The following is a 115,343-nucleotide window of genomic DNA, read 5'->3' as shown; positions in this document are numbered from 1 at the left end:
GCGTCCGCGCGCTGGAACTTCTCCTCCATCTCGCGGCCGGCCTGGTCCTTCCAGCTCGGCGCGAGGTCGCTCGCCCTGGTGTGCAGTTCGACCCGGGCGGACTCGATCCAGCTGCGGACCTCGGTCCACATCTTCGCCGCGTCGGCCAGCACCGGGACGTTGGCCTGCTCGGCGGTGATCATCGCCAGGTGCGCTTCGATGGGGATGAGGTTGTAGGGAACGGCCATCGGTGGCTCCTCAGACGGAGTGCTGCGGGTCGTCGGCGGACGGGTGCGCGGGTGCGCCGGCCGGGTGCTCCGGCTGCCCGGACGGCGCGGGCCGGGCGGACTGCGAGCCGGCCACCTGCCGGACGAGCTTGACGCCCTGCTCGGCGAACTTCGCGCCGGCCGAGACGAGCTTGGCCGCCGAGGTCACGTCGGCCGCCGTGTAGCCCGCCGCCGCCGCGCCCGCCTTGTGGGTGAAGGTCACGAACTCCTCGCTGGTCTTGGCCAGGTACGCGGCCACCTCGGCGGTGGCCGCCTTGTCCAGCAACGACATCGCGATGCCCTCGAACAGCCCGGTCACGTTGGGCGGGATGCCCAGCCGGCCCAGGGACGGCGGCATCGGCGGCGGCGTGAGCTGCTGGGAGAACACGCTCATCGCGGTGGTGTCGCCGTCGATCTTGTCGGTGGTCATAGGTTCCCTCCTCGGCGTCCGGTGTCCTGCTGCACCTGCCACAGCTCCTCGTCGAGCAGCCGCGTCCGGTCGTCCCCGGTGTCCCGACGCCTCCCGGACACCGGAGCCGGGCCCGCCCCGCCGGTCCGGCCGCGCAGCGCCACCCCGGGCAGGGCGGGTTTGGCCGGCCGCGACCGGCCGGTGTCGGTCCGGTGCTCGGCCGCGCCGGGCCGGATCCCGTTGCCGCCGCCGGTGTTCTGCTGCGGCGACTGCGGCGGGTACACCGGCGGCACCCCGCCCGACGCCCCGCCCGACGTGCTCGTGCGGGCGGCGTTGGCGGCGGTCGGCACGGTCGCGCCCAGTCCTCCCGGGGGCGGGCCGGGTGTGTTCCGCGGCGTGGGCGGCGCGCTCCCGCCGACACCCCCGCCGCCGGTACCCCCGCCGCCGCCGGTCGGCCCGCCCGCAGCGCTCGTCGGGTCGATCCCGGCCAGGCCCGGCCCACCGTGCGCGGACGGCGCGATGCCGTCCCCCGGCGTCAGCGGCGGGAAACCGGTCACCGGGTCGGGCACGGCACCGCCGCCCCCGCCGAGCAGTTGTTGCGTGGTCTGGGCGGCCTGGCCCAGCGAGCCCAGCAGCTCGGACGCCCCGTCCAGCGCCGCCGTGGACTTCTCCGGCGCGGGGCTGCCCGGCGTGGTCTCGGCCGGGTTCGCGGGCGGGACCGCCGGGTCGGGCGTGCTCGCGGGATCGGTGGCCGGCGGGCCGCCGGTCGGGCCGCCGGGGGAGGCGGTGCCCGGACCGCTGCCGGGGAGCGCCCCGTCGCGCGGACCTGTCCACTGTGGACCAGAAGCGGCGTCCATCGCGGCCGCGGCGATCCCGTACTTCGGTGCCAGGCGGTCGAGTTCCTCGCCGATCAGCCGCTGGGTGTCGGCGGTCGCGGCGGCCTTCTGGTCGGCGGGCAGCCGGTCGTAGTCGCCGTGCAGCTGCTCGACCCGCACGGAGGTCTGCTGGATCGCGGTGACCAGCTCGTTGATCCGGTCCACCACGTGGGAGGTGGCGACGGAGCCGAACAACTCCGCCGGGAGGAACGGGAACTCCGGGGACAGCGCCGGGCCGGACCACGACGACATGGTGGCCGCGTCGGCGAGGACCCGGTCCCGGAACAGGTCGCCCGCGCCGTCGTGCCACTGCGCGCGCAGGTCGTTCACCGCGCCCACGAACGCGGCGTGCTGCACCTCCAGCCACGACCGCGAGGTCCGCCACATCTCGGCGGCGGCGACCAGCGCGGGCACGTGCTGGAGGTTCTCCGCCCGGATCATCCCGACCTGATCGGGGATCGGGACGCCGGTGTATCCGGCCATCTGGCACCTGCTCCCGGGCTAGTGTGCGGGTGGTTCGAGGAGTTCGGGGGAGATGTCCGGCAGTCCGGCGGTCTGCTTGCGCCGGAGTTCGTCGAGCATCAGCCGGCGGGCGGCGTCGTCGGCGTTCAGGTAGGTCTCGGCCGAGTTCGTGGCGAACGACGCGTACGCGGTGAACCCCTGCCGGACGTGGGTGATGAACCGCCTCAGCTGCTCGGTGTTGCGCGCGTCCGCGTCCAGCAGGGCCTGGCACTCGTGCATCCCGCCGCAGCGCGGGGTTTCCCGCCGCACGGCGCTCGGGTACGCGTCGTACCTGAGGCTGCCGAGCACGTTCGACGCGAACCGCGTCATCGCGCCGGTCTCGCCGGCTATCCGGTCGTCCACCACGTCGTGCACCCCTCACTGTCCGGGAACCAAGCCAAACACGGCCGTGCGCCGGGAACCCGGCCACGACAGGAAGCGGCCGGCTACCCGCTCGGCGGCAGCCACGCGAGCTGGACGAGCCCCTTGTGCCCGCGCCGGTCCACCAGCCAGCCCCGGCCGGGCGGCAGCACCTGCGCCCGCATCCCGCCCAGCAGCGGGCCTTCGTCGCGGTCACCGGACATCATCAGGCCGGGCGTGCCGACTTCCCGCAGCCGAGCCAGGAACGGTTCGAACAGACCTCGGCCCGCACCGCCGGAACGCCGGGCGAGCACGACGTGCAGCCCGATGTCCGCACCCTGCGCGGCCAGCGGCAGCAGCGGCATCAGCGGGTGGCTCTGGTGCGTGGCGACCATGTCGTAGTCGTCCACCAGCACGAAGATCTCCGGGCCGCGCCACCAGTTCCGGGCCCGCAACTGCTCGGGTGTCACGTCCGCGCCGGGCAGTCGGAGCGTCATCGCCTCGGCCACCTCGGCGAGCATCCCCCGGCTGTGCGCGTCGTTCACGCCGTAGCCGAGCAGGTGGTCCGGGCCGACCTCGCCGAGCAGCCCGCGCCGGTGGTCCACCAGCACGATCCGCGCCTGTTCCGGCGAGTGCGCGGCGCAGATGCGGCGGATCAGCGCGCGCAGGAAGGAGGTCTTGCCGGACTGGGTGTCGGCCAGCAGGAAGAAGTGCGGGTCGGCGGCGAAGTCCAGCCGCATCGGCGACAGGTCCTTCTCGTGGATGCCGACCGCGAACCCGGCGTCGGGCCCGGTGAGGTCGTCGGCGGCCGGGAGTTCCGCGAACGGCAGCACGCCGGGCAGCAGCCGCACGGTCGGCGCGGGCTCGCCCCGCCACGCCGTGCCGACCGCCTCGACCAGCGCGCGCAGACCGTCCCCGAGGTCGGTCGCGGTCGCCGAGCCGTCCACCCTCGGCAGCGCGATCAGCATCTGGTGCTTGGTCGTGGAGATGCCCCGGCCGGGTTTGCCGGCCGGCACGCTCATCGCCGCGCGGCGGTCGATGAACGAGTCGATCGGGTCGCCGATCCGCAGTTCCAGCCGGGAGCCGAACAGGTCGCGCACGTTCATCCGCAGGTCGAACGAACGGGCGGCGCTCGCCACCACGTGCACGCCGTAGGACAAGCCGCGCGACGCGATGTCGCCGACCGCCTCTTCGAGGTCGTCGAAGTCCGACCGCAGCGTCTGCCAGCCGTCGACCACCAGGAACACGTCGCCGTGCGGGTGGTCGGGGAAGCGGCCCTCCGCGCGCAGCCTGCGGTAGGTGGCGATGCCGTCGATGCCGTGCTCGGCGAACGCCCGCTCCCGTTGCGCCAGCACGGAAGCGACCTCGGCGACGGTCCGCCGGACCGCGCCGGTGGCCAACCGCCCGGACACGCCGCCGACGTGCGGCAGGCCCGCGATCGACGACAGCGCGCCGCCGCCGAAGTCCAGGCAGTAGAACTGGACCTCGCGCGGGGTGTGGGTGAGCGCCAGGGACGCGATGAGGGTGCGCAGCGCGGTGCTCTTGCCGCTCTGCGGCGCGCCGAGCACCAGCACGTGCCCGGCCGCGCCGGCGAGGTCGAGCACCAGCGGGTCGCGGCGCTGCTCGAACGGCTGGTCCACGATCCCGAGCACCGGGCGCAGCGCGTTGTCGCCGGCGGTGAGCCCGCGCTCCGGGTGCACGGCCAGGCCGGGCAGCAACCCGTCCAGGGTGGGCGAGGTGTCCAGCGGCGGCAGCCAGACCTGGTGCGCCGCGACGCCCTTGCCGGTCAGCCGGTCGACCAGGATGTCCACCAGCGATTCGCCGACCGCGGTGTCCTCGTCCGGGGCGGGCGCGGCCGGTGCCCCCTCGTCGTCGTCTTCGAGTTCGGCCGCCACGTAGGTGGTGCTGTACTCGCGCAGCACCACCTGCCCGGCGGCGGACGCGGCGACGCCCGTCCCGGTGTGCCGCTGGTGCACGCCGGAGACGTAGGCGGCGCGGAACCGGTCCATCGGATCGGTGCCCACCTTCAGGAACCCGTGGCCCGGCGCGCGCGGCAGGCGGAACGCGTCCGGCACGCCCAGCACCGCCCGGCTCTCCAGCTCGGAGAACGTGCGCAGGCCGATCCGGTACGACAGGTGGGTTTCCAGGCCGCGCAACCGGCCTTCCTCAAGGCGCTGGGAGGCGAGCAGCAGGTGCACGCCGAGCGACCGGCCGACCCGGCCGATCTTGACGAACATGTCGATGAAGTCCGGTTTCGCGGACAGCAGCTCGGAGAACTCGTCGCAGATCACCAGCAGCGTCGGCACTTCCGGCAGCGGCGCGCCCGCGTTGCGGGCCTTCTCGTAGTCCCGCAACGAGTCGAAGTTCCCGGCGGCGCGCAGCAGCTCCTGGCGGCGGATCAGCTCGCCGTTGATGGCGTCGGTCATCCGGTCCACCAGGTGCAGCTCGTCGGCCAGGTTGGTGATCACCGCGCTGGTGTGCGGCAGGGCGTCGAGGCGGGTGAACGTGGCACCGCCCTTGAAGTCCACCAGGGCGAAGTTCAGCGACTCCGGCGGGTGCGTCACGGCCAGCGCGAGCACCAGCGTGCGCAGCAGCTCCGACTTGCCGGAACCGGTCGCGCCGATCAGCAGGCCGTGCGGGCCCATGCCGTCCTGCGCGGACTCCTTGAGGTCCACCTCGATCGGCACGCCGTCCGCGCGGATCCCGATCCGCACCCGCAGCCGGTCCCGGGGCGGGCGCGGTACCCACGTGTCCACCGGGTCGAACAGGTACGGGTCGCCCAGCTCCAGCAGGTCGGCCAAGCCGAGTTCGGCGGACATCGGCGCTTCGCCGGTCCGCCCGGTGGTCAGCCGCAGCGGTGCGAGCTGACGGGCCAGCCCCTCGGCCGCGACCGGGCCGAGCGCGTCGGCGCGGCCCAGGCGCGCCTCGCCCTCGGGGGTGTGCGCGACCAACGCGCGGTCGGCGGCCACGTCCAGCACGACCGACGCCCGGTCCAGCGCCCGGGGCGGGGCGGTGGTCAGGTCGAGCACGGTCACGCCCTCGACGCCGCCGCCGGTCATCAGGTGCCCGGAGCCCGCCACCGAACCGCCGTCCAGCACCACCACCAGGTGCGGCCCGGCGGCCCGGGTCTCCACCTCGGGGTCGAACCGGGGCCGCTTGGCCAGTTCCTCCTCCAGCACCGACTCCAGCGCCGGCACGGACGGCGCGACCAGCCGCAGCGGGCCGAGCGCGTCGGTGCGCTCCGGGTGCAGGGCGTGCGGCAACCACTTGACCCACTCCCAGTCCGCCCGCTCCCCGGTGCCGACGCACACCGCGATCCGCAGGTCGTCCGGCGACTGGAGGGTGGCCAGCTGGGCGAGCAGCGCCCGCGCCAGGCCGAGCGCGGCGGTCCGGTCGCCGCGCAGGTGCACCCGGCTGAACCCGTTCACCGCGATCGCCACCGGCAGCCGGTCGACCGTCGCGTAGGTGGTGATGAACCGGCGCAGCGCCAGCGCGGAGAGGGGTTCCAGCTCCTCCAGCGGTTTCGTGTCCGGCGCGACCAGCGCGGTGGCCGGGCCCTGCGCGCCGCGACCGATCCGGGCGACGCCGAAGTCCGCGTCGTCGCGGCGGCGCTCCCACAGCCGGTGGCTCGCCGCCAGCGACCACAGCGCGTCGGGCTCGGGGTGCAGGTAGTCCATCACCGCGCGCTGCCGGCGCACCGAGCGCCGCAGCCGCAACCGGTGCTGCGCCAGGTGCCGCAGGTACTTGCGGCGCGCGTGGCCCATCTCCCGCTTGCTCGGGCCGCCGCCCTGGAGCAGGCCCATCACCACCATGCCGAGCATCCCGACGCCCATCAGCCCGTAGATGACGAACCGGATGTTGCCGCCGAGCGAACCGGAGAACATCAGCATCATCGCGGCCATCATCGCCACCATCGGCAGCACCATGAGCAGTTGCAGCCACTGGCGCGCGGGCGGCGGCGGGATCTCCGGCGGCGGTTGCAGGATCAACTCGCCCGCCGGCATCTCCGGTGCGGGCCTGCGGGTCGGTCTGTTCACCACGACGGTCGCCACGGCACCGATGTTCCGCCACCGGAACGCCGGTGTGGGCGCGGTGGCAGGAACGTGCCGAGCGACCCGCGCCGGCCGCCGCCGCACCTAACGTGCGATCAGGAGTTCACGCACAGGAAGGGGAGTGCCGATGGCCGGCAGCTTTCTCCACGGCGACACCGACAGCCTTCTCCAGCTGTCCACGAACACCGTCGCCCACGCCGAAGAGATCAACGCCAACAGCACGTCGCTGGGCAGCAGCAACGCGCAGCTCGCCGGCGGCAGCTGGAACGGCTCCTCGCAGGCCGCGTTCGCCGCGGTCGAGGACGCGCGGCTCGGCGACAGCCAGAAGCTCACCAACATGCTCCAGGCCCAGGGCGACAACACCCGCACCGTGGCCAACCTCTACTCGACCGTCGACACCGACAGCCACCACGTGGTGAGCGGCGTGAGCTACGGCATCGCGTCCGCGATCAACGGGTGACCTGTCGGACGGCCTCCCGGTCGACCCCACTCCAGAAGGACGGACCATGACCGAAGTCAGGATGGTGTTCGACGCCATCGCCGGTGCGGTTGGCCAGATGAACAGCACCGCGAGCCAGAACATCGACACGGCGGCGCAGCAGTTCAAGTTCGTGCAGGACGCCGCCGGGTCGTACTTCACCGACGAGGCCGGCAGCGACCTCGGCGTGACCCAGGGCCTGTGGTCCAAGCACGCCGACCAGCACGACCAGGGCCTCCAGAACCAGGCGCGCGCAACGGATTCGGCGCAGCAGATGATGATGGACGCCCTCGCCCAGGCCAGGCGCATCGTCTCGATGTGACCCCGGCGCGAGCCGAAGGCCCCGGCACCGCGCCGGGGCCTTTTCCATGCGGCAAAAGCACTTGCTGCGCCTTCTCGGCGCGGTGCGCGGTGTGCGCGGCGCTATGTGCGGGGATCAGTGTTCGGAGATCAGGAAGACCTGGTCCGGCGGCTCGACCACGTCGGGGTGCGACGGCAGCGGCGCGGCCCACGTCGGACGCCACGCCCGCCGTCGGCCCCGGGCCCGCACGACGGCGACCAGCACCGCCGGCACGATCGCGCCGAGCACGGCCAGGGCCGCCCAGGAGGCGACGGACCCGGTGTCGCGCAACCACTCGGCGCGGGCCGAAGCCGCCTGGTCCGGTGGTGCGGCGACGTGCGGTGGCAGGGGGTCGGGCTTCGCCGGGTCCAGCCCGTCGGTCACCGCGCGGTAGGGGTCGACCAGACCGGCGCCGTAGGCCCGGCTGCCCTGCCCGCCGCGGGCCGGGTCGGCCGTGGCCACCAGGCGGCGGGCGACCTCGGGCGCGGACAGGTTCGGCCACGCCGAGCGGACCAGCGCCGCCGTGGCGGAGACGAACGGCGTGGCGAAGCTCGTCCCGTCCACATAGGAGTGTCCGTCGACGCGAGTGGCGGCAACGACCTTCTCGCCCGGCGCGACGATGTCCACGTACCGGCCGATCTGCGAACCGGACATGCGCGCGCCGTTGATGTCGACCGCGCCGACGCCCAGCACCCCGTCGTAGGAGGCCGGGAACGACGGCAGGTCGGGGAGGTCGTCGCGCTGGCCGTTGCCGGCCGCCGCGACGACCAGGGCGTCCTTCGACACCGCGTACGCCACCGAGTCCCGCACGGCGGGCTGGTCGTCGTAGCCGGCGAGCGAGAGGTTGACCACCTTCGCGCCCGCGTCCACCGCGTACCGGATGCCGTCCGCCAGCACCTGCGGGTCGATGCGCAGCGGCTCGCCGCGATCGCCGACGTCCCGTTCGCTGATCCGCACCGGCAGGATCTCGGCGTCCGGCGCGATCCCGTGGAAGCCGACACCGGCCAGGGGTTCCGCCGCGATCACGCCCGCGACGCCGGTGCCGTGCGAGACGCAGTCGAACCACCCGGGGCCGCCGCGCACGAAGTCCCGGCCCTCGTGGACCTTGCCCGGCTTGGCCAGCTGGGGGTGGTCCACGTCGACGCCGGAATCGACCACGGCGACCAGCACGCCCGCGCCCCGGGTCCTGGGCCAGACCCGTCGCGGGTCCAGGAGTTGTTGCGCCCAAGGCTGTTCGTGCACGCGCGGGTGCGCGGGCTCCGGGTCGTGGCACGCGCCGGCCGGTGGTGCGGCGTGCGCGCCGGCGGTGAACGCGAACTGGACCGCTGCCGTGGCCAGCACGGCGGCGACGGCGGAAGACCTGCGTCGGCTCACCCCGCCATCCTCCGATCCCCCGCCCGCCGCCGAACGCGGGTGGCCGCAAGCGGACACCGGGGCGTGTCGGGCGCGTGGCCGGGTCAGACTCGGGGAACGTGATCGGAGGGACCGTGGACCACACCCCGCTGCACCTGGCGATGTTCGCCGAGTACGAGCGCCTGGCCGAGGACGTGCGGGCGTTGCGCGGGCGGCTGGCCGCCATCCGCGCCACCGCCGACTCGCCGGACGGCCTGGTGAGCGCGACCGTCGGCGGCTCCGGCGAGCTGGTGGAGCTGTGGCTGGACCCCCGCGTGTACCGGGACCCCGATTCGGCGCGGCTCGCCGGGACGATCACCGACACCGTGCACCGGGCGGCGGACGCGGCGCGGGCGGAGGGGATCGCCGCCGCCGCGCCGTTCCTGCCGCCCGGCGTGCGGACCGCCGACCTGAGGTTCGACCCCTTGCTGACCGAACTCGACCGACAAGCGGGAGGTGGGCGGTGACCGGGATCGACCACGACGGCGACGGCCTGGTGGACCTGCACGTCGAGGACGCGGTGGCGGAACTGCGCCGCCTGCACACCGCCGGCACCGCGTTCGGCACGGCGTGGCAGGACGCGGTGGGCCGGATCCTGAGCCCCGGCCGGATCGGCGAGGGGCCCATGGGCCACAAGTTCATGGAGGGCTACCGGGATGCCGCCGAGTCGGTGCGCAAAGCGGCCGACGTCGCCCCGGGGAACTACCGGACCCTGGCGAACAACGGATATCGCGGCGTGCAGGTCTACCAGGGCGTGGACGCCGAGGCCGCGACCCTGTTCCCGGGCTGATGGACATCGGCGAGCCGTTCTGCGACCTGTGGCACTGGGTCGTGGACAAGGGCGGACAGGCCAAGGACGCCATCTGGCCGCCCGACAGCGAATCGGACGTCGCCGCGCTCGGGCGGGCGTGGAGTTCGGCGGCGGACGCCCTGGCCAAGGCCGTGGGCGAGTCGGCCGACGTGGCGGGCAAGGTGCACGTCAGCTGGCCCGACGCGGCCGGTTTCCGGGTGGAGTACGGGATCCGCTCGCTCAACGACGGCACGTCGGACGGCGGCGGCCTGACCGAGCTGGTGGGCGTGATGCGGCAGCTCGCCAGGATGTGCGAGGACTACGCCACCCAGATCGCCGACACCAAGAACCAGATCCGCGCGGAGATCGCGTTGAACGTCGCGCTGTTCGCGTTGGCGGCGCTGGGCGGCCCCGCCGGGATGGCGCTGTTCGCGGGGCGGATGGGCGCGCAGATCGCCGCGCGGGTGGCGTTGATGGCGGTGCGGGTCGGGACGACGGCGGCCAAGCTCGGGCGGATCGGGAAGTTCACCGGGATGGTCGTGCGGGAGGCCGTCGAGGAGATCGGCATCGACCTGGCCGGCCAGAAGCTGAGCCAGTGGCAGGGCTACCGGGACGGCATCGACCTGAAGCAGACCGGCACGGCCGGGCTGGCGGGCGCGATCGGCGGGCCGATGAGCCATGCGCTGAACAAGGTCCCGGGGGTGGGGGCGGCGTTGAGCGCGCCCGGCAACGCGCTCGGCCGGGCCGGCGTGCCGAGGGGCGTGACCGACCACGTGAGCGGCGCGATCGGGACGGGCGCGACGAACGCGGTGACGTCGTCGGCTTCGGGGTACGTCGCGCAGAACGCGGTGGACGGCAACTGGGGCGCGCTGACCTCGGGCAGCGGCTACCTGAACTCGTTGCGGGAGAACGGGTTGGCCGCCGGGGCGCTGGCGTCCACCCGGGCGAACGCGCACATCGGCGGCGCGCAGGCGCACACCGCCGTGACCGGTCGGGAAGCCCCGACCTGGAGCCAGGTGTCCGCCGAACTGGGCGGCCCGGACGGTCCGCCGCCCAATGGCACACCACTGGGAAACGGGACGGAAGCCGTTGGTGCGCAGACAGGTTCTCCGGCTGGAGCGGTCGGGCAGGGCAGTGGGGAGCAGGTCGGACCGGGAGCACAGGCCGGTGTCGGGGCGCAGACGGGTACGTCGGGTGCGGTGGTTCCCGGCGGTGCGGCGGAATCCGGTGCGGGACGGGCCGCATCGGCCGGGTCGTCGTCGGGTTCCTCGGTGGGGGCCTCGGATTCGGGGGCGCCGGAGGATTCCGGGTCCAGGAGGTCGAGCGGTGAGCAGCGCGGGTCGGAGAGTTCCGCGCGGGCTTCGGAATCCGGGACGACGGGGGCGGACGAGTCCGGGCACGCGAGCGCCAGCGGCGTGGCCGAGGACGGGGAACCCGCGACCGGTGTCACCGAGGATGGCGTGGTCGAGGACGGTGTGGCCGCCGGTGATGCGGCGGCTGATGCCGGTGCGGCGGAGCAGCGGGCGGTCGGCGAGGGCTCGGAGGACGGCGCGGCGGCTTCGGGCCGCGTCGATTCCGAGACAGCTGGGACCGAGGCGGTCGATTCCGGGGTGGTCGGTTCCGGGGTGGCCGAACCCGGGACTCCGGTCGGCGTGGCGGGGAACGTCGGTGCGGGACCGGTCCGGCACACGTCGGTGGGGCCGGGGCGGTCGGCCACGGCCGAGCCGACGAAGGGGTTGCCGGACAAGGCCGACGTCGGGCCGGAGGAGGGCGAGGACGCCGCTGCGGTGGAGGTCGAGGAGGCCGCGCCCGAGGTTCCGGAGGTACCGGCCGAGGCGACGCCGGACTCCGCGCCGGACTCCGCGCCGGAGGTCGAGGTCCAGGAGCCCGGGTCGGCTGAGGAAGTCCCTGCGCCCGCGTCGCCGGCCGCGCCCGCGTTGGGGCTTCCCGCGCCGATTTCCGCGCCGATCCCCGGGCCGGGGGACTCGTCGGTGCCGCGGAACTCGTCGGGGCCGGAGGAATCGCCCGCGCAAGAGGAGGTCGCGCAGGAGGAAGCTGTCGCGCGGCCGGAGAAGTTGCCGGACAAGTGGGTGCCCTCGTGGAACGCGCTGACGAACGAGGGCAAGCGGGCGTTGGCGAAGCTCATCGAGGATCTCGGGTTGGGTGCGGCGCTCGGGGCGTTGAACAACCACACCGGGCCCCTGGTGGACGACAAGAAGGTGCGCAACCAGGACCGGTTGGCGCACCTCGACGCCGACCAGGTCGAGCTGGTCGGGAAGCTGTTGTCGGAGCAGGCGTTCCCGACGCCGATCCGCGAGGTGCTGCACGTCCTGAAGAACTCGCCGGTGTGGTCGCTGGAACTCCGGACGATCCTGCACAAGATCGTGGACCGGCTGATCTGGCGCGGGATCCCGGGCGCGGACAAGGCGTCCGAGGAACTGCGCGCGCACGTCGACGGGGCGTTCCGGAAGATCACCGGGCTGGGCCCGGCGGGTGAGGCCGGTGAGGGGGACTTCGCGGGCGACCAGGAGAACGTGCGCGGGCTGGAGTCCACGCTCCGGACGGCGCTCGCGCTGATCGAGATGGCCGCGTTCGACCCGGCGCAACTGGCCGCGCTCGGGTTGCGCGGGCTGACGGTCACCTCGATCGACCTGCTGCTGGTGGACGAGAAGACCGGTGAGGTCGTGTCCGACATCGACATCCGGGGCACGCTCGCCGACGGCACGGAGGTGTGGATCGAGGTCAAGACCGCCGGGCTGCCGCGCCGACTCCGCGCGTACCGGGACCTGGCCGCGAAGCTGCTCCGCCAGCGCGGGTACCCGGCGTTCAAGCCGGACACCCGGCTGTTCGTGCTGTTCGCGGGCCCCGTGACCGAGCAGGACATCGCCGACGTGCTGCGCCTGGACGTGGACGCGGTGCTGACCTCCGAGGCCCCGTGGAAGTTCACCGCCCACCGCCCCGGCCCACCGGGCGGTCCGCTGGGCGGTCCACCCGGCAGGACCCCGCCACCCGGCAGGACGCCCGACGGCCCGCCTCCGTCGACACCGCCGCCGGGCAGCCGGCAACCTGGCAGCCCGCCGCCGGGAAACCCGCCACCGGGAAACCCGCCGCCGCCCGGGAACCCGCCGCCGTCGAACCCGTCGCCGGACGAAGGGGAGCCGGACGACGGCGCGGACCGGGCGGTGGCCCGGGTCGACCCGGTCACCGGCGAGGTGGGGGCGATCGGCGCGGTGCCGGCGCACCTGACCACCGAACTCCTCGGCTCCGCCGACACCGAGCTGCACCGGGTGGCGTGGGAGCAGATCGTCAAGGCCGTGGGCACGCCGGCGGTCGCGCCGCGCAACCGGGTGCTGCTCGGCCTGTTCGTGGTGGTCCGGGCGATCATGCTGCTGCACGCCTTCCACAGCGGGTGGCACGAGACCCAGCCGCCGGCCACGCCGCCGCCCGCCATGCCGCCGCCGAAGGAGTCCGCCCCGCGCGACCGGCGCGACGTGCCCGCGTCACCGACCGAGGCCGACCTGGTGGCCTACCTGCGGCACACCGGCAGGAGCTGGCCCGACCTGCGCGCCGCCCTGGTCAGGCACGGCGTCCTGCCGGCCGACTCGCACCCGCACCGCCCGCGCGACGTGCCGCGCGTCATCGAGGCCGCCCGGGTCCGCGAGGACATCGCCCCCGCACTGCAACGAGCCGTGGACGACGCGGCGGCCACCGTCGACCACCCCGACGTCCGAGCCGCCCGGAACGCCGTGGACCGGGAGCGCGCGCGGGTGGCCGATCCGGCCGCCCACCCGGAACTCGCCCGCCTCGACGCGGCCCGCCGCCGGGCGGAGGCGATCGCCCGGCACCACGCCGAGGGCACGATGACCCCGCGCCTGCGCGGCGCGTACATCCGGCAGGCCCTGGTCGACGCGCTGCCCGCCCGCGAGGCGGAGATCCTGGGCGGCCACGCCGGGAAGTACCGGCTGCGCCCCGCGCCGCCGTTCCACCTCGACGGCCGGGGGCGCGGGCCCGGCGAGTCGGTCACCCCGGCGCTCACGCTCGACCTGGTGGTGGACGGGCACCCGGTCGTCGTGCACGCCTACGACGTGCGCACCGGGACGGCGGGCGTCGACACCCGCCGCGACCACCGGAACCGGACCTTCGCCCGCGCCCTGTTCGAGACCGAGGCCCTGCGCCCGACCCCCGCCCGACCGCGGCGGCCGGGGTGGAAGCCGTCGTGGGGCGCGGGGACGCGGCACCGGCCGGACGGTCCGGAGGGCGGCATCGCCGCGGTGATCAACCCGGGTCCGGTGCCGAGGTGGTGAGGCCACGTACCGTGTCGGCCATGCCGAAGCGGGTGACCTGGGCGGCCGTCGCGGCGGCGGTGGTCGTCGCGGTCGTCGTGCTGGTCCGGCCGGCCGAGCCCGAGCTGATCCCGCTCGGCCCGGCCGGCGGCGTGACGATCGCCGGCGACCTGGCGGTCGAGCCGGCGTCGCCGGCGGCGGGCGGCGCGGTCGAGGTGCGGGCCACGATCAGCGCGGACCGCCCGGTCACGCTGTCCCGGCTGGTGGTCCGGGTCCGCGACGAAGCCGGTGCGCCGCACGACTTCCCGGTGCTCACCGAGGTCTCCCTGGACACGTCGCCGAAGGCGCTGGCGACCTCCCGCCGGTTCCCCGCGCCCGGCGAGTACACCTACTACCTGGCCTACGAGCTGGCCGGCCGGTGGGTCGACCTGCCGCCGTGGCAGCGGCTCAGGGTGCGCTGACCGGCAAGGTCAGCTCGAAGATCGCGCCGCCCTCGTCCGCGTTGTAGACCGCGAGCCGGCCGCCGTGCGCCTGGGCGATCCAGCGCACGATCGGCAGGCCGAGCCCGGTGCCGCCGGTGGTGGAGAAGCGGTCGAACGACTCCTCGGCGAACGCCGCGTCGATGCCGGGGCCGTGGTCGGCGACGGTGACCGTGCCGCCGGCCACGGTGATGTGCACGATGGCCTGCTCGCCCGGCTGCCGCCCGTAGCGCAGGGCGTTGCCGAGCAGGTTGCGGATGGCCCGCTGGAGCAGCACCGGGTCGGCGGCCACCTTGGTCGGCGCGGCGGTCACGGTGACCTGCGCGCCCTCGTGCGGGGTGTCCTCCACGACGCCGACCACGAGCTGGTCCAGCCACACCGGCTGGATGGCCAGCTGCTCGACGCCGGCCGCGAGCCGGGCGCGCACCAGCAGGCCGTCGATGATCTGGCCCATCTGGTGCGACAGCCGGACCGTGCGGGGCAGCAGGTCGGCGCGCTGGGCCGGGTTGTCGGCGGCGGTCTCGGCCAGCGCGCGCAGCGCGGCGACGGGCGAGCGCAGGTCGTGCGCGGTCTCCGCGAGCAGCACCTCCTGCTGTTGCATGGCGGCGGTCGCCGGGCGGATCGCCCGGCCGGACAGCAGGTGGCCGGCCGCGCCGAGCCCGCCGATCAGCACCAGGCAGCCGCCGATCACCAGCAGCGCCACCCGGTCGTGCGCCCGCTGGTCGGGACGGGTGTCGGCGACCGCGACGATCGCGCCCAACGGCTTGCGCTCGCGGTCGAGCAGCGGCTCCACCCGGACCCGGACCAGTTCGCCGCCGCTGCCGCGCTGGTAGCCGACCACCCGTTCGCCCTTGCGCACGGCGGTCGTGGCCAGTGCGCTGAGCACCGCGTTGTCCACCGGCACGCAGACCTGCCGGGACAGGTGCGCCTGGAACGCGGGCGCGCCGCCGGGCAGGATCGCGAACTGCGGGCAGCCGTCGTCGACCCGGTCGGTGTTGACCCCGCTGAAGTCGACCGCCGCGTCGAAGGCGACCAGCCGGGAGACCACGGAGGTGACCCGGTACAGCTCGGCGTCCGTGCGCTCCTCGCGCCGCGCGGAGTCGTCGTCGACCACCCACCACGCGAACACCACCAGCACGACCGCGTTGCCGGCGGTGAACAGCGCGGTCAGCACCCGGCGCAGCCGGCGCAGCCGGTCGGCGGCGGACCCGGTCACCGCGCCGCGCCGAGCAGGTAGCCGCGACCCCGCACGGTGTGGATCAGCTCGGGCTCGCGCAGCTTGCGGCGCAGCCGCTTGACCACCACGTCGACCACGTTGGACATCGGGTCGGTGGCCGAGTCCCAGCAGTGCTCGATCAGCTCGGCCCGCTCCACCGCGTGCCCGGTGCGCGCCAGCAGGTACTCCAGCACCGCGAACTCCTTGTCCGACAGCGTCAGCAGCACGCCCGCCCGGCGCACCTCGCGGCGCGCGCAGTCCACCTCCAGGTCGTCGTGCCGCAGCACGGAGGGCCGCCCGCCGGACCGCCGGCACAGGTTCGCCACCCGGGCCGACAGCTCCGCCACCGAGAACGGCTTGACCAGGTAGTCGTCGCCGCCGTGCTCGAAACCGGCGACCCGGTCGGCGAGCGTGTCGCGGGCGGTGAGGAACAGCACCGGCACGCCCCACCCGTCCCGGCGGCGGGCGGCCACGTAGTCGATCGAGTCGCCGTCGGGCAGCATCCGGTCGAACACCACGCAGTCGTAGTGGCCGGCGCGCAGCGCCGCGTCGGCGCTCGCCAGGTCGGGGGCGACGTCCACCGCCGAGCCCTCCGCGCCCAGCTTCGCGGCCACCGCGACCCGCAAGTCCTCGTCGTCCTCGACGACCATCACCCGTGTCATCGAAACCTCATGTGTGCCGGCGGAAAGTGGACGCGTGTGATCGACGCTAACGCGCCGGTGAGCATAAACCACCTGTTCGACCTGATCTGGCAGGAACCGGCCGCGTCCGCCGACGCGACCGGGGTGTTCGTCCACTGTGGACGGAGGGGAAGGGGAGCGGCATGAACGGCAGGCTGAGCCTGATCACCGGAGGGGCGCCGGACCACCGGGACGGCGGGGCGGACGGGCTGGTCGCGTCGGCCCGGCGGGAGGTGCTGGTGATCAGCTCCGGCACCGGGCCGATCGGCGCGGTCGGCCGGGCCGACCGGGACAACCTGCGGCGCGGCGTGCGGTACCGGGTGCTGTTCCCGGACTCGGCGCGGCTGTCGGGCAAGCTCACCGGCCTGGCGCTGGCGGGCGCGCAGGTGCGCACCGAGGTGGACGTCCCGATGGACGCCGTGGTGGTCGACGGGACGACCGCGCTGCTGCCCGCCGCGCGCGGCCTCGCGGTGTTCCGGCTGGCCGGCGTGGTCGCCGCGACCACCGCGCTGTTCGAGCGGATGTGGCCGGCCGCCGTGCCGCTGAACCCGGCCGGCGCGGGCGACGCGGCGTCCCCGCTGAGCCGGCGCGAGCGCGACCTGCTGGCGCTGCTGTGCGCGGGCGCCACCGACGAGTCGGCCGCCGCCAAGCTCGGCGTGTCCGTCCGCACGGTCCGCCGCGCGGTCGCCGACCTGATGAACCGGCTCGGCGCGCGCAGCCGCTTCCAGGCGGGCGCGAAGGCCGCCGACCGGGGCTGGCTGATGGAACGGGCCGGCTGATGGCGGACCCGACCGGCGGACGGGCGTTGCAGGTCGGTGCGCGCCCCGGCGCGTACCCGACGATCGGCCACGCGCTGGCCGACGCCCCGGACGGCGCGGTGGTCACCATCGCCGCCGGCGTCTACCCGGAGACCCTGGAGTTCACCGGCGGCCGGGTCGCCCTGGCCGCCGCACCGGGGGCGCACGTCGTGCTGGACGGCACCGGTGCGGGCCGCCCGGTGGTGTCCGCGCGCGGCGCGGTGCTCGACCTGCGCGGCCTGGAACTGCGCGGCGACGAGGGCGGGGTGGTCGTCGAGGACACCGCGCTGACCCTGCGCGGCTGCGCGCTGTCGGGCGGTCGGGGACCGGCGGTCGCGGTGCGCGGCGGCGAGCGGTTCGAAGTGGTGGACTGCGTGATCACGGCGTCCGAGCAGGGCGTGGCGGTGGACGGCGCGTCCGGGCGGATCGCGGGCACCACCGTGTCCGACGTGACCGGCGACGGCGTGGTGGTCGGCCTGGGCGGCGACCCGGTGATCGAGGACTGCGCCATCACCGGCTGCGGCCTGCGCGGGATCTACGCCTACCAGTACGCGAGGCCGACCATCGAGGGCTGCGAGGTGGCGCAGACCGGGGCGGAGGGGATCGCGGTCGCCCACCACGCCGCCCCGGTGATCCGGCGCTGCTCGGTGCACGACACCCGGGGCGTCGGCATCGGGTTCGCGGCCGGGTGCGCGGGCGAGGTCACGGCGTGCCGCGTGGACAACACCGCGCCGCCCGGCGTCGCCGTCGCCGAGGGCGCGACGCCGACCGTCACCGCCGACGCGGAGCCGGCCGCCGCCAGGGGGCTGGACCCGCTGCTCGCCGAGCTGGACGCGATGGTCGGGCTGCCCGGCGTGAAGGCCGAGGTGCGCGCGCTGGTGGACGAGTTGCAGGTCAACGACTGGCGGCGGAAGGCCGGCCTGCCGGTCGGGCCCGCCGGGCACCACCTGATCTTCGCCGGCGCGCCCGGCACCGGCAAGACGACCGTGGCCCGCATCTACGGCCGGCTGCTCAAGGAGCTGGGCGTGCTGCCGCAGGGGCAGTTCCGCGAGGTCGCCCGCCGCGACCTGGTCGGCCAGTACATCGGGCACACCGCGGAGAAGACCGCGCTGGTGTTCGAGCAGGCGCGCGGCGGCGTGCTGTTCATCGACGAGGCGTACACGCTGTCCAGGGCGGCCGGTTCCGGCGACTTCGGCCAGGAGGCGATCGACACCCTGGTCAAGCTGATGGAGGACCACCGCGACGAGGTGGCGGTGATCGTCGCCGGGTACACCGGGGAGATGGTCGGGTTCCTGGCCGCGAACCCGGGCCTCGCCTCGCGGTTCGGCAAGACCGTGGAGTTCGAGGACTACCGCCCGGTCGAGCTGCTGGGCATCATCGGCCGGATGGCGGGGGCCGGCGACTACGTGCTGGACCGGGCCGCCGACCCGGTGCTGCTGGCGCACTTCGAGCGGATCGCGCTGGACCCGAACTTCGGCAACGCCCGCGACGCGCGGCGGCTGTTCGAAGCGGTGCGCACGGCGCAGTCGCAGCGGTTGCGCGGGCTGGGCCGGGTGCCGACCGTGGACGAGCTGCGCGCACTGCACGTGGCCGACGTCCGGGTGGCGACCGCGCACTAACGTTCGGTGCGTGCGCGTGCTGATCACCGAGGACGACGACAACCTGCGAGTGGCGCTGGAGGTGTCCCTGCGCGGGGCCGGTTTCGCCGTCGACACCGCCGCCGACCTGCCCGCCGCCGACGAGGCGCTGTTCGTCAACGCCTACGACTGCGCGGTGTTCGACCGGATGCTGCCCGCCGGGGACGCGCTGCGGTACGTGCACGCGCGCCGAGCCGGCGGGTGGGCGGTACCGGTGCTGTTCCTGACCGCGCGCGACAGCGAGGCCGACCGGGTGGACGGGCTGCGGATGGGCGGCGACGACTACCTGGTCAAACCGTTCGCGATGGCCGAACTCGTCGCCCGGGTGCGCAGCCTGTGCCGGCGCAGCGCCGTGCGGCGGCCCACCGTGCTGCGCTTCGCCGACGTCGAGCTGGACGGCGGCACCCGGCGGGTGACCCGGGGCGGGGTGCTGCTCACCCTGGCGCGCAAGGAGTTCCTGGTGCTGGAACGGTTGCTGTCCACGCCCGGCCGGCCGGTGTCGCGGGCCGAGCTGCTGTCCTGCGCGTGGGACGAGATGGCCGACCCGGCGTCGAACGTGCTGGACGTGGTGGTCGCCCAGCTGCGCCGCAAGCTGCACGACCCGCCGCTGATCCGGACCGTGCGCGGGATCGGGTACCAGGTCGGCTGACTCACCCTGCGCCGATCGGCAGGGTGGCGGCCAGGCCGAGCGCGTGCCGGCCGTCGAGCCGGTCGAGCGTGACACCGCGTTCCCGGGCCAGCCGGCCCAGTTCGCGGGCCGCGCGCTCCACGGCGGCGGGGTCGAGGGCCGCGATCCGCAGCACCGCCGACACCTCCGGCTCGCCGGTGCCGGTCCGCCGCGCGGTGACGGCCGTCGTCACGGTGGCGTCGGGGGCGGCGTTGAGCAGCCAGCGCAGCAGTTGCGGCGCGGTGGCCGGCGGCAGCCGGTCCCAGCCGGACAGGGTGAACGCGGCCTGGCTCACCCGACCGCTCCACCACACCCGCCAGCGCTCCCGGACCTGACCGCGACCGCCGGTCAGGTGGGCCAGGGCGGCGAGCGTGCTCATGACCTCGGGTCCGGTCAGCGGCCGGGCCGGCACGCCGTCGCGGCGCAGGCGGCGGCGCACCCGGCGGACGGCGTTGCCCAGCGCGCGCCGGACGTCGGGGTCCTGGTGCACGTCGACCGTGCGCAGCGCCTGCAACGCGATCCACACCCTGGGCGGCCGGGCGCGGTCCAGGCCCGCGTGGTGCACGACCTGCACGGCGTGGGCCAGGCCCTGCTCGTCCGGCGCGGGCAGCAGGTCCTGCGGCGCGGGCAGCGCCTTGGTCAGGTCGCGGACGGCCGACGGGTGCAGCACGGCGGTCACGCCGGCCGTGCGGCTGAGCGTGAACACCTCCTCGCCGTTCACCTCGACGGTGTGGCCCGAGGCTTCCGGCGAGACCAGCCGCAGCAGCGCCCGGCCCGCCTCGTCGGCGTCCGGCAGGTCGCTGTCCCCGTTGCGGCGCAGGTACTCCGCCCACAGCACCACCCACTCCGACAGCCACCGGCCGCGCACCCGCACGGCGGTCAGCGCCAGCACCACGACCGCCGCCAGGGCCACCACGGTGATCGCCGGCCACGGCCGGTCCAGCACCAGCAGCACCGCGATCAGCACCAGTTGCCAGCACACGACCCGGAGCACGCCGACCCGCGACCGGGGCCGTGCCACCGGGCGTCGCGGCTCGGGCCCGCGCGCGAGGACCGGCACCGGCACCGCGACCGGGCGCGGCGGGGTCGGGACGCCGGCGCGCGCGGCCGCCAACGTGGCGAGCGCGGCCTGCCGGGCGGCCGGGTGGGGCGCGGCGGGCCGGGCGACGGCGGCGGGCGCGGCCCGGTGCGCGGGCTGCGCGGCCGGTGGGCCGGCGGTCGCCTCGCCGGCCCGGGGTAGGCCGAAACTGGTCATCGCGGCGCCTCCTCGGGTTTTCCGCAGTCTTGGGAGGAGCACATGAGGTTTCGATGACATCGTGGTGGTGTGCGGCGATTTCGGCCGCTTCCGGTCAAAGTCGCCAAGCCGCGACCCGCTGGTGCTAAGTTCCGGATTATGACCCCCATCCGGATGATGGTCGCAATCCCGGCCGACCGCGAGCCGGGTCGGCGAGGATCCTCCGCCCTCGCCGGGCGGGCGGGCGGGCGGTGACCGCGACGCGCCGGCCGAGCGCGCTCGCGCGCACCCGGATCACCGTCGCCGCCCTGGTCGCGGGCTGCGTCGGACTGGTCGGCGTGGCCGTGGCCGGGCAGCAGCCGGTCGGGCCCGGCCTCCAGTTCGCCCAGGTCGGGCACTGGGTCTACAACGCCACCTTCCAGTCCGCCTTCCACGTCGACGGCTCGACCGGCCAGGTGGACGCGCGGGTGTCGGTCCCCGACGCGGAACCCGGCAGCCAGGTCGCCCAGGGCGAGAAGTCCGGCTACGTCGTGGAGCGCTCGCGGATCACCGTGTTCAGCAAGTCCACGCTCGGCGTGGAGAACGCCGCCACCCCGCCCGCCACCGAGCAGCCGGTGGTGCTGGAGGTCGGTGGCGGCCCGTACCTGGTCTACCGCAACGCGGGCCAGGTCGTCCGGCTCGGCGACCCGATGGCCACCGTGCCCGCCGGCGGCCCGCTGTCCGAACCGGCGGTGACCGGCGACGGCAGCCTGTGGCTGCACCGGGTCGACACCGGCTCGCTGTGCGAACTGCCGCGCGACGCCACCCGGCTGTCCTGCCCGGCCCAGCTCGAACCCGGCCACAACGGTTCGTTGACGGTCGTGGACGGCAAGCCCGCCGTGGTCGACACCACGACCGACGCGCTGCGCACGTTCGGCAAGGACGGGTTCGGCGAATCCGCCCCGCTCGGCGTCGACCTGCCCGCGTCCGCCCGGGTCGCCACCGCCACCGTCTCCGGCCGGGTCGCCGTGGTCGACCCCGACCGCAACCGCCTGCACCTGGTCGACACCGCCGCGCTGCACAAGCGCCCGGCCGCCAAGCCGGTCGAGGTCGGCCTGCCCAAGGACAGCCGGATCGCCGGCCCCGTCGCCACCGACAAGGTGGTCACCGTGGTCGACGAGACCCGCGCCGAGGTCCGCGTCTACGACGGCGGCGGCACGCTGGTGAAGGCCGAGCGGGTGCCCGGCGACGGCACGCCGAGGCTGTCGCGCGGCGAGGACGACCGCGTCTACGTGGACAGCCAGGACGGCTCGCACGTGCTCGTCGTGGACGGCGAGAAGGGCTCGATCGCGCGGGTCGAGGTCGGTGCGGGCAAGGAACCCGGGGCCACCTCGAAGGCGTCGAGCAGCACGTCGTCCAGCGCGACGACGACGACCACCACCCCCACGACGACGACGCAGCCGGCCAGCCCCGAACCGCCGCCGGAGCGGCCCGTCGAACCGCCCGCGCGCACCAACCGGCCGGTGCCGCCGCCGGTGGTGGCCGCCGCGACCGCGCCCGGCGCGCCCGGCGGGGTGTCCGCGACCGCCGACGACTCCGCCGCCTCGGTCTCCTGGGGACCCGCCGCCGACAACGGCGCGCCGGTCACCGCGTACCACCTGTCGTGGCCCGGCGGGTCGATCACCGTCGGCGGCGGCGAGACCGGCGCGACCGTGGGCGGGCTGGCCAACGGCACCTCGTACGTGATCACCGTGGCGGCCGAGAACTCCGCCGGGCGCGGACCGGGCGCGAGCGCCGCGCCGGTGATGCCGCTGCGGATCGCCGCCGCGCCGGCGGTCACCGCGGCGATGGGCTTCGGCGGCCTGGCCACCGTGTCGTGGCAGGCGCCCGACCTCGGCGGCGGCACCCTCGTGGAGTACGTGGTCTCCGCGAGCGGCCAGGACGAGCGCCGGCTGGCCGGCACCACCACCCAGTACACCGGGCTGTCCGGCACGGTCACCTTCACCGTGCGCGCGGTCACCCGGTTCGGCCCGGCGGGCTCGCCGACCGTGCTCGGCGCGCCGGGCAGCGCGACCGCCGAGATGTCGCTCGGCTGGCCGACCGCGAAGATCACCGGGGTCCGCAAGACCGGGCCGGAGGCGATCGTGATCACCGTCGAGGTGGACACCGCGGGCTCGGCGACCACCTGCGAGGCGTCGGTGAACAACCCGACCGCCCCGGCGACGGCGAAGGTGCCGTGCGCCGGCACCACGGAGATCCCGCTCGGCGGCGTGGTCGGCGGCTTCGGCGGCGGGCTCCAGGTGTTCGTGACGCCGACCAACGGGTTCGCGCAGGGCCTCGCGGCCCAGTGGTACGGCGTCCCCACGTCCGGGCCCGGCGGCCCGGCGGGCAAGAGCGTGAAGCACGGGACCGGGATGACCGCCCGATGACGACGGAGGGCCGGCGTTCATGACACCCACACCCGGTGCGGCGTACGACCTCATCGCGAACAACGTGCAGGCGGTGGTGCGCGGCAAGCCGGACGTCGTCCGCCTCGCCGTGGCCGCGCTGTTCGCCGAGGGCCACCTGCTGATCGAGGACGTGCCGGGCGTCGGCAAGACCACGCTCGCCCGGTGCATCGCGGCCAGCGTCGGCGGCGCGTGGCGGCGCATCCAGTTCACCCCCGACCTGCTGCCCGGCGACATCACCGGCGTGATGGTGTTCCACCAGGCCGTCGAGGGCTTCCGGTTCCACCCCGGCGGGATCTTCGCCAACGTGGTGCTGGCCGACGAGATCAACCGGGGCACGCCCAAGACCCAGGCGGCGCTGCTGGAGGTGATGGAGGAGGGCCGGGTCACCGTCGACTCGGTCGGCCACGACGTGCCCCGGCCGTTCCTGGTGGTGGCCACCCAGAACCCGATCGAGATGGAGGGCACCTACCGGCTGCCCGAGGCCCAGCTCGACCGGTTCCTGATGCGGCTGTCGGTCGGCTACCCCGACCACGACGCCGAGGTGATGGTGGTGCTCGGCGACCGCGCCGGGGTCAGCCCGGACGAGCTGCGCCCGGTGCTCGACCTGGCCGCGCTGGAACAGGTGATCGCCGAGGTGCGCAAGTGCCGGGTGGCGCCGGAGATCGTGTCCTACGCGGTGCGGCTGGCGTCCGCGAGCCGCACCCACCCGGCGGTCCGGCACGGCGTCAGCCCGCGCGGCAGCATCGCGCTCATCCGCGCGGCGCAGGCGTTCGCGGCCACGCACGGCCGCGACTACACCGTGCCCGACGACGTGAAGGACGTCGCGCACCCGGTGATGCGCCACCGCCTGGTGCTCACCCCGGACGCGGAACTCGGCCGCCGTCAGCCCGCGCACGTGGTGGACGAACTGCTCGCGGACACCCCCGCGCCCACGGCCGCGATCGGGGGCTGAGCGTGCGCCTCACCCGCCGTGGGGCCGTGGTGCTGGCCGCCGCCGCGCTCGGCGGCGCGCTGGGCGTGCTCGCCGGCTACCCGCTGTTCCAGGCGCTGGCCGGGGTGGCGCTGGGCGGCGTGCTGGCCGCCGCCGTGACCACCATGTTCCGGCCGGACGTCGAGATCAGCCGCACCCTGCACCCGGACCGGGTGGAACGCGGCGAGGCGGCGCTGGCGTCCCTGGTGGTGCGCAACCCGACCGCGCGCCGGCAGGGCGGGTTCACCGCCGGCGACCGGGTCGGGTCCGGCACCCACACCGTGCGGGTGCGCCCGCTCGCGCCCGGCGCGGAGGCCACCTACCACTACGAACTGCCGACCCGCGGCCGCGGGCTGCTGCGCGTCGGACCGTTCGCGGTGCACCGGTTCGACCCGTTCGACCTGGTGCGCGGGCACCCCACCATGGGCGACCCGCGCGACCTGTGGGTGCACCCGCGCACGCACCCGGCGCGACCGGCCCGGGTCGGGCACCCCCGGCACCACTACGACGGCCCGGTGGACGACCCGCCGTTGCGCGGCACCACCGACCTGCGGGCCGTGCGCGAGTACGTGATGGGCGACGAAGTCCGGCACCTGCACTGGAAAGCGACCGCGCGGACCGGCCGGCTGATGGTGCGCGAGTACGCCGACCCGGCGCGGACGGTGTGCGCGGTCGTGCTGGACACCCGGCGCGCCGCCCTGCCGCCGGCGGTGTTCGAGGAGGCGGTCGAGGTGGCGGCGTCGCTGGTGAAGGCGTCCGCCGCGGCCGGCCAGCCGGTCCGGCTGCTCACCTCGGGCAGCGACACGGCGGTGGACGGCGGGCTGCGCGCGGCGCGGGCGCTGCTGGACGAGCTGTGCCTGGTCGGGCAGGGCGGCGCGGACCTGGTGCCCGCCGGGGTGATCGCCCGGCCGGGCGGCGCGCTGGTCGTGGTCACCGGGGCGGACGCCGACCTCGGCCCGGTCGCCCGGTGGAAGCCGGACACCGTGGTCCGGCTCGGTGTGCGACGCCCGCCCGCGCCCGGCGTGATCAGCGCGGTGGACGCGGCCGGCGCGGTGGCGCGGTGGAACGTGCTGCGCGGCGGTTCGGCGTGAACGCGGCACCGGACCGGCTCGCCGTCGCCGGGCTGCTCGGCTCGACCGCCGCGGCCGGGCTGCTGTTCGCGCCCGTGTTCGGGCTCGACGTGCTGCTGCTGCCCGTCCTCCTGGTCGTCCTGGTGGGGTGCGGGGCGTTCGAACTCGGGGCGCGGTTCGCCTGGGCGGCGGCGGCGCGGCCGGTGGTCGTGCCGGTCCTGGGGGTGTCGGCGCTGATCGAGTCGGTGCTGTTCCCGACCACCGCCGCCGGGCTGCCCACCGGCGCGACCTGGCGGGTGCTGTGGCGCGGGCTGTCCGAGGGGTGGCTGCTCACCCTCCAGTCGACCTGGCCCGCGCGGCCCGAACCCGACCAGGTGCTGTTCGTGCCGCTGGCCGTGCTGCTCGCGGTCGCGCTCGGCCTGGAAGTGCTGGTGCGGCTGAGGAAACCCCTGGTGGCGCTGCTGCCCGGGTTGGCCGTGCTCGCGCTGTCCCAGGCGTACCAGGCGGCGACCGGGGTGGCGGCCGTCGTCGGCGCGGCGGGATTCGCCGCGCCGGCGGCGTTGCTGCTGTGGGCGGACCGCCCGAGCCGGCGCGCGCCGGAGCGGCGCACCGCCCGCCGACTGTCCGATGTGGACGTTCGACCGGTGGCGGCCACGCTGGTGGCCGTGGTGGTCTGCGGGGTGGCGCTGGGCGGGCTCGACCCGTTCGGGCGGGAACCGTTCCGGCTCAAGGACGACCAGTCCGTGCCGCTGCGGTCGCAGCAGGTCGCCAGCCCGTTGAGCGACGTCGCCCGCCGGCTGGGCGACCCGGACCGCGAGGTGTTCCGCTACCGGGGCAGTGCGGCGGACCGGTGGACCGTGGTCGTGCTGGACGAGTTCGACGGCGTGAACTGGACGCCCACCCCCCGCCTGCGCCGGCTCGGCGTCGGGCGGCCGGGCCCGGCCGGCGACACCACCCGGGCCGCCGAGGTCCGGGTGTCCGAGCTGCCCGGCCCGTGGCTGCCCAGCCAGTCCGTGCCGCTCGCCGTGGACGGCCTGGCCCCGCTGGTCGACGAGTCCGCCGGCACCCTCCTGCTGGACCCGCCGGAGGCGACCGCGCGCTACCGGCTGACCTGGTCCGACCCCCGGATCGACGCCGCCGCGCTGGGCGTGCGGCCGGTCGACACCCGGCTGGGCGGCCTCGGCGGGCTGGGCGTCGTGCCGCCGGAGATCGACGCGCTGGCCCGTGACGCGGTGCGCGGCCTGCGCCCGACCTTCCAGTCCGCGCTGCAGCTGGACCGCTTCCTGAGCACCAACTACCGGGTCGCCGACACCGACCGGCCGACCGGCCACGGGTGGCCGCAACTGCGGCGGTTCCTCACCGAGACCAAGCGCGGCACCAGCGAGCAGTTCGCCGCCGCGTACGTGGTGCTGGCCCGGCTCAACGGCATCCCGGCCCGGCTGGCGGTCGGCTACCGGGGCGGTGCCGAGTCGGCCGGGGAGCGGGTGGTGCGCAACCGGGACGTGCTGGCGTGGCCCGAGGTGGCCGTGGAAGGCGTCGGCTGGGTGCCGCTGGACCCGACCTCGTCGGCGGGCGCGGCGGGCGTGGACGCCGAGACGTCCGGCCTGGCCAAAGCCGCTGAGGAGGCCCGCCGGCAGTTGCCGCCGGAGGACGAGCTGCGCCCGCCGCAGCCGCCCCGCCCGGACCCGGCGGACGCGTCGGCGAGCGGCGTGGACCCCGGCCGGGTGGCGGCGATCGCCGGGATCGTGGTCGGCGGGTTGGCGGTGTGCTGGCTGGTCGGGGTGCCGCTGGCGAAGGCCGTGCGGCTGCGCCGGCGTCGGCGGCGGACCGGGGCGGAGGGCGTGATCGCCGCGTGGTCCGAGGTGTGCGACCGGCTGCGGGCGCACGGGGTGCCGTACCGGATCGGGATGACGCCCCGGGACCTGGCGTCCTCGGCGGTGCCGGTGACCGGCGACGGCACGGCGCGGCCGATCGCGCGGCTGGGGCGGGTCCTGGACATGGCCCTGTGGTCCGGGGTGCGGGTCGGCGACGGTTCCGTGCGCCGGGCGTGGGACGAGGAACGCGCGGTGCACCAGGGCTTGGCCACCCGCCCGTTCCGGACGAGGCTCCGCGCCGCCGTGGACCCCCGCCCGCTGCTGCCGCCGCCCCGGCGTTCCTAGGTCTTCGGCCGCGTTTCGGTTTCCGCACCGCCGGCTGCGGTGACGGGGCCGGCGCCGCATCGGCCCGTGCGTCGCGCCACCGGATGCGGGCCGCGAGTGCGGCGCGGGGCGGTGGACTCGATCCGGTTCGGCCGGCTGGAGCAGGTCGGCGGGAACACCAAGCCGGGTCGACGTTCCGAGGCGCTAGATGGTGCAACGAGCGCCGCGGATCGCGACCGGTTCGGTGGTGTAGATGTGCCGGCTGTCGGTGCCGCGGATCTGGAAGCAGTAGCCGCGCACCGGGTCCACCGGGACCCGCATGGTGCGTTCACGGCGCGCGGTCAGCACCATCGTGTCGATCCGGTCGCCCGCGACGACCACCGCGAAGTCGAGGTCGCCGTCCGCGCGCCAGGTCAGGTCCACGTGGTCGACCTGGTCCGAGGGCGGCTCCAGCACGAGGTTCACCTCGGCGGGCGCGGCGGACCGGGGCGCGGGCGGCTCGACGACGGGCGGCTGCCCGGCCTGGGCGGTGGTGCTCGGCGCGGTCGCGCCGGGCCCGACGACGATCGGCGTGACGACGATCCCCGCGACCACCACGACACCGAGCCCCACCAGGATCGCGGTGCGCCGCTTGGGTTTCGCGGCCTTCGCGGCCGCGCCGTCGGTGGTGTGCAGCAAGGTCCGCCCGGGGTTCGCGGGCACCCCCGGAACCGGGAACCGTTGTGCCGCAACGGCAGCCTGGGTCGGCGGTGGCGCGGCCGGCACGGCGGTTGCCGGGATCGTCGCAGGGGGCGGGGGAAGCGCCGCAGCCGCGTTCCCGAAAACCTCGGGCGGCGTCGGGGGAGCCGGGCGGGCGCTCGGGGGAGCGGCGGCGAAGTCGTCGAAGTCGAAGGCGTCCGCCTCCGCCGACGCCTCGACCTCGGCACCGTCCCCGGCCACCGCTGCCACGCCGACCTCGCCCGCCGGCGGAGCCGGAGGCGGCCCGGTCGCCGGAGCCGGAGGCGGGCCGGGCGGAACGTTTGGCGAAACCGGCGGCGGGGTGGGCGTTCGCGGGCCGTGGAAGAGGTGGTCCAGGACGGCTGCCACCGAGGCCGCGTCGGGCGGCCGGGCGGCGGGGTCCTTGGCCAGCAGGCGGCCGATCACGTCGGACAGCGCGTGCGGCACGCCACCCAGCGGCGGCACCTGTTCGCGGAGCACGCGCAGGATCCGTTCGCCCGGCTGCTCACCGGTCCGCCTGGGGAACGGGGGCGCGCCGGTCACCGCCGCGTACAGCACCGCGCCGAGCCCGTACAGGTCCGTGGCGACCGACCGCGTGTCGTCCCGCAACGTCTCCGGTGACGTGTACTCCAGCGCGTACGTCGGATCCCGGGGAAACCGCTCGCGCAGCACCAAGCCGAAGTCGGCCACCACCCACTCGCCGGACTGCCGCAACAGCACGTTGTGCGGTGTCACGCCCCCGTGCACCACCCCGGCGGCGTGCGCGGCGGCCAGCGCCCGCGCCACCGTCGCCCCGATCCCGAACACGTCGCGCAACGCGGGCCGGTGACCGTCGAGCGCCTCGGCCAGCGACAGCCGGCACAGCTCCATCCGCACGCCCGACCGCCCGTCGGGCAACTCCACCACGCCGTCCACCGGCAGCACCGACCGCGCGCCGACCAGCGACAGCCGCTCGCGTTCCAGCCGCGCCGCGGTGTCCCGGTCGAACCGGTCGCCGAAGACCTTCACCGCGACCTCGGCCCCGGTGCTCAGCCGGCCCGCGTACACGGTGGCGACCGGGCCCGACGCGAGCGGTCTCGGGTCGAGGACACGTGCCTCCACACCCATCGTCCCGCTCTCCCGCTCCAGGCTTCCCGTCGGCACCCGCCCAGCGTAGGAACGCCCGGCCCGGCACCGGGTCCGCGCGGCAGGTTCCTGCCTGCGCCGCCCACCGCCGACCGGTCCGGTCGAAGCTGGTCCCCATGCAGACTACCGGCCTGGTGCGGGTCACCGTCGCCGCTCCGCAGCGCCGCATCGACCTGGCGCTGCCGGAACAGGCCGCCGTCGCCGAGATCCTGCCCGGCCTGCTGGCCCGCGCGGGCGAGGGACTGGCCGACGACGGCGTGGCGGACGGCGGCTGGCTGTTGCGCCGCGCGGACGGCACCCCGCTCGAACCGGACCGCACGCTCGCCGCGCACCGGGTGCGGGACGGGGAGATCCTGCACCTGGTGCCGCGCCGCGTGGACTGGCCCGAACTGGAGTACGACGACCTGGTCGACGCGATCGCCACGGGCCGTCCGGGCCGCGTGTGGGGTCCCCGGCACACCCGCCGCGCGGGTCTCGCGGTGGGCGCGGCGGCGCTCGTGCCGGTCCTGGTCGCGGTGGTGCGCGCCGGTCCGCCGTGGGGGAGCCCGGCGTCGTGGGCGCTCGGCGCGACGGCACTGCTGCTGCTCGTCGCCGTGGCGTTGGCCCGCGCGGTCGGCGATGCCGGGGCGGGCGCGGTGGTGGCGGCGGTCGCGCTGCCGTTCGCGTTCACCGGCGGGGGCCTGGTGTTGCTGGGGGACAAGGCACTCGCCGACCTGTCCGCCGGGCACCTGGTCCTGGCGGGCGCGGCGCTGCTGCTCGCGGCGCTGGTCGGCCACCTGGCGGTGCCCGCCGCGCCGGCGTTCTCGGTCGGCGCGATCACGGTCGGCGCGCTGTGCGTCGTCGGCGGGTGGCTCGGCAGCGGCGAGTGGGCGGCACCCGAGGCCGCGGCCGTCGTCGCGGGCGGCGTCCTGGTGCTGTCGACGGCGTTCGGGCCGTTGGCGCTGCGGTTGGGCCGGGTGCCGATGCCGGTGCTGCCCAGGTCGACCGCGGACCTGCTGCGCGACGAACCCCAGCCGCCGCTGGTGTCGGTGCACGCGGCGGTGGTGCGCGCGGACGCGCTGCTCACCGGGCTGCTCAACGGGTCGTGCGTCGCGGCGATGTGGTGCGAGATCGTGTTGGTGCGCAACGACGACACGTCCGCCGTCGTGCTGCTGGGCGTGCTGTCGGCCGGATTCCTGCTGCGCGCACGCCTGTATCCCGTTCTGCGCCAACGGATCCCGCTGCTCGCGGCCGGGGTGTTCGGCCTGGGCGGCCTGGCCATGGGGCCGTTGGCCGCGAACCGGGACGGCCTGCTCGTGCTGGTGGGCCCGCTGCTGTTCGTGGTGGCGGCCGGCGTGGTCGCGGCGGGCATGGCGTGGAGCACCCGCACGCCCAACCCGTACCCGGCGAGGTTCGCCGAGTACGCCGAGATCCTGGTGATGATCGCGGTCGTGCCGGTGGTGTGCGCGGTGCTCGGCCTGTACGGCTACGTGCGCGGACTGGGGGGCTGAAACCGTGGCGACCAAACGAGATCAACTCCAGGCGTACCAGTTCCTGGTGCAGCGCGCGACTTCCGCGCTGGTCACCGGCGAGACCGACCCGGAGCAGCCGCCGTTCCGACGTCCGGTGGGCGCGTCGTTCGCCGGTGTCGCGCTGGCGATCGTGGCGCTGGCGTGCGTCGGGGTGTACGGGATGGTCGTGCCGGGCGGTTCCGCCGCGTGGCGCAAGGACGACGCGGTGATCGTGGAGAAGGAGACCGGCACCCGGTACGTCTACCTCGACGGCCGGCTGCACCCGGTGGCCAACTACGCGTCGGCGTTGCTGCTGCTCGGCACGCACGGCACCACCGAGCGGGTCTCGCGGGACTCGCTGGCCGGCGTGCCGCGCGGCCCCCGGCTGGGCATCCCGGACGCGCCCGACGCGCTGCCCGGCCCGGACCGGCTGCTGTCCGGGGCGTGGTCGCTGTGCTCCGCGCCGGCCGACGACGCGGCGGGCAGCCGGATCGAGGAGTCGGTGCTGCTGGTCGGTGCCGCGCCCGGCGACGGCGCGGAGCTGGGCGACCGGGCGCTGCCCGCCGAGCTGACCACGACCGGCGAGCGGTTCCTGGTGTGGCGCGGGCACCGGCACCGCATCGACGACTACGGCGCGGTCGGCACCGGGCTGGCGCTGACCGCGCGGCCGTGGGCCCGGGTCGGCCGGGCGTGGCTGGACGTGCTGCCCGAGGGCGACCCGATCGGCCCGCTGCCCGTGCCGCGCGCGGGCGAGCCGTCCACCGCCGTGCCGGGCAAGCCGGACCTGCGGATCGGCACGCTGCTGGTGGTGCGCTCGTCGGGCGGCGGCACCCAGCACTACCTGGTCGAACCGGACGCGCTGCGCCCGATCAGCGAGTTGCAGTACGACGTGCAGCGCGCGTTCACGCCCGTCCTGGCCGCCTACCCGGGCGCCGAGCCGACCGCGCTGCCGCTGGCCCCGGCGCTGGCCGCCGCCGCCCGCCGGCTCGACCCGGTGCCCGCCACCGAGGGCGCGCCGCCGGTCGCCCGCCCGGAGTTCGCGCCGCTGCCGGACCACGAGTCGACGGTGTGCGCGACGTTCGACCCCGGCCGCTCCGCACCGCGCCTGGTCGTGGAGCCGAGCCTGCCCCGGTCCGACCCGATGACCACGACCGGCCGCCGGGACGCCGAGGGCACGCCGCTCGCGGACCGCGTGCACGTGCCGCCGGGGTGGGCGGCGGTGGTCGAGTCGATGCCGTCGGCGAACGCGCCGGCCGGCACCTACACCGTCGTCACGGACCTGGGCCGGCGCTACCCGGTGGCCTCGCCCGAGCTGCTGGAGGTGCTCGGCTACCCCGGCGTCCACCCGGTCCGGCTGCCCGCCGGCCTGGTGGTGCGGTTGCCGGAAGGCCCCGGCCTCGACCCGGCCGCCGCCGCCCGGCAGTCACCGGGTGGGTGACATCGAGTCCATCAGCTGGGCGACCACCTCGCCGTACAGGCCGGTGCGCACCACGGTCGGCTCCATCACGTGCTGGAGCGCGAGCCCGAGGAACAGGCCGTTCAACGCGACCGCGAGGTCCGCCGCCGGGATGTCGGACTTCAGCGTGCCGTTGTCCATCTCGTGCTGGATGAGGGCGGCCATCAGCCCGCGCACCGAACGCGCCCCCTCGGAGAACCGGTTGCGCACGTCGGTGTCGCGGGCGGCGGCGAACAGGAACTCCATGTGCAGCAGGAACCACTCGGGGTTCTGCTTGAGGTCGACCATCGACCAGTGCGTCACGGTCCGCATCCGGTCCCGCAGCGTGCCCTCGGCGGCCAGGAACACCTCGGCGATCTGCTCCGCGCGCCGGGTCGTGGTCTGCTCGTAGAGCGCGTAGTACAGGTCCAGCTTGTTGCGGAACTGCGAGTAGACCGCGCCGTGCGTGTACCCGGCCTCCACCGCGATGTCGCCGACCGAGGCACCGGAGTACCCCTTGCGCGCGAACACCCGGGCCGCCGCGTCGAGCAGCTCGTCGCGGGTCTGCGCGGCGCGTTCCGCGCGGGTCGGACGGTTCGTGGTCACGGTATTGCGTCCCTGATCCGGATTGTGGCCGCAATCCAAGCGGTGCCACCCACCATAACCCGCCACACCCACCCGGACCCGCGCAACGTCCCGACCAGGTCGTTCGGGCGATTCCGGCCCCAGGCGGGACGTCCGGCCGGCGCGCGGCCGAGTTCGGGCGAACCCGAAATAGCCGGGCCTGGTGGTGGCGCGCCGGGTGCATCCTGGTCCGGCGGTCGCTGCCGGAGGCGCACGGCCGGGAGGGCGTCCCGTGGCGGCGATACCTCGACCAGAGCCCGGATCCGACCCCGCTGCGGCCACCGGACCGGCGTCGGCCAACGTGCTGTCCGACACCACGGTCGACGGGCACGTCCTACAGGTCGGGGTGGTGCACGGCGGAGTCCACGTGCACCGGGAACCGGGCCGCGACGCGCCACGCCAACTGCCGGCGGCACCACCGTCGTTCAGCGGGCGCGCCGACGCGCTGGCCGCGCTGGACCGGGCACTGACCGGCGTCGACACCGGTCCGCTGCCCCGGGAACCCGCTGCCGGGGCGACCCCGATGCTGGCGGCCATCGGAGGCGCGGGCGGCGTCGGCAAGACCTGGCTGGCCCTGCACTGGGCCCACGCGCGGCGGGACCGGTTCCCGGACGGGGTGCTGTTCGCGGACCTGCGCGGCTTCAGCCCCAGCGGCGACCCCGTGCCACCCGCGGCGGCGATCCACGGGTTCCTCGACGCACTGGGCGTCGAGCCCGACCGGATCCCCACGGACCTCGACGCGCGCGCCACGATGTTCCGCAGCCTGGTCTCGGGCCGGCGGATGATGATCCTGCTGGACAACGCCGCTTCGTCGGACCAGGTCATCCCGCTGCTGCCGGGCAGTCCCGGCTGCGCGGTGCTGATCACCTGCCGCACCAGGCTCGCCTCGGTCATCGACCGGCACGGCGCCCACCACCTGCAACTGGACGTGCTCACCGACGAGGAGTCGCGGGTGCTGCTGGCCGCGCGCCTGGGCGCGGCGCGGGTGGCCGCCGAGCCGGGGGCGACCGACGAGCTGGTCGACCTGTGCGGGCGCTACCCGCTGGCGTTGTCGATCATGGCCCGCCACGCGCACACCCGCCCCGCCGTCCCGTTGGCCGAACTCACCGCCGAGCTGCGCGAACTCGGCCTGGAGATGCTGGACCACGACACCGACCCGGTCGCCAGCCTGCCCGCCGTGCTGTCGTGGTCGCTGCGCAGCCTGACCGGCGAGCAGCGGCGGGTGTTCGCGCTGCTCAGCGTCGCTCCCGGCCCGGACACCGGCCTGGCCGCCGCAGCGGCCCTGACCGGACTGCCGGAGGCCCGGACGCGCCGGGCACTGCGCACCCTGGAGGACGTCTCGTTGGTCGACCGGCACCCGGGAGGCCGCTACGCGATGCACGACCTGATCCGCGAGTACGCCGCCACGATCGCCGGGGAACCGGAGGAACCGGCGGCCCTGGACCGGGTGGTCGACTTCTACCTGCACACCGCGTGCGCCGCCGACCGGCTCCTGGAACCCCACGCCCAGCCCCTCCGGCTCGACCCGCCGGCACCGGGCGTCCGCCCGCTCCCGCTCCCCGACGACGTGGCGGCGATGGCCTGGCTGGAGACCGAGTACGCCCACCTGCTGGCCGCCCAGCAGGTGGCCGTCGCCCGGCACCGCCACCAGGTGGTGTGGCAGCTGGCGTGGGCGCTGACCGCGTTCCACGGCAGGCGGGGCCACCGCCGCGACGCGGTGGCGGTGTGGCGTGCCGGGCTGGACGCCGCGAACCACCTGCCGTCACCGGTCACCCGCGTGCGGGCCCTGCGCCTCCTCGGCCGAGCCCACCACCGGCTGGGCGAGGACGAGGAGGCGATCGGGCACCTGCACCGGGCACTCGTGCTGGCCGAACGCCACAGCGAACCGATGGAGCGGGCCCACACCCACTACGTGCTCGCGTGGACCTTGGCCCGCCGCACGGACACCACACGGGCTGTCGAACACGCGCGGCGCGCACTGGGGCTCTACCGCGCGCTCGGCCAGTCCGCCGGGCAAGCCAACGCGCTCAACCAGGTGGGTTGGCTGACCGCACGCCTGGGGGATCACGACGTGGCCCGCGCCCACTGCGAAGCCGCGCTCGTCCTGCACCGCCGCCACCGCGACCTGGACGGGGAAGCCGCCGCCCTGGACAGCCTCGGCTACATCGACCACCACACCGGACGGCACCGCGAGGCCGTCGCCCACTACCGGCAGGCCCTCCGCCTGTTCGACCTGCTCGGCAACATCACCTCGGCGGCCGACACGTTCGACGACCTCGGCCGGTCCTGGGTCGCCCTCGGCCGCCGCGACGAGGCGCGGGCGGCGTGGGTGCAGGCGCGGGACCGCTACCGGCAGCAGGGACGCGCGTCCGACGCGGCGGGCGTGCAGCAGCGGCTCGACGGGCTCGACCGCGAAGGTCTCCGGTGAACCCGTACCGGTGCCGGGTGCGGCCGGGAGTCGCCCGCCAGGGCTGTTTCCGCACCGTCCGCCGGACGTTTGTTCGCCGCCGGTCGAGGCGATCGGACCGGCGGCCGTCGTCGCGAGCGGGTGGGGACGGTTCCGGGGTGGTGCGCACCGCACGATCTTGGTCACGCCATACGTATTTCATGCGCCGCCTATGCTTCGGCGGGGGAAATACGTGAAATGCGGTCCGATACATGATTCCACCGGCCCCGGATTCTTGAATCATGAATGACCGGTCCATGCCTGACCGACGGCTTTCATGATTCCACGATCCGTTGGTGGAGTGCGGCGGGCCAGGCGTTGACCAGGGTCAGGGCGTCGAAGAGGCGCTTGAACTCCGGCACGTTGTCCTTGGTTTTGGACCGGTCGTTCGGGCGTTCCACCTCGGGGTATTCGTGCCGGATCGCCCGCAAGGTGTGGCGGACCACCGCCGCGCCGGACTCGTTGAAGTTCTTGACGTTCTTCTTGTGGCGGGCCAGGTCGATGCCGGGGGTGTCGTGCGCCATCGGCTTCAGGTGGGGCGCGTACAGCACGAGTTCCAGCCGGTTGTACTCCGAGATGCCGGGCAGCGGCTTGCTGGACTTGAGCAGGGCGGGGTTCCGGTAGTGCTCGATGCACCTCTCGATGATGCGCAGGATGGCAGGCACGTCGGCCGGTGACAGGATGTTCCAGGACCTCAGGTACTGCCAGTCCAGCCTGGCCTTGCCGAGTAAGGCTTCTTCCGGGTTGTACATGGAACCATCCCCGTAGGATTCGAAGAGGTCGCGCAGCGCCCGGTGGTCGGTGACCGCCGCTTTGGCGCACGCCTGGTCCAGGACTGCCAGCGCTGGGTCGGCGAAGTCCTGATCGTCCCCCCACAGCACGACGTGGACCGGTCCGGCCCGCCGCCAATCGCACTCGCCCCGCAACACCGAGGCCAACCCCTTCGGGCGGTGCCTGCGGTATTCCGCGTACACCGCGGTGAACATGTCGGTGACGGAGGTCTTCCGGGACGGGGGCGGTGCTTCCAGCACCAGGAAGATCATCGTGTACCGGTAGAGCTTCGCCATCCGCACGGCGTCGACCGGCACCGCCTCGACGTCGACACCCCGGGTACGGCACTGCTCGACGACGAGCTTCGCCAGCCTGTCGCACTTCAGCCCCGGGCCCTGGACGACCAGGGCCCAGCCGTCGGTGAACAGCTCGTCCCGGCGGGACCTCGGGACCGTCGCGGTCGCGGTGCCCGCCGGCGCCGTCCGATCGGTCCGGGTCGTGCCGACGACGGCCGATCCGCCCGCACCTTCCGCTGTGCCCGGGCCGGGGGCCGCGGCGTCTGTCATGCGTGGGAGGGTAGGTGAGCTGATCCACTGCCCACAGGGTCATTCATGAATCCGGCGGTCGTAGACCTATCCGGTCGAGATTCATGAATGAGGTGGAGCCCTCCGTTCGGCCGTGTCAATGTCGCTCGCATGGCTGACCAAAGCCCGATGTACTTCGGCCCGCTCCGCAGGCACGTCGCCTGCGCGGTCCGAAGGGCGATTCATGTGAGGGCGAACGCGGGTCTGCTCGCCCTCGCCCACGTGCACCTGCAATTGGGGCTGCGCTCGGAATGGGTGGTGAATTCCGCGCCACCGGAATCACCGGTGGACCGCTGGCACGCGCTGATGAACTGGTTGTTCGGCGCGTTACTCGACGATGATCCGAGGGATGGTGAGGCGAATGCACCACCAGTCACCACCGAAGAGGAGGAGGCAAGCATAGATCGTATCCTGGCTGCGGTCGGGTCGTTTCTCATGGCGGAGGCGGCGGCCCTCCAGGACCAGGTCGACATCTCGCTCGCGGTGGAACCCGCGGAGTTGCGCGAACTCGCCGAAATCGATGCCGTCGAACAGATGGGGATCGCCCTCGCGTCGGCCAACACTTCGGCCCACGCGCTGCTCGCGCACGTCGGTGCCGGGACGTGGCGGAGCGTCCTGGACTCGACGGTCGCCCCGCCGACGACCGGTCCCGATCGGCGCCTGCGGGCCGATTCGTCGACCACTGCGGTCGACGGTACTGCTTCCGGTGCGGCCGGCCAAGTGCGGACGCCGTCGGCCGACGATCGACTGCAAAACCGGCACGTGCCGTTGACGGTGGTCGTGGTGGACAACTCCGATCACGTCGTGAATGGCCGGTTGATCTTCCACAAAGTGCGTGATCTGGTACTCAGGCGGCTTTCCGGAATCTACACCACGTCCACCTCCCTGGCCGTGGTGTTCATCACGGTGGACGGCCGGCAGACTGATCCGGTATTGCTCGAAGTCGTCCACCCGCTGCGCCTTTCGGACGACAGCGAACGGATTTTGGAGCGATATCTCCAGATCACCTCCCGACCGGTGGAGGACGCGGTGGGCGGGGTCGCCGACCGGCGCGGACCGCCCGAGGTCGAGTTGCTCGACCGGATGGAGGACCTGGCCTCGGCGTTGACGTTCGCGGTGGAAGCGCTCGCCCCCGAGCAGATCATCGTGGTCAGCGACGCGTCCACGCGGTACTACGGGATTCCCGCCCAGCTGTTCGCTTCGGGTGCGTTGCCCGACCCCGGCGAGTACGTCGCGCGGATGCAGGACAAGGGGTACCGGCCGGATCTGCACGGGCGCACGGTCACCCTGGTCGCACCCAAGGCTTCCAGGGTGTTCACCGCCTACTGGATGGCGTTGTGCGGTGATTGCGAGGCCATCGAGTGGCTGGTGCTGGAGTTCGAGCCGGCGACGCCCGCGTCGGCGCGGGCGGACGCCGTGGGACGGGGGGTCGTCGGTGGCCGCGCGCCCGGTCCCGAGATCGGGGAGAAGCCGGTCCGCCCGGGGTGGACGATCGTGGTGGACGACGACGCCAAACCGCGCCGGGTCCTGCACCGGGCCACGTGGACGGTGACGTCGGTGGTCGCGGTGTCGGCGGCCGGGGGCTTCGCGGCGGGGATGAGCAACGGGGGATTGGCGGCCCTGGTGGTGCTCATCGTGCTGGCGACGATCCTGCCGCTGACCAGTAGGCAGGTCGCGCCGAGGTTCATGGGGCGGTTCGGCATCGCGGTGCTCCAGTCCACCAAGCTGCGGCACTTCGCCAACGTCGCCTTCGGCCAAGCGCCCCCGGTCGACGCCCGGTCGCCGACCGCCGGGGACACCGTCCACATCGGATCGATCCGGGTCCGCTCACCGATCTAGCCCGATTCCGGTATCTCGACCGCGCCGCCCGCGAGGGGTGCGCGGCAGGTTTGCCGTTCTCGGTGTCGGAAGGCCGCGTGGACGGCCTTCCGACACCGCCCCCGTCACGCCTGGTAGTCGCACTGGACCGATCGGGTGGACACCCCGGTGAGAGCGGCGTCTCCCGCCCGTCAACGACGCGTAAAGATGGCGTTGGGGCGTGTCAAGGGCGCATCAGGCGCGTCAAGGCGTCCTACTTCCTGATGCACCCTTTCCGGCGAGTGGCCTGTCGAAACGGCCTGGAACAGTCGGGAAGGGAGCGCGCTCATGGCCGATCTGGCTTATGCGCTGCTGCTGATCGGTGTCTTCGTGTTGCTGGCGCTGGGCGTCCGCGGACTGGAGAAGCTGTGAGCGGCACCGGGGTGGTGGCGAACGTCGTTGCCGGCGTGCTCGCGCTGCTGTTGATCGGCTACCTGTTCGTCGCTCTGATCAGGCCGGAGAAGTTCTGATGTCATCCACCGCGGCCGGCCTGCTCCAGGTCGGCCTGTTGATCGCCGCGCTGGCTGTGGTCTACCGGCCGTTCGGCGACTACATGGCGCGAGTCTACAGCGGCACCAAGCACTCGCGGGTCGAGCGCGCCGTCTACAAGATCGCGCGCGTCGACCCGGAGTCCGAACAGCGCTGGGGCACGTACGCGTTGGGCGTGCTGGGTTTCTCGTTCGTCGGGATCGTGTTCCTCTACGTCGTCCAGCGCGTGCAGTCCGTGCTGCCGTTCAACTTCGACCGGGGCGACGTCGAGCCGGGCATGGCGTTCAACACCGCCATCAGCTTCGTGGCGAACACGAACTGGCAGTCCTACGTGCCGGAGACCGTGATGGGCCACACGGTCCAGCTCATCGGCCTGACCGTGCAGAACTTCGTGTCCGCCGCCGTGGGCATGGCGGTCGCGATCGCGCTGGTGCGGGGTTTCGTGCGCCACCAGACCGACCGGTTGGGCAACTTCTGGGTCGACCTGGTGCGCGGCACGATCCGCATCCTGCTGCCGGTGTCGTTCCTGTTCGCCATCGTGCTGGTGGCGCTCGGCGTGGTGATGAGCTTCAAGTCCGGTGTCACGGTCGACGGCCAGTCCGTCGCCACCGCGCCGGTCGCCGGCCAGGAAGTGATCAAAGAGCTGGGCACGAACGGCGGCGGCGTGTTGAACGCCAACTCCGCGCACCCGTTCGAGAACCCCAACGGCTGGACCAACCTGATCGAGATCTTCCTGATCCTGGTGATCCCGGTCTGCCTGACCCGGACGTTCGGCACGCTGGTCGGCGACCGCAGGCAGGGCACCGTGCTGATCGGCGTGATGGGCACGCTGTGGGCGCTGATGCTCACCGTCATCTGGGTCGCCGAGGCGCACGGCCTGCGTCCGCTGGAGGGCAAGGAGGTCCGGTTCGGCATCCCGTCGAGCGCGTTGTTCGCCGACACCACCACGGCCACCTCCACCGGTGCGGTCAACTCGATGCACGACTCCTACACCGGCCTGGGCGGTGGTGGGACGTTGCTGAACATGCTGTTCGGCGAGATGACGCCGGGCGGTGTCGGCACCGGCCTCTACAGCATCCTGGTGATGGCGATCATCGCGATGTTCCTGGCGGGCCTGATGGTCGGCCGGACTCCGGAGTACCTGGGCAAGAAGCTGGGCCGGCGCGAGGTGACCGCCGCCGCCGTGTCGATCCTGGCCATGCCGACGGTGTTGCTGATCGGCGCCGGGATCGCGGCGATCCTGCCGAGCACGCAAGGGGCGTTGAACAACTCCGGTGAGCACGGCCTGTCCGAGATCCTCTACGCCTACGCGTCGGCGTCGAACAACAACGGCAGCGCGTTCGCCGGGATCACGGTCACCAGCGACTGGTTCCAGGCCTCGCTCGGGGTGTGCATGGCGCTGGGCCGGTTCATGCCGATCGTCGCCGTGCTGTGCCTGGCCGGCTCCCTCGCGGCGCAGAAGAAGGTGCCGGTCACGGCCGGGACGCTGCCCACCACGGGCCCGTTGTTCGCGTCGCTGCTGGGCGGCAGCATCGTGCTGGTCGCCGCGCTCACCTTCGTCCCCGCTCTCGCCCTCGGTCCCATCGCGGAGGCCCTGCTGTGACCACCACCACCGACCGTCCACAGCGGACTCCCGAGGAGATCCGCGACCGCCACGCGCGCAACCTGGGCCGCCAGGTTTCGGCCGGCGTGTTCAACCCCCGCCAGCTGCTCACCTCGTTCCCGGACGCGCTGCGCAAGTTCCACCCGCGCCACCAGTTGCGCAACCCGGTCATGTTCGTGGTGTGGGTGGGGTCGATCCTGGTCACCGTGTTCGCGATCGGCGACCCCGGCGTGTTCACCATCGCGGTCGCGGTGTGGCTGTGGTTCACCGTGCTGTTCGCGAACCTGGCCGAGGCCGTCGCCGAGGGGCGCGGCAAGGCGCAGGCGGAATCGTTGCGCAAGACCAAGACCGACGCCGTCGCCCGGCTCACCGACGGCCGCACGGTGGCCGGCACCGAGTTGCAGGTCGGCGACCTGGTCGTGGTCGAGGCGGGCGAGGTGATCCCCGGCGACGGCGACGTGGTCGAGGGCATCGCCACCGTGGACGAGTCCGCGATCACCGGCGAGTCCGCCCCGGTCATCCGCGAGTCCGGCGGCGACCGCTCGGCCGTCACCGGCGGCACCACCGTGCTCTCGGACCGGATCGTCGTGCGGATCACCACCAAGCCCGGCGAGTCCTTCGTGGACCGGATGATCGCGCTCGTGGAAGGCGCGCAGCGGCAGAAGACGCCCAACGAGATCGCGTTGACGATCCTGCTGTCCACCTTGACGATCATCTTCATGCTGGCCGTGGTGGCGTTGCAGCCCTTCGCGATCTTCTCCGGCGGCGAGCAGTCGGTGATCGTGCTGACCGCGCTGCTGGTCTGCCTGATCCCCACCACGATCGGCGCGCTGCTCTCCGCGATCGGCATCGCCGGCATGGACCGCCTGGTCCAGCGCAACGTCCTGGCCACCTCGGGCAAGGCGGTCGAGGCGGCCGGCGACATCGACACCCTGCTGCTGGACAAGACCGGCACCATCACCTGGGGCAACCGCCGGGCCACCGAGTTCATCCCGGTGCGCGGCACCTCGATGGACGACCTGGTCGACGCCGCACGGCTGTCCAGCCTCGCCGACGGCACCCCGGAGGGCCGCAGCGTGGTCGAGCTGTGCGCGTCCGAGCACGGCCGCTCCGCCGAACCGACCGACGCGGAGAAGGCGGGCGAGTTCGTGCCCTTCACCGCGCAGACCCGGATGAGCGGCATCGACCTGGACGGCCGGAGGATCCGCAAGGGCGCGGCGAGCGCGTTCACCCTCGACGAGTCCACCAGGACCGTCGTGGACGAGATCAGCGCCCAGGGCGGCACGCCGCTCGTCGTCGCCGACGACGACGCCGTGCTCGGCGTGATCCGGCTGTCGGACGTGGTCAAGCCCGGCATGCGCGAGCGGTTCGCCGAACTGCGCTCGATGGGCATCCGCACGGTGATGGTGACCGGCGACAACCCGTTGACCGCCAAGGCGATCGCGGACGAGGCGGGCGTGGACGACTACCTCGCCGAGGCCAAGCCCGAGGACAAGATGGCGCTCATCCGCGCCGAGCAGGAGGGCGGCAAGCTGGTCGCGATGACCGGCGACGGCACCAACGACGCCCCCGCCCTCGCGCAGTCCGACGTCGGCGTGGCCATGAACACCGGCACCTCGGCGGCCAAGGAAGCCGGGAACATGGTGGACCTGGACTCCGACCCCACCAAGCTGATCGAGATCGTGGAGATCGGCAAGCAGCTGCTGATCACCCGGGGCGCGCTGACCACCTTCAGCGTGGCCAACGACCTGGCGAAGTACTTCGCGATCCTGCCCGCCATGTTCGCCGCGATCTACCCGCAGCTCGACCGGCTCAACATCATGCACCTCGGGTCGCCGCAGTCCGCGATCCTGTCCGCGGTGATCTTCAACGCGCTCATCATCGTCGTGCTGATCCCGTTGGCGCTGCGCGGGGTCCGCTACCAGCCCTCCAGCGCCTCCGCGCTGCTGCGCCGCAACCTGCTGATCTACGGGCTGGGCGGCGTCGTCACGCCGTTCGTCGGGATCTGGCTGATCGACCTGCTCGTGCGACTCATCCCCGGAATCGGGTGACCCAGTGAACAACTTCGCCAAACAAGCCCTCGCCGGACTGCGCGTCCTGCTGGTGCTGACCGTCATCACCGGGGTCCTGTACCCCACCGCCGTGTGGGCCGTCTCCCGGCTGCCCGGACTGCACGCCAACGCCGAAGCCGTCGACACCACCCTGATCGGCGTCGACCGCGAAGGCGACCAGTGGTTCCACACCCGGCCCTCGGCGGCCACGCCGCCCGCGTCGGGCGGTTCCAACAAGAGCGAGCGCAACGCCGACTACGACACCGTGGTCGCCGAACGCAGGACCGCTGTGGCGCAACGGGAAGGCGTCCCCGAGGACCAGGTCCCCGAAGACGCCGTGACCGCCTCCGGATCCGGGCTCGACCCGCACATCAGCCCCGCCTACGCCGAACTCCAGACTCCTCGCGTGGCCCGGCAGAACGGCCTGGGCGAGGACCTGGTGCGGCAACTGGTGCGGGACAACACCGACGGTCGCGGTGCCGGCATCCTCGGCGAGCCCGGCGTCAACGTCACCGCCCTCAACCGGGCGCTGGAAGCCGCGAAGTGAGCGCGACGGTGGCCGCCCGCCAGGCGGCCACCGTCACCTCCCGGCCACCATCACCTCTCCACCGCGGCGAGCCGCCACAGCGAGACCACCTCGGCCGCCCGCTGCTCGGCGAACGGACCCCGGCGGGTCCGGTGCCGGGGCCGGACGTCCAAGCGGTCCAGCACGGTCAGCCCGGCGTCGGCGATCGTCGCGGCGAGTTCGCCGGGTGCCCGCAGCCCGAGCCGCTCGGCCAGGTCGGACAGCACCAGCCAGCCCTCCCCGCCGGCGGTGAGGTGCCGCGGCAGCCCGTGCAGGAAACCGCGCAGCATCACCGAGTCCGGGTCGTACACGGCGGCGTCGAGCGACGACTCCGGCACGCCGGGCAGCCACGGCGGGTTGCACACCACCAGGTCGGCGCGGCCCGGCGGGAACAGGTCGGCCCGCACCACCTCGACGCCGTACCGCGCGGTGTTCTCCCGCGCGCACGCGACCGCGCGCGGCTCGACGTCGGTGGCCACCACGCGCCGCGCGCCCCGGCGGGCCAGCAGCGCCAGCACTCCGGTGCCGGTGCCGACGTCGAACACCGTCACGGGGTCCGGCCACGGCGCGGCGGCCACCAGGTCGAGGTAGTCCTGCCGGGTCGGCGCGAACACCCCGTGGTGCGGGTGGATCCGTTCGCCCAGCACCGGCACCCACAGCCCTTCGGTGCGCCGGCGGTGCGCGCCCAGCACGCCGAGCAGCTCGGTGAGCGGGACCAGCAGTGGACCGGGCGGGAAGACCGGCGCGCACGCGTCGGCGACTTCGGGCGCGTGCCGCAACGCGACCCGGTGGCCATCGGTCAGCTCGACCACCAGCCGGCTGAGCAGGTGCGCCCGCCGCGCGACGGCCCGACGGTGCTCGCCGAACGTCGCCCCGCGCGGCTCCAGCCGGCGTTTCGCCGCCGCCGGCACCTGCCGGGCGGTGCGGTAGTCGCCCCGCCAACAGCACGGCGCGGTCGCGCCGGGCCCAGCGGAGCAGGTGGTCGGCGCGCAGCTCGTCGCCCGCGACGACCGGGGACAGCGGCACGCGGTGGCGGGAAGCCCACCTGGCCGTGCGGATCAGGCCGTGTTCCGGCCGGCTGACGTGGGGGTGGTGGTGCACCGGTGACTCCGGACGACGGGGAACCGCCTCCGGAGGGTGTGCCGTCCGAAGACGGCTCCGTTCGGGATGAGGGCAGCCGTCAGCAGGACGGGACTCTCCACACCACCGAACCGGGGACCACGCCGCGACCTCACCAGCGGGTCACGCGTTCAAGTACGCCAGGACCGCCTGCACGCGGCGGTGGCCGCCGTCGTCGTTGGGCAGGTTCAGCTTGGTGAAGATGTTGCGGATGTGCTTGAGGACCGCGCCCTCGCTCACCACGAGGGTGCCCGCGATGGTCGCGTTGTTGTGGCCCTCGGCCATCAGCGAGAGCACCTCGCGCTCGCGCGCGGTCAGCGTCGCCAGCGGGTCGTCCGGCTTGCGGCGCACCAGCAGTTGGGAGATGACCTCCGGGTCCATCGCGGTGCCGCCCTCGGCCACCCGGGTCAGCGCCTCGACGAACCGCTCGACCTTGCCCACCCGCTCCTTGAGCAGGTAGCCGACCCCGCCCGCGCCGTCGGCCAGCAGCTCGGCCGCGTAGCTGTTCTCCACGTACGCCGACAGCACCAGCACCGGCAGCCCGGGGTGGATGCGCCGGGCCTCGGACGCCGCGCGCAGCCCCTCGTCGGTGAACGTCGGGGGCAGCCGCACGTCGGTGACCACGGCGTCCGGCCGGTCGTCGGCGATCGCGGCCAGGAACTCGGTCGCGTTGTCCACGGCCGCCACGATGGTCATGCCCGCGTTGCCCAGCAGCAGGGTCAGACCTTCGCGCAGCAGCACGTCGTCCTCGACGATCACAACCCGCAAGGAAGCTCCACTCGCAACACGGTAGGTCCGCCTGGCGGGCTGCTCAGGTCGGCGTGGCCGTCGAACGCGTCGGCACGGCGCTGTATGCCGACGATACCCGTGCCGAGGTCGCCGTCGGCACCACCCCGCCCGTTGTCCCGGACCGTGATGAACAGCCGGTCCGGCGACGCGTCCAGCCGGACCGAGGCGGCGTCGGCCGCCGAGTGCTTGGTGATGTTGGTCAGCGCCTCGGCGATGATGAAGTACGCCGCCGCCTCGATCGCGGCGGGCTGCCGCCCGATCGGCGCCACCTCCAGCGAGGTCGGCACCGGGCAGCGGGCCGCGAGCGCGGAGACCGCGCCGTCCAGGCCCCGGTCGGACAGCACCGGCGGGTAGATGCTGCGCACCACCTCGCGCAGCTCGGCCAGCGCGTCGGTCGCGGTGTCCTGCGCCTTCCTGACCAGACCGAACGCCGCCTCCGGGTCCCGTTCGCGCATCTGGTCGGCGATGCCGAGCTGCATCACGACGGCGGCGATCCGGGCCTGCGCGCCGTCGTGCAGGTCACGTTCGATGCGCCGCAGCTCGGCCCCGTGCGCCTCCAGCGCGCCGGCCCGGGAGGCGGTCAGCTCGGCCACCCGGTCGGTCAGCCGCACGCCCTCCGGGGGCGAGAGCAGGGTGCGCGCCAACAGGGCGTGCCACCGGGCGAACCGGGGTGTCTGGAAGGCCAGCCAGGCCATGACCAGGCCCGCCACCGGGGTGAGCGCGGCGGTCGACCACGAGTCCACGACCAGCCCGAACGAGGAGTCCACGCCGCCGGGCACCAGCGACCAGTAGGCCGGGATCAGGAAGTTGTTGACCGCGCTGAGCGGGAACCCGATCACCAGGCCGAACAGCAGCAGCCCGCCGAACCCGTGCACGGCCAGCCACAGCAGGTCGCGCCGGTTGGCCCGGTCCTTCGCCGCGGTGACCACCTGGCCGAGCACCGGACCGTCCAGGACCTGGTACGCCTCCGGGATCGGCTCGCCCAGGTACCGGGCGGCGCGCCGGCGGTCGTAGGCGATCAGCGGGCGGATCAGCCGCAGCGCCTCGGGCAGCGCGGGCAGGCCCACGCCCACGAGGCACGCCGCCAGCACCACGCCCAACGCGGACAGCGCGATGATCGACAGGAACGCGGTGACCGCGCCCACCGCCACGTAACGCGCGGCGGTCCACAGCGGAGTCAGCCTGGTCATGCCCTCGATTGTGGCGGACGGACCCCCGTCGGGGCGGTAGTGCAGGCGCTACCACCACTGGCTCGTCAGCGGGATCGAATCCGCGGCTCCCGGACGTCAGGCTGAATCCAGCGAACGTCGATGGAGGGGAACGTGATGGTGGCAGGAACGGTGACCGTGGACACCGCGTTGCGGTTGGAGTCGGTGCGCAAGGTCTACGGCTCGGGTGCGAACGCGGTCACCGCGCTGGACGGTGTCACGGTCGGTCTGCGCCGTGGGGCCTTCACCGCGGTGATGGGCCCGTCGGGGTCGGGCAAGAGCACGTTCCTGCACTGCGCGGCGGGCCTGGACCGGCCGACGTCGGGCCGGGTGCTGCTGGGCGGCACGGACCTCGCGGGGATGTCGGAGAACGCGCTCACCGAGCTGCGCCGGCAGCGCATCGGGTTCGTGTTCCAGGCGTACAACCTGATCCCGTCGTTGACCGTCGAGCAGAACATCACCCTGCCGCTGCGGTTCGCCGGGGTGAAGCCGGACCAGCGGTGGCTGCGCGAGATCGTGGACCGGGTCGGCATCGCGAACCGGCTGGGGCACCGCCCGTCCGAGCTGTCCGGCGGCCAGCAGCAGCGGGTGGCGATCGCACGGGCCCTGGTGACCCGGCCGGAGGTGCTGCTGGCCGACGAGCCGACCGGCGCGCTGGACACCCGGACCGGCCGGCAGGTGCTGGAGCTGCTGCGCGGCCTGGTCGACACCGTGGGCCAGACCGTGCTGATGGTCACCCACGACCCGGTCGCCGCCTCGTTCGCGCACAGCGTGGTGTTCCTCGCCGACGGCCGGCTGGCCGGCGAGCTGCACCAGCCCACGCCGAACGAGATCGTGCACCGCCTGACCGGTCTCGGGGAGTGGTGAGCGTGCGGGGTCTCGCCTGGCAGTTGGTCAAAGCGCGCAAGGTCGCGTTCATAGGCGCGTTCATCGCCATCCTGTGCGGCTCGGCGGTGGTCGCGGCGTGCGGGATGCTGATGGAGTCCGGCATCCGGTCCGGGGTGCCCACCGAGCGCTACGCCGCCGCGGCGGTGGTGGTCGGCGGCGACCAGTCGATCCGGCCCGAGGGCGTCGGGGTGATGGACGCCCAGCAGGTCGGCACGCTGCCCCTGGTGTCCGGCGACCTGGTGCGCCGGGTCGAGGCGGTGCCCGGCGTCGCGAAGGCGGTCGGCGAGACCACGTTCCCGGCCCGCGCGGTCACCGGCGGTGGCCTGGTCGAGGTGCTCGGCCACAACTGGGAGGCCGCCGCGCTCACCCCCTACGAGCTGCGCGACGGGCGGCAGCCCGGGGCGTCGGACGAGGTCGTGGTGGACGCCTCGCTGGCGCAGCGCGCCGGGATCGCCGTCGGCGGCCGGCTCGACGTGATGACCACGTCGACGCCCGTGGGCTACCAGGTGGTCGGGATCGCCGCGCCGACCGGGAAGGACGGTCTGGCCAAGCAGACCGGGCTGTACTTCACCGCCGGGCAGGCCGACCGGCTGGCCGGTGCCGAGGGCCGGTTCCACGCGATCGGCGTGTTCGGCGACGGCGACGCCGCCGATCTCGCCGACCGGGTCGAGACGGCCCTCAAGGGTGAGCACGTGATGGTCGCCTCGGGCGAGGACCGGGGCACCGTCGAGTTCGCCTCGGTCGGGCAGTCGCGGGTGATGCTGATGGCGATCTCCGGGTCGTTCGGCGGGATCGCCATGCTGGTCGCGGGTTTCGTGGTGGCCGGCACGCTCACCCTGGCGATGGACCAGCGGCGGCGGGAACTGGCGCTGCTGCGGGCCATCGCGGCCACCCCCAAGCAGATCGCGAAGCTGATCGGCGCGGAGACCCTGCTGGTGTCGGGTGTCGCCGCCGCGCTCGGCGCGGGGGCCGGCGTCTTCGTCGGCCGGGGCCTGCGCGAGGCGTTCGTCGCGATCGGCGTGATGCCCGCGGAGTTCGAGCTGTCCATCGGGCCGCTCCCGTTCCTCGTCGCGTTCCTGATGGGTGTGGGCGTGGCGCGGCTCTCGGCCTCGGTCGCGGCCCGCAAGCCGTCCCGCATCGCGCCCACCGAGGCGCTGGGCGAGGCGGCGGTGGAACGGCGCGACGTCGGCGTGGTGCGGACCGTCATCGGCCTCGTGCTGCTGCTCGGCGGTGTGGGCCTGGCCACCATGCCGCTGTACCTGCACACCGAGGTCGCACTGGCCATGGCGGGCATGTCCGCGCTGCTCGCGGTGATCGGCGTCGCGCTGCTCGGGCCCAGGGCCGTCGCGCCGATCATGCGGCTGGTCACCGCGCCGCTGTCGAAGCTGGGCGTCACCGGCTACCTGGCCGCCGCGAACAACCGGGCCAACCTGCGCCGGCTGGCCTCCGCGCTGACCCCGCTGATGCTGTCGATCGCCTTCGCGGTGGTGAACTTCTTCAGCCAGACCGTGGCGACGGCCGCCGCCGTGCAGGAGTCCGAGCAGGTCATGAGGACCGACTACGCGGTGACCGCGCCCGGCGGGGTGTCGCCCGAGGTGGCCGACGCCGCCCGGCGGATCGACGGGGTCGCCTCGGCCGGGTCGATGGTGCGCACGCAGGTGACCGTCGTCACCGACGAGGTCGGGCCCGGCGACGACCGGTCGCTGATGATGCGGCGCAAGCCCGCGCTGGGCCTGGACCGCGTCGGCGACAACGTCGACCTGGCGGTGACCTCCGGCTCGCTGGACGACCTGCGCGGCAACACCGTGGCACTGAGCCGCAGCGAGGCGGGCAGCCAGGACGTCGGTCTCGGCGGCACCCTCAAGCTGTACCTGGACGACGGTCAGGAGGCGAACCTGAAGGTCGTCGCCCTCTTCGACCGCGACCTGGCCTACGGCGGCTACGTGCTGCCCGCCGAGCTGGCCCGCGCGCACAGCACGAGCAAGCTGGACAGCTCGACGCTGGTCAAGCTGGAGCCCGGCGCGGACCAGGAGGCCGTGCGGGCGGAGCTGACCGCGTTGGCCGACCGGTACCCGGGCCTGACCGCGATGGGCAAGGGCGAGCTGGGCCCGGCCGAGCGCGGCGACCGGTACGTCCAGTTCTGGGTGAACCTGGTCGCGGTGGGCGTGATCCTGGGCTACATCGCCATCGCGGTGGCCAACACGCTCGTGCTGTCCACGTCGCAGCGGCGGCGCGAGTTCGCGCTGCTGCGCCTGGTCGGCGGCACCCGCCGGCAGGTGGTCCGGATGATGCGGGCCGAGGCGATCACCCTGGTGGGGATCGCGGTCGTGGTCGGCAGCCTGATCGCCGCCGTGCCGCTGGTGCTGCTCAGCGTCGGCTTCATGGGCACGCCGGTGCCCAGCGGCCCGATCGGGGTGTACCTCGGGATCATCGGGTTCGCGGCGCTGCTGGGGTTCCTGGCGCTGGGCGTGCCGACGCGGCTGGCGCTGCGGGCCAGGCCCGTGGACGCGATCGGGATGCGTGAGTGACGGAGAACCGGAGCCCTCGGCGTCGTCGTGGACGCCGAGGGCTCCGGTGCACGTGCGGTGCGCGGGGTCGCGCCGCACGGGTGGTGCGGACCGGTGCGCGGCCTTTCGCAGGCCGCGCACCGGTCCAGGTTCAGGCGACGACGTAGCTGCCGTCGCGGGCGAAGCCGAGCACCTTCGCGCCCGCGTCCATCCGCGATCCCAGCTCCGCCCGCACCCGCAGCCGCCACCGGGACGCCTCGTCCGGGTCGGTGGCCCGCAGGGACTCGATGTCCGCCGGCACCCGCACCGCGAACCCGCTCCCGGCACCGCCCGGGAGCCCGTCCGCGACGGCCTCCGCCGGTTTCCCGTCGCACGCCGCCGAGACCTCCGGCGACCTCAGGTCCCACGACGCCAGCAGCCGGTCGCTCGCCCCGACGCCGTTGATCCCGTCGTCCATCTCGCCGTAGAAGTCCGGCAGGTACTCCACGGCGGTCGCGGCGAGCTTGCACAGGTTGAAGTACGCGTTGCGGCGCACCAGCGGGTCGAACGTCCAGGTGATGTGCTCCAGCCCGCGCGCCAACGCCCACGCCCGCTGGTGCAGCTTCAGCGCGAAGCCCACCGACCGGCCGCGCATCTCCGACCGCACGCCGGTCACGTGCGAGTGCAGCGTCCGCCCGGCCGGCGCGGCCAGGAAGCCCACGGTCGCGCCGACCAGCCGGTCGCCCGCGAACGCGCCGACGACGTAGTTGCCGGAGTGCGCGAACACCCGCATCAGCTCGTTGGTGACCGGCGCGTTCGTCGGGCTCGGCCGCCAGATCTCCCGGTACAGCCGGTCGACCTCGGCGATGTCGCCGACGTCGTGCAGCTCCCGGATGGCGACGCCCGACGTGGCCGCCGCGACCTCGGCGGCGCGCGCCGGCGCGGTGTCAGGAACGGTCATCATCCGCCGACCGCTCCCCGGTGTTGGCCACGACCCAGTCCACCACCCGCCGGTTGTAGTCCACCCGGTGCGCCGGCTTGCCGTCGAGGATGAACAGGTGGCTGCCGCCGGGGTACACCACGAGTTCGGTCGCGACCCCGTTGGCCAGCAGCGCGTGGTACCACTGCTCGGCCTGCCCGACCGGGCAGCGGTCGTCGGCCTCGCCGTGCAGCACCAGCGTCGGGCTGCTCACCCGGTCCGCGAAGGTGACCGGCGACAGCTCGCGCAGCAGCCCGGCGTCGCCGCCGATCTCGAACTCGGCGATCATCGAGCCCGCGTCCGACGTGCCGGCCATGCTGAACAGGTCGCTGACCACGCCGCCCGCGACGACCGCGCGGAACCGGTCGGTCCGGGTGGGCAGCCAGCACGACACGAAGCCGCCGTAGCTGTACCCGGTGAGCGCCAACCGCTCCGGGTCGACCAGACCTTCGGCCACCAGGGCGTCGATCGGCTCCAGGAAGTCGGCCTGGTCGGCCGAACCCCACCCGCCGAGCCCGCCGCGCAGGAACTCCTCGCCGTACCCGTCGCTGGCGCGCGGGTTGAGCAGCAGCACCGACCACCCCTGGTCGACCAGGACCTGGTGGTAGAGGTGCACCGAGTCGCGCACCGGGCTCCACGCGTTGTGCGGCCCGCCGTGCACGTCCACCAGCAGCGGCGACGGCCCGGTGGTGGCCGGCGAGCGCAGCAGCCAGCCGTGCACCTCCACGCCGTCGGAGACGGTGAACGACCGGGCCCGCGGCCTGGCGTAGCGGACGTCGGTGAAGTCCTCGACGTAGGAGGTGACGAAATCCAGCTCGCCCGTCGCGGTGTCGACGAACGCGACCTCGCCGAAGTGGTCGGGCGTGGACACGATCACCGCGGCGGTGTCGCCGGCCACGGACAGTCCGGACACCACCCGGTCGCCGCCGACGAGCTTGCGGATCGACCCGCCCTCGTAGGCGTACAGGTGCGTGCACCCGTTGTCCCGCGCGCAGAACAGCAGCGCGGAGCCGGTGCTCTGCGGGAGCCCGCCGGGGTAGCCGCTGCCGCCCGGCATCACGTTGCGGTCCAGCTCGGCGGTGATCGTCTTGCCGCCCTGCACCAGGACGTTGTTGTAGACGCCCGCGCGCGGCGTGGAGATCAGCAACGGCTCCTCGTCGACCCAGACGACCCCGCCCACCGCGCCCTCGCCCGTGGTCGACAAGTCCGAAGTGGACAGTTCGAGCACGTGGGCGGGCGCGGCGCGGTCGATCGCGAGGCCGTCGGTGAACGCCAGCCGCGTCCCGTCGGGCGACCAGGCGATCATGCCGACGAAGACGTCGCCGTCGGCGACCTGCGCGACCGACCGGTCCGCCACGTCCAGCACGTGCAACCGCGACTTCATGCCGCGGAACCGGCCCGCGCCGTCGAACTTGTGCACCAGCGCGGACGTGACGACCGGGTCGCCCGCCGCGGTGCCGCCGACCATCGCCGCGAACGCGATCCGGCTGCCGTCCGGGCTCCACACGGGCACGCCCGCGCCGTTGGCCAGTTCGGTCACCGCCTCCGGCTCGCCGCCGTCGGCGGGCAGCAGCCAGAGCTGCCCCTCGCGCAGGAACGCGATGGTGCGGCCGTCCGGCGAGAACCGGGGCGAGGAGTCCGCCCTGCCCCGGGTGAGCCGGCGCGGCACGCCGTCCCGGCCGACCGACCACAGCGACCGGGTGTTGTCCTCGCCGTCGACCTCGCGCAGGACGTAGACCACCCGGCTGCCGTCCGGCGACAGCGTCGGATCGCTCGGCGACCGCACCAGCAGCAGGTCGTCGAGGACGTGCGCCCGTGTGGATTCCCCCATGGTGGCTACTCCGATTCGGTGCGGACCGCGGCCCGGCTGTTGAACAGGTACTCCGCGCGACCCTGGTCGTCCGCGCCGACCAGGGTGAGCACCTGGTGGTGCCCGTGCTCCTGCTCGACCGCGATCAGGCTGTTCTCGCGCAGCTTCACGACCTCCACCTTGTGCGGTGCCATCAGGGCGCGCGACTCGGCGGTCAGCGGGGTGATCTCCAACCAGCCCCGGCCCTCGTCGTCCACGGACAGCTCGTGGCCGACCATGGGCGTCTGGTAGACACCGGTGATCCGGTCGCGGTCCAGCGGCTCGGGGTTCGCCGGGGGCGTCGGGGCGTCGGGGATCTCCGCGCCGGCGAGTTCGCGCATCAGCGGGAGCACCAGGTCCTGGTAGAGCTTCACGCCGTCCAGGCTGTTGGTCAGCAGCGCCACGGCGACCTCCGCCGAACCGGAGACCCGCAGGAACGCGTTCTGCCCGATGGTGCCGCCGTCGTGGCCGAACACGTCCGCGCCCCAGCCGAACAGCTCCCAGCCCAGACCCCACGCCTCGGCCAGCAGCCCGATGTAGGGCACGTCGGTCTGCTTGGTGCGCATGGCCGCCGCGCTCTGCCCGGACAGGATCGCGCCGCCGCCGGCGAGGTGCGCCCGCGCCCAGCCGAGCAGGTCGCGGGCGCTCATGGTGAGCAGCGAGCCGGCGGGTGCGTTGGACGGCGCGAGCGACCACGTCGGCGCGGGCACCGGGGTGCCGTCCGGGCCGGGCACGTGGCCCAGCGCGGCGCGGAACAGGATGGCCTCGTTGGCGTTCGTGGCCAGGTGCGCCAGGCCGAGCGGCTCCGCGATGCGCTCCTTGAGCACCGCGCCGAACGGCTTGTCGCGCAGCACCTCGACGATCCGGCCGAGCACGACGTACCCGCTGTTGCAGTAGGAGAACATCGCGCCGGGCGGGTGGATCTGGGCGGCCTCGGTGATGGTGCCCAGGTACTTGGCCACGGCGTCCTCGCCGCTGCCGGTGTTGTAGAACAGGTCGCCGTCGATGCCGACGGTGTGGTTGAGCAGCTGGCGGGTGGTGATCACGGCGTTGGCCGCCGCGTCCGCGACCTTGAAGTCCGGCAGGTACTTCACCACCGGCTCGTCGAGGTCCAGCAGGCCGTCGTCGACCAGCTGCATGACCAGCGTGGCGGTCCAGACCTTGGTGATCGAGCCGACCTGGAACACCGAGTCGGTGGTGGTCTCGACCCCGGTGGCCAGGTTGAGCACGCCGGCGGCGGCGTCCACGACCTCGCCGTCGACCAGCACCGCCACCTGCGCGCCGGGTACCCCGTGCTCGGCGACCAGCTCGGCGAGCCGACCGGGCAGCCAGGTGGCGAGCTTCTCACTGCGCGACATGCGTTTCTCCTCCAGTGCGTGCTGCGGTGTCCGGGATCGACTCGACCAGCCGGACGGTGTACGGGTGAGTGGGGGCGTCGAGCACCTCGGCGGTCGCGCCGTGCTCGACCACCCGGCCCCGGTGCATCACGACCATGCGGTCGGTCACCTGCCGGGCCACGGCCAGGTCGTGGGTGATGAACAGCAGCGCGATGCCCAGGTCGCGGTTGGCCCTGCGGAGCACTTCCAGCACCTGTGCCTGCACCGAGACGTCCAGCGCGGCAACGGGTTCGTCGCAGACCAGCAGGCGCGGCCGGACGGCCAGCGCCCGCGCGATGGCGACCCGCTGGCGCTGCCCGCCCGACAGCGCGGCGGGCAGCCGCTCGGCGTGGTGGCGGGGCAGGCCGACCAGGTCGAGCAGTTCGTCCACTTCGGACTTGAGGTCGGTGTCCGTGCGCTGCCGCAGGGCTTCGGTGAGCGCGTAGCCGATGGTGTGCGCGGGGTTCAGCGACGAGTACGGGTCCTGGAACACGCACTGCACCAGCCGCCGGGCCTGCGCCCGCTGCCCCTTGCGCAGCCGCCGGTAGGACGTGATGTCCAAGCCGCCCAACGTGATCCGGCCCCCGGTCGGGTCGGTCAGGCCGAGCACGGCGCGGGCCAGCGTGGTCTTGCCCGACCCGGACTCGCCCACCACGGCGAGCGACTCGCCCTCGGTGACGTGCAGCGAAACGCCCTCCAGCGCGGTGAACGAGGTCGGGCGCAGGCCCCTCGACCGGTAGACCTTCACCACGTCGACCAAGTCCAGCAGCGTGTCGCCGACCGGCGCGCGCACCGACAAGTCCGCGCTGTCGTCGGAGACGGGGGACAGGTCGACCTCGTCGTGCCGGCGGCACGCGGTGGCCCGCCCGCCGAGGTCGACCAGCGGGGGAGAGTGGTCGGTGCAGGCGTCCTCGGCCCACGTGCAGCGGTCCGCGAACGGGCACCGGTCGGCCACGTCGGCGGCGGCCGGCACCGAGCCGGGGATGCCCAGCAGCACCGGTTGGCGGCGGGTCGCGGACGGCACCGAGCGCAGCAGCCCCGCGGTGTAGGGGTGGGCGGGCCGGTCCAGGTCGCCGGACGGCGCGGACTCGACCAGCGCGCCCGCGTACATCACCAGCACCCGGTCGCACGCCGACCGCGCCACCCGCAGGTCGTGCGTGATCAGCACCAGGCCCATCTCGCGCTCGGCCTGCAACCGGCGCAGCAGGGCGAGCACCTCGGCCTGCGTGGTCACGTCCAGCGCGGTGGTCGGCTCGTCCGCGATCAGCAGCCCGGGGTCCTTGGCCAGCGCGGCGGCCAGCGCCACCCGCTGGCGCATCCCGCCGGAGAGCTGGAACGGGTAGCGCCCGGCCACCGCCGGGTCGGTGATGCCCACCTCGGCCAGCCGGCGCAGCACCTCGGCGCGGGTGCCCCGGCCCGGCAGGCTCTCCAGGACGTGGGTGCCGACCGTGGTCAGCGGGTTGAGCATGGTGAACGGGTCCTGCATGAGCAGCGACACCGCGTGCCCGCGCACCCCGCGCAGCTCCCGTGCCCCCACCAGCTCCCGACCGGCCAGCCGGGCCGAGCCGCCGGCGCGCAGGCCCTGCGGCAGCAGGGAGACCAGCGCCCGCGCGGTCAGCGACTTGCCGGAACCCGACTCGCCGACCAGCCCGACCGTCTCGCCCGGCCCGATCGAGAACGACACCCCGCGCACCAGCGGGCGGGACCGCCCGTCGTGGACGGTCAGCTCACGCACGTCCAACATCGCGCCCCCTCGCGGCCATCCGGTCGTAGACCCGGTCGCCGACCAGCGTCACGCTCGCCGCGACCACCGTGATCAGCACGGCGGGGCCCGCCATCGCCGCCGGGTTCAGGTCGAGCAGTCCCTTGTTCTCGGCCAACATCCGGCCCCAGTCCGGCGCGCCGGTGCCGACCCCGAGCCCGAGGAACGCCAGTGCGGCCAAGCCGACCAGCGCGCTGACGAAGGTCAGCAGCAGGTTCGCCACCACCGTCGGCAGCACGTTCGGCAGCAGGTGGGTGAACAGGATCCGGCCGGGGCCCAACCCGACCGTGCGCGCCGACTCGACGTAGGCCAGGTTCCGCTGCGCCAGCACGGCACTGCGCACCATCCGCACGTCCGACGGCACGCTCAACGCGATGATCACGCCGATGGCCAGCGGGTAGCCGCCACCGAACACGCCCACCACCACGATCGCGACCAGCAGCGGCGGCACCGCGTAGACCAGGTCGACGCCACGCATGATCGCGGAGTCCACCCAACCGCCCCGGTACCCGGCGAGCAGGCCGATCGCGGTCGCCAGCACGGCCACGCCGACCGCGACGACCGCCGGGCCCAGCAACGCGATCCGCGCGCCGGACACCAGCCGGGACAGCACGTCGCGGCCCAGGTCGTCGGTGCCCAGCCAGTGCTCGCCGCTGGGCGGCATGGCGGTGTTGGCGAGGTCTTGCGCGCCCGGGTCGTGCGGCGCGAGCCAGTCGCCGCCGAGCGCGGCGATCACCACGAGCCCCAGCGCGAAGACCGGGACCGCCGCGGGCACCTTCCGCGCGAGCAGCCGCACCCTGGTGGCCATCACGCACCCCCGGAGTGCCGGACGCGCGGGTCGAGCCCGAGGTAGCACAGGTCGACCACGAGGTTCACCCCGATCATCAGCGCGGCGGTGAGCAGGGCCAGCCCCTGCACCACCGGGATGTCCTTCGTGGACACCGATTCCACCAGCAGCGAGCCCAGGCCGGGCAGCGCGAACGTCGACTCGACCAGCACCGCGCCGGTCAGCGACATGGCCAGCACCAGCCCGGCGGAGGTGATCACCGGCAGCGCCGAGTTGCGCAGCGCGTAGCGGCCCAGCACCAGCCGCCGCGGCAGGCCGCGCGCCTCGGCGAAGGTGACGAAGTCCTTGTTCGCCACGTCCAGCGCGGCGGCCCTGGTCTGCCGGGCCACGATCGCGATCCCGGCCACCGCCAGCGTCACCGCCGGCAGCGTGAGGTGCTCGACCCGGCCCGCGAACCCCTCTCCCGCGCCGAACACCGGGAACCAGCCCAGCCCGACGCCGAACACCGTCAACAGCAGCAGCCCCACCGCGAACGGCGGCGCGCTCACCCCGACCAGGGCGGTCAGCGTGACGCCCCGGTCGAGCGGCGAGCCCCGCCGGATCCCGGCGGCGAGCCCGGCCGGCACCGCGATCAGCAGCACCAGCACGAAGGCGTAGAGCCCCAGCCCGAACGTCACGTCCAGCCGTTCGGCCAGCATGTCGCCCACCGGCTGCCCGGAGCGCACCGAACGCCCGAAGTCCAGCCGCACCACGTCGCCGAGCCACTGCCAGAAGCGGGACAGGAACGGGTCGTCGAGGTGGTGCCGGGCCCGGATCGCGGCGATCAGCTCGGGTGTCGGCGGCCGGGCGCCCAGCAGCGTCTGCTCGGGACTGCCCGGACTCGCGGCCAGCAGCGAGAACACCACGAACGACGTCACCAGCAGCGTCGCCGCCGCCGCGAAGACCCGCTTGCCGAGGAAGCCCAGGATGTACATCGGCTACGCCGCTGCCCGCAGCCAGGCGACCCAGTTCGCCCCGGCCAGCCACGGCGTGGGCTCCGGGCTGAACACCGCCTCGGAGCGCACCGCGTGCATCAGCTGCTCCTCGAACAGCGGGATGTAGGGCAGCTGCTCGGCGTTGATCCGCATCACGTCGCCGATCGCGGACTTCTCGCCCGCCATCACGGCGAGCTTCCCCTCCACCTCGGGGGTGGTGAAGGCCGCGGTGTTCAACCCGTTGGGACCGATGGACTTCTTGCCGAACATCAGCGGCAGCATCTCGCCGGGGTAGGGCGTGCCGCCGCCCGCGCGCATGATCTGGAGCTTGAGGTCCTTGGCCGCGTACAGCTGCGCGACCCACTGCTGGTCCGTCATCGCCTTGGGCGTCAACGTGATCCCGATGGTCGACAGGTTGCGGGACAGGTTCTCCAGCGTCAGCCGCGACCAGTTCTGCGTGGTCGGGTAGGGCACCTCGACGCTGAACCCGCCGGGGTGCGCGGACTTGGCCAGCTCCTCCTTGGCCTTGGCCAGGTCGAACTCGTAGACCGGCAGCGAACCCGTCAGCTTGTCGGCTTCGTCCTTGCCCAGGAAGGAACTCAGCTGCAACGTCGACACGGGGCTCGCGGAGAGCTTCCCGCGCCCGCCGAACAACGGCTCCAGCAGGCCCTTGCGGTCCACGGAGTGCGCGATCGCCTTGCGCACGTGGATGTCGTCGAACGGCGCGGTGTTCACGTCCAGGGACAGGTAGTTCACGCTGACGCTGCCGGTGGTGTAGACGTTCACGCCCGAGGTGCGCTCCCACTTGCGGGCGTCCTGGAGCGGCAGGGCGAACGTGCCGTCCACCTCGCCGGCGATCATCGCCAGCCGCAGCGCCTCGGGGTCCGGGATCGGCTTGTAGTTCACCTTGACGACCTTGGGCTTCTCGCCCCAGTAGCCGTCGAAGCGCTGGAACACCACGCCGTCGGCGGGGGAGAACTTCTCGACCCGGTACGGGCCCGCGCCCATGCCCGGCTTGTCCGGCCCGCCGAGGTCCTTGCCCGCCGCCTCCAGGTACGCCTTGGGCTGCACGACCCAGACGAGCGCGGCCACGTACTGGAAGGCGGGGTCCGGCGTCTTGAGCTTCACGGTGACCTTGTCGGGCCCGGTGACCTCGACCCCGGCGACCGAGCCCAGCAGCATCGCGGTCTCCGCGGCCTGCGCCGGGTCGAGCTGGCGCTGCAACGAGAAGGCCACGTCCTCGGCCGTCATCGTGCTGCCGTCCCAGTACTTCACGCCCTGCCGCAGGGTGTACTCGTAGGTCAGCGGGTCGGGGTTGGCCCAGGACGTGGCGAGCTTCGGCTTGAGCCTGCCCTCGCCGTCGAGTTCCAGCAGGGCGTCGAACGAGGCGTAGATCGCCAGGTTCGACCTGCTGTCCATGGCGTGGGCGATGTCCAGCGACCGGGGCGCGCCCGGCATCGCCCACGTCAGTTCGGAGATCTCGGAGTCGGTCGCGGTCCGCTTGGCGGCGGGCGCGGGTCCCGAGCCGCACCCCGCCACCACGAGCAGCACCACTGCGACCAAGGTCAACCGCATCGCCCTCACCTGCCTCTTCGCAAGGAATTGGCACATCGTGCTGGTGGCGCGGGTCCCAGTGCTTCGTGCAAAGCGACAACTGTCCAGTCCGCGGTTCGTGGGCTCGGACGACGCGCTGCGGGCCGCGGTGGTCGTGAACTGGACGACGACCCGTGATGAATGGAGTGCACATGGCGACCGAGGTGGTCCGCGAGATCCGGCGACGTGCCGAGGAGGTCGGCGTCCGGGTGTGGTTGCACGCCGCAGAGGTGGACGGGACCCGCGAACTCGCCGTCGACGCCGACGACCCGGTGCCCTCAGCGTCGGTGTTCAAGGTGCCGGTCGCCGTGGAGCTGGCGCGCCAGGGCGCGACCGGCGAGGTCGACCTGGCCGAGCGGATCACCTACGTCGCGGGCACCGGCACGATGTCGCCGTTCGGCCTGGCCACCTACCGCCACGACGTGACGATCTCCTGGCACGACCTGGCCATCCTGATGATCGGCATCAGCGACAACGTGGCGACCGACCTGGTCGTGGAGCGGATCGGGCTGCCGTCGGTCGCGCGGCTGCTGGCCGACCTCGGCTTCGCGGACACCGCCGTGCCGTACCACTGCGACGGGTTGTTCCAGACCATGATCGAGGACGCGGGCGGCGAGCTGGACGAGGAGCGGTTCGCCTCCCTGACCCGCGAGGAACTGCTGAAGATGCGGATCCTCCAGCCGGCCGAGACCTGCCGGACCACGGCCGCGGAGAGCACCCGGCTGCTGGGCATGGTCTGGCGGGACGAGGCCGCGCCCGCCGAGGCGTGCGCGGACGTCCGGAACTGGCTGGGCCACCAGGTGTGGCCGCACCGGCTGCGCTCCGGGTTCCACGAGGAGGGCATCCGGGTGTCCGGCAAGACCGGCACGCTGCCCATGGTGCGCAACGAGATCGGCGTCGTGGAGTACCCCGACGGCGGCCGTTACGCGGTGGCCGTGTTCACCCAGGCGTTCGACACCCGCGCGCAAGCCCCCGAACGCGACCGGTTCATCGGGTTCGCGGCGGCCCACGCGATCGAATGGCTGCGTTCGTGAGCGCCCTGGTGGAGAAGTTCACCGCCGCGCTGCCCGAACTGCTCGCGGACGTCGAAACACTGGTGCGCAAGGAATCCCCTTCGTCCGATGTGGACGCGGTGGCGGAGAGCGCCGACCTGGTGGCCGCGATGGGGACCAGGATCCTGGGCGTCGAGCCCGAGCGGATCGGGCCGCACCTGCGGTGGCGGCTGGGCGACGGGCCCGCGCGCGTGGTCCTGGTCGGCCACCACGACACGGTGTGGCCGCTCGGCTCGCTGGAGACCCACCCGTTCTCGGTGGCCGACGGCGTCCTGCGCGGGCCGGGGTGCTTCGACATGAAAACCGGTGTGGTGATGGCGTTGCACGCCGTCGCCGCGCTGCCCGACCACACCGGCGTGACCGTGCTGGTGACCGGGGACGAGGAACTCGGTTCGCCGTCGTCGCGGGGCCTGGTGGAGGAATCGGCCACCGGCTGCGCGGCGGCGTTCGTGCTGGAGGCCGCCGCCGGTACGGCGGTCAAGACCGCGCGCAAGGGCGTGTCCCTGTACGAGGTGCGCGCGCTCGGCAAGGCCGCGCACGCCGGCCTCGAACCCGAGAACGGCGTGAACGCGGCGATCGAGGTGGCGCACCAGCTGCTGGCCGTGGCCGCGCTGAACTCGCCCGAGGTGGGCACCACCGTGACCCCGACGCTGACCCGCGCGGGCACCACGACCAACACCGTCGCGGCGGCCGGGAGCTTCTCCGTCGACGTGCGCGTGACCAGCCTGGCCGAGCAGCGGCGGATCGACGAGCGGATGCACGAGCTGGCGCCCGTCGTCCCCGGCGCGGTGCTGGAGGTCGTCGGCGGCCCGAACCGCCCGCCGTTGCCGGCGTCGGCGTCCGAGGCGCTGTTCGCGCGCGCCCGGCGGCTGGGCGGGGAACTCGGCCTGGAACCGATCACCGGCGTCGAGGTCGGCGGCGCGTCGGACGGCAACTTCACCGCCGGCGTCGGCACGCCCACGCTGGACGGGCTCGGCGCGTGCGGCGGCGGCGCGCACGCCGACCACGAGCACGTGCTGGTCGAGCACATCCCCGGCCGCACCGCGCTGCTGGTGGCGTTGATGGACGAAGTACTCCGGGAGACGGCGTGAAACTGCGGGATGTGGAACTGCGGCGGATCAGGATGCCGCTGGTGTCGCCGTTCCGGACGTCGTTCGGCACGCAGACCGGGCGCGACCTGCTGCTGGTGCGGGTGGTCACCGACGACGTCGAGGGCTGGGGCGAGTGCGCCGCGATGGCGACCCCGGTCTACTCGCCCGAGTACCTGGACGGCTGCGCGGACGTGCTGCGGCGGTTCTTCGTGCCCGCGCTGCGCGAGGTGGAGCGCCTGGACGGCACGGCCGTCGCGCCCGCGCTGCGCAAGTACCACGGGCACCTGATGGCCAAGAGCGCGCTGGAGATGGCCGTGCTCGACGCCGAGCTGCAGACCCGGGGCACGTCGTTCGCGAGGGAGCTGGGAGCCGAGCGCGACACCGTGCCGTGCGGGGTGTCGGTCGGCATCATGGACTCGATCCCCGAGCTGCTCGACGCCGTGGCGGGCTACCTGGACGCCGGGTACGTGCGGATCAAGCTGAAGATCGAGCCGGGCTGGGACGTCGACCCGGTCCGCGCGGTGCGCGAGCGCTTCGGCGACGACGTGCTGCTCCAAGTGGACGCGAACACCGCCTACACCCTGGCCGACGCCCGCCACCTGGCCCGGCTGGACCCGTTCGACCTGCTGCTGATCGAACAGCCGCTGGCCGAGGACGACGTGCTGGGCCACGCGGAACTGGCGAAGACCCTGGCCACCCCGGTGTGCCTCGACGAGTCCATCACCTCGGCCCGCACGGCGGCGGCCGCGATCCGCCTGGGCGCGTGCGAGGTGGTCAACATCAAACCCGGCCGCGTGGGCGGCTACCTGGAAGCCCGCCGCATCCACGACGTGTGCGTGGCCAACGGCGTGGCCGCGTGGACCGGCGGAATGCTGGAAACGGGCCTGGGCCGAGCCGCGAACGTCGCCCTGGCCGCCCTGCCGGGCTGCACCCTCCCCGGCGACACCTCCGCCTCGGACCGCTACTACAGCACGGACATCACCGAACCCTTCACCCTGGACAACGGCCACCTGAAAGTCCCCACCGCCCCCGGCCTGGGCCTGCGCCCGATCCCGGAACTGCTGGACGAGGTCACCGTGTCCAGCGAGTGGCTCACCTGACGACCCCGGGTAGGCGGTCGACCGGAGCACCACCGACCCGGCTTGATCTGGCAACGTGTCCGGGATGCGGGTGACGGATGACGCCGGGGTCGCGTTGGACGCGGAGATCTCGGTTTCGGGGCGTGGGCGGCGGTTCGAGGTCGTGATCACGGGCTCGGCGCCGGGGGTGGTCGAGCTGATCTTGCGGCGGCTCGCCGGGTACGACGCCGAGCTTTCCGGTGTGGAGGGTGTTCGGCTGGGGGATCTCCGGGAGTTCGGGGAGCCGGCCGGACGGATCGGCGGGTTGCCCGCCCGGTTCGTGGTCGAGCTGGGCGGGACGTCGGCCGCCCGGCTCGAACGGGACGTGGCGGGGCGGGCCGCGCGGGTCGACCGGCGGTTCGGGGTCGACGAGCTGATGGCCACCCTGGGCGACCTCAACCGCTACCGCCGGGACGGGCCGCCGTCGTTGCACAAGCCCCTGGCGCTGGTGTGGGCACTCGGGCAGTTGGCGCTGGGGCGGGACCGGGTGTTCCCGTGGCCGGTCTTCCGGGACGCGGTGCGGACCGTGCTGGCCGAGTTCGGGACCACCCGGGCCACGCCCCAGTACCCGTTCTGGCACCTCAGGGGCGAGGTCGGGCTGTGGGAGACGCACGGGATGACCGGCGAGCCCAAGGCCGGTGACGCCGACGCGGCGGCCGGGTTCACGGTCCGGGCCGCCGAGTTGCTGGGCGACCCGGGGGTGCGGGCGCAGGCGCTCGACGTGCTGCGGGTCGCCTACCTGGGTGACGTCGACCAGCCCGCGCTGTTCCGCCACGTCGGGCTCCCGGTGCCCGTGCCGCCGTCCGCGCTCGACCTGCTCGGCGGGCTGGTCGGCCGGGAGGTCAAGACCGTCACCGGGTACTCGAACTGGGTCCTGGACCTCGACCCGGTCAACGTCCTGGTCCGCACCCGCCGGTCGGCCTCGGGCGAGCCGGTGCCGGTCAGCGCCGTGCAGGCGGGGCTGGACCGGCTGTTCGAGCGGGGACGGGTAGCCGCCGACGTGAAGACGCTCGGGCACCGCAGCGCGTTCGTCGCCGCCGTTCTCGCAACGTTGCCGCGCGCCATGGTCACCCGCGCGCCCGCCGCCGTCTCGCTCGGTTACGCGCCCACCGTGCCCGATCGCGAGTTCGGCGAACTCGACCGGGTCGCCCTGGCCCGCTACCGCGTCGAGCAGGAGGCGCTGCGGCACGTCCTGATCGGCGACGACGCGAACGGCCGGTGCGCGCTGTGCGGCCGGGTGCTGCCCGTCGAGCTGCTGGTCGCCGCGCACATCAAGCGGCGGTCCGAGTGTTCCGACGACGAGCGGCGCGATCTGCGCAACGTGGCGATGCTCGCCTGCCACCTCGGCTGCGACCGGCTCTACGAGCTGGGCTACGTCACCGTGGGCGCGGACGGGTCGGTGCTCACCTCCGCCGCACCGGGCGCGCTGGCCGAGCAGCTCGCGCCGCTGTCCGGTCGGACCTCCGGCGCGCACCACGACGGCTCGGCCGGCTACTTCGCGTGGCACCGCGACCGGGTGTTCCGGGGTTAGCACTGGTCAGCGCCCACGCACCGGCCTGTCGGTGCATTTGGTTACCATCGCCTGGTGGATTCGCATGAGGTTCTGCGAAGGGTCTTCGGTTACGACTCCTTTCGCGGCGACCAATCGGAGATCGTGGGGCACGTCGTCGGCGGCGGTGACGCGCTCGTCCTCATGCCCACCGGCGGCGGCAAATCGCTGTGCTACCAGATCCCGTCGCTGGTCCGCGACGGCGTCGGCGTGGTCATCTCGCCGCTGATCGCGTTGATGCAGGACCAGGTCGACGCGCTGCGCGAACTCGACGTGCGCGCCGGGTTCCTCAACTCCACCCAGTACCCGGACGAGCGCGCGCTGGTGGAGGCGGAGTTCCTGGCCGGCGAACTCGACCTGCTCTACCTGGCCCCGGAGCGGCTGCGGGTGGAGCAGACCGTGCGCCTGCTGGAGCGCGGGAAGATCGCGCTGTTCGCGATCGACGAGGCGCACTGCGTCTCCCAGTGGGGCCACGACTTCCGGCCCGACTACCTGGCCCTGTCGCACCTGCACGAGCGGTGGCCGGACGTGCCTCGGATCGCGCTCACCGCGACCGCCACGGCGGCGACCCACGCGGAGATCGCCGAGCGGCTGAACCTGGGCGACGCCAAGCACTTCGTGGCCAGTTTCGACCGGCCCAACATCCAGTACCGGATCGTGCCGAAGAACGAGCCGAAGAAGCAGTTGCTGGAACTGCTGCGCAACGAGCACGCGGGCGACGCCGGAATCGTCTACTGCCTGTCCCGCAATTCGGTGGAGAAGACCGCCGAATTCCTCAACCAGAACGGCGTGTCCGCGCTGCCCTACCACGCCGGCCTCGATTCCGGCACGCGCGCCCGCAACCAGGCGCGGTTCCTCCGCGAGGACGGGCTGGTGATGGTCGCGACCATCGCGTTCGGCATGGGCATCGACAAGCCGGACGTGCGGTTCGTCGCCCACCTCGACCTGCCGAAGTCGGTCGAGGGCTACTACCAGGAGACCGGCCGCGCGGGCCGTGACGGGCTGCCGTCCACGGCGTGGCTGGCCTACGGCCTCCAGGACGTCGTGCAGCAGCGCAAGATGATCGACGACTCGGAGGGCGACCAGCAGCACCGCCGCCGGCTGATCGCCCACCTCGAAGCGATGCTGGCGCTGTGCGAGACGGTGGAGTGCCGCCGCGTCCAGCTGCTGGAGTACTTCGGCCAGAGCGGCACGCCGTGCGGCAACTGCGACACCTGCCTGAGCCCGCCGGAGACGTGGGACGGCACGGTGCCCGCGCAGAAAGTGCTCTCCACGGTGTACCGGCTGCGCAGCGAGCGCCGGCAGAAGTTCGGCGCGGGCCAGACGATCGACATCCTGCTGGGCCGCAAGACCGCCAAGGTGATCCAGTTCGACCACGACGGCCTGTCGGTGTTCGGCATCGGCACCGAGCTGAACGAGAGCGGCTGGCGCGGGGTGGTCCGGCAGCTGCTCGCGCAGGGCCTGCTCGCGGTCGAGGGCGAGTACTCGACGCTGGCGCTCACGCCGGCCAGCGAGGAGGTCCTGTACCAGGGCCGCAAGGTCCTGATGCGGCGCGAGGCCGAGCGGGCCGCGAAGGTCAGGACGGCCAAGCCGAAGAAGGGCGAGCCGGTCGACCTGCCCGCCGAGGCCGCGCCGCTGTTCGAGCGGCTGCGGGCGTGGCGGGCGGCGCAGGCCAAGGAGCAGGGCGTCCCGGCCTACGTGATCTTCCACGACGCGACGCTGCGGCAGATCGCGGCGTCCGCGCCGGGCACGCTGGCCCAGCTCGGCACGGTCAGCGGCGTGGGCGAGAACAAGCTGGCCAAGTACGGGCAGCAGATCCTGGAGACGCTGGCGTCATGACCGGGCTGCGCGCCGACTGCGGGCGGTGCTTCGGGTTGTGCTGCGTGGTGCCCGCGTTCGCCAAGTCGTCGGACTTCGCGATCGACAAGCCCGCGCGCACGCCGTGCCGCAACCTCGGCGCGGGGTTCGGCTGCGGCATCCACACCGAGCTGCGGCAGCGGGGTTTCCCGGGCTGCACGGTCTACGACTGCTTCGGCGCGGGCCAGCAGGTCGCCCAGGTCACCTTCGGCGGGCGCAGCTGGCGGGACGCGCCGGAGACCGCCGGGCTGATGTTCGACGTCTTCCCGGTGGTGCGGGAGCTGCACGAGATCCTCTGGCACCTGACCGAGGCGCTCGCGCTGGAGGTCCCGCGCCCGTTGCGCGCCGAACTCGCCACGGCCCGCGCGGCGGTGGCGGAGCTGACCGGCGGCACGCCCGAGGCGTTGGCGGGCTTGGACGTCGGCCCGCACTGGCGCACCGCCGGCGGGCTTCTCGACCGGGTCAGCGCGCACGTCCGGGGCAAGGGTGGCCGGTCGCGGCGGGGCGCGGACCTGATCGGCAAGAACCTGCGCGAGGCCGACCTGCGCGGCACCAGCCTGCGCGGCGCGTTCCTGATCGGTGCCGACCTCACCCGCGCCGACCTGCGGCGGGCCGACCTGATCGGCGCGGACCTGCGCGGTGCGGACCTGACCGGTGCGGACCTGTCCAGCGCGCTGTTCCTCACCCAGGCCCAGGTGGACGCCGCAAAGGGCGACGCCACCACGGTCCTGCCACCGACTTTGGCCCGCCCCGCCCACTGGGGCTGACCGCCGGCGGGGCCCCGCCGGCGGGGACCAGGGCGTGCCCTGCGGATCGTTCTCATGATCGACGACGTCCACCACATCGACGTCGACGGGCGGCCGGTACGGGTGGGACGCGTGATCGCCGACCAGGGCGGTACCCACCCGCGCAACGCGGTCGAGCGCTGCTTCCATCGGCTCGAACAGTTCCGGGGCCTGGCCACCCGTCATGCGAAACGAGCCGCCTGCCACCGCGCCGAGATCGTCCTGGCCCGCATCGTCCTCCACCTCCGATGAGAATCCGCAGGACACGCCCTGGCTGTACTGACTCGTGGCGTTGTTGACGCTTGGGTGGCCGGTCGGGTGATGGGCGGGTGGCTTCCGATGGCGTTGTGGGCGAACTCGTGCCGCAGGGTGCGGTTGGACCGTTCGGTCTTGCCGTTGGTCCGGGGGCGCACCCGGCCCGGTGGCGGGTCACCACGACGCGCCGCCAACAACCTCATGAGTTACTGCACCTAGAGCCGGGCGAGCGCCCCGTCCACCACGTCCTCCAGAGCGCGCCGGTCGTCGGTGACCTTGCCCAGCACCCGCAGCCCGTAGTACGCGCTGATGAAGAACCTGGTGCTGATCAACGGGTCCACGTCGCGCACCAACTCGCCGTCGCGCTGCCCGCACGTGATCACGTGGCACACCGCGCCCTCCAGCCGCCCGAACTGCCGTCGCACCTGCTGCGCCACCAGGTCGTCGGTCCCGCCCGCGTCGACCGCCGCGTTCACCGCCAGGCACCCCCGGCGCGCCGGATCGGCCAGGTCGACGTCGATCACGGCCAGCATCAGCGCGCGCAGCCTCTCCTTGGCCGCACCCGGGCGTTGCAGGATCGCCAACTGCTCGCCGAAGCCCCGTTCGGCGTAGCGCCGCAGGACCCGTTCGTACAGACCGTGCTTGCTGCCGTAGGCGTTGTACAGGCTGCCGCGTCCCAGACCCGTGCACACGCACAGGTCTTCCGTCGAAGTGGCCTCGTACCCCTTCGACCAGAACACCTCCATCGCGGCGTCCACGACCGCCGCGTCGTCGAAACCCCGTGGTCTGCCCACTCAGCGGAGCGTAGCCGGTCGGGCACGCGGAGATCACCGACGTGGCACGGCTATCCGCAGGCGCCCGGGTTTGGGAGGCTGTTCCGTTGTGGGCGAGAAGATCACGGGCTTAACCGTCGCGCAGGGCACCGCGATGTACGTCGGCGCGGTGCTCGGCACCGGCGTGATCGCGGTGCCCGCGCTGGCCGCCCAGGTGGCCGGTCCGGCGTCGCTGCTCGCGTGGCTGTGTCTGGTAACGGTCTCGGTGCCGCTGGCGGTCACGTTCGCCGCGCTCGGCGCGCGGTTCCCGGACGCGGGCGGGGTGTCGACCTACGCGCGGCTGGCGTTCGGCGAACGCGCGGCCGCGGTGGTGGGCTGGTGTTTCTTCTTCGCCGTGCCGCCGGGGGTGACCGCCTCCGCGCTGTTCGCGGGCTCCTACGTGGCCGATGCGGCGGGTGGTGGGCGGTTCACCCAGGTCGGCACGGCCGTGGTGCTGTTGTCGTTGGTCGCCGCGACCAACTGGGCGGGGCTGCGTGCTTCCGGGCGGGTGCAGTGCGTGCTGTCCGGCCTGCTCCTGCTGCTGGTGTTCGGCGCGGTGCTGCTGTCCGCGCCGATGATGGACGCGGACAACCTGGAACCGTTCGCCCCCAACGGGTGGGCGGCCGTGGGCCCGGCCGCCGCGCTGCTGGTGTGGAGCTTCGCCGGGTGGGAGGCGATCACGCACCTGGCGCAGGAGTTCGGGAAGCCGCAGCGCGACCTGCCGCGCGCGGTCGGGTACGCGGTGGCGATCGTGGCCCTGCTCTACCTGTCGGTCGCGTTCGCGACGGTCGCCGTGCTCGGCTCGGAGGTCAACACGCACGCGCCGCTGGGCGAACTGCTGTCCCGCGCGCTGGGCGGGAACCTGAAGGTGTTCGCGGCGATCGCCGCCGTGCTGCTGACCGCCGGTTCGATGAACGCCTACGTGGCGGGCGGCGCGAAGCTCGGCGCGGCGCTGAGCCGGGACGGGGCGTTCCCGAGCAGGCTCGCCGTGGGCAGCGTGCGCGGCGCGGTGCCGCGCCGGAGCCTGGCGCTGCTGATGGGGCTGGCGTTCGCGGTGCTGACGGTGGTGGTGGTGTCCGGGGTCGGCCTCAAGCCCCTGGTGCTGCTGACCACGGGCCAGTTCGTCGCGGTGTACTTGATCGGCGCGGCGGCGGCCGTGCGGCTGCTTCCCCGGCGCAGCAAGGTCCGCTACACGGCGGTGGCCGCGCTCGTCGGGGTGGTGGTGCTGCTGGTGGTGTCCGGTGCGTTCATGGTGCTGCCCGCGCTGGTGACCGTGCTGGCGCTGCTGTTCCTGCGCTGGAACCGCCGCCGGCGCGGCCTGCTCGACCAGGACGGCAACCTCTCGTCGGTGGAACTACGTCGACGGGCGTAGGTCGCCGAGCCGCTGCACGGCGGACGTGGTGAGGCCGCGCGGCGGCCACCCTGTGACCCATGAAACTGGCCCCTGCGCAACGCAAGACCGTGCTCCTGCTGCACGTCGTGTCGTCGGTCGGCTGGCTCGGCGTGACGGTCGGCGACCTGTTCCTGTCGTTCGTGGCGCTCGACCGGCCCGTGGTCTACCAGGCGATGGCACCGCTCGGCGACTACGTCGTGCTGCCGATGGGCCTGCTGTCCCTGGTGACCGGCGTGCTGGTGTCGGTCGGCACGAAGTGGGGCCTGGTCAAGCACCGCTGGGTGCTGGTGAAGCTGGTGTCGACGGTGATCGCCCTCGTCGCCACGACGTTCGCGCTGCGCTCCGCGCTGCACGCCGCGGCGGCCGGTGCGAGCGGGGCGGGTACGGACGTGCTCGTCGCGAGCTGCGTCTCGCTGACCATCTACCTGGCCAACACCGCGCTGTCGGTGTTCAAGCCCTGGGGCCGGACCCGGTGGGGCTGAGCCCGGCCCGGCGGCGTTCCACGGTCGCGCCCAGCTCGACCGGGTCGCACTCGGCCAGGTGGTCGCGCACCACGGCGTGCGGGAACCGGTTGTCGTCCACCAGCAGCACCCGGTCCCGCGCGGACTGGATGACGGCCTTGCGCCGCAACGGGAACTCGTCCAGCGCCAGCGGCTTGGCGAGCAGCTCGGCGACCGGCTCGCAGGGCCGGGTGCAGCGCGGCGCCACGGCCAGGCCGACCACCAGCCCGGTCAGCGCGTCGAGCGCCTGCCACCGCACGCCCGCGCCCAGCGCGGCGGCGAGCCCGATCCCGACCAGGCCCGCGAGCGGTAACCAGCGCAGGCCGCGCCCCGCCGCCGGCAGGTCGCGCAACGATTCCCACACCCCGGTCAGCCCGCCCGCGAACACCCCGACCACCGCGCCCGCGCCCAACCCGATCCCCAGCCCCGCGAGCAGGTCCGCCGACGCCCCGGTGAACACCGACACCGCCGTCGGGGCCAGCGCGCCCGCCACCGCCCAGTAGCGGTCACGGGTCAACCCGAGCGCCACCAGGTACGCCACCACCGGCACCACCGCGTGCGCGAGCCACACCGGCGACTGCGCCACCAGCCCGCCCAGCCGGCCGCCGACCAGCGACACCCCGCCGACCGCGACCGCGCCGAGCACGAACCCCGCCGCCGCCCACAGCGGGCCGCGCGACCGCGACCCGACCGGCGCGGCGAACCGCCCGCGCGCCAGCCCCGCCGACGCCACCGCCGCGACACCCGCCGCCGTCAACCCCAACCGCAGCCCGACGACCAGGCACAACGCCGTCACGGCACCGGCCAGCGCGCCGGGCCCGGCCCGCCGGAACAGCCGCCACACCGGTGCCGGCCCGACGAAGTCCAGCCACACCTCGCGGCGCGGCAGCCGGTGCCGGGCGACCAGGTCGACCCGGCGGCGGGAGATCCGGGCCAGGAACCGCAGCGCCCGCAACGTCCGCTCGGCCCGGCCGGGCCCGCGCGCGGCGGACTCGACCAGGTAGGTGTCCAGCAGGCCCCGGTACTCCGCCCGCCCGGCCCGGTGGGCCAGCGCGAGCAGCCCGAACGCCAGCGGCGTGCGGACCTCGTCCCACAGGTCCGGGTTCTTGGCCAGCGCTTCGCCCAGCCCGTCCAGCCGGGGCCCGCAGGACGCGATCAGGTCCTGCACGTCGTTGCGCCGCAACGGTTCCACGTGCACCACGTCGTAGCGGGGCAGCCGCTCGTAGTCGTCGCCGGCGCAGCACACCACGACCTGCGGCAGCTTCAGCGCGGTGATCCAGGCCAGGCAGTCCGCGCGGTCCGCCCCGGGCAGGTCGTCCAGCCCGTCGAACAGCACCGCGAGCCGCCGGTCCCGCAGCCACGTGCGGCCCAGCCGCGCGCCGATCCGGTACCGGCTCGCCAGCGCCCGCAGCAGCCACTCGGCGAAATCGTCGTCCCGCCGCCACGACCCGAGGTCGACCACCACCGGCACCGGCCGGTCGGCGTCCGCGCGGGCCCGGCCCAGCAGCGCCTCGGCCAGTTCCAGCAGCAGGGTCGTCTTGCCCGCGCCGGGTTCGCCGTGCACGACCAGGGGCGTGCGGATCCGGGTCGGCAGGCTCGGCCCGACCTTGGGCGCGACCCCGAGCTTGAGCCGCACCTGCTCGGCCAGCGAACCCTCCTGCCGGGCGCGCACGTACCGCTCCACGCGGTCCAGCGCGGCGGTCCGGTTGGCCGGGTGCGCGGGCCGCCGCTGGACCAGCAGCGCGCTCAACGGGTCCCACGCGGCCAGCGCGACCGTGGTCACCGCGAGCAGCACCAGCGACGGCCACAGCCAGGTGGCGTACGGGCCCAGCACGCGCGGCGCGGAACCGCCGGTCGCGGCGTTGATGGCGATCGGGAGGAGCACCAGACACGTCACACCGCCCGCGCCGATCAGGGCGATCAGGCGCGAGGTGCGGGCGAGTCGTCGGTGGTCCATATGCCCCTTCCGCAGGTCGCAACGACGGTAACGGCGTTTGCGGTTCCGTGGTAGGGAAGTTCCCGTGGCCGGGTGATCACCACTGGTGATTACGCCGAACGGCGGACATCGGTAATGCTTCGCAACGGCAATAGTTCCTCCCGGGTCGGGGGACTTCGCATTCCAGGCATTTCGGGGGCTTTCACCACATGCTGTCGCGCTCCACCGTGCGCGGACCCGCTCCGCGCACGTCCGTTTCGAGGTCCCTCGTCGCGGCCCTGGCCGCCGTGGCGGCCTGCGGGCTGCTCGCCGCGCCCGCCGGTGCCGCGCCGGACGGCGGTCCGACCGAGGTCCGGCTGCCGCGCACGCACCACGCCGTGGTGCAGTCGACGCGGCCGACCGCGCGCGACTACGACGCGACCGCGGGCGGGTCCGCCGACCTCAAGGTGGGCTCGCGCAACCCGCTCGCGCCGGGCGCGTGGCCCGGCGGCGTTTCCCGCTCGTACCTCCAGATCGACACGTCCTCGTTGGCGGGCAAGCACATCGAGAGCGCGACCCTGCGCACCAGGGTCGTCGGCTCCGCCGCGTGCTCGACCGCGTCGCCGACGCAGCTGTGGCTGGTCGACGGCATCGACGCGAGCACGACGTGGCGTCACCAGCCCGCGTGGCGGCAACTCCAGTCGGAAACCAACCGCACCAACAACGCGTGGCGCTGCCCGAGCGACGGCACGGCCGGTTTCGACGCCACCAAGGCGATCCGCGCGGCGGCGGCCGGAGGGTGGGGCTCGACGACGTTGCTGTTGAAGGCCGAGTACGAGTTCGACCTCGACGACTCGTGGCGGCGGTTCGGCCTCGACCCCTACCTGGAAGTGCGCTACCGCAGCACGCCCGACCAGCCGACCGACCTGGGCGTCGAGGGCTGGGGCCCGAACGCCGGCGACGCGCTGTCGTGCGCGACCCGGGCGAGCGTGGCCACCGCGACACCCCGCCTGCGCGCCCGCGTGACGCACCCGGACGGCGGCGTGCTGCGCGACGCGGCGTTCTCGGTGTGGCACGGCGCGGACCTCGTGACGACCCTGACGGCGGCCGACGTCGCGTCCGGCACGTTCGCGGAAGTCACCGTGCCGCAAGGAAAGCTCGCCGACGACGAGGTCTACGCCTGGTCGCTGGACGTCGGTGACGGCACCCTGCGCTCACCCCGTTCCGCCCGCTGCGAGTTCACCGTGGACACCGCCCGGCCGAACGCCCCGGCGGTGGCCTCCACCGACTACCCGGCCACCGGCGTGCACGGCTCGCCCGGCCGCACCGGCACGTTCACGTTCTCCCCCAACGGTTCCACCGACGTCGTCCGCTACGGCTGGTCGTTGGACGACTCCGCCGCGCACCAGGTCGACGTGACCACGCCGGACGGCGCGGTCGGCGTCGCGATCACGCCGAACCGGCAGGGCCTCAACACGCTCTCCGTCTGGGCGCTCGACCGGGCCGGCAACCGGTCGGCGCACGTGGTCCACGAGTTCCGGGTGGCCGAGCCGACCGGCCCGGTGGCCGAGTGGCGGTTCGAGGACGACGGCGCGGACTCGGCGGGCGGCCACCCGCTGACCGTCCAGGGCGCGGCGTTCGTCCCCGGCTACGCGGGCAACGCGTTGGCGGGCAACGGAACCAGCGCGTACGCTGAGACCTCGGGACCGGTGCTGGACACCACTCGCGCGTTCTCCGCCGCCGCGTGGGCGAAGCTCGACGCGACCGGCGCGCCGGCCACCGCGCTCAGCCAGGGCGACGCGTTCGCGCTGCGCCAGAGCCAGGGCCGCTGGTCGGTCACGTCGGCCGGCGGCACCGTCGGGTCGACCGCCCCGGCGGAGACCGGCGTGTGGACGCACCTGCTGGCCGTGCAGGACTCCGGCGTGCTCTCCCTTTACGTGGACGGGAAGCTCCAGGGCACGACGCCCGTCGCACCGACCCTCTCACCGGGCCCGCTGGTGATCGGCGGCGTGCGCGACGCCGGCGAGTTCTTCCCCGGCGCGATCGACCAGGCCCGGGTGTGGGACCGCGCGCTCGACGCCGGCGAGGTCGCGGCCGTCGCGAACGCGGCCGTCGAGCGCGCCCGCTACCAACTGGACGAGCGCACCGGCGGCACGGCCGTCGACCAGGTCACCGGCCGGCGGGCCGCGGTGTCCGGCGGCACGTCCTGGGGCGGCACGCCCGCCGACCCGGACGACCCCAACCAGATCCTGACCAGCGAAGACCAGTGGCTGACGCTGGACGGCACGGGCGCGGTGACCGCCACGCCGCCGATCCGTGCGGACCGCTCGCACACGGTCGGCGCGTGGGTGCGGACCACCGACCGGACCACGACCCACGTCGCGGTCGCCCAGGGCGCGTTCCAGCTCGGCTACTTCGCCGAGACCGGCAAGTGGGGGATGCGCGTGGCGGGTGCCACGGCGTACTCCGACGTGCCGGCCGCGTCGGACGTCTGGGTGCACCTGGTCGGCCGGTACGACGCGGTGACCGGGAAGGTGACGCTGCACGTCAACGGCGTCGACCAGGTCATCGCGGGGCCGACCTCGGCGCAGCCCGCCGACCAGGCCGGCCCGCTGGCGATCGGCGGCCCGCAGGACCCGTGGCAGGGCGACCTGGACGACGTGCGGGTGTACGCGGGCGTGCTCACCGACGAAGAGGTCAAGCTGCTGCGCGTCGCCACGTACCACTACTGACCAGACGGCCGGCCCCCACCGCGCCCGGGGGCCGGCCGTCAGCCCTTGAGGAACTCCACCAGCAGCCGGTTCACCTCGGCCGGCTGCTCCAGGAAGCCGTAGTGGCCGGCGTCGGCGACCTCCGCGTACCGCGCGCCGGGGATGACGTCGGCCACCTCGCGGGCCAGGTGCGGCGGCAGCACCCGGTCGTCGGCGAACCCCACCACCAGGCACGGCCGGGTGATCGCGCGGTAGGCGTCCAGCCGGTCCTCGAACTCGTTCATGTCCATCTGGGCCCGCACGCCGGGGCCGACCGCCGAGCCGCTGAACTCGAACACGTCCAGCCAGTCGCTGACCGCGACCCGGTCGCGCATGGTCGCCGGCGACAGGTTGAGCACCGCGTTGACCGCCGCGTAGTAGCGGCCGGGCAGCGTGATCCCCTTGTCGTGCAACGCCCGTTCGCCCTGCGACAGGGCGTTCTGCACCGGGTCGTTGCGCCCGGCGGTGGCCAGCAGCACGGCGCGGTCCACCAGGTCCGGCCGGGCCAGCGCCAGTTCTTGGGCCACCCGCGCGCCCATCGACGTGCCGACCACGTGGGCGGGCCCGCCGCCGAGGTGCTCGATGAGCCCGGCGGTGTCGCCCACCAGGTCCTCGATCACCATCCCGGACGCGCACTCGTCGGTGGGCGCGATGCCCCGGTTGTCGAGGGTCGCGACCCGGAAGCCCGCCGCGCGCAGGGCAGGCACCTGGTGCGGGTGCCACACCCGGCCGGGGCTGCCGGTGCCCATGACGAGCACGACGAGGTCGCCGTCGCCTTCGACGTGGTAGCTGAGGTTGATGCCGTTGACGGCGACTGCTGGCATGTCGGCAGGTTAGCGAGCGGATCTATCCGCCGGCTATCGGCGGGGCGGATATGGTGCGGCTATGAGGCGAGCGATCCTGTCGGGTTCCACGTTCGAAGAGCAGGTCGGGTACGCGCGGGCCGTCGTGGACGGCGACTGGGTGCACGTGTCCGGGACCACCGGGTTCGACTACTCGACCATGTCCATCTCCGACGACGTGGTGGCGCAGGTCGAGCAGTGCCTGGCGAACATCGGCGCGGCCCTGGCCGAGGCGGACTGCACGTTCGCCGACGTGCTGCGGGTCACCTACTACGTGCCCGACCCGGCCGACTTCGAGCCGTGCTGGCCCGCGCTGCGCGCGGCGTTCGGCGAGTTCCGGCCCGCCGCCACGATGCTGGTGTGCGGCCTGGCCGACCCCCGGATGAAGATCGAGATCGAGGTCACCGCGCGGCGCGGGGCCCGTTAGCGGCCCACTCGATGGCCGGGCAGCGGTCCATCACCATGTCCAGGCCGGCGGCGGTCGCGCGTTCGTAGGCCCGCTCGTCGACGACGTCGAGCTGGAACCAGACCGCCTTCGCGCCGATCGCCGCGGCCTCGTCGGCGAACTGCCCGGCGGCCTCGGAGCGGCGGAACACGTCCACGCAGTCGACCGGGAACGGGATGTCGGCCAGCGTGGCGTAGCCCTGCTCGCCCAGCACGGTCGGCGCGTCCGGGTGCACCGGCACGATCCGCTTGCCGTGCTGCTGGAGGAAGCGGGCCACGCCGTACGCGGGGCGGTGCGGGTGGTCGGCCAGGCCGACCACGGCCCACGTCTCGCAGTCGGCCAGCACGCGCCGGATCCGGTCGGTGTCGCCCCACGGTTCGGTCATGCCACCAGCCTAGATGGCCGATCGGGTGCCGACCGGCGCGCTGCCCCGCGCCGGCCGCCGACCGCCGGCGCGTGTTTCAGATGTGGGGTCAGCCGGAGGTTGACGGCGGCGACGTGGCCTGGCGGCGGACGGGGAGTCCGTCGTGGCGGGTGGCCACCGCCCGGTGCTGTGTGAGCAGGTCGATGCCGCACTCGACTCGGCGGCAGCGCCGTCCGCTCCACTTCGGCCGACAGCCCGGCTCGACGCCGACAGGCGGCAACGGTTGCGGCACCGCCCATCGCGCGTCGGCCAGGCTGGCCCGCCCTGCCGCCGCGCCGGCCACGAGGTCTCCGGTAGCGCGGGTTCGCCTGGTTCGCCAACCCACCTGCCGGAGACCTCGCCACGTCCCGGCCGCCGACACGCCGCCGGTCACCTCACCCTTGAATCACGCGCTAGGGCCGTGGCAGCCCGCAACCGGGGGCGACCAGCTCCAGCCGCCCGTCACCCGGCAGGCACGGCACGATCTGGTAGGTCTGCTGCCCGTACCCGATCCCGCGCCGCACCGTGATCTGTCCCGATTCGTCCACCTCGCACGGGTTGTTCATGGTGCACCGGGCACCGTCCTCGTTGCCGGTGTTGTTGACCCCCACGACCTTCCCGCTCGCCACGTCCACGACCGGCGAGCCCGAGGTGCCGCCGATGGTGTCGCACGGCTTCGTGTAGCGCATCGAGTCGTGCCACGTCCACTGCGCCTCGCGCAGCATCAGCACGTACGCCTCGGCGCGGCACGAGTAGATCTTCTTCCAGTAGCCCGAGACGACGCGGATGTCGATGCCGACGGACGGGTGCTGCGGCGAGAGTTCCAGGGCCCGGGAGCCCATGCCCTCGACCTGCGCGTAGGTGGCGGTGGTCCGGTACAGGGCGGCGTCCGTTCCGGTCATCGTCGCGTACATCAGGCGTTCCGCGCGCAACGTGCCCAACGTCGCGTTGCCGGCGCGGTTGAGCAGGGTGAACGTGCGGGTGGCCGGCTGGTCCACCAGCACCTCCCGGTCGGCCATCAGCTTCACGCAGTGCCCGTTGGTCAGCACCAGCGCCTTCTCCGTCGACTTCGCCGTGGGCGTCCGGACCACCGAGCCCGAGCAGTTGTTCAGGGCCACGATCCCGGTGAAGTCCACCGCCACGGCGTGCGCGGGTGTCGCGAACACGGTCAGGACGAGCACGGCGACGAGCGCCGCGCCCGGCAAACGCTTGGCCATCAGTTGGAGCCTCCTCGAAAGTCCGGGGCATCCAACCAGCAGTGTGTAGCTCAGCGTGCCCGACACGCTACGGCCGGGAGTCGGGATTCACCGGTACGCGGGAATTCCGGTCAACGCGTGCCCCAGCGCGAGCGCGTGGATCTCGGACGTGCCCTCGTAGGTCAGGACCGACTCCAGGTTGTTGGCGTGCCGCAGCGGCGAGTACGCCGACGTGATGCCGTTCGCGCCGAGGAGGGTCCGGGCTTCCCGGGCGACCGCGATGGCCGCTTCCACGTTGTTCAGCTTGCCCGCGCTGATCTGCGCGGGCTTGAGCCGCCCGGCCTCCTTCAGCCGCGCCAGGTGCAGCGCGAGCAGCGCGCTGTTGCCGATCGCGAGCGCCATGCCCGCGAGCTTGCGCTGGGTGAGCTGGAACGCGGCGATCGGCCGGTCGAACTGCACGCGCGTGCCCGCGTAGTCCGCCGCCGCCCGGTAGGAGTCCAGCGCCGCGCCGACCGCGCCGAACACGATGCCGAACCTGGCCTCGTCGAGGCACGACAGCGGCGCGCCCAGGCTCCGCGCGCCGGGCAGCCGGGCGCTTTCGGGCAGGCGCACGCCCTCCAGCACCAGTTCGGAGGTGACCGAGGCCCGCATCGACAGCTTGCCGGTGATGTCCCGCGCGGTGAACCCGGGCGTGCCGCGCGGGACCAGGAACCCGCGCACGCCCTCGTCGGTGGTCGCCCACACCGTGGCGACGTCCGCCCAACTCCCGTTGGTGATCCACATCTTGGTGCCGTCCAGCACCCAGTCGCCGCCCCGCCGCACGGCCCGCGTGCGCATCCCGGACGGGTTGCTGCCGAAATCCGGCTCGGTCAGGCCGAAGCAGCCCACCGCCTCGCCGGAGGCCAGGCGCGGCAACCACTCCCGCTTCTGCTCCTCGGAGCCGTACCGGTGGATGGAGAACATCGACAGCGACCCCTGCACGGACACGAAACTGCGGATCCCGCTGTCCACCGCCTCCAACTCCAGGCACGCCAACCCGTACGCGGTGGCGCTCGCGCCCGCGCAGCCGTAGCCCTCCAGGTGCATCCCGAGCACCCCGAGCCCGCCCAGTTCCCGGGCGATCTCCCGGGGCAGCGCGCCGGCCTCGAACCACCGCGCGACGTGCGGCCGGACGCGGTCGGCGAGGTAGCGCGCCACGGTGGACCGGATGTCGCGCTCCTCCTCGCCGAGCGACGACGGGATGTCCAGCAGTTCCAACGGGTCCACGGTGCTACTCCTGGTTCGGCGGCGGCAGCCGGTAGGTGGCCGGGGTGGCGGACAGGCGGATCGGGTTGGCGGGCAGGCGCAGCCCGCCCACCTCGGCGGTCGGGGCCAGGCCCAGCGACTCGGCCAGGTCGAACGCGCCGGCCAGGTCGTTGACCGGCCCGCACGGCACGCCCAGCGGCGTGAGCAGGGCGAACCACTCGGCGGCCGGCCGGGTGCGCAGCCGCGCGGCGAGCAGGTCGAACAGCGCACCCACGTGGGCGACGCGCTGCGCGTTGGTCGTGAACCTGGTGTCCGGCGGCACGTCCAACGCGCCGCACAGCCGGGCGAACTGCCGGTCGTTCCCGACCGCGAGCACCATCGGCGCGTCGGCGGTCGGGAACACCTCGTACGGCGCGATCGACGGGTGCCGGTTGCCCAGCCGGCCGGGCACCACGCCCGCGAGCGTGTAGCCCGCGCTCTGGTTCACCATGCTCGACAGCAGGACCGTCAGCAGGTCGACCTCGACCAGTTGGCCCAGCCCCGTCCGGTCCCGGTGCCGCAGCGCGGCCAGGATCCCGACGGCGGCGTGCACCCCGGTCAGCACGTCGACCAGCGCCACGCCCACCTTCGTCGGCTCGTCCCCGCCGGTCACGCTCATCAACCCGCCCACCGCCTGCACCAGCAGGTCGTAGCCGGGCAGCGCGGCACCCGGGCCCGCGCCGAACCCGGTAACCGAGCAGTAGACGAGTCCTTCGTGGACTTCCCGCAGCGAGTCGTAGTCCAGGCCGAACCGCGCCATCGTGCCCGGCCGGAAGTTCTCCACCAGCACGTCCGCGCCCAGCACCAGGTCACGGGCCGCCGCCCGGCCCCGCGCCGTGGCCAGGTCGATGGTCCGGGACTGCTTGTTCCGGTTGACCGACAGGAAGTACGTGGCGTGGCCGTGCGCGTGCGGCGGACCCCACGTCCGGGTCTCGTCGCCGCGCGGGTGCTCGACCTTCACCACCTCCGCGCCCAGGTCCGCCAGCACCATCGTGGCGTACGGGGCGGCGAGCACCCGCCCGAAGTCGGCGACGACCACGCCGTCGAGCGCACTCACGCGGCGCGGCCCTTGAGCCGCATCGCCGCCAGCACCCGCTCCTGCGCGACGGACCGCGCGGTGTCGTGCGTCGTCGCGCCGCGCTCGGCGCTCTCGGCCACGACGAACGCGGCGTTCGCCCGCAGCTTGTGCGAGACCGCGTCCAGCACCACGGCCGGGTCCACCGGGAACGGCGAGTAGCGCGCGTCCATCCCGTACGCCGCCGCGACCACCCCGCCCGCGTTCGCGATGAAGTCCGGCACCACGGTGATCCCGCGCGCCGCCAGCACCTCCTGCGCCCCGGCGCTGGTCGGCAGGTTCGCGCCCTCCACCACCAGCTTCACGTCCAGCCGCCCGGCGAGGTCGGCGTCCACCACGTCCTGGACGGCGGCCGGCACCAGGACGTCGCACGGTGCCAGCAGTTCCGCGCCCAGCGGGTGCACCGGCCCGTACTCGACCACCGCGTCGTCGCCCAGGGAAGCCCGCAGCGCCAACAACTTCGCCACGTCCAACCCGTCCGGGTCGAGCACCGCGCCGCGCACCGACGACACCGCGACGACCTGCGCGCCCAGCTCGGCGAACCGCCGCACGGCCGCCGCGCCCACCGCGCCGAACCCCTGCACGGCGACCCGCCTGCCGCGCAACGACATCAGCTCGTCGGCCACCTCGGCGACCCCGAACCCGGTCACGCCCAGCTCGTCGTAGGGCAGCCCGCCCAACGCGGCCGGCGCGCCCATCATCGCGCCCCGGTCGCCCAGTTCGTCCTGCACCACGGCGGCGTCCCGCTCGGTCAACCCCATGTCCAGGCCCAGCACGTACTCCCGGGGCACCTCGTTGGCCAGCGCGCGGGCGAACGCGCGCAGCGCCCGCTCCTTGTCCGGCGAGGCCGGGTCAAACACGATCCCGGCCTTGGCGCCGCCGAAGAACAGGTCGACCCCGGCCCACTTCCAGGTCATCACCCGGGCCAGCCGGGCCACCTCGGCGACGGTGACGGTCGGCGACATCCGGGTGCCGCCCTTGCCCATCCCGCGCGCGGTGTTGTCGATGACCAGCACGCCTTTCATGCCCGAGCGCCGGTCGGAGACGGCCACCACCTTCTCCGGGCCCCACTCGTCCATCAGGTTGAGCACGTCGGACGACATCGTCACCCGCCCAGCCGGAAGTCGAGGTCCGCCTCGACGGCCGGGGTGTCCATCTGCGCCTTCTGCAACGCGCCGGAGAAGTCCCAGTTCACCGACTGCCAGCGGGTGAACTGGTCGAGCACCCACACCCCGGACTGCCGGGAACCGTTGCCGGACTTGCCGTTCCCGCCGAAGGGCAGGTGCGCCTCCGCGCCTGACGTCGAGTTGTTGACGCTCACCATGCCCGCGCCGATCCCGGACCGGAACGCGAACACCTTGGCCGGGTCGGTGGTGTAGATGGCGCTGGACAGCCCGTAGCCGGGCAGGTTCGCCAGCTCCACCGCCTCGGCCAGGTCGCGGTAGGAGGTCACGCCGACCAGCGGCCCGAACGTCTCGTGCCGGAACACCTCGTCGTCGGGCCGCACGCCCGCCACGATCACCGGGTGGTAGAACAGGCCGCCGTCCGGGTCGCCCAGGAAACCCTTGCGGGGGTTGGACTCGGTGATCCGGCCGACGCCGGTCGAGCCGTGCACGGTGTGGTGGTCGCGGATCCAGCCCAGGTACTTCTCGAAGCCCACCGCGAACTTCCCGTCCAGCATCGGCCCGTAGAGCACGTCGCCGAACGGGTCGCCCACCACGGCGTTCTCGGTCGCCTCGGCGAACCGGCGCAGGAACTCGTCGTGCACCGACTCGTGCACGATCGCCGTGCCCAGCGACGTGCAGCGCTGCCCACCGGTGCCGAACCCGGAGAACAGCGCGCCCTGCACGGCCAGGTCGAGGTCGGCGTCCTCGGTGACCACCATGGGGTTCTTGCCGCCCAGCTCCAGGCACGGCGACTGGAGGTGCCGCCCGCACAGCTCGCCGATCAGCGCGCCCACCTCGGACGACCCGGTGAACCCGACCTTGTCCACCAGCCCGCGCTCCAGCGCCAGCTCCAGCCCCCGGTAGGTCTGCGACCCCTCCGCGAACACGATGTTCAGCACGCCCTCGGGCAGCCCGGCGGAGGTGAAGATGTCGTAGAACGCCCGCGCGGACGCGGCGGAGTACTCGGCCGGCTTCCACACCACCGTGTTCCCGCACAGCAGCGCGGGCACGACGTACCAGGAGGGCACGGCCACCGGGAAGTTGCCGGCGGTGATGAACGCGGTCACGCCCACCGGGTTGCGGAAGGTGAACAGCTGCTTGTCCGGCATCTCCGAGGGCACCGTCTGCCCGTACAGCCGCCGGCCCTCGCCGACGAAGAACGCGCAGGTGTCGACGATCTCCTGGACCTCGCCGCGCGCCTCGGCCAGCGGCTTGCCGATCTCCCTGGTCACGATCCGGGCCAGCGCCTCGGCGTTGGCCTCGACCAGCCGGCCGATGTTGGCGACCACCTGCCCGCGCACCGGGGCGGGCACCGCGGCCCACTCCCGCTGGGCCCGCCGGGCGAGACGTGCGGCGTCGGCGAACTCCTCGGCGCCGACGAGGTCGACACGCGCGACGACGTCGTTGAGGTCGGCCGGATTCGTGGACACGTAGGTCATGAACCCCAACCCTGGTGTGCCCGGCGAGGGGTGCCAAGCCCCCGGAGGGTGAAACCTCGCTGCGTCGAGCATAAGCTGGGCTGGTGCTCAACCCGGTGCACCTGCGCACGCTGGTGGAAGTCGTGCGGACCGGCTCGTTCGCCGGCGCGGCGCGTGCCCTGGGCTACACCGCGTCGGCGGTGTCCCAGCAGGTGTCGGCGTTCGAGCGGGCGGTCGGGACGAACCTGTTCGAGCGCGAGGCGCACAGCACCCGGCCGTCGTCGGCCGCGCTGTTCATCGCCGAGCGCGGCGCGGAGCTGCTGGCCGCGCTGGACGGGTTCGAGGACGAGATCGCGGGCCTGGTCGGCGGCAGGCGCGGCCGGGTGCGGCTGGGCACGTTCCCCACCGCGTCCGCGCGGGTCGTCCCGCACGCCGTGGCGCGGCTGGCCGCCGAACGGCCGGACGCGGAGATCCAGCTGGACGAGGGCGAGCCGGACGACCTGCTGCCGCAGGTGCTCGCCGGCGCCTTGGACCTAGCCCTGGTCTACGCCTACGACCTGGTGCCGCGCACGTGGCCGGCGGAGCTGACCGCGTCGCCGCTGCTGGCCGAGGCGCTGCTGATCGTGCTGCCCGAGGGCCACCCGGCGAGCCGCGCGCAGGTGCGCGTGGAGGAGCTGCGCGAGGAGCGGTGGATCTCCAGCCGTGACGGCACGGCCGGCGCGACGTGCGTGGTGCGGCTGTGCGCGGCCCACGGGTTCACCCCGCGAATCTCGTTCCGCAGCAACGACTACGGCGTGGTGCGCGGGTTGGTCCGGGCCGGGGTCGGCGTGGCCATGGTGCCCGCGCTGGGTTTCGAGCCCACCTCGGGGGTGGTCGGCCGGCCGCTGCGCGGCAAACCGCTGCGGCGCACCGTGTTCGCGGTGCACCGGACCGCCAACGCGAACCCGCTCCTGCGGGACGCGTTGGCGGCGTTGGGTTCCGCGTGCGACCAGGTCTCCGGCGAGCACCTGGCCAGGGCGTGACCTACTCGCCCTTGGTGCCGTCCGCCAGCTCGCGCAGGAGGTCGAGGTGGCCGACGTGCCGGCCGGTCTCCTGGATCAGGTGGGTGAGCACCCAGCGCACCGTGCGGCCGTTGTCCTGGTAGTCGCCGCGGGTGCGGTCGTCCGGGCGCAGGCCGGCCAGCGCCTCGGCCGACAGCTCCCACTCGGCCCGGTACTCCGCGATCACCGACTCGACGGTGTCGCCGTCGTGCAGCTGCCACGACGCGTCGGCGTCCGCCCCCCACAGCGAGGGCAGTTCGACACCGCCCGCCTCGATGGACAGCCACCAGCGCTCCACCGCGGTGAGGTGCCGGAGCACGCCCAGCGCGCTCACCACCGGGGAGGTCGCGATCGGGGCGGCCGATGCCTGGTCGAAGCCCAGCCCGTCGACCTTCGACACCGCGGTGAGGCGCAGGAAGGTCAGGAAGTCCGTCAGCAGCCGCAGCTCGTCGTCCGCCGCCGCGGTCGGCCACTCTCTAGTCGAACTCATGTTCGAACCCTACGGTACCAGCGCGGCGAGGTGTTCACCGGGGGCTTCAACGCGGCGCGCACCACGATCACGTTGGGCCCGTCCTGCGCGGCGAACTCGGCCAGGAGATCGGGGAAGTCGCCGTCGAATCCGTCCACTTCGGACGCCTCGACCCCGAAACTCCGTGCGAGCGCGACGAAATCCGGTGTGCGCAGGTCCACGCCGTGCGTCGGCCGGCCGGCCGCGACCTGGTCGTACCGCAGCATCCCGTACCCGCCGTCGTCCACCAGCACGACGGTCACCGGCAGGTCCTCCTGGCGCGCGGTGGCCAGGTCGCCGCACGCGAACAGGAACCCGCCGTCCCCGCACACCGCCACCACCCGGCCCGCCACCGCCGCCCCGAGCGCGGCCGGGAACCCGAACCCCAGCGTGCCCCAGCCCACCGGGTAGGCCAGCCCGCGCGGCCGCGTCACCCGCTGGAACCCGCCGACCCAGTAGCCCGCCACGCACATGTCGGCGACCACGCGGCGGCCCTCCAGGGCGTCCAGCAGCGGCAAGACCCGGGGTTCGTCCGCCAGGACCGCCTTGCGCACCACGGCGTTCAACTCCGCCACCCGGCCGGCGGCCCGACCCGCCGGCCGGCCGGGGAGGGCGCGCGCGAGCGCTTCGGTGACGACCCGCGCGTCACCGCGCAGCGAGGCGGTCGGCGGGTAGTTGCGGCTCGCGTCGAGGTTGACGCTGAGCAGCGGACGGGCCGGCTGGAGCCAGTTCTGCGTCATCATCCCGTCGAAGTCGCTGCCGATGCCGATCACCAGGTCGGCCTCGTCCCACAGCGCGCCCACCTCGGGCAGGTGCACCGGCCCGTGCACGACGTGCGGGTGGTCCACCAGCCCGCGCCCGCCGTAGGTGGTGACCACGGGGGCGTCCAGCCGGTCCGCCAGCGCCCCCACGGCCGGCCCCGCCCCGGCCCGCTGTGCGCCGCCGCCCGCCCAGATCAGCGGGTTCGCGGCGCGGCCGACGAGGTCCACGGCCTCGACGAGGTCGGGCACGGCCGGCGCGCCGGTCGGGATCCGCGACCACGGTCCGGTCTCGGCGGTGAGGAAGTCGGCGGGAATCCCCAGGTAGACGGGCCCGTGCGGCGCGGTGGTGGCGAGCAGGGCGGCGCTGTCGGCGTAGGTGCCGAGGGAGTCGGCGGTGCGCAGCGTCCAGCCGCCCTTCACGACCGGGAGGAACATCGCGCGCTGGTCGCGGCTCTCGTGCAGCACGCCCCGGAACTCGCCGGGCCGGCGCAGGGTCGACGGGATGTCGGTGGCGATGACCAGCACGGGGGAGCCGGACGCGAACGCCTCGCCGGTGGCCGCCAGGCAGTTCGCCGCGCCGGGGCCGGTGGTGACGATCGCGACGCCGAGCCGGCCGGTGGCGCGGGCGTACCCGTCGGCGGCGTACCCGGCGGTCTGCTCGTGCCGGACGCCGACCAGGCGGATGGGCGAGTCGCGCAGCGCTTCCCAGATCGGCAGGTTGTGCACCCCTGGCAGCCCGAACACGACCTCGACGCCGTGTGCGCCCAGGACCTCGACCAACCGCTCCGCGCCGTTCGCCATGAGCCGAAGCTAGGGACAGCGGGCGGTCGGGTGCAATGAGGGCCTGGCAAGGCTGGTGCTGAGCCCCAGCCCGGGAAACCCCGACCGTCCGGTGCCGGGTCGGGCCACCCCGGCACGGGAGCCGGACCTTCCCGGCGCGGCACCCGCCCACCTCGGCACGTGAGCCCGACCCCGGCGGGGGATACGGCCGCGCGGTAGGGGTGCCCAAGTCGCCTCGGCGCAGCGCTCGGCCGTGCGGTAGGGGTGCCCAGTCGCTCGGCGTTGTGCCTGGTCGTGCGGGTACAGGTGCCCGGTCGACCGGGCAGTGCTCGGCCGCGCGGTACAGGTGTCCGGTCGCTCCGGCGCGGGCTCCGGTCGCGCGATACGGGAGCCTCACCTCGCTGCGGGACCCGACCACTCGGTACGGCAGCCCGGACGCGCCGACGCGGCGACCCGGCCATCCGGGGCGCCGACCCGGCCACGCGGGTGCGTGGTTCGGCCATGCGGTGCCGTCGGTCGTCCGTCGCCGGCCTCGCTGTCGTTGCGGGGATCCGCAGTCGCGTGGACGCCTGGCGGCGGGCGTCGCGGGAGGGCTGTCGGCGGGGTGGTTTTCGGGGGTGGGGCGTGGCCTCCGGCCCCCGGTTCCATTGTCGCATCGGGGGCTGACAGTTCTCGGCGTCGGAGCTGAGAGGAGGCTCAGGATCAGGTGGCGGACGTTCGCGGCTCGGCGAAGTATCGGCCGGAATGCCACCGGCCGGATTTCTTGCGCAACGCGCAAACGTGGATCACCGGAACCGCGATCGGCTCACGTCGAAGGTCGGGCAACAGCCCGCCGAACGGATCGCCGCGAGCCCGGTGAAGACACCCCCGTTCTCTTCGAACCCATCGCCCCTCGAACTCCCGCCCCGAACTCTTCGCCAGAACTCCCGAACCCCGCCCGCCCGTGCCTGTGAACGCGCCCCCGCAAACCCCTCGAACCCACTCCCGGAACGCGCGCCCGAGCCACCGCGAACATCAAATTCGTCAACTGTGAACGCCCTCGCCGCTCCCGTGAACGCCACCCGGCCAAAACGCGGAACTCCAACCCCGCCCTCACCGACTCCCCGCACGCGACCGACTCCCCGCACCCGAACCCGCCCCGATGCCCGCTCCGCCTCGCGACACTCTCGCCAACCCCGGCCTTCCCAGCCTGTGCCCCCGACCTGATCCACCCCCCCGCCGTCCAGCCGCGCGCACCCCGCCGACCCGGCGTCTTGCAGGGACGGGCGTCGAAGCCGGCCACAGTGGGCCTCGCGCGCACCGCCGGCCCAGCCTCGACCCTGCCGTCGCTCCCGCGCAGTCCGGTTCTGCTCGCCCTCGTCCTGCCTGGTTCGTTCTGCCCTCGCTCCTGCCCTGTCCACCGCTGCTCGCCCTCGTCCTGCCTGCCCGGTGCCGTCACCGCGCCTGCCGAGGCCGGTCCTGCCTGTCCGGTTCTGCCCTCGCGCCCTGCCTGCCAGCCCCGCCGTCGCACCTGGCCTGTCCCGGTCCTGCCGGTCGTGTTCTGCCTGTCGCGGTCCCGCTGGTCACGTACCCGCCGGTCGCGCCGACCCGTTCCGCCCGGCTCACGTCCAGCGGTCGCCGAGTCTCGTGGCCGGCCAGGACTGTCGTACCCGGATGGGACAATGGGATCGGGGGCCGGAGGCCACGCCTGGTACCGTCGAACACGGCGTGTGTGGACAGACGTGAGGCTGGAGCCACTCCCCGGCAACCGGGTGGCGTGATCCGCTGCAGGGTGTAGGCACCCCTGACCACGACCAGGGCAGTACCGCATTCAACCGTTGACGCGTGTACGCGTCCTTGTTCGCCGAGCCGGGCGGCGGGAGCGAGGACCGCGATGTCACGTTCGTCGTTGACCGAACAACTGGTCGACCTCCGCCGGACCTACACCGGCGAGAACCTGAGCCAGGCCGCGCCGGCCGTCAAGCACGTCCTGCACAGCCTCCCCGACGACCGCCGCGAACGCGTGGTCGACGCCCTGGACGACCGGGCCGACGTGCGCGGGCTGTTCCTGCCCGACGCGCCCACCGACGACCAGCGCAAGCTGGAGTGCGTCGTCCTCCAGAGCGCGACCGACGCGTCCGCCCACCTCCAGCTCAAGCCGCCGGCCTCGATGCTGCGCCCGGCGCACGTGTTCGAGGCCGTCGAACCCGCCGACACCCTCCGCCTGCACCTCGCCGAGCACGCTCTCGGCCCGCTGCTCTACGAGATGCTGCCGCGCAACGAGGAGCGCTGGGTGGCCGGTGTCGCGGGGCTGCGCGTCGAGCGGCACCCGAGGTCGGTGGAGCTGCGCCTGCTCGACCTGGACGCGAGCGTCGTCCTCTCCGGTGTGGACGACGCCGCGTGGGACGTCGGCATGACCTACGTCCGCACCCTCCTCAAGGGCCGTGACCTGCACGGACCGTTGATCGAGGGTCCGCTGAGCGCCGCCGAGCGCGAGCACCTGGCCGAGTTCGCGCGGCCGACCGGGCTCGGCAGCGCCGTGCTGCGCCGCTACCACCTGTTCACCGGCGCGCCGTGGCTGCGCTCGCTGCCGCAGGCCGACAAGTGGTGGCTGGAGTGGCCCGCGAGCATCGGCGTCCCCACGGTCGCCGACCGCCTGCTGCACCCGGTCTTCGGGCTGCCGAACGCCGTCGAGACGCCCAGCCCGGCGGGCGGGCTCGGGCTCACCACCGGCTGGTACGACCTCTACCTGCGCGAAACCGACCCGCCGGACCCGGCGAAGGAGGACGCGCTGGGCGCGGTGGAGTGGCCCGAGGGCGTGACGGGGTGGTGGGAGCCGCCGACGCGGCCGGTCAAGTAGTCCCGGCCGGCGGGAGGGGTCCCGCCGGAGTGGGCCGTGATCGCGCACCGCGTTCGACCGGTCGGCGGCCGGCGGCTGCCCGAACGGCGGTCGGTGGTCGCGATCACGGCCCGACCAGGCGGTGCGGTCGGGCCGCGCCGGTAGACTGCCCTTTCACCCGGTGCGTTCGCGTCGAGTGCCGCCAGTGATGACCGTCAGGAGGACCCCGGTGACCCAACAGGCTGCCGAGGCCCAGTCCGCGGGCCAAGCCGCGCCGCGTCGCGTGCTCGTCGCCGAGGACGAAGCCCTCATCCGCCTCGACCTGGTCGAGATGCTGCGCGAAGAGGGCTACGAGGTGGCCGGCCAGGCCGCCGACGGCGACGAGGCGGTCACGCTGGCCGAGCAGCTGCGGCCGGACCTGGTCATCATGGACGTCAAGATGCCGAAGGTGGACGGCATCGAGGCCGCGGGCGCGATCGCGGCCAAGCGGATCGCCCCGGTCGTCATCCTGACCGCGTTCAGCCAGCGCGACCTGGTGGAGCGGGCCCGTGACGCGGGCGCGATGGCCTACCTGGTGAAGCCGTTCGCCAAGCGCGACCTGGTGCCCGCGATCGAACTGGCGATGAGCCGGTTCGCCGAGTTGCAGGCGCTGGAGAACGAGGTCGCGGGCCTCACCGAACGCCTGGAGACGCGCAAGGTCGTGGAGCGGGCCAAGGGTCTGCTGATGAGCAAGCAGGGTCTGTCGGAGCCGGAGGCTTTCCGCTGGGTGCAGCGCACCGCCATGGACCGGCGGACCACCATGAAGGCCGTCGCCGAAGCGGTCATCGAAAACTTCGGCTGAGTTCCCTGTTCGGGTATCGGACACACAGTCGTGCCCATTGTTGGTCACTGCGCGCATTGACCCTGTGACCTGTGGCTATTTGAGCTGGATTTAAGACTGTTAACGTGCGCGCATTTGCCGGTGACTACCGTCACGATGTGGACACAGAGCAGGAAGACCACCTGTTCACGGAACACAACTGAAGCTACGTTCCTGCCCTAACCCAAGCCCTCGTGCGGGGGCGCCGCCTACCGGCGGGCTGGTTGGTCATGGGAGGTATTCCGGTGTCAGGAGCACGACTCGGCCGAGTTCTGGTGCTGGCGGCGGCTTCGTCGCTGGTGCTCGCGGCTTGCGCCGGCGGCACTAGTGGCGGCGGCGAATCTGGCGGCGACGCCACCACGGTCAAGATCGGGTTCATGGGTGACCTCACCGGTGAGAACTCCGGGATCGTGATTCCGCCCTACAACGGCGCGAAGATGGCGATCGACGAGTACAACGCCACGAACCCCAAGGTCAAGATCGAGCTGAAGAAGTACGACAGCCAGGGCAAGCCCGACCAGGCCACCTCGCTGATCACGACCGCGGTCGGCAGCGACAAGATCGCCGCCCTGATCGGCCCGGCCTTCTCCGGCGAGTCCAAGGCCATCGGCGGCACGCTGGAGGAGAGCAAGATCCCCAGCATCTCGCCGTCGGCCACGAACGCGGGCCTGGCCAGCAACGGCTGGAAGTACTGGCACCGCGTCGTCGCGAACGACAACGACCAGGGTCCGCGCATCGCCGAGTTCCTGGTGACCGCGAAGAGCCCCAAGACGGCGTTCGTCCTGTCCGACGACCAGGAGTACAGCGTCGGCCTCGCGGAGGCGGTGAGCAAGACGTTCAAGGAGAAGGGCGTCACGGTCGAGACCGACAAGTTCGCCAAGGACGCGTCGGACTACTCGTCCACGGTCAGCAAGGTCAAGTCCGCCAACCCGGACGTGATCTTCTTCGGCGGCTACTACGCCCAGGGCGGCCGGCTGCTCAAGGCGCTGCGCGACAACGACGTGAAGACCATCTTCGCCTCCGGTGACGGCTCGCTCGACGCGCAGCTGGTCAGCGGTGCCGGCCCCGCCGCGGCCGAGGGCGCGGTCATCGCCTGCCCGTGCAACATCCCCTCCGCGGACGTCACCGGCACCTCGAAGACCTTCTTCGACAACTACAAGAAGTCGGCGGGCTCCGACCCGGCGATCTACTCGACCGAGGGCTACGACGCCGCGACCGCCTACATCAAGGCGATCCAGGCCGGCAAGACGACCTCCGAGGACATCAACACCTTCCTGTCCACGGTGAGCTTCGAGGGCGTCTCCAAGCCGATCAAGTTCAAGGCGAACGGCGAGCCGGAGAACAACTCCATCTTCGTCTACCAGGTCAAGGGTGGTGTTCTCAAGCTGCTCGGCCCGTCGGCGACCGCGAAGCTTGGGAGCTGATCTCCGAGACGGTTGGACCGAGTTAGGCAGCGCTGGGGAGCGGGCAGGTCGGCGACGGGTCGCCGGCTCCCGCTCCCCACCCCTATGGCGAAGAACTTTCTCTCCCCCCGCCCCGTCTCGTGAGGCAACCTGTCATGCTTGATGATTTCCTCAACCAGTTCCTACCCAGCACCGTGGGTGGACTGGTGATCGGCTCGATCTACGCGCTGGTCGCCTTGGGCTACACGATGGTCTACGGCGTGCTGCGCCTGATCAACTTCGCGCACTCCGAGATCTTCATGATCGGCACGTTCGCGTCCCTGGTGACGCTGCTGGCGATCGCCCCGAGCGCCCCGTTCACCGGGTTCGCGCTGGTCGGCGTGCTGCTGTTGTTGATGCTGGTCTCCGCGGCGGCCTCCGGCGCGTCCGCGGTCGTCCTGGAAACCGTGGCCTACCGGCCGCTGCGCAAGCGGGGCGCGACCAGGCTCGCCGCCCTGATCTCCGCGATCGGCGCGTCGCTGTTCCTGCAGGAGCTGTTCGGGCTGGTGGTGATCAAGGGCCTGATCGACAAGCCCGGTCGCAACCAGGCGTCGGCACCCCGGTTCGTCGCCCGTGACACGCTGTTCACGGTCGGCAACGTGGACGTGCGGCTCGACCAGGTCATCGTCGTGGTCGCGGCGATCCTGGTGATGGTCGGGCTGGACCAGCTGGTGAACAAGACGCGGATCGGTCGCGGCATCCGGGCCACCGCCCAGGACCCCGAGGCCGCCGTCCTGATGGGCGTGAGCATCGACAACGTCGTGCGGGTGACGTTCCTGCTCGGCGGCGCGATGGCCGGCGTGGCCGGCTCGCTCTACATCATGGAGATCGAGAACACCTCGTACCTGATCGGTTTCGTCCTCGGCATCAAGGCGTTCACCGCGGCGGTGCTCGGCGGCATCGGCAACCTGCGCGGTGCCCTGATGGGCGGCATCGTGCTCGGTCTGATCGAGAACTGGGGCGCGATCTTCCTCGGTTCCCAGTGGAAGGACGTCATCGCGTTCACCGTCCTGGTGATCGTCCTGATGTTCCGCCCGACGGGCATCCTCGGCGAATCGCTCCAGAAGGCACGGGCATGAAAGGCGACGAAGTGACGACGGAAGAGACTCCGGCCAAGCGCGGCGGCTTCCACGCCGTCGGCCGCGGCGTCGACCGGCTGCGGGACTGGTGGGAGCAGGCCAAGGTCTGGCAGCGCTACCTGGTCTACATCGCCCTGGTGGTCGGCGCCTTGATCCTGCCCGCGCCCGGCATCGGCGCGTTCATGTCGCCCGAGTCGGACTGGACGACCGTGCTGATCTACCCGATCGGCACCTACATCCTGCTCGCGGTCGGCCTGAACGTGGTGGTCGGCCAGGCGGGCCTGCTCGACCTCGGGTTCGTCGCGTTCTTCGCGATGGGCGGTTACTCGGTCGCCTACTACGGGACCCACTTCGGCTGGAACTACTGGGCCACGGTCGCGTTCGGCATCATCCTGGCGGCGGTCTCGGGCGTCATCCTCGGCGCGCCGACCCTGCGGCTGCGCGGTGACTACCTGGCGATCGTGACGCTCGGGTTCGGCGAGATCGTCCGGATCACCGCGAACAACACCGACGAGATCGGCGGCGCGCGCGGCATCACCGGCATCCCGCACCCGCCGCCCGTGTTCGGCACCAAGTTCCTGCTCGACCCCGCGCCGTACTACTACCTGATCGTGGCCGCCATCGTGCTGGTCATCATCTTCTCGGTGCGGTTGCAGAAGAGCCGGGTCGGCCGCGCGTGGGCCGCGATCCGGGAGGACGAGGACGCGGCCGAGCTGATGGGCGTGCCGACGTTCAAGTTCAAGCTGCTGGCGTTCGCGATCGGCGCGATGATCGGTGGCCTGGCGGGCGGCATCTACGCCGGCAAGGCCGTGTTCATCGAGCCCAACACGTTCCCGTTCATCCTGTCCGCGACGATCCTCGCCGCGGTCGTGCTGGGCGGCTCGGGCAACCTGCCCGGCGTGATCCTGGGCGCGTTCCTGATCGGCTGGCTGCCGGAGCGGTTCCGCGACTTCGCGGACTACCGCATCCTGATCTTCGGCGGCGTGCTGGTGCTGATGATGGCGCTGCGGCCGGAGGGCCTGCTGCCGTCGCGCCGGCGCAAGGCGGAACTACACGAGGGAACAGGCGGAATGGGCACCATGGGCGCCGAGGTTCCGGGTCCGGACACGGACGTGTCGACGACGGAGGCGGCCAAGTGAGCACTCCCGTCCTTCAGCTGGACGACGTGACGATGCGCTTCGGCGGCGTCGTGGCGCTGCGCGAGGCGAAGATCAGCATCGGCGAGGGCGAGATCTTCGCCCTGATCGGCCCCAACGGCGCGGGCAAGACCACGGTGTTCAACGTGGTCACCGGCGTCTACCAGCCGTCCGAGGGCCAGGTCCTGTTCAACGGCGAGCGGATCAACGGCACCAAGCGGTTCAAGATCACCAAGAGCGGCATCGCCCGCACGTTCCAGAACATCCGGCTGTTCCACAACATGTCGGCGCTGGAGAACGTGATGGTGGGCGCGGACGCGCACCACAGGACCGGTGCGATCGGCGCGACGCTGAACCTGCCGTGGCACCGGAAGGAGGAGAAGCGCGGGCGCGAGCTGGCCCGCGAGCTGCTCGACTTCGTGGGCATCTCGGCGCGGATGACCGAGACCGCGAAGAACCTCCCGTACGGCGACCAGCGCCGGCTGGAGATCGCCCGCGCGCTGGCCACCGACCCGAAGCTGCTGCTGCTGGACGAACCGGCGGCCGGCATGAACCCGGCGGAGAAGGAGGCGCTCCAGCACCTCATCCGCAAGATCCGCGACAGCGGGCGGACCGTGCTGCTCATCGAGCACGACATGAGCCTGGTCATGGGCGTCAGCGACCGCGTCGCCGTGCTCGACTTCGGCCAGTTGATCGCAGAAGGGCTGCCGCACGAGGTGCAGAACAACCCGAAGGTCATCGAGGCGTACCTGGGGGTGTCCGAAGATGCTTCTTGAGGTCAAGGACATCAACGTCCACTACGGCAAGATCGCCGCGATCAAGGGCATCAGCCTGGAGGTCAACGAGGGCGAGATCGTCTCGCTGATCGGCGCGAACGGCGCGGGCAAGACGACCACGCTCAAGACCATCTCCGGCCTGCGCCCGCTGACCAGCGGCAAGGTCCTGTTCGACGGCCAGGACATCTCCCGGATGCCCGGCCACAAGCGGGTCCTGCTCGGCATCGGCCAGTCGCCCGAGGGCCGGGGCGTGTTCCCCGGCATGACGGTGCAGGAGAACCTCCTGATGGGTGCCTACACCCGCAAGGACGACCTGAGCGCCGACCTCGCCGAGGTCTACGAGCTGTTCCCGAGGCTGGCCGAGCGCAAGAACCAGTTCGGCGGCACCATGTCCGGCGGCGAGCAGCAGATGATCGCCATCGGCCGGGCGCTGATGACCAAGCCGAAGGTGCTGCTGCTCGACGAGCCGTCCATGGGGCTCGCGCCGATGCTGATCGCCCAGATCTTCGAGATCATCAAGGAGATCAACAAGCGCGGCACGACCGTCCTGCTGGTCGAGCAGAACGCCCAGCAGGCGCTCAAGCTCTCCGACCGGGCCTACGTGCTGGAGACCGGCCGGGTGGTCAAGTCCGCGCCGGGCCTGGAACTGCTGGACGACCCGCAGGTCCGTGCCGCCTACCTGGGCGGGCACTGAGGACAGAGCACCGGGTGCCGAAGAGGCCCGCCGACCACGCGTCGGCGGGCCTCTCGTCGTCCGGGCGTCACTGGCTGAGCAGGATCTCCGTGCTCGACGCGTCCTTCAGGTCGGTCAACGTCGGGCCGCCGTACACCTTGAGCGCCAACGGCTTCGCGTCCTTGGGCAGGTCGTAGTACACGTCGTACTCCAGCCGCACGTTCGCCCCCACGTCGATCACGTCGGGCTGCCGCTTGATGGTCATCGCCTCGGTGTCGACCGGGTACTCGACCTTCTTGTCGTCCACCAGCAGGTGCCGCCGGGCGTTGAACGAGGAGGTGCTGCGCCCGTTGTTGATCACGCTGAGCCGGATCCGGACGAACTGGCCCTTCGCCTCGAACTCGGCGTGGCTGCCGATCAGCGTGGTCATCCCGGTGGTCAGCCCGACCAGGGTGAACGCCGTGTCGCCGTCCGAGGTCGTCGGCAGGTGCAGGATCTTCTCGTCCGGCCGCGCGGTGCCCGCCGGCACCGGGTAGGTCGGTGGCGCGGACGTCGGGGGAGTCTCCGAGGCCGGGGCACTGCTGCACCCGGCGACCAGCAACGCCGCCACCACCAAGCCCGTCCACCTCATGCCTGGACCTTAGGCGCGGGCCGCAGGAAGCAGGTGAGCCTCGCCGTGCACGTGCGCCGGCCCTGCTCGTCGCTGACCACGATCTCGTAGGTGGCGGTCGAGCGGCCCCGGTGGATCGGCGTGCACACCCCGGTGACCTCGCCCTCCGTCACCCCGCGGTGGTGCGTGCAGGACAGCTCCAGCCCCACGGCCAGCCGGTCGGGCGCGGCGTGCATGGCCGCCGCGATGGACCCCAGCGTCTCGGCCAGCACCGCGTTCGCGCCGCCGTGCAGCAGCCCGTACGGCTGGCGGTTGCCCTTCACGGGCATCGTCCCGACCAGCCGGTCGGCATCCCATCGGGTGATCTCGATGCCCATCTTCGCGGTCAACTGCTCGTGCGCGACCGCCTGGTCGGCGCCCGGCACGTCCGCCAAGCCGCCGGGGACGCCGTCTGGGTTCGGGCTCACGTTGCTGCTCCACTCGGTGCACGACTGTCGGACCCTCACCCTAGACTCGCCGGCGTGAGCACTTCAGAAGCCTCCCGTCTGCTGCTGGTCGACGGCCACTCGATGGCCTACCGGGCGTTCTTCGCGCTGCCGAAGGAGAACTTCCAGACCAACACGGGCCAGACCACGAACGCGGTCTACGGCTTCACCTCGATGCTGATCAACCTCATGCGCGACGAGCAGCCCACGCACATCGCGGTGGCCTTCGACGTCTCGCGCAAGACCTTCCGCACCGAGGCGTACTCCGAGTACAAGGCCGGTCGCAGCGCGACGCCGGACGAGTTCAAGGGCCAGGTCAGCCTCATCCAGGACGTGCTGGGCACGCTCAACATCCAGACCCTGGAGAAGGACAACTTCGAGGCCGACGACGTCATCGCGACGCTCACCACGCAGGCCACCGCGCTCGGCTTCGAGGTGCTCATCTGCACCGGCGACCGCGACGCGCTCCAGCTGGTCAACGACAAGGTGACCGTGCTCTACCCGGTCAAGGGCGTCTCCGAGCTGGCCCGCTACACCCCCGAGCTGGTGCTGGAGAAGCAGGGCGTCCCGCCGGAGCTGTACGCCGACTACGCGGCGGTGCGCGGCGACTCGTCGGACAACCTGCCCAACACCCCCGGCGTGGGCCCCAAGACGATCGTGAAGCTGCTCACCCAGTTCGGCTCGCTCAACGGCCTGATCGACCACGTGGACGAGGTCCCCGGCAAGGTCGGTGACGCGCTGCGCGCGAACCTGGCCAACATCATGCTCAACCGGCAGCTCACCGAGCTGGTCCGGGACGTGGAGCTGCCGGTCGGCCCGGCCGAGCTGGACGCGAAGGACTGGGACCGCGACGCGGTGCACCGGCTGTTCGACGAGCTGGAGTTCCGGGTCCTGCGCGACCGCCTGTTCGCCACCCTGTCCACCGCCGAGCCCGAGGCCGAGGAGGGCTTCGAGGTCTCCGGCGGCGCGGTCGAGCCGGGCGCGCTCGCCGCCTGGCTGGCCACCCACGCCACCGGCCGCCGGGTGGGCCTGGCGTTCCGGCAGACCGGCGTCGACCTGGAGGGCATCGCGTTCGCCGGCGGCGAGGGCGGCTACGTCGAGGTCGCCGGGCTCACCGAGGCCGACGAGAACGCCCTGGCCGCCTGGCTGGCCGACGAGACCGCGCCGAAGGCCGGCCACGACCTGAAGCTCCCGCTGCGCGCCCTGCGCGCCCGCGGCTGGCGGCTGGCGGGCCTGACCAGCGACACCGCGCTGGCCGCCTACCTGGTCCGGCCGGGCCAGCGCAGCTTCGCCCTGGACGACCTGGCGCTGCGCTACCTCCAGCGCGAGCTGCGCGCCGAGGAGCCGGACGACGGCCAGCTCTCGCTGCTCGCCGACGAGGACGAGGAGCGCGAGAAGACCGCGAAGAACGCGATCGTGCGGGCCTCCGCCGTCGCGGAGCTGGCCGACGCGCTGGACCGGCAGCTGGTGGAGACCGGCCAGGAGAGCCTGCTGGCGGGCCTGGAACTGCCGCTGATGAACGTGCTGGACGAGGTCGAGTCGGTCGGCATCGCGATCGACTCCGAGCACCTGGCGGCGCTGGAGGCGCACTTCGCGGCGGGCGTGAAGCAGGCCGCGCAGGACGCGTACGGGGTGATCGGCAAGGAGATCAACCTCGGCTCGCCCAAGCAGCTGCAGACGGTGCTGTTCGACGAGCTGAACATGCCGAAGACCAAGAAGACCAAGACCGGCTACACCACCGACGCGGACGCGTTGCAGAACCTGTTCGAGGCGACCGAGCACCCGTTCCTCCAGCACCTGCTCGCGCACCGCGACGTGACCAGGCTCAAGTCCACGGTGGACGGCCTGCTCAAGTCGGTGGCCGACGACGGCCGCATCCACACCACGTTCCACCAGACCATCGCCGCGACCGGCCGGCTGTCCTCGACGGACCCGAACCTCCAGAACATCCCGATCCGCACCGACGAGGGCCGCCGGATCCGCGAGGCGTTCGTGGTCGGCCCCGGCTACGCCGAGCTGATGACCGCCGACTACAGCCAGATCGAGATGCGGATCATGGCCCACCTGTCCGAGGACGCGGGCCTGATCGAGGCGTTCCGGTCGGGGGAGGACCTGCACACGTTCGTCGCGTCCCGGGCGTTCTCGGTGCCGACCGCCGAGGTCACCGCCGAGCAGCGGCGGCGGGTCAAGGCGATGTCCTACGGCCTGGCGTACGGGCTGTCGGTGTACGGCCTGGCGCAGCAGTTGCGGATCACCGCCGACGACGCGCGCGAGCAGATGGAGGCGTACTTCGCCCGCTTCGGCGGCGTGCGCGACTACCTGCACGCGATCGTCGAGGACGCCCGCAAGAAGGGCTACACCGAGACCATCCTGGGCCGCCGCCGCTACCTGCCCGACCTCAACAGCGACAACCGCCAGCGCCGCGAGATGGCCGAGCGGATGGCGTTGAACGCGCCGATCCAGGGCTCGGCGGCGGACATCATCAAGGTCGCGATGCTGGGGGTGTTCAACGCGCTGCGGGACTCCGGCCTGCGCTCGCGGATGCTGCTGCAGGTGCACGACGAACTCGTCCTGGAGATCGCCGAGGGCGAGCGGGAGGCGGTCGAGGCCCTGGTCCGCGCCCAGATGGGCCAGGCGTACGAACTCAGCGTCCCGATGGAGGTGTCGGTGGGGGTCGGCCGCTCCTGGGACGAAGCCGCGCACTGACGCCCCGGGGCCGCTCGTGGTGGCGGCACCCGGTGTAACGGGGGTGGGTCGCTGTGGGACGTTTCGCGCTGCTGGTCGGGACCAACGCCTACGCGGACCCGGCGTACCCGCAGCTCTGGTCGCCGGTCGACGACGTGCGCCGGCTGGCCGCCGTGCTGCGCGACCCGGACCTGGGCGGTTTCGAGGTGACCTCGTGCGTCGACCGGCCGGCGGCGGACGTGCGGTACGAGGTCGCCCGCATCGCGGCGGGCAAGCGCGCCGAGGACACCGTGCTGGTCTACATCTCCGGCCACGGGCAGCGCGACCGGGACGGCCGGCTGTACTTCGCGACCACCGACAGCGAAGCCGACCTGATCAGCGCCACGAGTTGCGAGAGCGCGTTCGTGCGCGACAGCCTGGAGCGGTCCGGCGCCGGCAGCCGGATCCTGTTGCTGGACTGCTGCTTCAGCGCGAGCATCATCGCCGGCTTCACCGACAAGTCGCTGCCCGACAGCGTGCTGGAGGACCACGACGGGCGCGGGTACGTCGTCCTGACCGCCACCGACCGCTGGCAGCCCGCCCTTGAGCAGGGCTCACGGTCGTTCTTCACCGAAGCAGTCATCGAAGGGCTGCACGACCCGGACGCCGACCTCGACCAGGACGGCTACCTCTCCGCCTCGGAGCTGTACGACTACGTCCACCCCAGGGTCCGCACCCGCGCGGGCCACGAACCGACCTTCTTCGCCTCGGGGGTCCGGGGCACCGTCGTGGTGTCGAAGGCGGCGGGCGGTCGTCGCCGCGCCGCCGCCGCACCGACCCGAACCCGCCGGTGGCCGCCGCCCGCCGTGGACGGCGCTTCCCCGGAGGTGCTCTACGAGCGGCTCCGGTCGACCTTCGGCGACCTGTCGTGGCGTGGTCTGCTCGACGTCCTCGGCGGTATGGGGGACGTGGCGGTCGGAGCCGTCACGGTCAACCCGTCCCTGCTGGCGGCGGCGTGCTCGTCGGCGGTGTCCGCCCGCCTGGCGGCGGCCCATGCCCGACCCGATGACTCCGAGGCCCTCCAGGCGCGCGCGTGGCACGCGCTGCGCCGGGAGTGGTGGGCGGAGTCCCGGCGTGACTTCCTCGCCGAGCTGGCCGCCAACCCGTACCACGCGTGGTCGTGGTGGGGGTTGGCCTACGGCTACGTGCGGGAGGGCGCCTACTCGGCCGCCGCGCAGGCGTTCGCCAAGGCGGCCCGCTACGCCGACCTGCCGGACAACGGCTTCTCCGCCGGGTCCTCGCTGCTGGTGGCGGCGGCGCTGGACCTCGCGGAAGAACCCGAGCGGGCGCACCGGGTCCTCCGCGACGCGGCCGTCCGGCACCCGGCCGGCATCCCCGTCGCGTTCGGCCTCGCCGTGCGCGAGGGCGACCCGTACGAGCTGAGCCGATTACTCGTGCACAACCCCGAGTTCGGCGCCCACCTGGCCGCCTTCGGGGAGGTGGACCCGGCGGTCGCGCGACACCTGGCGGGGCTGGTGACGGCGGACGTGGTGACGTTGGTCGACTGGATGCGGGTGCGGAAGGGCCGCAGGGACTTCCCGTACTGGTTCGACGACCGGTGGGCGACCATCGGGACGCCGCGGGAGGACGACCTGGTCCAGTTCGTGCTCGCGGCGAGAGTCGGTCTGATCCTGCACGACAGGTTGTCCCGCGAGGCCGCGCAGTGGCGGCGCAGAGCGCAGGAACTCCGGGCGTCCGCCGACGTCCACGCGCTCGTGGACCCGACCCGGACGCGGGCCCTGGTCCGGAAGATGTCGCGCCGCCGGCGGGCCGTGGTCGAACTCGCCGGGCTGGAGGCCAGGATCGCGGCCTTCACCAGGCTCTCCGCGGAACTCGGGGCGTCCCGGCCGAGGCGCGGCTCGCCGTCGTACCTGCGGATCGGCGGCCCGGTCGAGGCGGTCGACCCCGTCTCGTTGGCGCCTCGCCGAGGCCGCCGGTCCGGGGCGGTGGGCGTCAGCGCAGGGGGGTGACCCGGACGTCGCGGGCCGACAGCTCGTCGCCGCACGCGGCGCACTGCACGCGCACGTCGACGTCCCCGCCGCACTCGTGGTGGTGCAGCTCGAACGACGTGCCGCCCTCGGGCGACATCCACTTGTCGCCCCACTTGCGCAGCGCCATCAGCACCGGGTAGAGGTCCAGCCCCTTCTCGGTGAGCCGGTACTCGTAGCGCGTCCGCACGTCCTTGTACGCGACCCGCCGCAGGATGCCCTCGTCGACGAACTTCGCCAGCCGCTCGGTGAGCACGCTGCGCGAGATGTCCATCGCCGACTGGAAGTCCTCGAACCGCCGCGTGCCCAGGAACGCCTGGCGGAGCAGCAGCAACGTCCACCGCTCGCCCAGCAGGGCGGCGGGCAGGGACACGGTGCACAGCTCGTCGGCGACCTTCACAGGCGACATACCAGCAGAATACCCCTTGCGTTCGAAAAACAGATCCAGCTAGGGTTCGGATTCCGAACCTAGGGGGCCGTCATGACCAGACTCCGCGTGCTCGACCGCGACGACGTGGGCGCAGCCGTCGACGCGGTGTTCGAGGGCCTGTCGGCGCAGAGCCGCTACCTGCGCTTCCACGCCCCGGTGCCCCGGCTCACCGCGTCCATGCGCGGTCGGCTGACCGACCTGGACGGCCGCCGCCGGGCCGCCGTGGTCGCCGAGTCCGGCAGGCGCGCCATCGGGATCGCCCGGCTGGCCGCCACCGGGGAGGACGTCGCCGAGATCGCGGTCGCCGTGGTCGACCGGTGGCAGCGCAAGGGCGTCGGCACCCGCCTGATGACCGAGATCGGCAGGCTGGCCACCGACCTGGCCTACGCGGAGCTGACCGGCGAGGTGCTCTACGAGAACGTGGCGATGGTGCACCTGGTGCGCCGCGTGTTCCCCGGCGTGCGGCTCGACGCGTCCGACCGCGAATCCCTCCGGATCAGCTACCCGCTCACCTTCACCCTCACCCACGAGGACCTGGTGGCCGACCTCCGGTGGTGAGCACAATCGGGCCATGCGCCGGGTCCTGGGGTTGGTCTCCGTCCTGATCCTGCTGTTCGCCGCCCCCGCCAGTGCGGTGCCGCGCCCGGCCTCGGCCCGCTCGGGCCAGACCACGGCGACCCCGCCGGACCGGCCGCTGCCCGGCTACACGATCTCGAACCCGGTGCTGCCGCCCGCGCTGGTCGGTGGACGACCCAGTCGCGTGCTGCAAGGCGTGCACGAGCACGCCGGGTACGCGATCGAGGTCCCGCCCCGCTGGAACGGCCGACTGGCCATGTGGGCGCACGGCTACCGGGGCACCGGCAAGGTCCTCACCGTCGACCCTCCGGCCTACGAACTGCGCCAACGGCTGCTCGACCAGGGTTTCGCCTGGGCCTCCTCCAGCTACTACGCCAACGGCTACGACGTGAAGGCGGGCGTCGAGAGCACGCACGCCCTGGCCCTGCGCTTCGGCGAGCTGGTCGGCACGCCCTCGGACGTGTTCGTCGCGGGCGTCTCCATGGGCGGGCACGTGATCGGGCGGTCGCTGGAGCAGTTCCCCGGCTTCTACCGGGCGGCCCTGCCGCTGTGCGGCGTGCTCGGCGACCAGGAGCTGTTCGACTACCTGCTGGACTACCAGGTCGTGGCCCAGGCGCTGGCCGGCGTCGACGCCTACCCGCTGCCCGCCGACTACCTCGGGTCCGTCGTGCCCGGGATCAAGGCCGCGCTCGGCCTCTACGGCACGCCCAACGAACTCGGCGAGCAGCTCGCCCGGTTCGTGGCCTCGCGCAGCGGCGGTGAACGGCCCGGCGCGCGGGCCGCGTTCCTGCACTGGAAGGACTTCCTGTTCGACCTGGCCGGGAACCCGCCGGCCCGCGACCTGGCGTCCGACCCGATCCAGGTGGCCACCAACCTGTTCACCCGCTACACCCCGAACGCCCCGGTCGACCTCGACCGCGTGGTGGAGAGGGTCCCGCCGCGCAACGTCGAGGCGCGGCTCACCGGGAAGCTGACCGAGGTGCCGCAGGTCGTCGGCCGGCCGAGCGCGCCGGTGCTGTCGCTGCACGACCTGGGCGACCTGTTCGTGCCGTTCTCGATGGAGCAGCGCTACCTGCGCGACGTCCGGTTCCACGGCCGGTCGCACCTGCTCGCGCAGCGCGCGATCCGTGCCGTGGAGCACTGCGAGTTCAGCCCGGCCGAGGTCGGCCGGGCCTGGGACGACCTCGTGGTCTGGGCGGACACCGGGGCGCGGCCCGAGGGGGACGTCGTGGACGACCCCGCTGCGGTGGCCGACCCCGGCTACGGCTGCCGGTTCACCGACCCGACCGCCTACGGGACCGGCACCCGGCGGCTGTTCGCCCCCTGCTGACGCGCCGGCAGGGGGCGACGACGTCCGGGGGCGGCGTGACCGGGGGTCAGCAGGTCGCGACGACGTCCAGGAACGCCTTGTCGGCGCGGCCCTCGTCCTTCGCGAAGATCGCTTCGCGCAGCGAGCGGGCGGCGTCGCGGCACTTGACCATCGACGCGCCGTCGTCCTCGGCGCGCTTGCGGCCGGTCTCCGCGACCTGGGCCGCGTCCTTGGCCTTGGACGCCGCGTCCTGCGCGTCCGCGAGCTTCTTCCCGGAGTCGGTGAGTTCCTTTTCCTTGCCGGCCAATTGCGTGCTGATCCGGTCGTTTTCGCTCACCTTGTTCGCGTACAGCACGCCGAACACGCCGGCGGTCGCGAAGAACAGCACGGCGAGCACCGAGAGCACCACCAGCCCGGTCTTCTTCCGGGGCGCGACCGGCATCGGCGCGGGCTGCCCGGATTGGCCGGCCGGCGGGAATTCCGGGCTGCCGGGCAGTTGCGCGGCCGGGTGGAATTCCGGACCCGCCGGCAGTTGCACGGCGGGCTGGAAGACCTGGTCGCCGGGCACCTCTGCGGCGGGCTGGAACACCTGGTCGGCAGGCTGGTAGCCGCTGGGCGGGCGGTACTGGTCGGACTGGTCGGGCACCGGGAACCCCGGCGGGATTTCCGGTTGCCCGGAGTTCGGGTGGGTCATCTCTCCCCCTGCATTGTGTCGTCCCAGTATGCGGTGCGGGTCCGGGAACCGGCACCGGAATTTTCCGATTCGACACCTTTCGGCGGGCGTTACATGAACTGCGTCACCGCCGTTCCGGGGCGAACGGAACGCCGGACCGGATCGCGCGCAAACCCACCGGGACGAGTTCACCGAGCAGGCCGACGCCGATGGACAGCGTCATCGGCCGCGCGTCGGCGTGCATCCCGGCGGCCACCGCCACGAACCCCAGCCCGGCGTTGACCGCGAACGACCCGACCCACACCGCGAGCGTCCACGGCGTGTACCGCTGCCACAGCACGTCGTCGCGCTCGTACACCTTGACGGTGGTGCCGCGCAGCACCCCCAGCGCGACGCCCACCACCGATCCGCCCACCAGCCACAGCACGTCCACCGGCGTCAACGAGATCTTCGTCAGGTCGTACACGCCGATGCCGAGCAGCACCAGCGGCGGGACGAACAGGTCACGGGCGTTGAGCGGCTCGCCGAGCATCCTCTTGACCGCGACCGCCACCACGGCCGCGGCGATCAGCAACCAGGTCAGCATGTGTGTCTCCCCCTTATGTGGCATGACCGTGCTACTTAAGCTAGCACGTCTGTGCTAGAAAGGAACCGTGCCCAAGGTGGTCGATGCCGAGTCCCGCCGCCGCGCCGTCGCCGAGGCGGTGTTCCGGGTGGTCCGCGCGCGCGGCCTGGAGCAGGCTTCGCTGCGCAACGTCGCCGAGGAGGCGGGGCTGGCGATCGGCTCGGTGCGGCACTACTTCACCGATCACGACGAGCTGCTGGTGTTCGCGCTGGACGAACTCGCCGAGCGGGTCGAGCGCCGGGTGCTGGCCCGGGTGGCGCAGATCTACGCCGCCGACACGCCGGGGGAGCGGCGCGCGGGCGTCGTGGACCTGCTCGGCGAACTGGTCCCGCTGGACCCGGACCGGCACGACGAGGCGGTGGTCTGGCTGGAGTTCTCCGGGGCGGCCCGCACCCGGCCCGCCCTCGCGCCGGGCGCCCGCCGGCTGCACGACGGCATCCGGATGATCGCCCGCCGGGTGCTGGAGCGGGTCGGCGTGCCCGACGTCGGGCCGGAGGCCGAACGGCTGGCCGCGCTGCTCGACGGCCTGGCCGTCAACGCGGTGCTGCAACCCGACCTGACCACGCCCGACCTCATTCGCGCGGTGCTCGCGCGGCACCTGGACGCGTTGCGCGTCAACGACGTTCCACCACTGGTCCAGTCCACTGAGGACTGATCGGTGGTGTGCCGCCGGCCAACCGGGAGCGCGGGTGGTGGGAGGTTTTCGGTGGAACGCTCGTCTCGCTTGCCCGATCGGGTGGCCGTCGCGCGAGTCCGTCCGGGGGGTTGCGGCGCGACGGTAGCCTTTCCCGGTGCCGCTGTTAGGACCTACTGACGAGTTGCCGCACTCGCCGAGGCGGGTGCTGGTCGCGGGCACCTCCGGTGCGGGCAAGACGACGATGGCCCGGTGCGTCGCGGACGTGCTCGGTCTGTCCTATGTGGAAATGGACTCGCTGTTCCACGGTCCACAGTGGACGAAGCGGGTCGAGTTCGAGGCCGACGTGCGGGAGCTGGTGAAACGCGGCTCCTGGGCGACCGAGTGGCAGTACACCGCGGCCCGGCCGCTGCTGCTGGCCCGCGCCGACACGCTGGTCTGGCTCGACCACCCGAAGCACACCGTGCTGCGCCGGGTGGCCGTGCGGACGGTGGTCCGCCGGGTGCGCCGGCAAGAACTGTGGAACGGCAACACCGAACCGCCCCTGCACACCGTGTTCACCGACCGGGAACATCTGTTGCGGTGGGCGTGGAAGTCGCACGGCCACACGCGTGACCGGATCACCGCGGTGCTGGCCGGCGAACACGGCCCCCGACTGGCGGTGGTCCGGCTGCGCGGGCAGCGTGAAGTGGACCAGTGGCGCGCCGGGCCCCTCCGGCGGGCCGCGGAGCGCGGCGAGGAGTCGGTGCGATGAGTGGGCGGACGGCGCTGGTGCTCGGGGGCACCGGCATGTTGCAGGGCTGTGCGGACGACCTGCTGGCGCAGGGCTGGCAGGTGGTGCTGCCGTCGCGCAGACCACCGCGCGCGGGCGTCGCCGCCCGCGCGGCGCTCGGTGGGCGCGGGCACGTGCCCCAGGCCGGGCTCCGGGGTGTCGGGCGACCCCTGGGCGCGGCGTCGGAGGGCGCCGGGTCGCGAGGTGCCGGCGGGGCGGGCGCGAAGTGGGTGCACGCCGACTGGGCCCGGCCCGAGGAGCTGGCGCGGCGCGTCCGCGAGGTGCTGCCGGGACCGGCGGACCTGCTGGTGGCGTGGGTGCACCTGAGCTACCGGGTGCCCGTGCTGCGCGCCGTCGCGCCGCTGCTGGCCGAGCACGCGCCGGTGGTCGAGGTGCACGACAGCAGCGGGATCGTCTCCCGGCACGGCGTCCCGGAGCCGATCCTGGCCGGCCACCCCACCCAGCAGGTGGTGCTCGGCATCGTCAAGCACGGCACCGGCACGCGCTGGCTCAGCCACGAGGAGGCGTCCGTCGGCGTGCTGGAGGCGGTGCGCCGCGCGGTGGAGGGCAAGCCGCCGTCGATGCACCAGGTCGGCGACGTCGACACCTGGGCGGTCCGCCAGTAGCCCCGACCCGCCAGTGGCCCGGTCCGCCAGTGGCCCGGTCCGCCGGGTCGGCGGGTGGGTGCTCAGCCCGCCGGGCGCAGGCCGCGCACCAGGATCAGCACCGCCTCGCGCACGTCGGCCAGCGTCCGCTCGGGCTGGAACACCTGCCAGTCCAGGGCGACCACCAGCAACGTGCCGAACAGCGCGGCCGACGCGGTGCCCACCTGCACGCCCTCGGGCAGCCGCCCCTCGTCGGACAGCCGCTGCATCTGCCCGCGCACGATGGACACGATGTCGTCGCGCAGCAGGCTCAGCGTGCCGTGCCACTGGCCCGGCGTCCGCCACAGCTCGCTCACCAGCAGCTGGCCGAACGCCGGGTACTCGGCGAAGAACCCCAGCACCCCGTCGACCAGCGACTCCATCGCCCGCTCGGTCTCCGCCTCGCCCTCGGCCACCCGCAGCCGGGACGCGAGCAGCTCCACCCCGTGCCGCAGCAGGGCGTCCACCAGGGCGTCCTTGCTGGCGAAGTTGTAGTAGACGGTGCCCTTCGCGACCCCGGCCTCGGCGGCGATCTCGTCCACCGTCACGCTCGCCGCGCCGCGCTCGCCGACCAGCTTCAGCGCGGCGTCGAACAGCTTCTGCTTGGTGACGGCGGTGCGGCCGGGTCGCGTGTTGGTCACAGCACCAGCTCGGGCTTCAGTCGAGACGGGGTCCACACCCGCTGCTTGTACGCGGCGAACGTCGACAAGGCAAGCGATCCGACGAGGTAGGCGACCAGGATCAGCGCGTCCTTGCCGACGCTGCCCAGCGACCCGCCGTACATCAGGTGCCGCAACCCGTCCACGGCGTAGCCCATGGGCAGCCCGTAGTGCAGCGGGTACAGCGGCACCGGGATCGTCTGCCACGGGAACGTGCCGCCCGCGCTGACCAGCTGGAGGATCAGCAGCACCAGGCCGACGAACTTGCCGACCGCGCCCAGCAGCGCGTTCAACGCGTGCAGCACGGCCACGAACGTCGCCGACGTGAGCAGCAGGAACCCGAGCGTCCACACCGGGTGCGTGGGCCGGATGTCGACCACCAGCGTCACCACCGAGAACATGATCACCACCTGCGCCGCGCCCAGCAGCACCCCGGGCAGCCACCCGCCCAGCGCCACCCGCAGCGCGTTCTGCCCGGCCGCCAGCCCCCGCCGTGACAACGGCTTGAGCAGCAGGAACAGCACGAACGCGCCGATCCAGGTGGCCAACCCGAGGAAGAACGGGGCGAGCCCCGCGCCGTAGCTGCCGGCGGAGGTCTGGCTCACCCCGCGCACGTTCACCGGGTCGCCGATGGTGTCGGCGGTGGATTCGCGGGTCGGGTCGTCCGGGTTCGGGATCTGCGCGACCCCCTCGTTCAGGCCGTCGCGCAGCTTGTTCGTGCCGTCCACGAGCTTCTGCTCGCCGTCGCGCAGGGCGACCGCGCCGTCGCGGAGCTGGGCGTTGCCGGACGCGACCTGCGCCGCGCCGTCGTTGAGCTTGGTGATCGCGTCGGTCAGCGCCGGGGTCGAGGCGGCGAGCTGCGCCGCGCCGTCGGACACCTGCTTCGCGCCGTTGGCCAGCGTCCTGAGCTGGCCGGCGGTGCCCTGGACCTTGGCGTTGGCGTCGTCCACCGGGGCGCGCGCCTCGGTCAACGTCTGGAGCACGCGCTGCACCTGCTCCTCGGTGAAGCCCGCCGCCCGCAGCCGGGTCGCGATGTCCCCGTTGACCTGGTCCAACCGGCCGACCAGGGTCTGCGCCTTGGCGGCGTAGTCCTCGGCGGTCTTCGCGACCGTCTCGTTGCCGTCGGAGACCTGTTTCGCGCCGTCCGCGAGCTGCTGGGACTTCGCCGGCAGGGCCTGGGTCTGGTCGCGCAGCTGCTTGAGCCCGGCGGAGAGCTGCGCGGCCCCGTCCGCGAGCGGGCCCGCGCCGTCGACCAGCTTCTGGCTGCCGGTGAGGGCGTCCTGCTGGCCGTTGGCCAGGGTGGTCGCGCCGTCGGCGGCCTCGGCGGTCTTCGCGCGGATCGTGGAGAAGCCGAGCAGCAGCTTGTCGGCGGCCTCCGCGCCCACCTTCACCGACACCGACCGGCGGACCTCGGCCACGACCTGGTTGGCGATCGTGGAACCGAGGTAGTTGTTGGCGTCGTTGGTGGTCAGCATGATCACGCCCTGGCGCGGGGTGAACTCGCCGGAGGACAGCAGCGCCTTGGAGAAGTCGGCGGGCAGGGTCAGCGCGAACGTGTAGGTGCCGTTGCGGACGCCTTCCTCGGCGTCGTCGGCGCTCACCCGGTGCCAGTCGAACTTGGCGCCGGAGATCAGCTCGGTGGCGACGTCCTCGCCGGCGTTCTTGGTCGTGCCGTCGCTGGTGGTGGCGCCCTTGTCCTCGACGACGAGGGCGGCGGGGACCTGCTTGAGGTTCGCGTAGGGGTCTTTGTTGGCGTAGAGGTAGAGGGCCGCGTAGAGCAGGGGCACCAGGGCCAGGGCCAGGACCGCGAGCTTGGGCAGCTTGCCGGAGGTGATGCGGCGCAGTTCGTTGAACGCCATCCGCAGGGCGGTCACTGGTTCTCCTCGGCGTGGTCGACGGCCGGGCGCAGGTCCGGTCGGGTGGGCTCGCCGACGTCGGTGGCGGTTCGCTTCGTGGTCTCGGTGCTCGCCGGCTCGGCGGCCGGCGTGGTGGCTGCGGGCGCAGTGGATGCAGGCGTGGTGGCTGCGGGCGCGGTGCTCGCCGGCTTGGTGCCGGTCGGCTCGGTGCCGGTCGGCTCGGCGGCCTGGGTGGTGGCGGGTGTGGTGGCTGCGGGCGCGGTGCCGGCCGGCTGCGGCGTGGCCTGGTTCGGGGCCTGCTCGGGCTTGGTGGCCGGTGTCGCGCCAGGTGCCGGCGTGCCGGCGGGGAACGTGCGGACGGTCGGCGGGGCCGGCGGGAGACGGGTCGTGACGGGGTGCAGGTCGCGTTCGGTGGGGTCGAGCGCGCGGGCGTGCTTGGCGGTGTGCTCCTCGGGCGCGGGCAGCGTGTTGTCCGCGCCCAGGCGGGCCACCGGGATGCCGAGCACGGCGGCGGACGTGGTCGTGCACAGGACGACGACCGAGAGTTCGGGCGTCACGTGGTCGCGCGCGAGCTGGAGCCAGCCGGCCGGGTCCCCGTGGTAGCGGTCCGGCGTGTCCACGATCAGCACGCGCGCGCCGGGACGTCCTGCGGCCAGCTCCAACATCAGCCCGCACCGGACGTCGGCCGGCACGTACTCGAACCGGGTGTCGATGTGCGCCTCGGCCCCGCGCTCGACCAGCCAGTCGGCCACGGCCTTGCGCCCGCTGCGCTGCCGGTTCATGGCCAGCTCCTCGCCGACCACCCCGGCCAGCGAGAGCGACGCCTCGGGCTCGTTCACGCCGGGCGAGTCCACCAGCACGACCTGGTCGCGCAGCGCGGCGGCGTCGGGCGTGACGGAACCGGTGCTCGGGCGCATCCGCCCGGACAGCACCAGGGCGAACGCGGTGTGCCCCGCGTCCGGGGGGCCCGCCGCCACCACCAGTTCGCCCGGCGGCACGCGCAGGCTGGTCGGCTTGAGCAACGGGCCGTGCGGCCCGGCGACGCCGACGCGCTGTGCGTGGATCTCCACGGCGTAACCCCTTCTTTGAACTGACTGGTCAGTTCAAATAGTGGCGCAGCCAGGCATCGACCGCAACCGCGTCGGTTGTGATCCGGTGCGACAAGTGCAACACCTGCCGCCGAATGGCGCAGTGCGACCGGACGTCCGCGCGTCGAGCAGGTGCTCCCGCGCGCGTCCAGTGCGGAGCGCGGAGACCGGTCTGCTGCGCGTGGACGCCTCCGTGCCGGCAGGCGTGGGGTTCCGGCTAGCGCAGTGCGCCCGCCGGGCGGACTTCCCACACCGTCCACAGCGGGCGGTAGCCCTGCCGGGGCCAGAACACCGACGACAGCGGGTTCGGCGGGTTGTAGTAGAGGTAGCTGCCGACCGTGCCCAACCGCTGCAACTCGTGGTGCGCGTAGGCCATCAGGTGCCGCCCGATCCCCGCGCCCCGCGCGCCGGGCAGCACCGAGACGCAGTTGACGTAGCCCCAGCGACCGGTCGGCAACCGGGTCGACGTCCAGTTCCCCGGCTCGGAGGTGACCAGCGCGCACTCGGCCAGCGCGACCGCGATCCCGTCCCGCTCGGCGAGCCACGCCGGACCGCCCGCGGTGAGCCGCTCGGCCAGCGTGCGGCGCTTGAGCTCGGCCGCCTCCGGCCGGTCGACGGTGGAGCCGACCAGCGCCGAGTACCGCAGTTCGGCCAGCGCCAGGTTGATCACGGCGTCCAGGTCGGCGGGGGTCGCGCGGCGGACGGCGAGGGTCCCGGACGGGGGCGGCGTGCGCCGCGCGGCCGCTCCGGCGAGCGGGACGGTGTGCCCCGGCTGCCCGGCGCGCTGCGGGGCCGCCGGGGTCCCGGGGCGCGGCGAGACGTGCGGGGAGGCGTGCGGGGAGGCGTTGGGTTGGGCGGGGGACGGGGTCCCGGGCGTGCGGGAGGAGGTGGCCCGCGCCATCGCGGACTGCGGTGTCCGGGTCACCCCGACGGGTGAAGTTCGGCGCACCGCGATCACGGAGAGCGGCACCATGCCGTGGTCGAGCAGCGCCCGCGCGGACTCGGCGTCCCGGCTCGGCCACGTCACCACGCACGCCGAGTCCCGCTCGGCCGGGCCCGCCCGGTCCATCCACTGCCGCCACGCGCGCAGCAGCGCGTCCATCCCAGCCGCGCCCGCGCCGCCCAGCAGCGGCGTCAGCTCCCACACCTCGGTCGCCGACCACAGGCGTGCCGCGGACGTCCGGTCGTGCACCTGGTGCTGCACGACGCCCGCGACCCGCGTGCCGTCCGGCAGCGCGGCGGTGATCACGTCCCCGTCCGGCGGCGCGACCACGGTCGGCAGCCAGGGGTCGATCCCCGCGAACCGCGTGCCCTGCGCCTCCACCAGCCCCCGACTGACGGTCATGACCGCAGGCTACGGCTTGCGCGTCCGCAGAATCGCGGTGCCGGGGAATAGCCGGCCCCGCAGCGGGCTCCACTGGCCCCACGTCCGGGAGTGCCCCGCGGGCCACTCCGGCTCGACCACGTCCACCAGCTCCAGCCCCGCCCCGACCAGCGCGCGGACGTAGTCGCCCATGGTCCGGTGGTGCTCCACGTACGTCGCCCGCCCGCTCTCGTCGACCTCTACATAGGGGGTGCGGTCGAAGTACGACTGCGTCACGGTCAGCCCGTTGGGCCCCGGATCGTCCGGGAAGATCCACCGGATCGGATGAGTCACGGAGAACACCCAGGGCGCGCCAGGCCGCAACACGCGGGACACCTCGCGGAACACGTCACCCACGTCGGCGACGAACGGCACCGCCCCGAACGCCGAGCACGCGGCGTCGAAGCTCGCGTCCGCGAACGGCAGCTGGTCCGCGCTGGCCTGCACGAGCGGCACGGACAGCCCGGTCGCGGAGTTGCCCGCCACGGCGTGCCGCAGCATCCCGGCGGAGATGTCGAACGCGACCGGGAGCGCGCCCTTGGCCGCCAGCCACCGGGCGCACGGGGCCGACCCGCAGCCCACCTCCAGCACCCGCCGGCCGGTCACGTCGCCGAGGAACCCGACCTCCTCCTCGCGGAGCCCCTCCGGGCACCAGACGAAGTCCGCCGCGCCCAGGAAGTCGCCGTGTTCGGCGTGGTAGTCGTCCGCGTCGGCGTCCCACCAGATCCGGTTCGCGGTCCGCGATTCGGCGGCGTCGGCGCCCCGCAGCGCGATGCCGGTCGTGCCGAGCGCCAGTTCGGCGCTCGCGTGCTGGTCGGACACGCTGCTCCTTCAGGGTTACGCGCAGGGGGTGCGGTTTGCCCGCGGGTCGTCGGAACGCGTACGATACCGCCCGCGTAGTGGGTTCGCGCTGCCCATGATCGGTATGCACGTCACGGGACTGGTCGTCGGGGGAAGCCTTGCCTCCCGCGCAGTGTTGTACCCACATGCCAGACGACCCCAATCCGTACCGGAGCCACCTACCTAATGTCCACCGACACCACCACTGTCCCGGCTGCCACTGCGCCGAAGCAGATCGCTATCAACGATATCGGGACGGAGGAGGACTTCCTCGCCGCCATCGACAAGACCATCAAGTACTTCAACGATGGCGATATCGTCGAGGGCACCATCGTCAAGGTCGACCGGGACGAGGTCCTGCTCGACATCGGCTACAAGACCGAGGGCGTCATCCCCTCGCGCGAGTTGTCGATCAAGCATGACGTCGACCCCAACGAGGTTGTGAAGGTCGGTGACGAGGTCGAAGCCCTGGTTCTCCAGAAGGAGGACAAGGAAGGGCGGCTGATCCTCTCCAAGAAGCGGGCTCAGTACGAGCGCGCCTGGGGCACCATCGAGGCCCTCAAGGAGAAGGACGAGCCCGTCAAGGGCACGGTCATCGAGGTCGTCAAGGGCGGCCTCATCCTGGACATCGGTCTCCGCGGCTTCCTCCCCGCCTCCCTGGTCGAGATGCGCCGCGTGCGCGACCTGCAGCCCTACGTCGGCCGCGAGCTCGAAGCCAAGATCATCGAGCTGGACAAGAACCGCAACAACGTGGTCCTGTCCCGTCGCGCGTGGCTGGAGCAGACCCAGTCCGAGGTGCGCAGCGAGTTCCTCAACCAGCTCCAGAAGGGCCAGGTCCGCAAGGGCGTCGTGTCCTCCATCGTCAACTTCGGTGCCTTCGTGGACCTGGGTGGCGTGGACGGCCTGGTGCACGTCTCGGAGCTGTCCTGGAAGCACATCGACCACCCGTCCGAGGTCGTCGAGGTCGGCCAGGAGGTCACGGTCGAGGTCTTGGACGTCGACATGGAGCGCGAGCGCGTCTCGCTGTCCCTGAAGGCGACCCAGGAAGACCCGTGGCGCCAGTTCGCCCGGACCCACGCGATCGGCCAGATCGTGCCGGGCAAGGTCACCAAGCTGGTTCCGTTCGGTGCGTTCGTCCGCGTGGACGAGGGCATCGAGGGCCTGGTCCACATCTCCGAGCTGGCCGAGCGCCACGTGGAGATCCCGGAGCAGGTCGTCCAGGTCGGCGACGACGTCATGGTCAAGGTCATCGACATCGACCTCGACCGCCGGCGGATCTCGCTGTCGCTCAAGCAGGCCAACGAGGGCTTCACGGTCGACTCCGAGTTCGACCCGACCCAGTACGGCATGGCCGCCGAGTACGACGACCAGGGCAACTACATCTACCCCGAGGGCTTCGACCCGGAGACCCAGGAGTGGCAGGAAGGCTTCGACAAGCAGCGCGAGGAGTGGGAGCGGCAGTACGCCGAGGCCCACACGCGCTACGAGGCCCACATGAAGCAGGTCGCGAAGGCCGCGGCGGCCGAGGAAGAGGCGGCGGGGGAGACCAACTACTCCTCCGGCGGCGACGCCCCGGTCGCGGCTGCGAGCAGCAGCGGCGGCGCCCCGGCCCAGGCCGGCGGCACCCTGGCGAGCGACGAGCAGCTCGCCGCGCTTCGCGAGAAGCTGTCGGGCGGCGCGTGATCTCGTGATCACGTGACCCGTTCGCGGGTCGGGTGATCGGCCGCACGACCCGGGCTGTGCCCGGTCGGCACGGCTGAGCACGGGTCGGCACGACGGAGAACGCCACGACGGCCCCGCACCGGTTCCAGGTGCGGGGCCGTTGTCGTGCGCTAAATTGTGATCCCTGTGGCTGCTCGGATTCGGCGAGGGGACAACGGCTTCGGTCGCAGCGGCGGTGGTGCCGGTGGGTGTGGTGACGCCGGGGTGGTGACGCCGGTGGGTGCGGCGATGGGTGCGGTGGCGGTCGTTGGGTTGGCGGTCGTTGGGTCGGCGGGGGTGGCGTCCGGTATGTCGGCGGGTGAAGTTCGGGCGAGTGCGAGTGCGAGTGCGAGCGCGGGTCGGGCGGGTGTGGGTCGGGCGGGTGTGGGTGTGCGTCGGGCGGGCTCGGGTCGTGTGAGCGCTGGTCGTGTTACCGCTGGTCGTGTGAGCGCGGGGTGGGCCGGGGTTGCTGCGGCGATGTTGGCGGTTGTGGTCGGGGGGTGTTCGGCGCAGCCGCAGTCGATCGCGCCGCCTGTCCAGATCCCGACGATTCTCGCGCCCACGACGGTGGTGCGGACGCCTGTGATGGTGGACCGCGAGTTGCCCGACGACTGCGAGCTGATCGTTCCGGTGGAGAAGGTCAACTCCCGGATCGGTCGTGAGGTGCAGGGTGATGTGCGCACGATCATCGGGATCGCGGAGCCGTCGCTGGCCCGTACCGCCAAGATCGACTGCTATTACGACCTGGGTGAGAAGCAGGCTCTCGCTGCGTCGCCGCTGATCATCGGGTTGGCGACGTACGCGGACTCGGGTGCCGCCCAGGAGCGGGTGGCGGACAGCGTCGCGGCGGAGCGGGCCGAGGGTGGGTCGGTGGCCGAGGTCGATGTGGGGAAGCAGAAAGCGTCGTTGGTCAGCACGCCGGCGGAACGGTTGTTGATCGGGTCGTTGGGGAAGACGACGTTCGTCGCGCGGGCGAAGGTCGGGTTCGTGCCGGACGACCAGATGAGTGCGGTCCTGACCGCGTTGGCGGTCCAGTCGATGACGCCAATCGAGGACGCCTGACCTGTTGTGTCCTCCGGGGCGTTCCAGCCGGGCATTGTGGTGAGTTCCCGGGGTTTAGGCGGGGACGTGCGTGTCGATTTGTCCTGTAGAACTGGCCCCTAGCGCTGGGTCGTAGTGCCCAGTTGTGGTGTCTTTTTGTCTTGTCTATCTATCGTGCGGATCTGCCCTTTAGTGTCGCTTTTCGAGCGTCATGAGGCGGGTGTTCGGGCTGGTGTTCAGATTGGTTTCGTGGTGGGTTTTCTCACGTCCTGACAGGTTGTTTCACGATACTGGTCGAGCGGCTTGGCTTAGATGGTTCTCAGCTTTGCGCGGCAGAATTGTCGGTACCCCGTGGGATAATGGTGTCGGGGGCCGGAGGCCGCGCCCTGGAGGGCTGCTGGGGCGCTGAACAGGGGTTTTGCCTCACCTGCGGGCTGTGGCTGCCGGGTGGCCGCCTGGATAGTCGCCTAGGGGCGATCGCTTGGGTGGCCGCTTGGGGTGGATGCCTTGGGGGTTGCTTGGGGTGATCGCTTGGGGAGGTTGCCTTGGGTGGTCGCCTGGGTGGTTGCTTGGGGCGGTTGTTTGGGGCGGTTGCCTTGGGAGGTGGCGTAGAGGTGGTCGCCTGATGGGATTCTGGTGGTCGCCGCTTGAGGTTGCCTGGTGGCGGTGGGGTGTGGGGAGAGGTTTAGAGCGTCCTCGCCGGACGGGCAGGCCGCCAAGGATGACACGAAAAGCGTGGGGGTCTGCGTGTCATCCCCGTAGGGCCTGTCAAAGACCACCGCATTTGGTCAGGGAATGCAAGCGGTGAAGCGTGCTTGCATTCCCTGACCAAATGCGGTTGCCCTGCGGGCAGGCCATACGGGGATGACACGCAGACGGTTGGGTGGTGTGTGTGCTGGGGTAATGCGTGTGCGGGGTGTGTTGGTTTGCGGGCAGACTGTGGGCATGTTGCGTGTGGGCCTCTCTGGGGGCATCGGGTCGGGTAAGTCGACGGTGGCTGGGCGGTTGGCCGAGCACGGGGCTGTGGTGATCGACGCCGATCTGTTGGCGCGGGAGGTGGTTGCGCCCGGTACGCCTGGGTTGGCGGAGATTGTCGAGGCGTTCGGGGCTGGGGTTGTCGATGAGGCTGGATCACTCGATCGGGCGGCGTTGGCGGCTCGGGTGTTCAGTGATGATTCGGCTCGGGCGACGCTCAACGGGATCACGCATCCCAAGATCGGGGCCCGTACCGCTGCCTTGATCGCCGCCGCGCCGGCCGACGCGGTTGTCGTGCACGACGTGCCGCTCCTGGTCGAGGGTGGGCTCGCGCCGATGTACCACCTGGTTCTGATCGTGGACGCCGCGCCGGAGGTTCGGGTCGAGCGGTTGATCGGGCGGGGGTTGGCGGAGCAGGACGCTCGGAATCGGATGGCCAAGCAGGCTTCCGACGCGCAGCGGCGTGCGGTGGCCGATGTGTGGCTGGACAACTCGGGTACGCCCGATCGGGTGCTTTCCGTCGTGGACTCGCTGTGGGCCGATCGGTTGGTCCCTTACGAGGCGAACGTCCGTTTGTCCCGGTTTGCTTCCGGGCCGCTCCGGGTTGTGCCTTACGACCCGACGTGGCCTGAGCAGGCGGCGCGGGTGGCCGCGCGGATCTCGCACGCGGCCGGTGGTCGGCGGGTCGAGCACGTCGGGTCGACGTCTGTTCCCGGGTTGGCGGCGAAGGACGTGTTGGACTTCCAGCTCGCCGTGTCCTCGTTGGACGAGGCCGACTCGTTGGCCGCGTCCTTGGGCGATGCGGGGTTCCCGCTGGTCGGGCCGCTGGACGACACGCCCCGGTACGGGGAGCCCGAGCAGTGGCGCAAGCGGGTGCACGCGGGGGCCGATCCGCAGCGGCGGGTCCACCTGCACGTCCGGGTCGAGGGCGGGGCCGGGTGGGACTGGGCGTTGCGGTTCCGG

The 115,343-nt window shown here is 73.1% G+C and carries 95 protein-coding genes (2 of these 95 only partly in view); 52 read left to right on the top strand and 43 right to left on the bottom strand.

The window, feature by feature from the left end; all coding sequences use genetic code 11:
- The 5 genes from AC0HI0_RS24760 to eccCa form a co-directional block, all read right to left on the bottom strand.
- A protein-coding gene (locus tag AC0HI0_RS24760) for a hypothetical protein (protein ID WP_480925890.1) crosses the window boundary here: on the bottom strand, positions 1-227 show its 5' portion. It extends 904 nt beyond the left edge of the window; only the first 227 of its 1,131 coding nucleotides appear in the window; the start codon lies at positions 225-227; its stop codon lies off the left edge, out of view.
- 10 nt (positions 228-237) lie between these two features.
- Complete coding sequence (locus AC0HI0_RS24755; RefSeq protein WP_480925889.1) at positions 238-675, bottom strand: hypothetical protein; 438 nt, start codon at positions 673-675, stop codon at positions 238-240.
- The gene (locus tag AC0HI0_RS24750; RefSeq protein WP_480925888.1) at positions 672-2,012 is read right to left on the bottom strand and encodes a hypothetical protein; all 1,341 of its coding nucleotides are present in this window, start codon (positions 2,010-2,012) and stop codon (positions 672-674) included. Before AC0HI0_RS24750 ends, AC0HI0_RS24755 begins: the two co-directional genes overlap by 4 nt.
- 18 nt (positions 2,013-2,030) lie before the next feature.
- Entirely contained in the window at positions 2,031-2,396 is a 366-nt protein-coding gene (locus AC0HI0_RS24745; RefSeq protein WP_480925887.1) for a hypothetical protein, read from the bottom strand.
- Between the two features lie 80 nt (positions 2,397-2,476).
- Entirely contained in the window at positions 2,477-6,442 is a 3,966-nt protein-coding gene (gene eccCa, locus AC0HI0_RS24740; RefSeq protein WP_480925886.1) for a type VII secretion protein EccCa, read from the bottom strand.
- Between the two features lie 127 nt (positions 6,443-6,569).
- On the opposite strand from eccCa, the gene AC0HI0_RS24735 reads away from it, so the two are divergent.
- Positions 6,570-6,902 (top strand): WXG100 family type VII secretion target, encoded by a 333-nt coding sequence (locus AC0HI0_RS24735; protein ID WP_480925885.1) that lies wholly within the window; start codon positions 6,570-6,572, stop codon positions 6,900-6,902.
- Between the two features lie 46 nt (positions 6,903-6,948).
- Positions 6,949-7,242, top strand: coding sequence for a hypothetical protein (locus AC0HI0_RS24730; protein WP_480925884.1), 294 nt, complete (start codon positions 6,949-6,951; stop codon positions 7,240-7,242).
- Between the two features lie 114 nt (positions 7,243-7,356).
- Here the strand turns inward: AC0HI0_RS24730 and mycP are convergent, their stop codons facing one another.
- Positions 7,357-8,634: a type VII secretion-associated serine protease mycosin gene (mycP, locus tag AC0HI0_RS24725; protein ID WP_480925883.1), complete on the bottom strand. Its 1,278-nt coding sequence runs from the start codon at positions 8,632-8,634 to the stop codon at positions 7,357-7,359.
- Between the two features lie 98 nt (positions 8,635-8,732).
- Here mycP and AC0HI0_RS24720 point away from each other — a divergent pair, with 98 nt between their 5' ends.
- The 4 genes from AC0HI0_RS24720 to AC0HI0_RS24705 are packed head-to-tail and all read left to right on the top strand — an operon-like array spanning position 8,733 to position 14,186.
- Positions 8,733-9,119 (top strand): YbaB/EbfC family nucleoid-associated protein, encoded by a 387-nt coding sequence (locus AC0HI0_RS24720; protein ID WP_480925882.1) that lies wholly within the window; start codon positions 8,733-8,735, stop codon positions 9,117-9,119.
- A complete protein-coding gene (locus AC0HI0_RS24715) occupies positions 9,116-9,442 on the top strand; it encodes a hypothetical protein (protein WP_480925881.1) in 327 nt (108 codons plus the stop codon). The genes AC0HI0_RS24720 and AC0HI0_RS24715 overlap by 4 nt, the downstream gene beginning before the upstream one ends.
- Positions 9,442-13,746 carry a WXG100-like domain-containing protein gene (locus AC0HI0_RS24710; RefSeq protein ID WP_480925880.1) on the top strand — a complete coding sequence of 1,435 codons (4,305 nt, stop codon included), beginning with the start codon at positions 9,442-9,444 and terminating at the stop codon, positions 13,744-13,746. The genes AC0HI0_RS24715 and AC0HI0_RS24710 overlap by 1 nt, the downstream gene beginning before the upstream one ends.
- Before the next feature lie 20 nt (positions 13,747-13,766).
- Complete coding sequence (locus AC0HI0_RS24705) at positions 13,767-14,186, top strand: hypothetical protein (RefSeq protein ID WP_480925879.1); 420 nt, start codon at positions 13,767-13,769, stop codon at positions 14,184-14,186.
- Here the strand turns inward: AC0HI0_RS24705 and AC0HI0_RS24700 are convergent.
- Positions 14,173-15,420: a sensor histidine kinase gene (locus AC0HI0_RS24700; protein ID WP_480925878.1), complete on the bottom strand. Its 1,248-nt coding sequence runs from the start codon at positions 15,418-15,420 to the stop codon at positions 14,173-14,175. The genes AC0HI0_RS24705 and AC0HI0_RS24700 overlap by 14 nt on opposite strands.
- Entirely contained in the window at positions 15,417-16,082 is a 666-nt protein-coding gene (locus AC0HI0_RS24695) for a response regulator transcription factor (RefSeq protein ID WP_480925877.1), read from the bottom strand. Before AC0HI0_RS24695 ends, AC0HI0_RS24700 begins: the two co-directional genes overlap by 4 nt.
- A gap of 161 nt (positions 16,083-16,243) precedes the next feature.
- On the opposite strand from AC0HI0_RS24695, the gene AC0HI0_RS24690 reads away from it, so the two are divergent.
- The 3 genes from AC0HI0_RS24690 to AC0HI0_RS24680 are packed head-to-tail and all read left to right on the top strand — an operon-like array spanning position 16,244 to position 19,183.
- Positions 16,244-16,879, top strand: coding sequence for a helix-turn-helix transcriptional regulator (locus AC0HI0_RS24690; protein WP_480925876.1), 636 nt, complete (start codon positions 16,244-16,246; stop codon positions 16,877-16,879).
- A complete protein-coding gene (locus AC0HI0_RS24685) occupies positions 16,879-18,516 on the top strand; it encodes a right-handed parallel beta-helix repeat-containing protein (RefSeq protein ID WP_480925875.1) in 1,638 nt (545 codons plus the stop codon). The genes AC0HI0_RS24690 and AC0HI0_RS24685 overlap by 1 nt, the downstream gene beginning before the upstream one ends.
- A gap of 10 nt (positions 18,517-18,526) precedes the next feature.
- Entirely contained in the window at positions 18,527-19,183 is a 657-nt protein-coding gene (locus AC0HI0_RS24680) for a response regulator transcription factor (RefSeq protein WP_480925874.1), read from the top strand.
- 1 nt (position 19,184) lies between these two features.
- Here the strand turns inward: AC0HI0_RS24680 and AC0HI0_RS24675 are convergent, their stop codons facing one another.
- A complete protein-coding gene (locus AC0HI0_RS24675; RefSeq protein WP_480925873.1) occupies positions 19,185-20,456 on the bottom strand; it encodes a type VII secretion protein EccE in 1,272 nt (423 codons plus the stop codon).
- Between the two features lie 230 nt (positions 20,457-20,686).
- Here AC0HI0_RS24675 and AC0HI0_RS24670 point away from each other — a divergent pair, with 230 nt between their 5' ends.
- From AC0HI0_RS24670 to AC0HI0_RS24655, 4 genes are read left to right on the top strand one after another with little or no spacing between them, the layout of a single operon-like run.
- On the top strand, positions 20,687-22,843 hold the full coding sequence (locus tag AC0HI0_RS24670) for a fibronectin type III domain-containing protein (protein WP_480925872.1): 2,157 nt from the start codon (positions 20,687-20,689) through the stop codon (positions 22,841-22,843).
- 19 nt (positions 22,844-22,862) lie between these two features.
- Positions 22,863-23,816 carry an AAA family ATPase gene (locus AC0HI0_RS24665; protein ID WP_480925871.1) on the top strand — a complete coding sequence of 318 codons (954 nt, stop codon included), beginning with the start codon at positions 22,863-22,865 and terminating at the stop codon, positions 23,814-23,816.
- A gap of 2 nt (positions 23,817-23,818) precedes the next feature.
- The gene (locus tag AC0HI0_RS24660) at positions 23,819-24,925 is read left to right on the top strand and encodes a DUF58 domain-containing protein (protein WP_480925870.1); all 1,107 of its coding nucleotides are present in this window, start codon (positions 23,819-23,821) and stop codon (positions 24,923-24,925) included.
- On the top strand, positions 24,895-27,063 hold the full coding sequence (locus tag AC0HI0_RS24655) for a transglutaminase TgpA family protein (RefSeq protein WP_480925869.1): 2,169 nt from the start codon (positions 24,895-24,897) through the stop codon (positions 27,061-27,063). Before AC0HI0_RS24660 ends, AC0HI0_RS24655 begins: the two co-directional genes overlap by 31 nt.
- A gap of 183 nt (positions 27,064-27,246) precedes the next feature.
- Here the strand turns inward: AC0HI0_RS24655 and AC0HI0_RS24650 are convergent, their stop codons facing one another.
- Positions 27,247-28,902, bottom strand: coding sequence for a serine/threonine protein kinase (locus AC0HI0_RS24650; RefSeq protein ID WP_480925868.1), 1,656 nt, complete (start codon positions 28,900-28,902; stop codon positions 27,247-27,249).
- Positions 28,903-29,000: 98 nt separating this feature from the next.
- Between AC0HI0_RS24650 and eccD the strand changes: the two genes are divergently transcribed.
- Entirely contained in the window at positions 29,001-30,374 is a 1,374-nt protein-coding gene (eccD, locus tag AC0HI0_RS24645; RefSeq protein ID WP_480925867.1) for a type VII secretion integral membrane protein EccD, read from the top strand.
- A 4-nt stretch (positions 30,375-30,378) separates the two neighbouring features.
- Positions 30,379-31,812 carry a type VII secretion protein EccB gene (gene eccB / locus AC0HI0_RS24640; protein WP_480925866.1) on the top strand — a complete coding sequence of 478 codons (1,434 nt, stop codon included), beginning with the start codon at positions 30,379-30,381 and terminating at the stop codon, positions 31,810-31,812.
- On the opposite strand, the gene AC0HI0_RS24635 is transcribed toward eccB, so the two are convergent.
- Entirely contained in the window at positions 31,798-32,415 is a 618-nt protein-coding gene (locus AC0HI0_RS24635; protein ID WP_480925865.1) for a TetR/AcrR family transcriptional regulator, read from the bottom strand. The genes eccB and AC0HI0_RS24635 overlap by 15 nt on opposite strands.
- Before the next feature lie 250 nt (positions 32,416-32,665).
- Between AC0HI0_RS24635 and AC0HI0_RS24630 the strand changes: the two genes are divergently transcribed.
- Complete coding sequence (locus tag AC0HI0_RS24630) at positions 32,666-34,861, top strand: ATP-binding protein (protein WP_480925864.1); 2,196 nt, start codon at positions 32,666-32,668, stop codon at positions 34,859-34,861.
- Between the two features lie 293 nt (positions 34,862-35,154).
- Here AC0HI0_RS24630 and AC0HI0_RS24625 read toward each other — a convergent pair whose 3' ends face one another.
- Complete coding sequence (locus AC0HI0_RS24625; RefSeq protein ID WP_480925863.1) at positions 35,155-36,216, bottom strand: hypothetical protein; 1,062 nt, start codon at positions 36,214-36,216, stop codon at positions 35,155-35,157.
- Between the two features lie 129 nt (positions 36,217-36,345).
- On the opposite strand from AC0HI0_RS24625, the gene AC0HI0_RS24620 reads away from it, so the two are divergent.
- From AC0HI0_RS24620 to AC0HI0_RS24600, 5 genes are all read left to right on the top strand, one after another.
- Complete coding sequence (locus tag AC0HI0_RS24620) at positions 36,346-38,073, top strand: hypothetical protein (protein WP_480925862.1); 1,728 nt, start codon at positions 36,346-36,348, stop codon at positions 38,071-38,073.
- 386 nt (positions 38,074-38,459) lie between these two features.
- Positions 38,460-38,561 carry a K(+)-transporting ATPase subunit F gene (kdpF, locus tag AC0HI0_RS24615; protein WP_480925861.1) on the top strand — a complete coding sequence of 34 codons (102 nt, stop codon included), beginning with the start codon at positions 38,460-38,462 and terminating at the stop codon, positions 38,559-38,561.
- Positions 38,561-40,183 carry a potassium-transporting ATPase subunit KdpA gene (gene kdpA, locus AC0HI0_RS24610; protein ID WP_480925860.1) on the top strand — a complete coding sequence of 541 codons (1,623 nt, stop codon included), beginning with the start codon at positions 38,561-38,563 and terminating at the stop codon, positions 40,181-40,183. Before kdpF ends, kdpA begins: the two co-directional genes overlap by 1 nt.
- A complete protein-coding gene (kdpB, locus tag AC0HI0_RS24605; RefSeq protein WP_480925859.1) occupies positions 40,180-42,234 on the top strand; it encodes a potassium-transporting ATPase subunit KdpB in 2,055 nt (684 codons plus the stop codon). The genes kdpA and kdpB overlap by 4 nt, the downstream gene beginning before the upstream one ends.
- Positions 42,235-42,238: 4 nt before the next feature.
- Positions 42,239-42,781, top strand: coding sequence for a potassium-transporting ATPase subunit C (locus AC0HI0_RS24600; protein WP_480925858.1), 543 nt, complete (start codon positions 42,239-42,241; stop codon positions 42,779-42,781).
- A 50-nt stretch (positions 42,782-42,831) separates the two neighbouring features.
- On the opposite strand, the gene AC0HI0_RS24595 is transcribed toward AC0HI0_RS24600, so the two are convergent.
- From AC0HI0_RS24595 to AC0HI0_RS24585, 3 genes are all read right to left on the bottom strand, one after another.
- Entirely contained in the window at positions 42,832-43,710 is an 879-nt protein-coding gene (locus AC0HI0_RS24595; protein ID WP_480925857.1) for a methyltransferase, read from the bottom strand.
- 331 nt (positions 43,711-44,041) lie between these two features.
- Positions 44,042-44,686, bottom strand: coding sequence for a response regulator (locus tag AC0HI0_RS24590; protein ID WP_360735235.1), 645 nt, complete (start codon positions 44,684-44,686; stop codon positions 44,042-44,044).
- Positions 44,674-45,897 (bottom strand): sensor histidine kinase, encoded by a 1,224-nt coding sequence (locus AC0HI0_RS24585; protein WP_480925856.1) that lies wholly within the window; start codon positions 45,895-45,897, stop codon positions 44,674-44,676. The genes AC0HI0_RS24590 and AC0HI0_RS24585 overlap by 13 nt, the downstream gene beginning before the upstream one ends.
- Before the next feature lie 135 nt (positions 45,898-46,032).
- Here AC0HI0_RS24585 and AC0HI0_RS24580 point away from each other — a divergent pair, with 135 nt between their 5' ends.
- Together AC0HI0_RS24580 and AC0HI0_RS24575 are read left to right on the top strand one after the other, a co-directional pair.
- Complete coding sequence (locus AC0HI0_RS24580) at positions 46,033-46,782, top strand: ABC transporter ATP-binding protein (protein WP_480934377.1); 750 nt, start codon at positions 46,033-46,035, stop codon at positions 46,780-46,782.
- A complete protein-coding gene (locus AC0HI0_RS24575; RefSeq protein WP_480925855.1) occupies positions 46,779-49,331 on the top strand; it encodes an FtsX-like permease family protein in 2,553 nt (850 codons plus the stop codon). Before AC0HI0_RS24580 ends, AC0HI0_RS24575 begins: the two co-directional genes overlap by 4 nt.
- Positions 49,332-49,461: 130 nt before the next feature.
- Here the strand turns inward: AC0HI0_RS24575 and AC0HI0_RS24570 are convergent, their stop codons facing one another.
- The 7 genes from AC0HI0_RS24570 to AC0HI0_RS24540 are packed head-to-tail and all read right to left on the bottom strand — an operon-like array spanning position 49,462 to position 58,591.
- Positions 49,462-50,253: a GNAT family N-acetyltransferase gene (locus tag AC0HI0_RS24570; protein ID WP_480925854.1), complete on the bottom strand. Its 792-nt coding sequence runs from the start codon at positions 50,251-50,253 to the stop codon at positions 49,462-49,464.
- Positions 50,237-52,099 carry a S9 family peptidase gene (locus AC0HI0_RS24565; protein ID WP_480925853.1) on the bottom strand — a complete coding sequence of 621 codons (1,863 nt, stop codon included), beginning with the start codon at positions 52,097-52,099 and terminating at the stop codon, positions 50,237-50,239. The genes AC0HI0_RS24570 and AC0HI0_RS24565 overlap by 17 nt, the downstream gene beginning before the upstream one ends.
- 5 nt (positions 52,100-52,104) lie before the next feature.
- Positions 52,105-53,475: a serine hydrolase domain-containing protein gene (locus tag AC0HI0_RS24560; RefSeq protein ID WP_480925852.1), complete on the bottom strand. Its 1,371-nt coding sequence runs from the start codon at positions 53,473-53,475 to the stop codon at positions 52,105-52,107.
- Entirely contained in the window at positions 53,462-55,237 is a 1,776-nt protein-coding gene (locus AC0HI0_RS24555) for a dipeptide ABC transporter ATP-binding protein (RefSeq protein ID WP_480925851.1), read from the bottom strand. The genes AC0HI0_RS24560 and AC0HI0_RS24555 overlap by 14 nt, the downstream gene beginning before the upstream one ends.
- On the bottom strand, positions 55,221-56,063 hold the full coding sequence (locus AC0HI0_RS24550) for an ABC transporter permease (protein ID WP_480925850.1): 843 nt from the start codon (positions 56,061-56,063) through the stop codon (positions 55,221-55,223). The genes AC0HI0_RS24555 and AC0HI0_RS24550 overlap by 17 nt, the downstream gene beginning before the upstream one ends.
- The gene (locus AC0HI0_RS24545; RefSeq protein WP_480925849.1) at positions 56,063-57,016 is read right to left on the bottom strand and encodes an ABC transporter permease; all 954 of its coding nucleotides are present in this window, start codon (positions 57,014-57,016) and stop codon (positions 56,063-56,065) included. Before AC0HI0_RS24545 ends, AC0HI0_RS24550 begins: the two co-directional genes overlap by 1 nt.
- 3 nt (positions 57,017-57,019) lie before the next feature.
- On the bottom strand, positions 57,020-58,591 hold the full coding sequence (locus tag AC0HI0_RS24540; protein ID WP_480925848.1) for an ABC transporter substrate-binding protein: 1,572 nt from the start codon (positions 58,589-58,591) through the stop codon (positions 57,020-57,022).
- A gap of 164 nt (positions 58,592-58,755) precedes the next feature.
- Between AC0HI0_RS24540 and AC0HI0_RS24535 the strand changes: the two genes are divergently transcribed.
- The 7 genes from AC0HI0_RS24535 (at position 58,756) to AC0HI0_RS24505 (ending at position 66,313) form a co-directional block, all read left to right on the top strand.
- Positions 58,756-59,643, top strand: coding sequence for a serine hydrolase (locus tag AC0HI0_RS24535; protein ID WP_480934376.1), 888 nt, complete (start codon positions 58,756-58,758; stop codon positions 59,641-59,643).
- Positions 59,628-60,752, top strand: a complete 1,125-nt coding sequence (locus tag AC0HI0_RS24530; protein ID WP_480925847.1) for a M20 family metallopeptidase — start codon at positions 59,628-59,630, stop codon at positions 60,750-60,752. The genes AC0HI0_RS24535 and AC0HI0_RS24530 overlap by 16 nt, the downstream gene beginning before the upstream one ends.
- Positions 60,749-61,852, top strand: coding sequence for an o-succinylbenzoate synthase (gene menC, locus AC0HI0_RS24525; RefSeq protein ID WP_480925846.1), 1,104 nt, complete (start codon positions 60,749-60,751; stop codon positions 61,850-61,852). The genes AC0HI0_RS24530 and menC overlap by 4 nt, the downstream gene beginning before the upstream one ends.
- Before the next feature lie 64 nt (positions 61,853-61,916).
- Positions 61,917-63,401 carry a phosphorothioated DNA-binding restriction endonuclease family protein gene (locus AC0HI0_RS24520; RefSeq protein WP_480925845.1) on the top strand — a complete coding sequence of 495 codons (1,485 nt, stop codon included), beginning with the start codon at positions 61,917-61,919 and terminating at the stop codon, positions 63,399-63,401.
- 54 nt (positions 63,402-63,455) lie between these two features.
- On the top strand, positions 63,456-65,258 hold the full coding sequence (gene recQ / locus AC0HI0_RS24515) for a DNA helicase RecQ (RefSeq protein ID WP_480925844.1): 1,803 nt from the start codon (positions 63,456-63,458) through the stop codon (positions 65,256-65,258).
- Positions 65,255-66,043 (top strand): pentapeptide repeat-containing protein, encoded by a 789-nt coding sequence (locus tag AC0HI0_RS24510; protein ID WP_480925843.1) that lies wholly within the window; start codon positions 65,255-65,257, stop codon positions 66,041-66,043. The genes recQ and AC0HI0_RS24510 overlap by 4 nt, the downstream gene beginning before the upstream one ends.
- Before the next feature lie 54 nt (positions 66,044-66,097).
- On the top strand, positions 66,098-66,313 hold the full coding sequence (locus tag AC0HI0_RS24505; protein WP_480925842.1) for a hypothetical protein: 216 nt from the start codon (positions 66,098-66,100) through the stop codon (positions 66,311-66,313).
- Positions 66,314-66,531: 218 nt separating this feature from the next.
- Here AC0HI0_RS24505 and AC0HI0_RS24500 read toward each other — a convergent pair whose 3' ends face one another.
- Complete coding sequence (locus AC0HI0_RS24500) at positions 66,532-67,110, bottom strand: TetR/AcrR family transcriptional regulator (RefSeq protein ID WP_480925841.1); 579 nt, start codon at positions 67,108-67,110, stop codon at positions 66,532-66,534.
- 88 nt (positions 67,111-67,198) lie between these two features.
- Between AC0HI0_RS24500 and AC0HI0_RS24495 the strand changes: the two genes are divergently transcribed.
- Both AC0HI0_RS24495 and AC0HI0_RS24490 read left to right on the top strand, forming a co-directional pair.
- Positions 67,199-68,500, top strand: coding sequence for an APC family permease (locus tag AC0HI0_RS24495; protein WP_480925840.1), 1,302 nt, complete (start codon positions 67,199-67,201; stop codon positions 68,498-68,500).
- 59 nt (positions 68,501-68,559) lie between these two features.
- On the top strand, positions 68,560-69,003 hold the full coding sequence (locus tag AC0HI0_RS24490) for a hypothetical protein (protein ID WP_480925839.1): 444 nt from the start codon (positions 68,560-68,562) through the stop codon (positions 69,001-69,003).
- Here the strand turns inward: AC0HI0_RS24490 and AC0HI0_RS24485 are convergent.
- Positions 68,972-70,978: a hypothetical protein gene (locus AC0HI0_RS24485; protein WP_480925838.1), complete on the bottom strand. Its 2,007-nt coding sequence runs from the start codon at positions 70,976-70,978 to the stop codon at positions 68,972-68,974. The two genes, AC0HI0_RS24490 and AC0HI0_RS24485, sit on opposite strands and share 32 nt — an antisense overlap.
- A gap of 188 nt (positions 70,979-71,166) precedes the next feature.
- Between AC0HI0_RS24485 and AC0HI0_RS24480 the strand changes: the two genes are divergently transcribed.
- Positions 71,167-73,668: a LamG-like jellyroll fold domain-containing protein gene (locus AC0HI0_RS24480; protein ID WP_480925837.1), complete on the top strand. Its 2,502-nt coding sequence runs from the start codon at positions 71,167-71,169 to the stop codon at positions 73,666-73,668.
- A gap of 38 nt (positions 73,669-73,706) precedes the next feature.
- Here AC0HI0_RS24480 and AC0HI0_RS24475 read toward each other — a convergent pair whose 3' ends face one another.
- The gene (locus AC0HI0_RS24475) at positions 73,707-74,510 is read right to left on the bottom strand and encodes an alpha/beta fold hydrolase (protein WP_480925836.1); all 804 of its coding nucleotides are present in this window, start codon (positions 74,508-74,510) and stop codon (positions 73,707-73,709) included.
- A 61-nt stretch (positions 74,511-74,571) separates the two neighbouring features.
- Here AC0HI0_RS24475 and AC0HI0_RS24470 point away from each other — a divergent pair, with 61 nt between their 5' ends.
- Positions 74,572-74,955, top strand: a complete 384-nt coding sequence (locus AC0HI0_RS24470) for a RidA family protein (RefSeq protein WP_480925835.1) — start codon at positions 74,572-74,574, stop codon at positions 74,953-74,955.
- Here the strand turns inward: AC0HI0_RS24470 and AC0HI0_RS24465 are convergent.
- The 6 genes from AC0HI0_RS24465 to AC0HI0_RS24440 form a co-directional block, all read right to left on the bottom strand.
- Positions 74,930-75,358: a CoA-binding protein gene (locus tag AC0HI0_RS24465; protein WP_480925834.1), complete on the bottom strand. Its 429-nt coding sequence runs from the start codon at positions 75,356-75,358 to the stop codon at positions 74,930-74,932. The two genes, AC0HI0_RS24470 and AC0HI0_RS24465, sit on opposite strands and share 26 nt — an antisense overlap.
- A 431-nt stretch (positions 75,359-75,789) precedes the next feature.
- On the bottom strand, positions 75,790-76,593 hold the full coding sequence (locus tag AC0HI0_RS24460) for a S1 family peptidase (RefSeq protein ID WP_480925833.1): 804 nt from the start codon (positions 76,591-76,593) through the stop codon (positions 75,790-75,792).
- Positions 76,594-76,680: 87 nt separating this feature from the next.
- Positions 76,681-77,838 (bottom strand): acyl-CoA dehydrogenase family protein, encoded by a 1,158-nt coding sequence (locus tag AC0HI0_RS24455; protein ID WP_480925832.1) that lies wholly within the window; start codon positions 77,836-77,838, stop codon positions 76,681-76,683.
- A 4-nt stretch (positions 77,839-77,842) separates the two neighbouring features.
- A complete protein-coding gene (locus tag AC0HI0_RS24450) occupies positions 77,843-78,913 on the bottom strand; it encodes a CaiB/BaiF CoA transferase family protein (RefSeq protein WP_480925831.1) in 1,071 nt (356 codons plus the stop codon).
- Entirely contained in the window at positions 78,910-80,034 is a 1,125-nt protein-coding gene (locus AC0HI0_RS24445; protein WP_480934375.1) for a Glu/Leu/Phe/Val family dehydrogenase, read from the bottom strand. The genes AC0HI0_RS24450 and AC0HI0_RS24445 overlap by 4 nt, the downstream gene beginning before the upstream one ends.
- A 2-nt stretch (positions 80,035-80,036) precedes the next feature.
- Entirely contained in the window at positions 80,037-81,536 is a 1,500-nt protein-coding gene (locus AC0HI0_RS24440) for an aldehyde dehydrogenase family protein (protein ID WP_480925830.1), read from the bottom strand.
- Positions 81,537-81,619: 83 nt separating this feature from the next.
- Between AC0HI0_RS24440 and AC0HI0_RS24435 the strand changes: the two genes are divergently transcribed.
- The gene (locus AC0HI0_RS24435) at positions 81,620-82,537 is read left to right on the top strand and encodes a LysR family transcriptional regulator (RefSeq protein WP_480925829.1); all 918 of its coding nucleotides are present in this window, start codon (positions 81,620-81,622) and stop codon (positions 82,535-82,537) included.
- A gap of 1 nt (position 82,538) precedes the next feature.
- Here AC0HI0_RS24435 and AC0HI0_RS24430 read toward each other — a convergent pair whose 3' ends face one another.
- Entirely contained in the window at positions 82,539-83,045 is a 507-nt protein-coding gene (locus AC0HI0_RS24430; protein ID WP_480925828.1) for a DinB family protein, read from the bottom strand.
- Positions 83,042-84,625 carry a thiamine pyrophosphate-binding protein gene (locus AC0HI0_RS24425; RefSeq protein ID WP_480925827.1) on the bottom strand — a complete coding sequence of 528 codons (1,584 nt, stop codon included), beginning with the start codon at positions 84,623-84,625 and terminating at the stop codon, positions 83,042-83,044. Before AC0HI0_RS24425 ends, AC0HI0_RS24430 begins: the two co-directional genes overlap by 4 nt.
- Before the next feature lie 1,852 nt (positions 84,626-86,477).
- On the opposite strand from AC0HI0_RS24425, the gene AC0HI0_RS24420 reads away from it, so the two are divergent.
- The 7 genes from AC0HI0_RS24420 (at position 86,478) to AC0HI0_RS24390 (ending at position 93,408) form a co-directional block, all read left to right on the top strand.
- Positions 86,478-87,443: a hypothetical protein gene (locus AC0HI0_RS24420; protein ID WP_480925826.1), complete on the top strand. Its 966-nt coding sequence runs from the start codon at positions 86,478-86,480 to the stop codon at positions 87,441-87,443.
- Between the two features lie 208 nt (positions 87,444-87,651).
- Positions 87,652-88,263: an ANTAR domain-containing response regulator gene (locus AC0HI0_RS24415; RefSeq protein WP_480925825.1), complete on the top strand. Its 612-nt coding sequence runs from the start codon at positions 87,652-87,654 to the stop codon at positions 88,261-88,263.
- 248 nt (positions 88,264-88,511) lie between these two features.
- Entirely contained in the window at positions 88,512-89,705 is a 1,194-nt protein-coding gene (locus tag AC0HI0_RS24410; protein ID WP_480925824.1) for a branched-chain amino acid ABC transporter substrate-binding protein, read from the top strand.
- A 134-nt stretch (positions 89,706-89,839) separates the two neighbouring features.
- On the top strand, positions 89,840-90,802 hold the full coding sequence (locus tag AC0HI0_RS24405) for a branched-chain amino acid ABC transporter permease (protein WP_480925823.1): 963 nt from the start codon (positions 89,840-89,842) through the stop codon (positions 90,800-90,802).
- A complete protein-coding gene (locus AC0HI0_RS24400; RefSeq protein ID WP_480925822.1) occupies positions 90,799-91,941 on the top strand; it encodes a branched-chain amino acid ABC transporter permease in 1,143 nt (380 codons plus the stop codon). The genes AC0HI0_RS24405 and AC0HI0_RS24400 overlap by 4 nt, the downstream gene beginning before the upstream one ends.
- Before the next feature lie 32 nt (positions 91,942-91,973).
- Positions 91,974-92,714, top strand: coding sequence for an ABC transporter ATP-binding protein (locus AC0HI0_RS24395; RefSeq protein WP_480934374.1), 741 nt, complete (start codon positions 91,974-91,976; stop codon positions 92,712-92,714).
- Entirely contained in the window at positions 92,704-93,408 is a 705-nt protein-coding gene (locus tag AC0HI0_RS24390) for an ABC transporter ATP-binding protein (protein ID WP_480925821.1), read from the top strand. Before AC0HI0_RS24395 ends, AC0HI0_RS24390 begins: the two co-directional genes overlap by 11 nt.
- A gap of 67 nt (positions 93,409-93,475) precedes the next feature.
- Here AC0HI0_RS24390 and AC0HI0_RS24385 read toward each other — a convergent pair whose 3' ends face one another.
- Positions 93,476-94,018, bottom strand: a complete 543-nt coding sequence (locus AC0HI0_RS24385) for a DUF4352 domain-containing protein (protein ID WP_480925820.1) — start codon at positions 94,016-94,018, stop codon at positions 93,476-93,478.
- A complete protein-coding gene (locus AC0HI0_RS24380) occupies positions 94,015-94,464 on the bottom strand; it encodes a hotdog fold thioesterase (RefSeq protein ID WP_480925819.1) in 450 nt (149 codons plus the stop codon). Before AC0HI0_RS24380 ends, AC0HI0_RS24385 begins: the two co-directional genes overlap by 4 nt.
- A 54-nt stretch (positions 94,465-94,518) precedes the next feature.
- Between AC0HI0_RS24380 and polA the strand changes: the two genes are divergently transcribed.
- Positions 94,519-97,188, top strand: coding sequence for a DNA polymerase I (gene polA, locus AC0HI0_RS24375; protein WP_480925818.1), 2,670 nt, complete (start codon positions 94,519-94,521; stop codon positions 97,186-97,188).
- 53 nt (positions 97,189-97,241) lie between these two features.
- Positions 97,242-99,176, top strand: a complete 1,935-nt coding sequence (locus AC0HI0_RS24370; RefSeq protein ID WP_480925817.1) for a caspase family protein — start codon at positions 97,242-97,244, stop codon at positions 99,174-99,176.
- On the opposite strand, the gene AC0HI0_RS24365 is transcribed toward AC0HI0_RS24370, so the two are convergent.
- Positions 99,160-99,603, bottom strand: coding sequence for a winged helix-turn-helix transcriptional regulator (locus tag AC0HI0_RS24365; protein WP_480925816.1), 444 nt, complete (start codon positions 99,601-99,603; stop codon positions 99,160-99,162). The genes AC0HI0_RS24370 and AC0HI0_RS24365 overlap by 17 nt on opposite strands.
- A gap of 72 nt (positions 99,604-99,675) precedes the next feature.
- On the opposite strand from AC0HI0_RS24365, the gene AC0HI0_RS24360 reads away from it, so the two are divergent.
- Positions 99,676-100,182: an N-acetyltransferase family protein gene (locus AC0HI0_RS24360; protein WP_480925815.1), complete on the top strand. Its 507-nt coding sequence runs from the start codon at positions 99,676-99,678 to the stop codon at positions 100,180-100,182.
- A gap of 13 nt (positions 100,183-100,195) precedes the next feature.
- Positions 100,196-101,530 (top strand): hypothetical protein, encoded by a 1,335-nt coding sequence (locus tag AC0HI0_RS24355; protein ID WP_480925814.1) that lies wholly within the window; start codon positions 100,196-100,198, stop codon positions 101,528-101,530.
- Between the two features lie 46 nt (positions 101,531-101,576).
- Here AC0HI0_RS24355 and AC0HI0_RS24350 read toward each other — a convergent pair whose 3' ends face one another.
- Together AC0HI0_RS24350 and AC0HI0_RS24345 are read right to left on the bottom strand one after the other, a co-directional pair.
- The gene (locus AC0HI0_RS24350; protein WP_480925813.1) at positions 101,577-102,203 is read right to left on the bottom strand and encodes a hypothetical protein; all 627 of its coding nucleotides are present in this window, start codon (positions 102,201-102,203) and stop codon (positions 101,577-101,579) included.
- 103 nt (positions 102,204-102,306) lie between these two features.
- Positions 102,307-102,768: a CcdC protein domain-containing protein gene (locus tag AC0HI0_RS24345; RefSeq protein ID WP_480925812.1), complete on the bottom strand. Its 462-nt coding sequence runs from the start codon at positions 102,766-102,768 to the stop codon at positions 102,307-102,309.
- Positions 102,769-102,835: 67 nt separating this feature from the next.
- On the opposite strand from AC0HI0_RS24345, the gene AC0HI0_RS24340 reads away from it, so the two are divergent.
- From AC0HI0_RS24340 to AC0HI0_RS24330, 3 genes are all read left to right on the top strand, one after another.
- Positions 102,836-103,462 (top strand): TetR/AcrR family transcriptional regulator, encoded by a 627-nt coding sequence (locus AC0HI0_RS24340; RefSeq protein ID WP_480925811.1) that lies wholly within the window; start codon positions 102,836-102,838, stop codon positions 103,460-103,462.
- 136 nt (positions 103,463-103,598) lie between these two features.
- Positions 103,599-104,195 carry a P-loop NTPase family protein gene (locus AC0HI0_RS24335; protein WP_480925810.1) on the top strand — a complete coding sequence of 199 codons (597 nt, stop codon included), beginning with the start codon at positions 103,599-103,601 and terminating at the stop codon, positions 104,193-104,195.
- On the top strand, positions 104,192-104,839 hold the full coding sequence (locus tag AC0HI0_RS24330) for a Rossmann-fold NAD(P)-binding domain-containing protein (RefSeq protein WP_480925809.1): 648 nt from the start codon (positions 104,192-104,194) through the stop codon (positions 104,837-104,839). The genes AC0HI0_RS24335 and AC0HI0_RS24330 overlap by 4 nt, the downstream gene beginning before the upstream one ends.
- Before the next feature lie 62 nt (positions 104,840-104,901).
- On the opposite strand, the gene AC0HI0_RS24325 is transcribed toward AC0HI0_RS24330, so the two are convergent.
- The 5 genes from AC0HI0_RS24325 to AC0HI0_RS24305 all read right to left on the bottom strand — a co-directional run bounded on the left by AC0HI0_RS24325 (position 104,902) and on the right by AC0HI0_RS24305 (position 110,645).
- Positions 104,902-105,498 (bottom strand): TetR/AcrR family transcriptional regulator, encoded by a 597-nt coding sequence (locus AC0HI0_RS24325; protein WP_480925808.1) that lies wholly within the window; start codon positions 105,496-105,498, stop codon positions 104,902-104,904.
- Positions 105,495-107,390, bottom strand: coding sequence for a YhgE/Pip family protein (locus AC0HI0_RS24320; RefSeq protein ID WP_480925807.1), 1,896 nt, complete (start codon positions 107,388-107,390; stop codon positions 105,495-105,497). The genes AC0HI0_RS24325 and AC0HI0_RS24320 overlap by 4 nt, the downstream gene beginning before the upstream one ends.
- On the bottom strand, positions 107,387-108,442 hold the full coding sequence (locus tag AC0HI0_RS24315) for an ATP-binding cassette domain-containing protein (protein ID WP_480925806.1): 1,056 nt from the start codon (positions 108,440-108,442) through the stop codon (positions 107,387-107,389). Before AC0HI0_RS24315 ends, AC0HI0_RS24320 begins: the two co-directional genes overlap by 4 nt.
- Positions 108,443-108,677: 235 nt before the next feature.
- A complete protein-coding gene (locus AC0HI0_RS24310; RefSeq protein ID WP_480925805.1) occupies positions 108,678-109,805 on the bottom strand; it encodes an N-acetyltransferase family protein in 1,128 nt (375 codons plus the stop codon).
- Between the two features lie 9 nt (positions 109,806-109,814).
- Positions 109,815-110,645, bottom strand: coding sequence for a class I SAM-dependent methyltransferase (locus tag AC0HI0_RS24305; protein ID WP_480925804.1), 831 nt, complete (start codon positions 110,643-110,645; stop codon positions 109,815-109,817).
- A 204-nt stretch (positions 110,646-110,849) separates the two neighbouring features.
- Between AC0HI0_RS24305 and rpsA the strand changes: the two genes are divergently transcribed.
- The 3 genes from rpsA to coaE all read left to right on the top strand — a co-directional run.
- Entirely contained in the window at positions 110,850-112,346 is a 1,497-nt protein-coding gene (gene rpsA / locus AC0HI0_RS24300) for a 30S ribosomal protein S1 (protein ID WP_480925803.1), read from the top strand.
- Between the two features lie 603 nt (positions 112,347-112,949).
- Positions 112,950-113,426 (top strand): hypothetical protein, encoded by a 477-nt coding sequence (locus tag AC0HI0_RS24295; protein ID WP_480925802.1) that lies wholly within the window; start codon positions 112,950-112,952, stop codon positions 113,424-113,426.
- Between the two features lie 924 nt (positions 113,427-114,350).
- Positions 114,351-115,343 carry the 5' portion of a dephospho-CoA kinase gene (gene coaE, locus AC0HI0_RS24290; protein ID WP_480934373.1) on the top strand. 168 nt of this gene lie beyond the right edge of the window, so 993 of the gene's 1,161 nt are visible here — the first part of the coding sequence; its start codon is at positions 114,351-114,353; its stop codon lies beyond the right edge, outside the window.

The sequence above is a fragment of the Saccharothrix sp. NBAS 001 genome (genome assembly GCF_056640475.1).
The sequence above is the reverse complement of the archived record's forward strand: the minus strand, read 5'-3'. Positions and strand labels throughout refer to the sequence as shown.

Bases quoted from the DNA above. Each gene is read 5' to 3' on its own strand.
- AC0HI0_RS24755 (WP_480925889.1), bottom strand. From the start codon at position 675: ATGACCACCGACAAGATCGACGGCGACACCACCGCGATGAGCGTGTTC.
- AC0HI0_RS24750 (WP_480925888.1), bottom strand. From the start codon at position 2,012: ATGGCCGGATACACCGGCGTCCCGATCCCCGATCAGGTCGGGATGATC.
- AC0HI0_RS24735 (WP_480925885.1), top strand. From the start codon at position 6,570: ATGGCCGGCAGCTTTCTCCACGGCGACACCGACAGCCTTCTCCAGCTG.
- AC0HI0_RS24730 (WP_480925884.1), top strand. From the start codon at position 6,949: ATGACCGAAGTCAGGATGGTGTTCGACGCCATCGCCGGTGCGGTTGGC.
- AC0HI0_RS24710 (WP_480925880.1), top strand. From the start codon at position 9,442: ATGGACATCGGCGAGCCGTTCTGCGACCTGTGGCACTGGGTCGTGGAC.
- AC0HI0_RS24705 (WP_480925879.1), top strand. From the start codon at position 13,767: ATGCCGAAGCGGGTGACCTGGGCGGCCGTCGCGGCGGCGGTGGTCGTC.
- AC0HI0_RS24695 (WP_480925877.1), bottom strand. From the start codon at position 16,082: ATGACACGGGTGATGGTCGTCGAGGACGACGAGGACTTGCGGGTCGCG.
- AC0HI0_RS24690 (WP_480925876.1), top strand. From the start codon at position 16,244: ATGAACGGCAGGCTGAGCCTGATCACCGGAGGGGCGCCGGACCACCGG.
- AC0HI0_RS24685 (WP_480925875.1), top strand. From the start codon at position 16,879: ATGGCGGACCCGACCGGCGGACGGGCGTTGCAGGTCGGTGCGCGCCCC.
- AC0HI0_RS24675 (WP_480925873.1), bottom strand. From the start codon at position 20,456: ATGACCAGTTTCGGCCTACCCCGGGCCGGCGAGGCGACCGCCGGCCCA.
- AC0HI0_RS24665 (WP_480925871.1), top strand. From the start codon at position 22,863: ATGACACCCACACCCGGTGCGGCGTACGACCTCATCGCGAACAACGTG.
- eccD (WP_480925867.1), top strand. From the start codon at position 29,001: ATGCAGACTACCGGCCTGGTGCGGGTCACCGTCGCCGCTCCGCAGCGC.
- AC0HI0_RS24625 (WP_480925863.1), bottom strand. From the start codon at position 36,216: ATGACAGACGCCGCGGCCCCCGGCCCGGGCACAGCGGAAGGTGCGGGC.
- AC0HI0_RS24620 (WP_480925862.1), top strand. From the start codon at position 36,346: ATGGCTGACCAAAGCCCGATGTACTTCGGCCCGCTCCGCAGGCACGTC.
- kdpA (WP_480925860.1), top strand. From the start codon at position 38,561: ATGTCATCCACCGCGGCCGGCCTGCTCCAGGTCGGCCTGTTGATCGCC.
- AC0HI0_RS24585 (WP_480925856.1), bottom strand. From the start codon at position 45,897: ATGACCAGGCTGACTCCGCTGTGGACCGCCGCGCGTTACGTGGCGGTG.
- AC0HI0_RS24580 (WP_480934377.1), top strand. From the start codon at position 46,033: ATGGTGGCAGGAACGGTGACCGTGGACACCGCGTTGCGGTTGGAGTCG.
- AC0HI0_RS24570 (WP_480925854.1), bottom strand. From the start codon at position 50,253: ATGATGACCGTTCCTGACACCGCGCCGGCGCGCGCCGCCGAGGTCGCG.
- AC0HI0_RS24565 (WP_480925853.1), bottom strand. From the start codon at position 52,099: ATGGGGGAATCCACACGGGCGCACGTCCTCGACGACCTGCTGCTGGTG.
- AC0HI0_RS24560 (WP_480925852.1), bottom strand. From the start codon at position 53,475: ATGTCGCGCAGTGAGAAGCTCGCCACCTGGCTGCCCGGTCGGCTCGCC.
- AC0HI0_RS24555 (WP_480925851.1), bottom strand. From the start codon at position 55,237: ATGTTGGACGTGCGTGAGCTGACCGTCCACGACGGGCGGTCCCGCCCG.
- AC0HI0_RS24550 (WP_480925850.1), bottom strand. From the start codon at position 56,063: ATGGCCACCAGGGTGCGGCTGCTCGCGCGGAAGGTGCCCGCGGCGGTC.
- AC0HI0_RS24545 (WP_480925849.1), bottom strand. From the start codon at position 57,016: ATGTACATCCTGGGCTTCCTCGGCAAGCGGGTCTTCGCGGCGGCGGCG.
- AC0HI0_RS24540 (WP_480925848.1), bottom strand. From the start codon at position 58,591: ATGCGGTTGACCTTGGTCGCAGTGGTGCTGCTCGTGGTGGCGGGGTGC.
- AC0HI0_RS24530 (WP_480925847.1), top strand. From the start codon at position 59,628: ATGGCTGCGTTCGTGAGCGCCCTGGTGGAGAAGTTCACCGCCGCGCTG.
- AC0HI0_RS24520 (WP_480925845.1), top strand. From the start codon at position 61,917: ATGCGGGTGACGGATGACGCCGGGGTCGCGTTGGACGCGGAGATCTCG.
- AC0HI0_RS24510 (WP_480925843.1), top strand. From the start codon at position 65,255: ATGACCGGGCTGCGCGCCGACTGCGGGCGGTGCTTCGGGTTGTGCTGC.
- AC0HI0_RS24505 (WP_480925842.1), top strand. From the start codon at position 66,098: ATGATCGACGACGTCCACCACATCGACGTCGACGGGCGGCCGGTACGG.
- AC0HI0_RS24490 (WP_480925839.1), top strand. From the start codon at position 68,560: ATGAAACTGGCCCCTGCGCAACGCAAGACCGTGCTCCTGCTGCACGTC.
- AC0HI0_RS24485 (WP_480925838.1), bottom strand. From the start codon at position 70,978: ATGGACCACCGACGACTCGCCCGCACCTCGCGCCTGATCGCCCTGATC.
- AC0HI0_RS24480 (WP_480925837.1), top strand. From the start codon at position 71,167: ATGCTGTCGCGCTCCACCGTGCGCGGACCCGCTCCGCGCACGTCCGTT.
- AC0HI0_RS24475 (WP_480925836.1), bottom strand. From the start codon at position 74,510: ATGCCAGCAGTCGCCGTCAACGGCATCAACCTCAGCTACCACGTCGAA.
- AC0HI0_RS24470 (WP_480925835.1), top strand. From the start codon at position 74,572: ATGAGGCGAGCGATCCTGTCGGGTTCCACGTTCGAAGAGCAGGTCGGG.
- AC0HI0_RS24465 (WP_480925834.1), bottom strand. From the start codon at position 75,358: ATGACCGAACCGTGGGGCGACACCGACCGGATCCGGCGCGTGCTGGCC.
- AC0HI0_RS24460 (WP_480925833.1), bottom strand. From the start codon at position 76,593: ATGGCCAAGCGTTTGCCGGGCGCGGCGCTCGTCGCCGTGCTCGTCCTG.
- AC0HI0_RS24445 (WP_480934375.1), bottom strand. From the start codon at position 80,034: ATGTCGTCCGACGTGCTCAACCTGATGGACGAGTGGGGCCCGGAGAAG.
- AC0HI0_RS24440 (WP_480925830.1), bottom strand. From the start codon at position 81,536: ATGACCTACGTGTCCACGAATCCGGCCGACCTCAACGACGTCGTCGCG.
- AC0HI0_RS24430 (WP_480925828.1), bottom strand. From the start codon at position 83,045: ATGAGTTCGACTAGAGAGTGGCCGACCGCGGCGGCGGACGACGAGCTG.
- AC0HI0_RS24425 (WP_480925827.1), bottom strand. From the start codon at position 84,625: ATGGCGAACGGCGCGGAGCGGTTGGTCGAGGTCCTGGGCGCACACGGC.
- AC0HI0_RS24420 (WP_480925826.1), top strand. From the start codon at position 86,478: ATGTCACGTTCGTCGTTGACCGAACAACTGGTCGACCTCCGCCGGACC.
- AC0HI0_RS24410 (WP_480925824.1), top strand. From the start codon at position 88,512: ATGGGAGGTATTCCGGTGTCAGGAGCACGACTCGGCCGAGTTCTGGTG.
- AC0HI0_RS24405 (WP_480925823.1), top strand. From the start codon at position 89,840: ATGCTTGATGATTTCCTCAACCAGTTCCTACCCAGCACCGTGGGTGGA.
- AC0HI0_RS24400 (WP_480925822.1), top strand. From the start codon at position 90,799: ATGAAAGGCGACGAAGTGACGACGGAAGAGACTCCGGCCAAGCGCGGC.
- AC0HI0_RS24395 (WP_480934374.1), top strand. From the start codon at position 91,974: ATGCGCTTCGGCGGCGTCGTGGCGCTGCGCGAGGCGAAGATCAGCATC.
- AC0HI0_RS24390 (WP_480925821.1), top strand. From the start codon at position 92,704: ATGCTTCTTGAGGTCAAGGACATCAACGTCCACTACGGCAAGATCGCC.
- AC0HI0_RS24385 (WP_480925820.1), bottom strand. From the start codon at position 94,018: ATGAGGTGGACGGGCTTGGTGGTGGCGGCGTTGCTGGTCGCCGGGTGC.
- AC0HI0_RS24365 (WP_480925816.1), bottom strand. From the start codon at position 99,603: ATGTCGCCTGTGAAGGTCGCCGACGAGCTGTGCACCGTGTCCCTGCCC.
- AC0HI0_RS24360 (WP_480925815.1), top strand. From the start codon at position 99,676: ATGACCAGACTCCGCGTGCTCGACCGCGACGACGTGGGCGCAGCCGTC.
- AC0HI0_RS24355 (WP_480925814.1), top strand. From the start codon at position 100,196: ATGCGCCGGGTCCTGGGGTTGGTCTCCGTCCTGATCCTGCTGTTCGCC.
- AC0HI0_RS24350 (WP_480925813.1), bottom strand. From the start codon at position 102,203: ATGACCCACCCGAACTCCGGGCAACCGGAAATCCCGCCGGGGTTCCCG.
- AC0HI0_RS24345 (WP_480925812.1), bottom strand. From the start codon at position 102,768: ATGCTGACCTGGTTGCTGATCGCCGCGGCCGTGGTGGCGGTCGCGGTC.
- AC0HI0_RS24330 (WP_480925809.1), top strand. From the start codon at position 104,192: ATGAGTGGGCGGACGGCGCTGGTGCTCGGGGGCACCGGCATGTTGCAG.
- AC0HI0_RS24310 (WP_480925805.1), bottom strand. From the start codon at position 109,805: ATGACCGTCAGTCGGGGGCTGGTGGAGGCGCAGGGCACGCGGTTCGCG.
- rpsA (WP_480925803.1), top strand. From the start codon at position 110,850: ATGTCCACCGACACCACCACTGTCCCGGCTGCCACTGCGCCGAAGCAG.
- AC0HI0_RS24295 (WP_480925802.1), top strand. From the start codon at position 112,950: ATGGTGGACCGCGAGTTGCCCGACGACTGCGAGCTGATCGTTCCGGTG.